At 61.1% G+C, this 114,109-nt stretch carries 106 protein-coding genes, 1 tRNA gene, 1 other RNA gene and 1 riboswitch (1 of these 109 cut by a window edge); of the genes, 51 read left to right on the forward strand and 57 right to left on the reverse strand.

The genetic code is table 11. The annotated features are described in order from the left end of the window. Positions 1–46: 46 nt before the first annotated feature. Together AAIE04_RS05450 and AAIE04_RS05455 are read right to left on the reverse strand one after the other, a co-directional pair. Positions 47–2,215 (reverse strand): YgiQ family radical SAM protein, encoded by a 2,169-nt coding sequence (locus AAIE04_RS05450; protein WP_498576642.1) that lies wholly within the window; start codon positions 2,213–2,215, stop codon positions 47–49. 80 nt (positions 2,216–2,295) lie between these two features. After that, on the reverse strand, positions 2,296–3,030 hold the full coding sequence (locus AAIE04_RS05455) for a GntR family transcriptional regulator (RefSeq protein ID WP_004937283.1): 735 nt from the start codon (positions 3,028–3,030) through the stop codon (positions 2,296–2,298). Between the two features lie 657 nt (positions 3,031–3,687). On the opposite strand from AAIE04_RS05455, the gene AAIE04_RS05460 reads away from it, so the two are divergent. Then, a complete protein-coding gene (locus AAIE04_RS05460; RefSeq protein WP_019453052.1) occupies positions 3,688–5,085 on the forward strand; it encodes a purine-cytosine permease family protein in 1,398 nt (465 codons plus the stop codon). Further along, a complete protein-coding gene (locus AAIE04_RS05465) occupies positions 5,082–6,014 on the forward strand; it encodes a PfkB family carbohydrate kinase (RefSeq protein WP_025160101.1) in 933 nt (310 codons plus the stop codon). The genes AAIE04_RS05460 and AAIE04_RS05465 overlap by 4 nt, the downstream gene beginning before the upstream one ends. 34 nt (positions 6,015–6,048) lie before the next feature. Here the strand turns inward: AAIE04_RS05465 and AAIE04_RS05470 are convergent, their stop codons facing one another. Together AAIE04_RS05470 and xapA are read right to left on the reverse strand one after the other, a co-directional pair. Further along, a complete protein-coding gene (locus tag AAIE04_RS05470; RefSeq protein WP_309530658.1) occupies positions 6,049–7,299 on the reverse strand; it encodes a nucleoside permease in 1,251 nt (416 codons plus the stop codon). An 81-nt stretch (positions 7,300–7,380) separates the two neighbouring features. Continuing rightward, positions 7,381–8,202: a xanthosine phosphorylase gene (xapA, locus tag AAIE04_RS05475; RefSeq protein WP_063918732.1), complete on the reverse strand. Its 822-nt coding sequence runs from the start codon at positions 8,200–8,202 to the stop codon at positions 7,381–7,383. Positions 8,203–8,338: 136 nt separating this feature from the next. Here xapA and AAIE04_RS05480 point away from each other — a divergent pair, with 136 nt between their 5' ends. Next, the gene (locus AAIE04_RS05480) at positions 8,339–9,250 is read left to right on the forward strand and encodes a LysR family transcriptional regulator (RefSeq protein ID WP_063918731.1); all 912 of its coding nucleotides are present in this window, start codon (positions 8,339–8,341) and stop codon (positions 9,248–9,250) included. Positions 9,251–9,267: 17 nt separating this feature from the next. Here AAIE04_RS05480 and ftsP read toward each other — a convergent pair whose 3' ends face one another. The 4 genes from ftsP to parC all read right to left on the reverse strand — a co-directional run bounded on the left by ftsP (position 9,268) and on the right by parC (position 14,075). Next, positions 9,268–10,683 (reverse strand): cell division protein FtsP, encoded by a 1,416-nt coding sequence (ftsP, locus tag AAIE04_RS05485; protein ID WP_019453057.1) that lies wholly within the window; start codon positions 10,681–10,683, stop codon positions 9,268–9,270. A 132-nt stretch (positions 10,684–10,815) separates the two neighbouring features. Further along, positions 10,816–11,550, reverse strand: coding sequence for a 1-acylglycerol-3-phosphate O-acyltransferase (locus tag AAIE04_RS05490; protein WP_004937266.1), 735 nt, complete (start codon positions 11,548–11,550; stop codon positions 10,816–10,818). 53 nt (positions 11,551–11,603) lie between these two features. Further along, positions 11,604–11,798 (reverse strand): hypothetical protein, encoded by a 195-nt coding sequence (locus AAIE04_RS05495; protein WP_197667904.1) that lies wholly within the window; start codon positions 11,796–11,798, stop codon positions 11,604–11,606. A gap of 3 nt (positions 11,799–11,801) precedes the next feature. Next, positions 11,802–14,075, reverse strand: coding sequence for a DNA topoisomerase IV subunit A (parC, locus tag AAIE04_RS05500; protein ID WP_498576643.1), 2,274 nt, complete (start codon positions 14,073–14,075; stop codon positions 11,802–11,804). A gap of 325 nt (positions 14,076–14,400) precedes the next feature. Between parC and AAIE04_RS05505 the strand changes: the two genes are divergently transcribed. Both AAIE04_RS05505 and AAIE04_RS05510 read left to right on the forward strand, forming a co-directional pair. Further along, positions 14,401–14,982: an NAD(P)H-dependent oxidoreductase gene (locus AAIE04_RS05505; protein WP_019453060.1), complete on the forward strand. Its 582-nt coding sequence runs from the start codon at positions 14,401–14,403 to the stop codon at positions 14,980–14,982. Between the two features lie 33 nt (positions 14,983–15,015). After that, positions 15,016–15,324, forward strand: a complete 309-nt coding sequence (locus AAIE04_RS05510; RefSeq protein WP_498576644.1) for a putative quinol monooxygenase — start codon at positions 15,016–15,018, stop codon at positions 15,322–15,324. A gap of 8 nt (positions 15,325–15,332) precedes the next feature. Here AAIE04_RS05510 and AAIE04_RS05515 read toward each other — a convergent pair whose 3' ends face one another. The 6 genes from AAIE04_RS05515 to nudF form a co-directional block, all read right to left on the reverse strand. Beyond that, a complete protein-coding gene (locus tag AAIE04_RS05515; protein ID WP_019453062.1) occupies positions 15,333–16,229 on the reverse strand; it encodes a LysR substrate-binding domain-containing protein in 897 nt (298 codons plus the stop codon). A gap of 82 nt (positions 16,230–16,311) precedes the next feature. Then, positions 16,312–18,207 (reverse strand): DNA topoisomerase IV subunit B, encoded by a 1,896-nt coding sequence (gene parE, locus AAIE04_RS05520; protein ID WP_004937254.1) that lies wholly within the window; start codon positions 18,205–18,207, stop codon positions 16,312–16,314. 46 nt (positions 18,208–18,253) lie between these two features. Further along, a complete protein-coding gene (gene yqiA / locus AAIE04_RS05525; RefSeq protein WP_063918730.1) occupies positions 18,254–18,838 on the reverse strand; it encodes an esterase YqiA in 585 nt (194 codons plus the stop codon). Further along, entirely contained in the window at positions 18,838–19,665 is an 828-nt protein-coding gene (gene cpdA, locus AAIE04_RS05530) for a 3',5'-cyclic-AMP phosphodiesterase (protein WP_019453065.1), read from the reverse strand. The genes yqiA and cpdA overlap by 1 nt, the downstream gene beginning before the upstream one ends. A gap of 27 nt (positions 19,666–19,692) precedes the next feature. Next, on the reverse strand, positions 19,693–20,118 hold the full coding sequence (locus tag AAIE04_RS05535; protein ID WP_004937244.1) for a DUF1249 family protein: 426 nt from the start codon (positions 20,116–20,118) through the stop codon (positions 19,693–19,695). Continuing rightward, positions 20,118–20,750, reverse strand: coding sequence for an ADP-ribose diphosphatase (gene nudF / locus AAIE04_RS05540; RefSeq protein ID WP_004937242.1), 633 nt, complete (start codon positions 20,748–20,750; stop codon positions 20,118–20,120). Before nudF ends, AAIE04_RS05535 begins: the two co-directional genes overlap by 1 nt. Positions 20,751–21,097: 347 nt before the next feature. On the opposite strand from nudF, the gene tolC reads away from it, so the two are divergent. Beyond that, positions 21,098–22,612 (forward strand): outer membrane channel protein TolC, encoded by a 1,515-nt coding sequence (gene tolC / locus AAIE04_RS05545; RefSeq protein WP_019453066.1) that lies wholly within the window; start codon positions 21,098–21,100, stop codon positions 22,610–22,612. Positions 22,613–22,762: 150 nt separating this feature from the next. After that, the gene (gene dhaR, locus AAIE04_RS05550; RefSeq protein ID WP_498576645.1) at positions 22,763–24,712 is read left to right on the forward strand and encodes a dihydroxyacetone kinase operon transcriptional regulator DhaR; all 1,950 of its coding nucleotides are present in this window, start codon (positions 22,763–22,765) and stop codon (positions 24,710–24,712) included. 4 nt (positions 24,713–24,716) lie between these two features. Here the strand turns inward: dhaR and dhaM are convergent, their stop codons facing one another. The 5 genes from dhaM to AAIE04_RS05575 all read right to left on the reverse strand — a co-directional run bounded on the left by dhaM (position 24,717) and on the right by AAIE04_RS05575 (position 29,308). After that, a complete protein-coding gene (gene dhaM / locus AAIE04_RS05555; protein WP_063918728.1) occupies positions 24,717–26,147 on the reverse strand; it encodes a dihydroxyacetone kinase phosphoryl donor subunit DhaM in 1,431 nt (476 codons plus the stop codon). 11 nt (positions 26,148–26,158) lie between these two features. After that, a complete protein-coding gene (gene dhaL / locus AAIE04_RS05560; protein WP_498576646.1) occupies positions 26,159–26,791 on the reverse strand; it encodes a dihydroxyacetone kinase subunit DhaL in 633 nt (210 codons plus the stop codon). Between the two features lie 9 nt (positions 26,792–26,800). Then, positions 26,801–27,871, reverse strand: a complete 1,071-nt coding sequence (dhaK, locus tag AAIE04_RS05565; RefSeq protein ID WP_309530661.1) for a dihydroxyacetone kinase subunit DhaK — start codon at positions 27,869–27,871, stop codon at positions 26,801–26,803. A gap of 51 nt (positions 27,872–27,922) precedes the next feature. Beyond that, positions 27,923–29,023, reverse strand: a complete 1,101-nt coding sequence (locus tag AAIE04_RS05570; protein WP_498576647.1) for a glycerol dehydrogenase — start codon at positions 29,021–29,023, stop codon at positions 27,923–27,925. 153 nt (positions 29,024–29,176) lie between these two features. After that, positions 29,177–29,308: a hypothetical protein gene (locus AAIE04_RS05575; RefSeq protein WP_261799241.1), complete on the reverse strand. Its 132-nt coding sequence runs from the start codon at positions 29,306–29,308 to the stop codon at positions 29,177–29,179. Positions 29,309–29,376: 68 nt separating this feature from the next. On the opposite strand from AAIE04_RS05575, the gene AAIE04_RS05580 reads away from it, so the two are divergent. Together AAIE04_RS05580 and AAIE04_RS05585 are read left to right on the forward strand one after the other, a co-directional pair. Then, positions 29,377–30,045 carry a DUF1190 family protein gene (locus tag AAIE04_RS05580; RefSeq protein WP_019453072.1) on the forward strand — a complete coding sequence of 223 codons (669 nt, stop codon included), beginning with the start codon at positions 29,377–29,379 and terminating at the stop codon, positions 30,043–30,045. Between the two features lie 3 nt (positions 30,046–30,048). Beyond that, positions 30,049–31,209, forward strand: a complete 1,161-nt coding sequence (locus AAIE04_RS05585; RefSeq protein WP_019453073.1) for a glutathionylspermidine synthase family protein — start codon at positions 30,049–30,051, stop codon at positions 31,207–31,209. Positions 31,210–31,257: 48 nt separating this feature from the next. Here the strand turns inward: AAIE04_RS05585 and ygiD are convergent, their stop codons facing one another. After that, a complete protein-coding gene (ygiD, locus tag AAIE04_RS05590) occupies positions 31,258–32,040 on the reverse strand; it encodes a 4,5-DOPA-extradiol-dioxygenase (protein WP_063918725.1) in 783 nt (260 codons plus the stop codon). Positions 32,041–32,364: 324 nt separating this feature from the next. Between ygiD and AAIE04_RS05595 the strand changes: the two genes are divergently transcribed. Further along, positions 32,365–33,897 carry an alkaline phosphatase family protein gene (locus AAIE04_RS05595; RefSeq protein ID WP_498576648.1) on the forward strand — a complete coding sequence of 511 codons (1,533 nt, stop codon included), beginning with the start codon at positions 32,365–32,367 and terminating at the stop codon, positions 33,895–33,897. A gap of 55 nt (positions 33,898–33,952) precedes the next feature. On the opposite strand, the gene ribB is transcribed toward AAIE04_RS05595, so the two are convergent. After that, positions 33,953–34,606, reverse strand: coding sequence for a 3,4-dihydroxy-2-butanone-4-phosphate synthase (gene ribB / locus AAIE04_RS05600; protein ID WP_004937218.1), 654 nt, complete (start codon positions 34,604–34,606; stop codon positions 33,953–33,955). A gap of 109 nt (positions 34,607–34,715) precedes the next feature. After that, positions 34,716–34,876, reverse strand: a riboswitch (FMN riboswitch). 145 nt (positions 34,877–35,021) lie between these two features. Between ribB and ubiK the strand changes: the two genes are divergently transcribed. Beyond that, positions 35,022–35,297 carry a ubiquinone biosynthesis accessory factor UbiK gene (gene ubiK / locus AAIE04_RS05605; protein WP_004937216.1) on the forward strand — a complete coding sequence of 92 codons (276 nt, stop codon included), beginning with the start codon at positions 35,022–35,024 and terminating at the stop codon, positions 35,295–35,297. Positions 35,298–35,348: 51 nt separating this feature from the next. Here the strand turns inward: ubiK and hldE are convergent, their stop codons facing one another. From hldE to AAIE04_RS05620, 3 genes are all read right to left on the reverse strand, one after another. After that, the gene (hldE, locus tag AAIE04_RS05610) at positions 35,349–36,779 is read right to left on the reverse strand and encodes a bifunctional D-glycero-beta-D-manno-heptose-7-phosphate kinase/D-glycero-beta-D-manno-heptose 1-phosphate adenylyltransferase HldE (protein WP_019453075.1); all 1,431 of its coding nucleotides are present in this window, start codon (positions 36,777–36,779) and stop codon (positions 35,349–35,351) included. Positions 36,780–36,856: 77 nt separating this feature from the next. Beyond that, positions 36,857–39,694, reverse strand: a complete 2,838-nt coding sequence (gene glnE / locus AAIE04_RS05615) for a bifunctional [glutamate--ammonia ligase]-adenylyl-L-tyrosine phosphorylase/[glutamate--ammonia-ligase] adenylyltransferase (protein ID WP_498576649.1) — start codon at positions 39,692–39,694, stop codon at positions 36,857–36,859. Between the two features lie 45 nt (positions 39,695–39,739). Further along, positions 39,740–41,047, reverse strand: a complete 1,308-nt coding sequence (locus AAIE04_RS05620; protein ID WP_498576650.1) for a CYTH domain-containing protein — start codon at positions 41,045–41,047, stop codon at positions 39,740–39,742. 278 nt (positions 41,048–41,325) lie between these two features. Between AAIE04_RS05620 and AAIE04_RS05625 the strand changes: the two genes are divergently transcribed. Both AAIE04_RS05625 and AAIE04_RS05630 read left to right on the forward strand, forming a co-directional pair. Continuing rightward, positions 41,326–41,946 carry a TIGR04211 family SH3 domain-containing protein gene (locus AAIE04_RS05625; protein WP_019453078.1) on the forward strand — a complete coding sequence of 207 codons (621 nt, stop codon included), beginning with the start codon at positions 41,326–41,328 and terminating at the stop codon, positions 41,944–41,946. A 122-nt stretch (positions 41,947–42,068) separates the two neighbouring features. Next, complete coding sequence (locus AAIE04_RS05630; protein WP_498576651.1) at positions 42,069–43,313, forward strand: multifunctional CCA addition/repair protein; 1,245 nt, start codon at positions 42,069–42,071, stop codon at positions 43,311–43,313. Positions 43,314–43,352: 39 nt separating this feature from the next. Here the strand turns inward: AAIE04_RS05630 and bacA are convergent, their stop codons facing one another. After that, the gene (gene bacA / locus AAIE04_RS05635) at positions 43,353–44,177 is read right to left on the reverse strand and encodes an undecaprenyl-diphosphate phosphatase (RefSeq protein ID WP_025160107.1); all 825 of its coding nucleotides are present in this window, start codon (positions 44,175–44,177) and stop codon (positions 43,353–43,355) included. A gap of 132 nt (positions 44,178–44,309) precedes the next feature. Further along, positions 44,310–44,669, reverse strand: a complete 360-nt coding sequence (folB, locus tag AAIE04_RS05640; protein WP_019453081.1) for a bifunctional dihydroneopterin aldolase/7,8-dihydroneopterin epimerase — start codon at positions 44,667–44,669, stop codon at positions 44,310–44,312. Between the two features lie 107 nt (positions 44,670–44,776). Here folB and plsY point away from each other — a divergent pair, with 107 nt between their 5' ends. After that, positions 44,777–45,415 carry a glycerol-3-phosphate 1-O-acyltransferase PlsY gene (gene plsY / locus AAIE04_RS05645; RefSeq protein ID WP_025160108.1) on the forward strand — a complete coding sequence of 213 codons (639 nt, stop codon included), beginning with the start codon at positions 44,777–44,779 and terminating at the stop codon, positions 45,413–45,415. Positions 45,416–45,444: 29 nt separating this feature from the next. Here the strand turns inward: plsY and tsaD are convergent, their stop codons facing one another. Next, the gene (gene tsaD / locus AAIE04_RS05650) at positions 45,445–46,458 is read right to left on the reverse strand and encodes a tRNA (adenosine(37)-N6)-threonylcarbamoyltransferase complex transferase subunit TsaD (RefSeq protein WP_025160109.1); all 1,014 of its coding nucleotides are present in this window, start codon (positions 46,456–46,458) and stop codon (positions 45,445–45,447) included. A gap of 325 nt (positions 46,459–46,783) precedes the next feature. Here tsaD and rpsU point away from each other — a divergent pair, with 325 nt between their 5' ends. The 3 genes from rpsU to rpoD all read left to right on the forward strand — a co-directional run bounded on the left by rpsU (position 46,784) and on the right by rpoD (position 50,883). Continuing rightward, the gene (gene rpsU, locus AAIE04_RS05655) at positions 46,784–46,999 is read left to right on the forward strand and encodes a 30S ribosomal protein S21 (RefSeq protein WP_001144069.1); all 216 of its coding nucleotides are present in this window, start codon (positions 46,784–46,786) and stop codon (positions 46,997–46,999) included. A gap of 136 nt (positions 47,000–47,135) precedes the next feature. After that, on the forward strand, positions 47,136–48,884 hold the full coding sequence (gene dnaG / locus AAIE04_RS05660) for a DNA primase (RefSeq protein WP_019453084.1): 1,749 nt from the start codon (positions 47,136–47,138) through the stop codon (positions 48,882–48,884). 157 nt (positions 48,885–49,041) lie between these two features. Continuing rightward, positions 49,042–50,883, forward strand: a complete 1,842-nt coding sequence (gene rpoD / locus AAIE04_RS05665; protein ID WP_019453085.1) for an RNA polymerase sigma factor RpoD — start codon at positions 49,042–49,044, stop codon at positions 50,881–50,883. A 55-nt stretch (positions 50,884–50,938) separates the two neighbouring features. Here rpoD and AAIE04_RS05670 read toward each other — a convergent pair whose 3' ends face one another. Both AAIE04_RS05670 and mug read right to left on the reverse strand, forming a co-directional pair. Further along, positions 50,939–51,391: a nuclear transport factor 2 family protein gene (locus AAIE04_RS05670; protein WP_498057857.1), complete on the reverse strand. Its 453-nt coding sequence runs from the start codon at positions 51,389–51,391 to the stop codon at positions 50,939–50,941. A 16-nt stretch (positions 51,392–51,407) separates the two neighbouring features. Beyond that, positions 51,408–51,896: a G/U mismatch-specific DNA glycosylase gene (mug, locus tag AAIE04_RS05675; protein ID WP_442537708.1), complete on the reverse strand. Its 489-nt coding sequence runs from the start codon at positions 51,894–51,896 to the stop codon at positions 51,408–51,410. Positions 51,897–52,042: 146 nt separating this feature from the next. Between mug and AAIE04_RS05680 the strand changes: the two genes are divergently transcribed. Both AAIE04_RS05680 and aac(6') read left to right on the forward strand, forming a co-directional pair. Then, positions 52,043–52,118, forward strand: a tRNA-Ile gene (locus tag AAIE04_RS05680). Positions 52,119–52,239: 121 nt separating this feature from the next. Next, positions 52,240–52,680: an aminoglycoside 6'-N-acetyltransferase gene (gene aac(6') / locus AAIE04_RS05685; protein ID WP_063918717.1), complete on the forward strand. Its 441-nt coding sequence runs from the start codon at positions 52,240–52,242 to the stop codon at positions 52,678–52,680. Here aac(6') and AAIE04_RS05690 read toward each other — a convergent pair whose 3' ends face one another. Then, positions 52,681–53,397 (reverse strand): HPP family protein, encoded by a 717-nt coding sequence (locus AAIE04_RS05690; RefSeq protein WP_025160111.1) that lies wholly within the window; start codon positions 53,395–53,397, stop codon positions 52,681–52,683. Positions 53,398–53,560: 163 nt separating this feature from the next. Here AAIE04_RS05690 and yfcF point away from each other — a divergent pair, with 163 nt between their 5' ends. Further along, on the forward strand, positions 53,561–54,196 hold the full coding sequence (gene yfcF, locus AAIE04_RS05695; RefSeq protein ID WP_498576652.1) for a glutathione transferase: 636 nt from the start codon (positions 53,561–53,563) through the stop codon (positions 54,194–54,196). Between the two features lie 73 nt (positions 54,197–54,269). Here yfcF and AAIE04_RS05700 read toward each other — a convergent pair whose 3' ends face one another. The 3 genes from AAIE04_RS05700 to AAIE04_RS05710 are packed head-to-tail and all read right to left on the reverse strand — an operon-like array spanning position 54,270 to position 58,302. After that, positions 54,270–55,511 (reverse strand): aromatic amino acid transport family protein, encoded by a 1,242-nt coding sequence (locus AAIE04_RS05700; RefSeq protein WP_025160112.1) that lies wholly within the window; start codon positions 55,509–55,511, stop codon positions 54,270–54,272. A 58-nt stretch (positions 55,512–55,569) separates the two neighbouring features. Then, positions 55,570–57,024, reverse strand: a complete 1,455-nt coding sequence (locus tag AAIE04_RS05705; RefSeq protein ID WP_498576653.1) for an NAD-dependent succinate-semialdehyde dehydrogenase — start codon at positions 57,022–57,024, stop codon at positions 55,570–55,572. Positions 57,025–57,036: 12 nt separating this feature from the next. Next, positions 57,037–58,302, reverse strand: a complete 1,266-nt coding sequence (locus AAIE04_RS05710) for a 4-aminobutyrate--2-oxoglutarate transaminase (RefSeq protein WP_019453096.1) — start codon at positions 58,300–58,302, stop codon at positions 57,037–57,039. Positions 58,303–58,423: 121 nt separating this feature from the next. On the opposite strand from AAIE04_RS05710, the gene pdxR reads away from it, so the two are divergent. Then, positions 58,424–59,896, forward strand: coding sequence for a MocR-like pyridoxine biosynthesis transcription factor PdxR (gene pdxR, locus AAIE04_RS05715; RefSeq protein WP_498057256.1), 1,473 nt, complete (start codon positions 58,424–58,426; stop codon positions 59,894–59,896). A 22-nt stretch (positions 59,897–59,918) separates the two neighbouring features. Here the strand turns inward: pdxR and AAIE04_RS05720 are convergent, their stop codons facing one another. Beyond that, positions 59,919–61,538 carry an ABC-F family ATP-binding cassette domain-containing protein gene (locus tag AAIE04_RS05720; RefSeq protein ID WP_498576654.1) on the reverse strand — a complete coding sequence of 540 codons (1,620 nt, stop codon included), beginning with the start codon at positions 61,536–61,538 and terminating at the stop codon, positions 59,919–59,921. 307 nt (positions 61,539–61,845) lie between these two features. On the opposite strand from AAIE04_RS05720, the gene AAIE04_RS05725 reads away from it, so the two are divergent. Then, complete coding sequence (locus tag AAIE04_RS05725; RefSeq protein WP_498576655.1) at positions 61,846–63,867, forward strand: oxidoreductase; 2,022 nt, start codon at positions 61,846–61,848, stop codon at positions 63,865–63,867. 194 nt (positions 63,868–64,061) lie between these two features. On the opposite strand, the gene rlmG is transcribed toward AAIE04_RS05725, so the two are convergent. Continuing rightward, entirely contained in the window at positions 64,062–65,201 is a 1,140-nt protein-coding gene (rlmG, locus tag AAIE04_RS05730; RefSeq protein ID WP_498576656.1) for a 23S rRNA (guanine(1835)-N(2))-methyltransferase RlmG, read from the reverse strand. 149 nt (positions 65,202–65,350) lie between these two features. Here rlmG and AAIE04_RS05735 point away from each other — a divergent pair, with 149 nt between their 5' ends. From AAIE04_RS05735 to sstT, 5 genes are all read left to right on the forward strand, one after another. Next, on the forward strand, positions 65,351–65,857 hold the full coding sequence (locus AAIE04_RS05735; RefSeq protein ID WP_004937154.1) for a M48 metallopeptidase family protein: 507 nt from the start codon (positions 65,351–65,353) through the stop codon (positions 65,855–65,857). A 50-nt stretch (positions 65,858–65,907) separates the two neighbouring features. Continuing rightward, positions 65,908–66,888: a Gfo/Idh/MocA family protein gene (locus AAIE04_RS05740; RefSeq protein WP_019453101.1), complete on the forward strand. Its 981-nt coding sequence runs from the start codon at positions 65,908–65,910 to the stop codon at positions 66,886–66,888. A gap of 1 nt (position 66,889) precedes the next feature. Beyond that, positions 66,890–67,621 carry a glutamine amidotransferase gene (locus AAIE04_RS05745; RefSeq protein ID WP_498576657.1) on the forward strand — a complete coding sequence of 244 codons (732 nt, stop codon included), beginning with the start codon at positions 66,890–66,892 and terminating at the stop codon, positions 67,619–67,621. 252 nt (positions 67,622–67,873) lie between these two features. Continuing rightward, positions 67,874–68,842 carry a TerC family protein gene (locus AAIE04_RS05750; protein WP_019453103.1) on the forward strand — a complete coding sequence of 323 codons (969 nt, stop codon included), beginning with the start codon at positions 67,874–67,876 and terminating at the stop codon, positions 68,840–68,842. Positions 68,843–69,105: 263 nt separating this feature from the next. Further along, positions 69,106–70,341, forward strand: coding sequence for a serine/threonine transporter SstT (gene sstT, locus AAIE04_RS05755; protein WP_063918713.1), 1,236 nt, complete (start codon positions 69,106–69,108; stop codon positions 70,339–70,341). Between the two features lie 53 nt (positions 70,342–70,394). Here the strand turns inward: sstT and AAIE04_RS05760 are convergent, their stop codons facing one another. Genes AAIE04_RS05760 through AAIE04_RS05770 form a run of 3 tightly spaced genes read right to left on the reverse strand, consistent with a single transcriptional unit; the run spans position 70,395 to position 73,533 of the window. Then, a complete protein-coding gene (locus tag AAIE04_RS05760; protein ID WP_019453105.1) occupies positions 70,395–71,882 on the reverse strand; it encodes a UxaA family hydrolase in 1,488 nt (495 codons plus the stop codon). Positions 71,883–71,902: 20 nt separating this feature from the next. Continuing rightward, positions 71,903–73,315: a glucuronate isomerase gene (gene uxaC / locus AAIE04_RS05765; protein ID WP_154747288.1), complete on the reverse strand. Its 1,413-nt coding sequence runs from the start codon at positions 73,313–73,315 to the stop codon at positions 71,903–71,905. Positions 73,316–73,365: 50 nt separating this feature from the next. After that, complete coding sequence (locus AAIE04_RS05770) at positions 73,366–73,533, reverse strand: hypothetical protein (RefSeq protein ID WP_498576658.1); 168 nt, start codon at positions 73,531–73,533, stop codon at positions 73,366–73,368. 77 nt (positions 73,534–73,610) lie between these two features. Here AAIE04_RS05770 and AAIE04_RS05775 point away from each other — a divergent pair, with 77 nt between their 5' ends. From AAIE04_RS05775 to AAIE04_RS05825, 11 genes are all read left to right on the forward strand, one after another. Beyond that, positions 73,611–74,909, forward strand: coding sequence for an MFS transporter (locus AAIE04_RS05775; protein ID WP_063918710.1), 1,299 nt, complete (start codon positions 73,611–73,613; stop codon positions 74,907–74,909). Between the two features lie 119 nt (positions 74,910–75,028). Then, a complete protein-coding gene (gene exuR, locus AAIE04_RS05780) occupies positions 75,029–75,805 on the forward strand; it encodes a transcriptional regulator ExuR (protein WP_019453108.1) in 777 nt (258 codons plus the stop codon). A 186-nt stretch (positions 75,806–75,991) separates the two neighbouring features. Further along, the gene (locus tag AAIE04_RS05785; protein WP_498576659.1) at positions 75,992–76,438 is read left to right on the forward strand and encodes a hypothetical protein; all 447 of its coding nucleotides are present in this window, start codon (positions 75,992–75,994) and stop codon (positions 76,436–76,438) included. Between the two features lie 136 nt (positions 76,439–76,574). Next, positions 76,575–77,255, forward strand: a complete 681-nt coding sequence (locus AAIE04_RS05790) for a DedA family protein (RefSeq protein WP_063918708.1) — start codon at positions 76,575–76,577, stop codon at positions 77,253–77,255. Then, positions 77,252–77,626, forward strand: coding sequence for an EnvZ/OmpR regulon moderator MzrA (gene mzrA / locus AAIE04_RS05795; protein ID WP_498576660.1), 375 nt, complete (start codon positions 77,252–77,254; stop codon positions 77,624–77,626). Before AAIE04_RS05790 ends, mzrA begins: the two co-directional genes overlap by 4 nt. 242 nt (positions 77,627–77,868) lie before the next feature. Next, complete coding sequence (locus tag AAIE04_RS05800) at positions 77,869–78,240, forward strand: DUF1090 domain-containing protein (RefSeq protein WP_498576661.1); 372 nt, start codon at positions 77,869–77,871, stop codon at positions 78,238–78,240. Between the two features lie 164 nt (positions 78,241–78,404). Then, on the forward strand, positions 78,405–78,710 hold the full coding sequence (locus AAIE04_RS05805) for an ElaB/YgaM/YqjD family protein (RefSeq protein ID WP_004937125.1): 306 nt from the start codon (positions 78,405–78,407) through the stop codon (positions 78,708–78,710). Positions 78,711–78,712: 2 nt separating this feature from the next. Next, positions 78,713–79,114: a phage holin family protein gene (locus AAIE04_RS05810; RefSeq protein WP_015379160.1), complete on the forward strand. Its 402-nt coding sequence runs from the start codon at positions 78,713–78,715 to the stop codon at positions 79,112–79,114. Beyond that, on the forward strand, positions 79,111–79,398 hold the full coding sequence (locus AAIE04_RS05815) for a YqjK-like family protein (RefSeq protein WP_019453112.1): 288 nt from the start codon (positions 79,111–79,113) through the stop codon (positions 79,396–79,398). The genes AAIE04_RS05810 and AAIE04_RS05815 overlap by 4 nt, the downstream gene beginning before the upstream one ends. Before the next feature lie 296 nt (positions 79,399–79,694). Continuing rightward, positions 79,695–80,090 carry a DoxX family protein gene (locus AAIE04_RS05820; RefSeq protein ID WP_025160115.1) on the forward strand — a complete coding sequence of 132 codons (396 nt, stop codon included), beginning with the start codon at positions 79,695–79,697 and terminating at the stop codon, positions 80,088–80,090. A gap of 70 nt (positions 80,091–80,160) precedes the next feature. After that, a complete protein-coding gene (locus AAIE04_RS05825; RefSeq protein ID WP_498576662.1) occupies positions 80,161–81,147 on the forward strand; it encodes a glutathione S-transferase family protein in 987 nt (328 codons plus the stop codon). A 51-nt stretch (positions 81,148–81,198) separates the two neighbouring features. Here AAIE04_RS05825 and AAIE04_RS05830 read toward each other — a convergent pair whose 3' ends face one another. After that, the gene (locus tag AAIE04_RS05830; protein ID WP_004937113.1) at positions 81,199–82,095 is read right to left on the reverse strand and encodes a LysR family transcriptional regulator; all 897 of its coding nucleotides are present in this window, start codon (positions 82,093–82,095) and stop codon (positions 81,199–81,201) included. A gap of 107 nt (positions 82,096–82,202) precedes the next feature. Between AAIE04_RS05830 and AAIE04_RS05835 the strand changes: the two genes are divergently transcribed. Further along, on the forward strand, positions 82,203–82,904 hold the full coding sequence (locus AAIE04_RS05835) for a pirin family protein (protein WP_309530671.1): 702 nt from the start codon (positions 82,203–82,205) through the stop codon (positions 82,902–82,904). 62 nt (positions 82,905–82,966) lie between these two features. On the opposite strand, the gene rnpB is transcribed toward AAIE04_RS05835, so the two are convergent. Both rnpB and rsmI read right to left on the reverse strand, forming a co-directional pair. Beyond that, positions 82,967–83,344: RNase P RNA component class A (gene rnpB / locus AAIE04_RS05840), an RNA gene on the reverse strand. Positions 83,345–83,385: 41 nt separating this feature from the next. After that, on the reverse strand, positions 83,386–84,249 hold the full coding sequence (gene rsmI / locus AAIE04_RS05845) for a 16S rRNA (cytidine(1402)-2'-O)-methyltransferase (RefSeq protein ID WP_004937108.1): 864 nt from the start codon (positions 84,247–84,249) through the stop codon (positions 83,386–83,388). 62 nt (positions 84,250–84,311) lie between these two features. Here rsmI and AAIE04_RS05850 point away from each other — a divergent pair, with 62 nt between their 5' ends. The 4 genes from AAIE04_RS05850 to dolP are packed head-to-tail and all read left to right on the forward strand — an operon-like array spanning position 84,312 to position 87,928. Beyond that, positions 84,312–86,351, forward strand: coding sequence for a penicillin-binding protein activator (locus AAIE04_RS05850; RefSeq protein ID WP_498576663.1), 2,040 nt, complete (start codon positions 84,312–84,314; stop codon positions 86,349–86,351). Continuing rightward, positions 86,348–86,701, forward strand: coding sequence for a YraN family protein (locus AAIE04_RS05855; RefSeq protein WP_019453117.1), 354 nt, complete (start codon positions 86,348–86,350; stop codon positions 86,699–86,701). Before AAIE04_RS05850 ends, AAIE04_RS05855 begins: the two co-directional genes overlap by 4 nt. 51 nt (positions 86,702–86,752) lie before the next feature. Continuing rightward, on the forward strand, positions 86,753–87,343 hold the full coding sequence (gene diaA / locus AAIE04_RS05860; protein ID WP_004937103.1) for a DnaA initiator-associating protein DiaA: 591 nt from the start codon (positions 86,753–86,755) through the stop codon (positions 87,341–87,343). A 9-nt stretch (positions 87,344–87,352) separates the two neighbouring features. Beyond that, positions 87,353–87,928 (forward strand): division/outer membrane stress-associated lipid-binding lipoprotein, encoded by a 576-nt coding sequence (dolP, locus tag AAIE04_RS05865; protein WP_021505102.1) that lies wholly within the window; start codon positions 87,353–87,355, stop codon positions 87,926–87,928. A gap of 39 nt (positions 87,929–87,967) precedes the next feature. Here dolP and mtgA read toward each other — a convergent pair whose 3' ends face one another. The 4 genes from mtgA to mnmL form a co-directional block, all read right to left on the reverse strand. Further along, positions 87,968–88,699 carry a monofunctional biosynthetic peptidoglycan transglycosylase gene (mtgA, locus tag AAIE04_RS05870; RefSeq protein ID WP_019453119.1) on the reverse strand — a complete coding sequence of 244 codons (732 nt, stop codon included), beginning with the start codon at positions 88,697–88,699 and terminating at the stop codon, positions 87,968–87,970. After that, positions 88,696–89,349, reverse strand: a complete 654-nt coding sequence (elbB, locus tag AAIE04_RS05875) for an isoprenoid biosynthesis glyoxalase ElbB (protein WP_498576664.1) — start codon at positions 89,347–89,349, stop codon at positions 88,696–88,698. Before elbB ends, mtgA begins: the two co-directional genes overlap by 4 nt. 237 nt (positions 89,350–89,586) lie before the next feature. Further along, positions 89,587–91,926, reverse strand: coding sequence for an aerobic respiration two-component sensor histidine kinase ArcB (gene arcB, locus AAIE04_RS05880; RefSeq protein ID WP_019453121.1), 2,340 nt, complete (start codon positions 91,924–91,926; stop codon positions 89,587–89,589). Positions 91,927–92,018: 92 nt separating this feature from the next. Further along, the gene (gene mnmL / locus AAIE04_RS05885) at positions 92,019–92,957 is read right to left on the reverse strand and encodes a tRNA modification radical SAM protein MnmL/YtqA (RefSeq protein WP_154747285.1); all 939 of its coding nucleotides are present in this window, start codon (positions 92,955–92,957) and stop codon (positions 92,019–92,021) included. Positions 92,958–93,649: 692 nt separating this feature from the next. Here mnmL and gltB point away from each other — a divergent pair. The 3 genes from gltB (at position 93,650) to AAIE04_RS05900 (ending at position 100,188) form a co-directional block, all read left to right on the forward strand. Beyond that, entirely contained in the window at positions 93,650–98,110 is a 4,461-nt protein-coding gene (gltB, locus tag AAIE04_RS05890) for a glutamate synthase large subunit (protein ID WP_498576665.1), read from the forward strand. Positions 98,111–98,124: 14 nt separating this feature from the next. Continuing rightward, on the forward strand, positions 98,125–99,543 hold the full coding sequence (locus AAIE04_RS05895; protein WP_019453124.1) for a glutamate synthase small subunit: 1,419 nt from the start codon (positions 98,125–98,127) through the stop codon (positions 99,541–99,543). A gap of 165 nt (positions 99,544–99,708) precedes the next feature. Then, the gene (locus AAIE04_RS05900) at positions 99,709–100,188 is read left to right on the forward strand and encodes a hypothetical protein (RefSeq protein WP_019453125.1); all 480 of its coding nucleotides are present in this window, start codon (positions 99,709–99,711) and stop codon (positions 100,186–100,188) included. A 63-nt stretch (positions 100,189–100,251) separates the two neighbouring features. On the opposite strand, the gene sspB is transcribed toward AAIE04_RS05900, so the two are convergent. The 5 genes from sspB to zapE form a co-directional block, all read right to left on the reverse strand. Then, on the reverse strand, positions 100,252–100,752 hold the full coding sequence (gene sspB, locus AAIE04_RS05905; protein WP_004937084.1) for a ClpXP protease specificity-enhancing factor: 501 nt from the start codon (positions 100,750–100,752) through the stop codon (positions 100,252–100,254). 5 nt (positions 100,753–100,757) lie between these two features. Continuing rightward, positions 100,758–101,399 carry a stringent starvation protein SspA gene (gene sspA / locus AAIE04_RS05910; RefSeq protein WP_004937082.1) on the reverse strand — a complete coding sequence of 214 codons (642 nt, stop codon included), beginning with the start codon at positions 101,397–101,399 and terminating at the stop codon, positions 100,758–100,760. A gap of 324 nt (positions 101,400–101,723) precedes the next feature. Beyond that, a complete protein-coding gene (gene rpsI / locus AAIE04_RS05915; protein ID WP_004937080.1) occupies positions 101,724–102,116 on the reverse strand; it encodes a 30S ribosomal protein S9 in 393 nt (130 codons plus the stop codon). A gap of 15 nt (positions 102,117–102,131) precedes the next feature. After that, a complete protein-coding gene (gene rplM / locus AAIE04_RS05920) occupies positions 102,132–102,560 on the reverse strand; it encodes a 50S ribosomal protein L13 (RefSeq protein WP_004937079.1) in 429 nt (142 codons plus the stop codon). A gap of 274 nt (positions 102,561–102,834) precedes the next feature. Then, entirely contained in the window at positions 102,835–103,962 is a 1,128-nt protein-coding gene (gene zapE / locus AAIE04_RS05925; RefSeq protein ID WP_498576666.1) for a cell division protein ZapE, read from the reverse strand. A gap of 231 nt (positions 103,963–104,193) precedes the next feature. Between zapE and zapG the strand changes: the two genes are divergently transcribed. The 3 genes from zapG to degS all read left to right on the forward strand — a co-directional run bounded on the left by zapG (position 104,194) and on the right by degS (position 107,294). After that, a complete protein-coding gene (gene zapG, locus AAIE04_RS05930; protein ID WP_498576667.1) occupies positions 104,194–104,595 on the forward strand; it encodes a Z-ring associated protein ZapG in 402 nt (133 codons plus the stop codon). Positions 104,596–104,776: 181 nt separating this feature from the next. Continuing rightward, positions 104,777–106,147 carry a serine endoprotease DegQ gene (degQ, locus tag AAIE04_RS05935; protein WP_025160118.1) on the forward strand — a complete coding sequence of 457 codons (1,371 nt, stop codon included), beginning with the start codon at positions 104,777–104,779 and terminating at the stop codon, positions 106,145–106,147. 88 nt (positions 106,148–106,235) lie between these two features. Further along, positions 106,236–107,294 carry an outer membrane-stress sensor serine endopeptidase DegS gene (degS, locus tag AAIE04_RS05940; RefSeq protein WP_019453130.1) on the forward strand — a complete coding sequence of 353 codons (1,059 nt, stop codon included), beginning with the start codon at positions 106,236–106,238 and terminating at the stop codon, positions 107,292–107,294. A 69-nt stretch (positions 107,295–107,363) separates the two neighbouring features. On the opposite strand, the gene murA is transcribed toward degS, so the two are convergent. From murA to mlaF, 7 genes are all read right to left on the reverse strand, one after another. Further along, positions 107,364–108,623 (reverse strand): UDP-N-acetylglucosamine 1-carboxyvinyltransferase, encoded by a 1,260-nt coding sequence (gene murA, locus AAIE04_RS05945; RefSeq protein ID WP_019453131.1) that lies wholly within the window; start codon positions 108,621–108,623, stop codon positions 107,364–107,366. A 55-nt stretch (positions 108,624–108,678) separates the two neighbouring features. Continuing rightward, positions 108,679–108,933: a BolA family iron metabolism protein IbaG gene (gene ibaG / locus AAIE04_RS05950; protein WP_004937066.1), complete on the reverse strand. Its 255-nt coding sequence runs from the start codon at positions 108,931–108,933 to the stop codon at positions 108,679–108,681. Between the two features lie 140 nt (positions 108,934–109,073). Further along, positions 109,074–109,376: a lipid asymmetry maintenance protein MlaB gene (gene mlaB, locus AAIE04_RS05955; protein WP_074055004.1), complete on the reverse strand. Its 303-nt coding sequence runs from the start codon at positions 109,374–109,376 to the stop codon at positions 109,074–109,076. Then, positions 109,376–110,005 carry a phospholipid-binding protein MlaC gene (mlaC, locus tag AAIE04_RS05960; protein ID WP_019453133.1) on the reverse strand — a complete coding sequence of 210 codons (630 nt, stop codon included), beginning with the start codon at positions 110,003–110,005 and terminating at the stop codon, positions 109,376–109,378. Before mlaC ends, mlaB begins: the two co-directional genes overlap by 1 nt. A 14-nt stretch (positions 110,006–110,019) precedes the next feature. Next, positions 110,020–110,568 carry an outer membrane lipid asymmetry maintenance protein MlaD gene (gene mlaD / locus AAIE04_RS05965; protein ID WP_025160119.1) on the reverse strand — a complete coding sequence of 183 codons (549 nt, stop codon included), beginning with the start codon at positions 110,566–110,568 and terminating at the stop codon, positions 110,020–110,022. Between the two features lie 4 nt (positions 110,569–110,572). Continuing rightward, positions 110,573–111,355, reverse strand: a complete 783-nt coding sequence (gene mlaE, locus AAIE04_RS05970) for a lipid asymmetry maintenance ABC transporter permease subunit MlaE (RefSeq protein WP_004937059.1) — start codon at positions 111,353–111,355, stop codon at positions 110,573–110,575. A 4-nt stretch (positions 111,356–111,359) separates the two neighbouring features. Next, the gene (gene mlaF, locus AAIE04_RS05975) at positions 111,360–112,175 is read right to left on the reverse strand and encodes a phospholipid ABC transporter ATP-binding protein MlaF (protein ID WP_043129180.1); all 816 of its coding nucleotides are present in this window, start codon (positions 112,173–112,175) and stop codon (positions 111,360–111,362) included. A gap of 303 nt (positions 112,176–112,478) precedes the next feature. On the opposite strand from mlaF, the gene AAIE04_RS05980 reads away from it, so the two are divergent. Together AAIE04_RS05980 and kdsD are read left to right on the forward strand one after the other, a co-directional pair. Beyond that, the gene (locus AAIE04_RS05980) at positions 112,479–113,456 is read left to right on the forward strand and encodes a calcium/sodium antiporter (RefSeq protein ID WP_025160120.1); all 978 of its coding nucleotides are present in this window, start codon (positions 112,479–112,481) and stop codon (positions 113,454–113,456) included. Between the two features lie 16 nt (positions 113,457–113,472). Continuing rightward, positions 113,473–114,109: the 5' portion of an arabinose-5-phosphate isomerase KdsD gene (gene kdsD / locus AAIE04_RS05985; protein ID WP_019453137.1), read on the forward strand. The gene runs 350 nt beyond the window's last position; the window shows 637 of its 987 coding nt (coding positions 1–637); it begins with the start codon at positions 113,473–113,475; its stop codon lies off the right edge, out of view.

Consider the following 114,109-nt stretch of genomic DNA (forward strand, 5'->3'; position numbering starts at 1 on the left):
GGAGAACCCGAGGGTTCTCCTTTTTGTTTGCCCGTGAGCCTGGCCGTTACGGCTTGGCCTTGCGAATCGGTTTGCGCGGCGGCCGGTTGGACGGCGTGCGCTGCCGATTGATGTCGGTGTGTTTGGTCAACGCCGGACGGGTATGGCGCTGCAGACGTTTCGCTTCGCGCTGCTCATCGATGCTCGGCGCCGGCACCAGGCAATCGCGACGGCTGCCGATCAGGTGCTTCAGCCCCATCTCTTCCAGCGCGGTGCGGATCAGCGCCCAGTTGGCCGGATCGTGGTAACGCAGCAGCGCCTTATGCAGACGACGCTGGCGATCGCCGCGCGGCACCACCACATCTTCGCTCTTGTACCCCACCTTGCTCAGCGGGTTTTTGCCGCTGTAATACATGGTGGTGGAGTTGGCCATCGGCGAAGGATAGAAGTTCTGCACCTGATCGAGGCGGAAACGGTTCTTCTTCAGCCACAGCGCCAGGTTCACCATGTCTTCATCACGGGTGCCCGGGTGCGACGAGATAAAGTATGGGATCAGATACTGCTCTTTGCCCGCCAGCTTCGAATAGTGATCAAACAGCTGCTTGAAGCGATCGTAGCTGCCCATGCCCGGTTTCATCATCTTCGACAGCGGGCCTTCTTCGGTGTGCTCCGGCGCGATCTTCAGGTAGCCGCCGACGTGGTGGGTCGCCAGTTCCTTGATATAGCGCGGATCTTCCACCGCCAGATCGTAACGTACCCCGGAGGCGATCAGGATCTTCTTGATGCCCTCCAGCGAACGCGCGCGGCGGTAAAGCTTGATGGTCGGCTCGTGGTTGGTATCCATATAAGTGCAGATCTCCGGATACACGCACGAGGCGCGGCGGCAGGTCTGCTCAGCGCGCGGGTTGGTGCAACGCAGCATATACATGTTGGCGGTCGGGCCGCCCAGATCGGAGATCACGCCGGTAAAGCCCGGCACCTTGTCACGGATCTCTTCGATTTCGCGAACGATCGAATCTTCCGAACGGCTCTGGATGATGCGCCCTTCGTGCTCGGTGATCGAACAGAACGAACAGCCGCCGTAGCAGCCGCGCATGATGTTCACCGAGAAACGGATCATGTCATAGGCCGGAATGCGATCCTGGCCGTAGGACGGGTGCGGTACGCGTTGATAAGGCAGGGCGAAGACGCTGTCCATCTCCGGCGTGGTCAGCGGGATCGCCGGCGGGTTGATCCACACGTAGCGATCGCCGTGTTTTTGCATCAGCGCGCGGGCGCAGCCTGGGTTGGTTTCATGGTGCAAAATACGCGAGGTGTGCGCATACAGCACCTTGTCGCCCTTCACTTTCTCGAAGGACGGCAGCAGCACGTAGGTCTTCTCCCACGGCTTCGGTTTGGCGGCGCGCACGGTGACAGGTTTGGCTTCCGGCTCTTTCGGCTTGGCGCCGTCGGCGCACGGCAGATCCTCGCCATACGGGTTCGGGATAGGTTCGATGCGGCCCGGCTTGTCGAGGCGGGTGGAATCCACGCCGCTCCAACCCGGCAGCGCTTCTTTGCGCATCACCGCAGTATTGCGGATATCGTGGATATCGCCGATCTTCTCACCGGCGGCCAGACGGTGCGCCACTTCCACCAGCGGACGCTCGCCGTTGCCGTAGATCAGCATGTCGGCCTTGGAATCCACCAGCACCGAGCGGCGCACGGTATCAGACCAGTAATCGTAGTGGGCGATGCGACGCAGACTGGCTTCAATGCCGCCCAGCACGATCGGCACGTCTTTATAGGCTTCTTTGCAGCGCTGGCTGTAGACCAGGGTGGCGCGATCCGGCCGCTTGCCGCCGACGTTGCCGGCGGTATAGGCATCGTCGTGGCGCAGTTTGCGATCGGCGGTGTAGCGGTTGATCATCGAGTCCATGTTACCGGCGGTGATGCCGAAGAACAGGTTCGGTTTCCCCAACCGCATGAAGTCTTCTTTATTGCTCCAGTCCGGCTGCGCGATGATGCCGACGCGAAAGCCTTGCGCTTCCAGCATGCGGCCGATGATCGCCATGCCGAAGCTTGGGTGATCGACGTAGGCGTCGCCGCTGATGATGATCACGTCGCAGCTGTCCCAGCCCAGTTGATCCATCTCTGCCCGCGACATCGGTAAAAACGGCGCGGTGCCAAAACATTCGGCCCAATAAGGCTTATAGGAAAACAGTTCACGATCGGGTTGGATCAGGCTGGTGGTGCTCATTCTGCTGCTCTTTTTACAGGTTAATTAATCGCCGGGCGGCGATTATACGCACTAGCAGCAAAAAGAGCATGGTTATTTCGCTAACCGTTCACTTCGAATTCATAAACGTCGCTGCGGCACAAAATATCGCTGAACTCCAGCGCCTCACCCTGAGCGTTGCGGCTGGTTTGGATGATGTGCAACAACGGCGCGCCGCACGGCACGTTCAGCAGTTCGGCGACCTCGTCGCTGCAGGACACCGCCTTCAGCAAAAAGTGTTTATCCTCCGGCACGATGCCGCGCGATTGCCATAACGCATACAGCGAGTGTTCCAGCTGCGCCGGTTCGGGCAAGAAGCGCGGTGGTATATAGGTGGTTTCCAGCGAGACCGGGCTGCCGTTCAGCAAGCGTAACCGCCGCAGTTTGATCACTTCATCCCCCTCCGCCAGTCCCAACGCCGCCGCGGCCTTGGCCGGCGCGCCGACTCGGGTGCGCAGCAGCCATCGATTGCTGACGCGGCTGCCATGACGCAGCGCCTGAGCGGTAAACCCGCTGTCCTTATCGAGGGAATAGCCGATGCGCATCGCCACGCGGGTGCCAACGCCCTGCTGCCGCGAAATCAGCCCCTTCTCCTCCAGCAGCTTCATCGCCTTGCTGACGGTGACACGCGACAGCGCCAAACCTTCCGCCATCTGCCGTTCCGGCGGCAGAAATGCCTCCGCCGCCAACACCTGCTGCCTGATCGCGGTTTCTATCGCCGTCGCCAGCTGAATATAACGCGGCGCTACCGCCCCCTGGGCCAGATGGCCACGCAGCCAGGCCATAAAATCCGTCATTCGCCAACCCTCTTGTCTCGCCATTTGTCCCTGGTTCGCCGTTATCCTATCGCCGGTTCGGCGACAAAGCCCCTCACCTTAACTAAAATATCGCTAATGTTTTCAGTGTGGCATCACAATTTTTGCCTAATGGACTTTCATTGGATCTAGATCGCGCGTAATCTGTGCTTATTGATGTTGATACATCAATCGCACCAACACCAGGGACCCACTTTAAAAACAATAAAAAACCCGCTGCCAGCCCTAAAGGATACCCTTGATGGCCGGTAGCGGGCCTATACTGTCAGCACAAACGGCCGAGAATAAGCAACGTAGCTAATGGATAGCCTGCTCACTGCTCATCGCCGCATCACAGGATCCCCTCGCGGTGGGCGAACCGGATCGATGTCGGCAAATAGAAAGGTTCCCGCTTCGCCAAACCCCGCTGCAGACCCACTCTTTGACTACACTCATTGGCGCCGTGCGGCCGACGTGCCTCACCCGAAAAGACGGGCATCGCCCTCACTTTGACAGACCTGGCGGCATCAGCCGCTATACACTGCGCGGTATCGACACCTGTCCCGACCGCGGGATAGCCAGCGTCAACCGCGCCAACGGAATCGATTTTCAGTCAACTGCGGCGGCCCTCGCGGCCCTGCGCAACAGGGATCATTTGCTATGACCGATATCAATCGCAATGAAGCATGGAAGGTAGAGAGCACCGGTATCGACCGGGTGCCTGACGCGGAGCAAACCGGTAAGCCCATCGAGCTGTTTTGGATCTGGTCGGCAGCCAATATCGGCATTCTCGGCGTGGTGTACGGCGCCATCATCGTCGGCTTCGGCTTGTCATTCCTGCAATCGGTACTCGCCGCACTGGTCGGCGTCGCCAGTTTCGTGCTGGTCGGCCTCACCAGCTTCGCCGGCAAGCGCGGGCGCACCTCTACGCTGACGCTCTCGCGGGTGATTTTCGGCCTGAAGGGCAACGTGGCGCCGACCCTGTTCAGTTGGATCAATCTGATGGGTTGGGAAGCGGTCAACGTGATCACCGGCACCCTGACGCTGGCGGCGCTGTTCGAGGCCTTCGGGCTCGGAACCAGCCACCTGCTGACCGCGCTCAGCCTGCTGCTGTTCGGCGGGCTCACTATCGTTGTCAGCCTGCTGGGGCAAAATACCGTGGTCTGGATGCAAAGCTGGTTCAGCCGCATCTTCGGCACCATGACGCTGATCGTGGTGCTGTATATCCTGTTCAATACCGAGTGGAGCCAGGTGCTGGCGCTGCCTTCCGGCAGTTGGTTAACCGGCTTCCTGCCTGCGGTCTCGGTGATCGCCGCCGGCACCGGCATCAGTTGGGCGATCGCCGGCGCCGATTACAGCCGCTATCAAAGCCCGAACTCCTCGAGCAAAAGCATTTTCGCCGCAGTGATGGGCGGTGCCTGCTTGCCGCTGATGCTGCTGATGCTGGCCGGCATCCTGCTTTCCGTGCAGTTGCCCGATCTGGCCAGCGCCGCCAACCCCATCGCGCTGATTGGCTCGGTGCTGCCCGCCTGGATGGCCATTCCTTATCTGCTGGCCGCCACCGCCGGCATCGTCACCATCGCGGTGCTCAGCCTGTATTCCGCCAGCCTTAACCTGCTGACCATCGGCGTGCAGGTCAAACAGTGGTTGGCGGTGTCGATCGACGCCGTAGTGGTGTTGGGCATCGCGCTGTATGTGCTGTTCATCTCCGGCGACTTTATGGGGCCGTTCATCTCCTTCCTGGTGTTCTGCGGCGTATTCCTGGCGGCCTGGGAGGCGATTTTCCTGCTCGATTACCTGTGCCTGCGCCGCCGCCACGGGTATGATGGCAACGCTTTGTACGGCCTGCATGGCCAGAACCGCGGCGTGCGCAAAGCCCCGCTGTTCTGCTGGTTCCTCGGCGCCCTGTGCGGCCTGCTGGTCACCAAAACCGGTTTTATCGACGGCCCGCTGGCCAAAGGCTTGTTCGCCGATTCCAGCCTGGGGCTGTTTGTGTCGTTTGCGGTGAGTCTGATCGCTTACGGTCTGTACCTGACCCAACGCAGAGAACATCAATGAGTGAGTGGGAAGCTGTAACACCTGTCCTGGTGATTGGGGGCGCGGTCGGCGATCTGGTGATGACGCTGCCGCGCCTGCCGACCAGCGGCGAAGATATCGAAGCCCAGCCGCAGGCGCGGCAAATCGGCGGCTGCGCGTTCAACGTGGCGCGCGCGCTGGTGCACCTCGAGGCGCCGGTGATCAACGGCATGCCGGTCGGCAACGGCGAATGGGGCGCGGCGATCGAAGCCGCTATGGGCGAGCTCGGGCTGGAGGTGCTGTTGCGTCACGGCCAGATGGATAACGGCTGGTGCCTGGCGCTGGTGGAACCGAACGGCGAACGCACCTTCATCACGGTTTCCGGTTGTGAAAGCCAGTGGAATAAAGCGCAGCTGGCCACGCTGCCGCTGGCGGAGCACACTCTGATCTACGCCAGCGGTTACGAACTGGCGGGCGAAAGCGGCGAGGCGCTGCGCGAGTGGCTGACGCGTATGCCGTTCGACCAACCGCGCCTGATCGATCCCGGCCCGCGCATCGCTCAGCTCAGCGAAGATTTCTTCGCCATGCTCAGCGACAGCCACACCCTGCTGACGCTCAACCGCGACGAGGTGGCCACGCTGTGCGGCGCCGGTGACGCCGTGGAAGCCGCGCAGCGCTATGCCGCCGCGCGTAATCTGACGCTGATTTGCCGCCTGGATCGCGACGGCGCATGGATCTGCGATGGCCGCACGCCGCCGCTGCACGTTCCCGCCTATCCGGTGGACGTGGTCGATACCATCGGCGCGGGCGATGCCCACTGCGCCGGTTTGCTGGCGGGCCTGTCCGCCGGCTGGCCGCTGCCGCAGGCGGTCGATTTGGCCAACCGGGTCGCCGCCTGCGTGGTGGCCAGCCTCGGCGCAGCCAATCCGCCGAGCCGGCAGCAACTGCAACAGCGCTTCCCTCAGGCCTGACGTTGCCGGGCGCAGCCTGGCTGCGCCCTCTGCCTCACTGCGCCGCCGCCGCGCTCTCCTGCGGCTGGTGGCGGTAGTTGAAGCTCAATGCGAAGACGATCCCCAGCACCAGCGTATACAGCGCAAACACCAACCAGATGCTCTGCCAGTCTTTCACGCCGTCATGGCTGAAGAAGTCCACCACCTCGCCACTGGCTAGCGCCCCCAGATAGGCGCCCAAACCGTTGACCATGGTCATGAACAGCCCCTGCGCGCTGGCGCGGATGCGGTGATCGGCCTCCTTCTCGACGAAAATGGCGCCGGAAATATTGAAGAAGTCGAACGCACAGCCGTAGACGATCATCGACAACAACAGCAGCACGAAACCAAAGCCGACCGGCGTGCCATAGGCCAGGAACAGGAAGCGCAGCGTCCAGGCCGCCATGCTGATCAACATGACCTGCTTGATGCCGTAACGGCGCAGGAAGAAGGGAATGGTGAGGATAAAGAACACTTCGGAGATCTGCGACAGCGACAGCAGCACCGCCGGATACCGGACGCTAAGGCTGTCCTGATACAGCGGATTGAGCGACAGATCGTGCAGGAACGGATTGCCGAAGGTATTGGTTATCTGCAGCGCCGCGCCAAGCAACATGGCGAACAGGAAAAACAGCGCCATGCGCCGCTGGCGGAACAGCACCAGCGCATCCAATCCCAGCACGCTGACCCAGCTCTTCGACTCGGCCGCGCGGTTGGTCGGGCAGCGCGGCAACGTCAGCGAGTAGGCGGACAGCAGCAGCGAGGCCGCAGATGCCAGATATAGCTGCAGGTTGCTGAGCTCGATTTGGCTGAAACCGACCAGCCACATCGCCAGAATGAATCCCACCGTGCCGTACACCCGCACCGGCGGAAAGTCCTTCACCGTGTCAAAGCCGTGTTTCTCCAGGCAGAAATAGGAAATGGCGTTGGAGAGCGCGATGGTCGGCATATAGACCATGGCGTTGAACAGCATCACCCAGAACATCAGCATCGGTTGTTCAACCTGCGCCGCACAGTACAGCGCCAGCGCCCCGAGCAGGTGGCAAAGCGCATACAGGTAGTTGGCCTTCATCCACCGGTCGGCGATGATGCCCGCCAGCCCCGGCATGACCAGCGCCGCGATGCCCTTGGCGCTGTAGACCATCCCCACCTGCATGCCGCTGAAATGCAGCGTGTTGATCATGTAGGAGCCCAGCGTCACCAGCCAGGCACCCCAGATAAAGAACTGCAGGAAAATCATTAACTTCAATCGTGTTTTTATCGCCATCGCCATCACCTTGTTATTATGCTTTCAACGATGATTGGTGCGGCGGGCCCCCTGCAGCCCGCCGCCGGTATGCTTGCGGTGTTACAGCGTTTTGAACAGCTCGCGGATCAGACGCATGAAATCGTCCGCCGCCAGCGCCGCGCAGCTGAGCGTTTGTTCATGGGAGAGCGGGGTATCCGACAGCCCTTCGGCGTAGTTGGTCATCGCGGACACCACCAGCACCTTGAGGCCACAGTGGCGCGCCGTCAGAACTTCCGGCACGATCGACATGCCCACCACGTCACAGCCGAGGGTCTGCATCATGCGGATCTCCGCCGGCGTTTCGAAGTTCGGCCCGGTGTACGCGGCGAACACCCCTTCCGCCAGCGGGATGCCGGCGCTTTCGGCCACCGCCGCCAACTGGGCGCGCAGATCGCGATCGTAAGCGTTCGCCAGGCTGAAGAAGCGCGGCCCGAAGCGATCGTCATTGGCGCCGACCAGTGGCGATTCCGGCATGAAGTTGATGTGATCGGTAATGGCCACCAGGCTGCCCGGTGCCACCGAGCGGCGCAGCGAACCGGCAGCGTTGGTCGCCAGCAGGAATTCACAGCCCAGCAACTTGAAGGTGCGCACCGCAGTCGTCATCACCTGCATGCCACGCCCTTCATAGAAATGACCGCGCCCTTTCATGCACAATACCGGCACGCCCTCCAGCTTGCCGGCAACCAGTTGCCCGGCGTGGCCGGCGACGCCGCTCACCGGGAAACCCGGCAGCTCCGCGTAATCGATGGTGACGGTTTCGGTCATCACCTCCGCCAGGGCGCCGAGCCCGGAGCCGAGAATCAAGGCCGCCTTCGGCTGGAAACCCGGCAGGCGGGCGCGGACGACATCGGCGCAGGTAAAAGCATCTTCTTGATTAAACATCGTATTCTCTCTTTCAGCGGGGGACAATAATGCCCATAGTAGAGAGCGAGGCATGGCCGAGACCAATACATTCTTGGCGGCTGATTTATTCCATTTACCTATAAGTTGAGCTGCGTCACAGGAGGCGTTACCCCGGATGAACCCGCCCCATGCCCTGCCCGATCCCGGTCGGATTAACTTCCGCCTGCTGCATTATTTCCGCGTGGTGGCGGAAGAGATGAATTTTACTCAGGCGGCGCGGCGGCTGAATATGTCACAGCCGCCGCTCAGCAAGCACATCAAAGAACTGGAAAGCCAGCTCGGGGTAGTGCTGTTCAAACGCACCACCCGCTCCATGACGCTGACGCCGGCCGGCCGCACGCTGCTGCGCAACGTCGAACGGCTGCTGGATCAGGCCGACAGCGCGCTGCATCAGGTACAACAAATGGGGCGCGGCGAAGGCGGCCACATGGTGGTCGGCATGGTCGGCACCTCAGCCTGGGGCGGTTTGATCGCGGCGCTGCGGCGCTTCAGCGAGCAGAGCGTCGGCGTCACCTGGTCGTTGAACGAGCTGACGCCCAGCCAGCAAATCGCCGCGCTGCAAAAGCGGCATATCGATATCGGGGTATGGCGAGAGGCGCAGCAGCAGACGCTGCCGGGATTGACCTGCCAACGGCTGGCGTGCGAAAGCATCGCCGTGGTGCTGCCGCTCGGTCACCCGCTGGCGCAGCAGGAAAATATTCCGCTGGCGGCGCTGCAGAACGACAGCTTCATTGTGCTGCCGCCGCATGAGGCCAGCCTGGGGCTGTATCTGCACAATCTGTGCCTGCAACAGGGATTCCTGCCGGACGTCGCGTATCAGGTTAACGAGCCGCAGACCCTGCTGGCGCTGGTGGCGGAAGGCTGCGGCATTACGCTGCTGCCGGACAGCTACGGCCGCATCCCATGGCCCGGCGTGCGGTTTTGCTCGCTGCAGCACGCGCCTTCGGCGGATCTGTACGCGGTATACCGCACCGACAGCGTGACACCGGTGGTGCAGGCCTTTTTGGAAATGCTGCGGGCGCCGTAAGCGGCCCGCAGAGCAGGTTACATCGCCGGCTGCACCATCAGCTGGCCGGCGGTGCCGCGGTCGGCCATCTCCAGCGTCTGGCTGTAATACAGGAACGGGAAGTGTTCGGAGGTGGGTTGGTTGAAATACACCAACAGCTCAACGTCGCCATCGACCCAGACGGTATCCTTCCAGCCGCGATCTTCCGCCATCGGCTGCGCGCCGTTAACGCGTTTGATCAGGAACTGCACGCCCTGAATATGGAACGCCTGCGGCGTATCCGCATGAATGTTCCAGCGTTCCCAGGTGCCTTGCTGCGCCTGCACGTCGATGCGATTCATGTCCCAAATCGCGCCGTTGATGCCGACGCCACCCTCACCCAGGCGGAAATCGCGGGTGCGGCTGGCGCTGCCGTCCAACAGCTGATCCGCCAGCAGGCGCATCGGCAGGTTGTCGGTCACCAGCGGCAGCAGGCCGGTTGGGCGTAGCGTCAGCACCTGAGTGGACACCAGAATGCTCGACGGTTCGAACAGGCCGCGCAGGCGATCCATGATGCCCGCCGCTTCACCGGCGGTGATGGTCACCTCGTCGCCCTTCGACATGTCGATCAGCACTTCCCGACGTTCCCCCGGCGCCAACGACAGCTGTTGCACCGCGACCGGCGCAGGCAGGAAGCCCTGATCGCTGGCGATCACGTTGAACGGCCGCCCGTCGCTGAGCTGCAGGGTATAACGCCGGGCATTGGAAGCGTTGAGCAAACGCAAACGCACCCAGCCGCGCGACACTTCGACATACGGGTTTTGCACGCCGTTGACCAGTAGCGTATCGCCGACGAAACCGCCCTGCGACGGTGCATCGTATTGCGGCGTGCCGAAGTTATCGAAGCGTTTGTCCTGAATGATCAGCGGGAAATCGTCGACACCGTAGTGGTTGGGCAGCGGCAGCGCTTTGCTGACGGCATCTTCCACCAGCCACAGCCCGGCCAGCCCGTTGTATACGTGCGGCGCCATACGGTTTGGCGTGTTGGCGTGGTACCAGCAGGTGGCCGCCGCCTGGCGAATAGGCAGCACCGGCGACCAGTCGACGTTAGGCGACATCATGCGCGGCGCGCCGCCCATCAGGGTGCCCGGCACCTGCAGACCGCTGATGGTCATCGCCACCGGCTCCTGCAGACGGTTGCTGTAGATCAGTTTGACGTCATCACCGCTGTAAACCCGCACCGTCGGCCCCAGGTACATGCCGTTGATGCCCCACACCGCCGCTTTGCGGTTATCCATAAACGCCCAGTGGGCGCGCTGCAAGGTCAGGAACAGCGGCTGACCGCGGCGAGATTCCAGCAGCGGGGGAATGGGTAACGGGGTCTGCGTTCCGCTCGCCTCAGCCCTCAGCGGCACGGCGCCCGCGCACAGCGCCAGGCCCGATGCCTGTAAAAACTGACGTCGACTGAGTGACATATTTTCTCCATGAAAAGCAATAACTAAACCGTGTGCAAAACCCAAACGCCCGCCAATCAAGATTAGCAGGCGTTCAGGCGTTAACGGCGCTGAACGCCAATTAAAACCTTATTCTTTGAAGCCGGTAGACTCTTATTTTTTTGCGGCGTTGCGCTGGGCGACTTCGGCGTCCAATTCGGCGATCTTCGCCTCCATCAGCTCGCGGCAATGGGCCGCCAGCTCGCGCACGTTTTCTTTGCCGTACTTGCTGGTATCCACCGGCGCCAACATCTCGACGATCACATGACCGTTATTCCAACGGTTAAGATTTATATTACCGCTGGTGGTGGATACGCAGATCGGCACAATCGGCACGCCGGCGGCGATGGCCGCGTGGAACGCGCCGGTTTTAAACGGCATCAGCCCGCGCCCGCGGCTGCGGGTCCCTTCCGGGAACATCCAGATCGAAATGTCTTTCTTCTTGAACTGCTCCGCCACCTGGGCGATGGTGCCGTGCGCCTTGGCGCGATTATCACGATCTATCAGCAGATTACCGGTCAGCCAATACAGCGGGCCGAAAAACGGGATCCACACCAGACTTTTTTTACCGACGGTCACGGTGCGCGGCTGCACGATATTGGAGGCCGTCACCATGTCGTAGTTATTTTGGTGGTTGGCGATATAGATGCAGTTGCCGTTGTTGGCCGCATCGGCCGGCACGCGGGTTTCAACCTTGATGCCGAACAGCGTCGACAGACGGCCGAAAAGATGGCCGAAGGTCGCCACATGGCGAGGGTTGCGCGGGCTGAACAAGCAATAAACAGAACCGAAAATACACACCAGAATACAGAAAAGAGTGGCGAGAACGGCACGCAAAATCAATAACATAACAACCTCATTAGCACACTGCCAACGCAGTTTACTTCGCTGCGCAGATTCCTTTACTCATTATTTGATTTGCCGGCAAGGCGGAAAGCACGCCCATGTCGCCTGCATTTCTCGCTATTTTCCCGCCCGGCGGCAGTACGCACAATAATTTTATGCGCAGAAATGTTAACTATTTGGAAAATAAACGCCAGCAAAAATAAATAAGGCGGCCACAGCACGCTGCGACCGCCCATTAACGCCAGCGCCAACGCTTACTCTTCGCTGTCGCCGCTCGCAGCCCGCACCGGCGCATCCACTTCGACGCGATCGATGCGCTGCAGGCCGCGCGGCAGCTGGGTGCCTTTGCGGCCGCGTTCCGCACGGAATTTCTGCAGATCTTCAGGACGCAACGTCAGCTTGCGTTTGCCGACGTGCAGCGTGACGGAGGCCTGCGGCGGCAGGACGAACAGCCAGGCCAGTTTGTCTTCGCCGGCCGCGGCCTGCGCCGCCGGAATGGAGACGATCTTGTTGCCCTTGCCCTTCGACAGCTGCGGCAGATCGGCGACCGGGAACATCAGCATGCGCCCGGCGGCGGTGATCGACAGCAGCATGTCGTCTGCGCCGTGGATCTCCATCGGCGGCAGCGCTCTGGCGTTGTCCGGCAGCGTGATCATCACCTTGCCGGCGCGGTTGCGCGCCACCAGATCGTTGAAGGTGCAAACGAAGCCGTAACCGGCGTCGGAGGCCATCAACAGTTTCTGATCGTCGGCCGCCATCAGCACCTGTTCAATGGTGGCGCCCGGCGGCGGCGTCAGCTTGCCGGTCAACGGCTCGCCCTGCCCGCGCGCCGAAGGCAGCGTCATCGGATCGAGCGCATAGCTGCGCCCGGTAGAGTCGATGAACACCACCGGCTGGTTGCTCTTGCCGCGCGCCGCGCCACGGAAGCTGTCGCCGGCCTTGTAGCTCAAACCGCTCGGATCGATATCGTGACCCTTGGCGCTGCGCACCCAGCCCATTTCCGACAGCACGATGGTTACCGGCTCGGACGGCACGAAGTCGTGCTCGCTCATTGCCTTGGCTTCCGCACGCTCGGTCAGCGGCGAACGGCGATCGTCGCCGTAGGTCTGCGCGTCGGCCTGGATCTCTTTCTTAATCAGCGTGTTCAGCTTGCGCTCGGACGCCAGCAGCGCCTGCAGCTGATCGCGCTCTTTCGCCAGCTCATCCTGTTCGCCGCGGATCTTGACCTCTTCCAGCTTGGCCAGATGGCGCAGTTTCAGCTCGAGAATCGCTTCCGCCTGGGTGTCGGAGATGCCGAAACGCTGCATCAGCACCGGCTTCGGTTCATCCTCGCTGCGGATGATGTGGATCACCTCGTCGATGTTGAGGAACGCCACCAGCAAACCTTCGAGGATATGCAGACGCTTCAGCACCTTCTCGAGGCGGTAGTTCAGGCGGCGGCGCACCGTATCGCGACGGTAGGCCAGCCATTCGGTGAGGATCTCCACCAGCCCTTTCACCTGCGGGCGGTTGTCCAGACCGATCATGTTCATGTTGATGCGGTAGCTGCGTTCCAGATCGGTGGTGGCGAACAGGTGATTCATCACCTGCTCCAGATCGATGCGGTTGGAGCGCGGCACGATCACCAGACGCGTCGGGTTTTCGTGGTCGGACTCATCGCGCAGATCTTCAACCATCGGCAACTTTTTAGCGCGCATCTGACTGGCGATCTGCTCCAGCACCTTGGCACCGGACACCTGATGCGGCAAGGCGGTGATCACCGCGCTGCCATCTTCTTTCTTCCACACGGCGCGCATGCGCACCGAACCGCGGCCGCTCTGGTAGATCTTACGAATTTCATCGCGCGGGGTGATGATCTCGGCTTCGGTCGGGAAGTCCGGCCCCTGCACGAATTCGAGCAGATCGTCGAGTGAAGCGCCCGGCTTGTCGAGCAGCGCCACCGCAGCGGCGGCGACTTCGCGCACGTTATGCGGCGGAATATCGGTCGCCATGCCGACCGCGATGCCGGTGGTGCCGTTCAGCAGGATGTTCGGCAGACGCGCCGGCAGCATCTTCGGCTCTTGCAGCGTACCGTCGAAGTTCGGGATCCAGTCGACCGTGCCCTGACCCAGTTCGGCCAGCAACACTTCGGCGTATTTGGACAGGCGCGATTCGGTATAACGCATCGCCGCGAACGACTTGGGATCGTCCGGCGCACCCCAGTTCCCCTGGCCGTCCACCAGCGGATAGCGGTACGAGAACGGCTGCGCCATCAGCACCATGGCTTCATAACACGCGCTGTCGCCGTGCGGGTGGTATTTACCCAACACGTCGCCCACGGTACGGGCGGATTTTTTGAATTTGGCGCTGTTGTTCAGCCCCAGCTCAGACATGGCGTAGATGATGCGGCGTTGTACCGGCTTCAAACCGTCGCCAATGTACGGCAACGCCCGATCCATGATGACGTACATGGAATAGTTCAGATAGGCGTTTTCAGTGAATGTGTGCAGCGGTAAACGCTCTACACCGTCATGAGTCAGATCACTCATTACTCAATTATCCTCAGACCGTGGCTTGGCAATCCCTTGGACGACAAAAGGCATCGCTTGTCGATTCTGCCCGCGATAGTAACCCATCTGCGGGGTAGCTGTCACAGTTGGCGCAAGGATCGCCGGCGACGGCCGGTTGCGCTATGCGGTTTATGCAAAATTTCGCTCTCTGGCGGCCTGTTTATTGACTGGCAGTCAACACTGTTGTGCGCCAGATCGCATTTTTACCTGCGCGGCTAACGATTACACTCACCGCCAGCTAGGTAGTTTCCCCCCTTTCGGCGGGAAGCATGCCATATCTTAACTCTGACGGGAGCCGCGAAAGATGAGCAATATCCTGATTATCAACGCTAAAAAGCAATTCGGCCATTCTAACGGCGAACTCAACCAAACCCTGAGTGACGTGGCGGAAAGCTTCCTGCGCGATCTGCAGCACGATGTGCAGGTCACCGTGGTCGACGACGGCTATGACATCGAGGCCGAAGTACAGAAATACCTGTGGGCCGACGCGGTCATCTATCAGATGCCGGGCTGGTGGATGGGCGAGCCCTGGATCCTGAAAAAGTACATCGATGAAGTGTTCACCGCCGGTCACGGCAGCCTGTACGCCAGCGACGGCCGCACCCGCACCGACGCCGGTAAAAAATACGGCTCCGGCGGCCTGATCCAGGGCAAGAAATACCTGCTGAGCCTGACCTGGAACGCCCCGCTGGAAGCTTTCACCGATCCCGATCAGTTCTTCCACGGCGTCGGCGTCGATGGCGTTTATCTGCACTTCCACAAAGCCAATCAGTTCCTGGGAATGGAAGCGCTGCCGACCTTTATCTGCAATGACGTGATAAAACAACCGGATATCGAGACGGATATCGCACGTTATCGCGAGCATCTGGCGAAAATTTTTGCTTAACTGAGCCAGAATATCTTCATTAACGAGGCAAGCATGATCACTGTAATTGCAGAAATCAAAGCCAAACCGGGCCACCGCGCCACCGTACTGCAAGCCATTGAAAAATTGGTGCCACTGGTGCTGGCGGAAGAAGGTTGCGGCGAATATACGCCGATGATCGACAGCAATACCCAAGCCCCCTGGCAGAAGCTGTCGCCGGATTCGGTATTCATGCTGGAGAAATGGGAAAGCATGGCGCATCTGGAAAAACACCTGGCGATTGAGCACATGCTCAAACACCGCGACACCCTCAAGGACAGCGTGCAGGGCACCGAGATCTACATTCTGGAAAACGCCCTGTAAACCCCGCCTTATAACGTCTGCGCGTCGATGTGCGCGCTGACGTAGTCAAGAAAACAGGTGATGCGCGCCGCCAATTGCGTATTGCGGTAATAAACGGCATTGATCGGCTGGCGCACGTCCAGCGTCTCCTGTTCCAGCAACGTCACCAGCCGGCCCTCTTCACGATCGCGGCGGGTCATGAAGTCTGCCAGCTGTACGATCCCCTCGCCTCGCAGCGCCAATTGCCGCAGCGTTTCACCGCTGGATGCAGCCAGGGTTGGCGTGATGGTGAAATGTGGCGCCTGGCGATAACGCAACGGCCACTGGTTCAGCGATTCCGGCTGGGTAAAACCCAGCAGGCAATGATGATGCAGCTCATCCACGCTCTGCGGCACACCGCACCGCTGCAGATAAGCCGGGCTGGCGAGAATGCGCAGCCGGCTGGCCCCCAGCGCGCGCGCGTGAATGGTCGAATCACGCAGCACACCGATGCGAATGGCGATATCCGTGCGTTTTTCCAGCAGATCGATAATCAGGTTGTCGGTGTTCAGTTCGAGCGAAATTTGCGGATAGCGTTCTCTGAACCCGGCCACCATCGGCACAATGACGTGCTCCATGAAAGGCGCGGCCGCGTTGATCCGCAACCGCCCGGCAGGCATTTGCCGGCGCACCGCCATTTGCTCCTCGGCATTTTCCACCGAGCTGATGATCGTACGCGCATGGCTCAGGAAACTCTGCCCCTCTTCGGTCAGCTCTAAGCGACGCGTGGTGCGGCGCATCAGGGTGGTATCGAGCTTGTTCTCCAGGCGGCTGAGCGCGCGGCTGATGCCGGAGGTGGTCTGGCCGAGCTGATCGGCGGCGGAGGTAATGGAGCCGCTGTCGACCACCGAGGTGAACGCCAGCAATTCTTCGAGCGTGATCTTCATGCACTCCGCCCCAGGTTATCGGGCGCCGCATGAACGCCCTGCGGGAAAGCAGGCCCGACGAACCGCCGGGCCAGGGTCAGGCTCAGACCGCCAATTCGGCCATGTCGCCCTTGTCTTGCAGCCAGTTGCGGCGATCTTCCGAGCGCTTCTTGGCCAACAGCATGTCCATCACCGCCAGCGTCTGATCGACGTCATCCTCCGCCACCGTCAGCTGCACCAGACGGCGGGTGTTCGGATCGAGGGTGGTTTCGCGCAGCTGCAGCGGGTTCATCTCGCCCAGGCCTTTAAAGCGCTGGACGTTCGGCTTGCCCTTCTTGCGCTTCAGCTGTTCCAGCACGCCGGCTTTTTCTTCTTCATCCAGCGCGTAGAACACCTCTTTACCGAGATCGATGCGGTACAGCGGCGGCATGGCGACATAGACGTGGCCGCCTTTCACCAGCGAACGGAAGTGGCGCACGAACAGCGCGCACAGCAGCGTGGCGATGTGCAAGCCGTCGGAGTCCGCATCCGCCAGAATGCAGATTTTGCCGTAGCGCAGCTGGCTGAGATCTTCGCTGTCCGGATCGATGCCGATCGCCACGGAAATGTCGTGCACTTCCTGCGAGGCCAGCACTTCGTCCGAGGAGACTTCCCAGGTATTCAGGATCTTGCCCTTCAGCGGCATGATCGCCTGATATTCGCGATCGCGCGCCTGCTTGGCCGATCCGCCCGCCGAGTCCCCTTCCACCAGGAACAGTTCGGTCATGGCCAGATCCTGCGAGGTGCAGTCCGCCAGCTTGCCCGGCAGCGCCGGCCCGCTGGTCAGCTTCTTGCGCACCACTTTCTTGGCGGCGCGCAGACGGCGCTGGGCGCTGGAAATCGCCAGCTCGGCCAGCTGTTCCGCCGCCTGAACGTTCTGGTTCAGCCACAGGCTGAAGGCGTCTTTCACCACGCCGGAAACGAAGGCCGCGCACTGACGCGAGGAGAGACGCTCTTTGGTCTGCCCGGCGAACTGTGGATCCTGCATCTTCACCGACAGCACGTAGGCGCAGCGATCCCAGATATCCTCCGCCGACAGCTTCACGCCGCGCGGCAGAATATTGCGGAATTCGCAGAACTCGCGCATCGCGTCCAGCAACCCCTGACGCAGGCCGTTGACGTGGGTGCCGCCCTGCATGGTCGGGATCAGGTTGACGTAGCTTTCGGTCAGCAGCTCACCGCCTTCCGGCAGCCACAGCAGCGCCCAGTCCACCGCTTCGGTGTCACCGGCGAAGTTGCCGACGAACGGCGCTTCCGGCAGTGTGATCAGGCCGTTGACCGCTTCCATCAGGTAGTCGGTCAGGCCGTCCTGGTAACACCAGCGCTGTTCGGTGTTGTTCACCTTGTCGATGAAATAGATCTCGACGCCGGGGCACAGCACCGCTTTGGCCTTCAGCAGGTGAGTCAGGCGCGATACCGAGAAACGCGGGCTGTCGAAGAACTGTTCGTCGGGCCAGAAGTGCACGCTGGTGCCGGTGTTGCGTTTGCCGCAGGTGCCGGTCACCGTCAGATCTTGCACCTTGTCGCCGTTTTCGAAGGCGATGCTGTAAACGTTGCCATCGCGGCGCACGTTGACTTCCACCCGCTTCGACAGGGCGTTGACCACCGAGATGCCAACGCCGTGCAGGCCGCCGGAGAACTGGTAGTTTTTATTCGAGAATTTACCGCCGGCGTGCAGCCGGCACAGGATCAACTCAACCGCCGGCACGCCCTCTTCCGGGTGGATGTCCACCGGCATGCCGCGGCCGTCGTCGATCACTTCCAGCGACTGATCGGCGTGCAGAATCACGTCGATGCGCTTGGCGTGGCCGGCCAACGCTTCGTCGACGCTGTTATCGATCACCTCTTGGCCGAGGTGGTTTGGGCGCGTCGTGTCGGTATACATGCCGGGACGACGGCGCACTGGTTCTAGACCGCTGAGTACTTCAATGGCATCAGCGTTATAGCTGGATTGAGTCATCGTTGATTATTTTTTCGTGGTTAAAGGGAGGTGCCGGAACGGTCCGTCAGACCGCGTTTAGCCCTAAAAAATCCACAATCTGGGGGAAGTAGTGCTCGAAACCGACGAAGGCGTGGTTTCCACCCGACTCCACCGTTTGCCGACACGCGGTGTAATACGCCACTGCCTGGCCGTAATCGAGAATTTCATCGCCCGTTTGCTGCAGCAGCCAGATTAAATCCGGCGACTCCAAAGGATCGATCTGCATCACTTTCAGATCGTAAACGTGCCGAGACTCTAACACATATTGCTGGCCGGTGTAGGGGTTCTCGTTGGCGCCGAGGTAGTCGACCAGCAGCTCAAACGGCTTGACCGCCGGGTTGACCACCACCGCCGGCAGCGAAAAACACTGCGACAGCCAGGTGGCGTAATAGCCGCCCAGCGATGAGCCCACCAGCCCGAGCGTTTGCCCGGCGCGTTCCAGCACCAGGTTCTCCAGCATCTCGGCGGCCTCCGCCGGAAACGCCGGCAGCTGCGGCACCAGCATCTCGATATCGGGATGACGCTCGGCCAGCCAGGCCTTGAAGGCCACCGCCTTGGCCGACTGCGGCGAGCTGTTGAAACCGTGCAGGTAGAGCAGTGTCGAAGGCATCAGTATCCATCCGAGTCCATATCGGGGCGGAAGTCGTCGTTTTCCAGGCGGAACACCTGCGTCTCGACGCGGCCGTCCGGCAGCAGATCGAGGTAGCGCCAACCGGGAGAGACGTCGTCGATGGTAAAGTTAGTGCAGTGCGGCTTGAATTGCACGCAGGTGGACGGCGTCGCCAGCAGACGCCGGCCTTGCCATTCCAGATCCAAATCCTGGTGAATGTGCCCGCACACCACGGTGTTCACTTTCGGGTAGCGCAGCAGGATCGCCCCCAGCATATGCGGGTTGCGCAGGCTGTGCTGATCGAGCCAGGTACAGCCGGAAGGCAGCGGATGATGGTGCAACAGCAGCAGCGTATAGCGCTCGGGGTGAGCCTGCAGGCAGCGCTCCATCCATTCGAGCTGGTATTCGCTCAATTCGCCGTGCGGTACGCCGAATACCTGGCTGTCCAACATCAGCACCTGCCAGCTGTCGCCCAGCAACACCTGCTTGGAAGGGGCGATGCCGGCGGCGGCCAACGCGTCGACCATCGCCGGTTGAAAATCGTGGTTGCCCGGCAGCCACACGCAGGGAGCCGGCAGTTGCGCAATGCCGGCGGCAAAGTGGCGGTACGCCGCCTGCGAATGATCCTGCGCCAAATCTCCCGTGGCGACGATCAGATCGACATCGCGGCGCTGCGCCTGAATGGCCTCCAGCACCGCGTGATAACTGCGATAGGTATTGATGCCGAGCAGCGTCTCGTGTTCGCCGGCAAAAAGGTGGGTATCTGTTATTTGTAGAATCCTGACCGCGGCCCCACTCGCCACAGGCAGTTTAAACAGGCTTTCCAAATGGTGTCCTTTGTTATTTCAGTCTGTCTAACAAACCGGAACCGCCATCGCTCCATGCGCCAAACAGTAGCGCAGCCAATCAGCAAGAAACTGGTTAATTTGATGCTTTTCGTCGCGTTGATGCAACTTTTTATTAGGATAATCATAACGCGCTTTAAAGCGGTAGATCTGCTGACTGGAACACACTTCCGCAACCATGGCGTCATGGTATAACCGCACCGTCATCGCGGGCAGGCTCCAGTAGCTGACCGCCGGAAAAATCTGCTCGATCTCCACCAGCGACGTGTAACGCGTGGACTCAACGATGGTCAAACGATAGCCGGCGCCGTTCACCTGATAAGTTACCGTTTCACCCGCTTCGTCGTTGCGCGGCAGCAAGCGGCGCAATTGCGCGAAGTTGGTTTCGCACAATCTCATCATTTCGGGGAAATCAGGGGTATAGCGCTGTTTCATTAGTTGGCCCACTCTTTTCTCAACGATTCATGGTGCAACGCCAGCCATTGCAATGCAATCACTGATGCGGCGTTATCGATCGCGCCCTCTTCGACCCAACGGTAAGCCTGCTCGCGGCTGACCACGTGGACGCGGATATCTTCATGCTCTTCCGCCAGGCCGTGGATGCCTTCGGCGGTGCCGGCGTCCACCTCGCCGACCATGATCGACAGACGTTCGCTGGTGCCGCCGGGGCTCGCCAGGTAGCTCAGCACCGGTTTGCAACGTCCGACCACCACGCCGGCCTCTTCCTGCGCTTCGCGGCGGCACACGTCTTCGACGCTTTCGCCGGTTTCGATCATACCCGCCACCATTTCCAGCAGCCAGGGCGAATTACTGGTATCGACCGCGGCGATGCGCAGTTGTTCAATCAGCACGACTTCGTCGCGCACCGGATCGTAAGGCAGCAGCACCGCCGCATGGCCGCGCTCGAAAATTTCACGCGTGATTTCAGGGCTCATTTCGCCATTGAACAAGCGATGACGGAACCGGTATAAATTGAGTGAAAAAAAACCACGGTACAGCGTCTCGCGTGCAATAATCTCTACATCTTTTTTGTCGAAAGTGACGGGCGACGGCTGCGAACGGTTCATTAGCGAATTCTCCTGCGTGAGTATGCCGATAAAATAAACGGTTTTGATGACAGAAACAGCGGGACTGTCCGCCGCGGCTTTATGTTAGGCTGTTTTTCGCCGCCGGATGCGGCACGTTTGTGCGCTCGCATGTAATAGTGGGAAACAATCCGGATTGTCAGCCATAATATCAGCTGCAGTCGACCCAGGCAGTACGTCAAGGTAAATAGGCGGTCTGAAAGGTAAAAGTTGCGCGAGATGGCACATTCAGCCACCTGATGCGCACCGCAGACTCTGCTAGAATCGGCAACTATTTCGTCTATCGTCAGCGCTAACATAGCAATATTGCTGCACAACAAGGAATGCAAATGAAGAAACTGCTCCCCCTTCTTATCGGACTGAGCCTGGGCGGCTTCAGTGCAATGAGCCAGGCAGAGAACCTGCTGCAGGTCTACAAACAGGCCAGGGAAAGTAACCCGGATCTGCGCAAAAGTGCTGCTGACCGCGACGCCGCATTCGAAAAGATCAATGAAGCGCGCAGCCCGCTGCTGCCGCAGCTCGGCCTGAGCGCCGGTTACAACTACAATAACGGCTATCGCGACAGCAACGGCGTCAACAGCAATGTCACCAGCGCTTCGCTCGGCCTGACCCAAACCATTTTCGACATGTCGAAATGGCGCGCGCTGACGCTGCAGGAAAAGACCGCCGGCATCTCCGACGTGACCTTCCAGACGGCGGAACAGCAGCTGATCCTCAATACCGCTACCGCCTATTTCAACGTGCTGAGCGCCATTGACACGCTCTCCTATACCCAGGCGAACAAACAAGCGGTTTACCGTACGTTGGATCAAACCACCCAGCGCTTCAACGTGGGCCTGGTGGCGATCACCGACGTGCAGAACGCCCGTTCCTCCTACGACACCGTGCTGGCGGCCGAAGTCACCGCCCGCAACAACCTGGACAACGCGCTGGAAGCGCTGCGCCAGATCACCGGCACCTTCTATCCGGAGCTGGCCTCGCTGAATACCGATCGCTTCAGCACCCAGCGCCCGGAAGCGGTGAACAACCTGCTGAAAGAAGCGGAAGCGCGCAACCTGAGCCTGCTGTCCGCCCGTCTGAGCCAGGACCTGGCGCGCGAGCAGATCCGCTCTGCGCAGACCGGTTATATGCCGACGGTCAACCTGAATGCGTCGACCGGGATCACCAATACCCGTTACAACGGTTCCGCCACTCACGACACGCTGAGCTCCAGCCGTTACAGCAATTCTGATGCCGGCCAAAACCAGGTGGGCGTTTCGATCAGCCTGCCGCTGTACAGCGGCGGCGCAACCAACTCGCAGGTGGAACAGGCGCAGTACGGCTTTGTCGGCGCCAGCGAGCAGCTGGAAAGCGCCCACCGCGGCGTGGTGCAGACCGTGCGTTCGTCGTTCAACAACGTCAACGCCTCGATCAGCAGCATCAACGCCTACAAACAGGCGGTGATCTCCGCGCAGAGCTCTCTGGATGCGATGGAAGCCGGTTACCAGGTGGGTACCCGCACCATCGTCGACGTGCTGAACGCCACCAGTACCCTGTATAACGCCAAGCAGCAGCTTTCCAGCGCGCGTTATACCTACCTGATCAACCAGTTGAACATCAAGTCGGCGCTCGGCACGCTGAACCAGAACGATCTGCTGACGCTGAACGGCGCACTGGGCAAACCGGTGTCGACCGCGCCTGACGCCGTCGCGCCGCAGAACCGTGCTCAGGACGCCTACGCGGACGGCTATCAGGACAACGCGCCGATGCAACAGGTCGCCGCGCCTGCGCCAACCGCTACCCGCGCTGCCGCACCGGCCGTCAGCCAGCCGGTTCGCAACAGCGGCAACCCATTCCGCAACTGATGCGCGCACGTTGATAAACACGGGGTTCGGCCTGCGCCGCACCCCGTTTTTTTTGCCCTATTTCCCCCGCTTCTGCCCACCGCCTCACAGCCGCCGCTGCGCCAGGTGGTATCATCGTCACTCTCGTTTTCGCAGTCTGGATGAGGTTCGATGGACAACGATTCACGCTGGCAGCGTTTGATTAACGACGGCGAACTGCCGCCGCCACTGCGCCCGACGCAGGCGGTTTACGCCTCCTGGCTGCGCTGCCGCAGCCTGATGCAGCCCGAGGTCTGGCAAGCGCCGCACCGCGCGCAGGGCGCCACCTTCGAATCGATTTGTCGCCGCAAGAACGACCTGCTGACGCTCGGCCAGGCGGCGCTGGAAGACGCCTGCGAATACATGGAGCCGCGCCGCTGCCTGCTGATGATCCTCGACGAGAGCGGATGCATGCTGTGGCGCTGCGGCGACGCCCAAACCTGGGAGCATTTGCAGCAATTGGGGTTCGCCCCCGGCGCTTATTGGGCAGAGGGGCAGATCGGCACCAACGCCCCGGCGCTGGCGGCGGCGGAAGGCCATCCGGTGCGAGTGAGCGGTGAAGAACATGTGCGCCGGGCGCTGCACGGCTGGTCGTTCTGCGCCACGCCGGTTTACGACAACAGCGGCCGTCAGCGCGGCTCGATCGCGTTGGGCTGCCTGCTGACCGATTGCGCCGCCGGCGATTTGTCGCTGACGCTGGCCATCGCCCGCGAAATCGGCAATTCACTGAACGCCGACGGCCTGCTGGCGGAGTCCAACCGTCATCTGAATCAGCTTTACGGCCTGCTGGACGGCGTGGACGACGGCGTAATGGCCTGGGATCACCGCGGCTACCTGCAATACATCAACCAACGCGCCGCCGGCCTGCTGAAGCTGGACGAACAGCAGAGCCAGGGCAAACCGCTGGCGCAACTGCTGACGCTGCCTGCCCTGCTCAAACGCGCCATCGCCGATCGACAACCGCTGCAACACGTCGAGGTCACCTTCGAAAGCCAGCGGCAGTTTATCGCCGCCTTGCTGACGCTAAAGCCGATTTTCGACGGCGATCGCTGCAGTTTCATCGCTCTGCTGCACCCGCTCGAGCGATTGCGCCAGTATGTCAGCAGCCAGTTGGGGCGCGTCAGCCACAGCTTCGAGCAGATGCCCTCCGCCTCGCTGGAGATGCGGCGGCTGATCCGTTATGGGCAGCAGGCGGCCAAAGGCCAGCATCCGATCCTGCTGCGCGGGGAGGAAGGCGTCGGCAAAGAGCTGCTCAGCCAGGCCATCCACAACGCCGGCGAACGCGCCGCCGGGCCGTATATCGCCCTCAACTGCCAGCTGCTGCCGCAGGCGCAGGGGCTACGTGAACTGCTGGGCAGCGACGCCAGCGAAGAAGAGGCCGGTCAGCTCAGCAAATTCGAATTGGCCAACGGCGGCACGCTGTACCTCGAACAGATCGAATACCTGCCGGCGGAGATGCAGTCGGCGCTGCTGCAGGTGCTGAAAACCGGCGTAGTGATCCGCCTCAATTCCAGCCGGGTGATCCCGGTCGATGTGCGGGTGATCGCCGGCAGCGCCGCCGATCTGCCGCTGCTGGTGCAGCAAAACCGCTTCCGCCGCCAGCTGTTTTACAGCCTGCAGGCGTTCGAGATCCAGATCCCACCGCTGCGTCAGCGGCTGAGCGATATTCCGCTGCTGGTCAAACACCATCTGCGCACGCTGGAGCAGCATTTTCAGTGCCGCTTTCGGGTGGATGACGAAGTGATGACCCAGTTGGCGCTCTACCTGTGGCCGGGCAACGATTTGGAACTGAAAGGGGTGGTGGAGCGCGCGGCGATGATCTGCCACGGCCACCACATCCAGCTGGCGGATCTGCCGGCGCACCTGCTCGGCCAGCCGTCACTGCTGGAGAGCGATCCGCAGCCCGGCGCGCCGCTGTTGACGCTGACGGACATGGAGCGCCAGGCGATCCTCCGCGCGGCGACCGTCAGCCGCGGCCAGCTGACGGAGATGGCGCAGCTGCTGGGCATCGGCCGCACCACCCTGTGGCGGAAGATCAAACAGCACGGGATCGACATCCGCCAGTTCAAGCTGCGCGCCTGAACGCCTAGTGGCTGAGCTGCAACACCCCGCGCGCGGCGTCCAGCATCGCTTTCTGCCCGCTGCGGGTTTTGCTCAGGCAATCCTGCATGCCGACCACCATCGGAATGCCCATCGCCTTCGCCAAAATGGCGCTGTGCGACAGGGCATTGCCGCCGCTCAGGCAGATGCCGAGCACCAGCCGGCGGTCGAGCATCACCACCTCTGAGGGCATCAGCTCGTCCATCACCAGTATCGACGGTTCTGCCAGCGCGATGGCCGGCAGCGCCTGCCCCTCTAGATGGCACAGCGTGCGGCGCAGCATGTCGCGCACGTCCAGTTCGCGCGCCCGCATGTAGTCGTCATCCAGCTCGCGGTACTCTTCGGCGATCGCCTCCAGCACCTGTCGCCAGGCCTGCTCGGCGCTGCACAGCTGCTGCGCAATGCGGGTGTAAGCCGCCTGCTGCAGATCCGGGTCGTCCAGCAGCATGCTGTGAGCGCCGAAGATCGCCGCCTGCGGCTTGCCGATCAGCGTGCCGGTGCGCTCCGCCAGCCGGTTCAGATCGCTCAACGTTTGCTGCAGCGCCTCCCGCAGGCGTTGCTGTTCGCCCAACACCTCGTCCGCGCCAATCCGTCGATCGGCGGCTGGCGGCCAGAAACTGCGGGCCTGGAACACCGGCCCGCTGGTGACGCTTTCCGCCACCGGGATACCATGCAGCGAAGGCTGCTGCCGCTCGGAGACCGTCTCGCCGAAGTGTTGCTCCGCCAGCGCCTTGAACGCCGCCAGCGCTTCGTCCGCCTGCGCGCCGTCGGCGATCAGGCGAATGGTGTCGCCGTGACGCACCTGCAGCAGCGCCAGCTGATTGAGGCTGCGCGGATCGACGCACTGCCCCTGTTTTTCCAGCACCAGCTCGGCCTTGAACGGCGCCAGCGCCTCGACCAGCCGCGCCGCCGGGCGCGCGTGCAGCCCGTGCGGGTTCTGCACCGTCCAGGTTATGCTTTTGCCCTGCGCCAGCGGCAAAGCCGCGTTCTTCGCGGCCGGTGAGCCTTCGCCCAGCTGCGCCTGCTTGGCCTGCAGCGCGCCCTGCGCCTCCGCCACCACCTGCTCCAGCGAAGCGCCGGAGTTGGCGGCCACCACCGCCGCCAGCGTGCCTTCGACCAGCGGCGCGGCGCAAAGCCGCACCTTGGCGGCCAACTCCGGATCCAGCAGATCGAGCGCGGTTTCCGCACTGAGCAGCGCGCTGCCCAAATCCATCAGCACCAGAATGCCATCGCCGTCGGCGACCGATTCAATAGCCTCCATGACCTTGACCGCGTCGGTGCCGATCGGGTGCTCCTCGTCATCCACGCCCGCCGCCAGCGCCAGCTTGCAGCCGTCGCCACGCATCATCTGCCGCGCCAACTGCTCAACGCCGCGCGCCAGCAACGCGCTGTGCGAAACCACCACGATATTAATCATCTCGCCTCCTGCTAACTGCCGGCGACCTCGGCCAGCGTTTTCATCATCAGCATCACCGAAGTGGCGCCGGGATCCTGGTGGCCGATGCTGCGCTCGCCCAGGTAACTGGCCCGCCCCTTGCGCGCCTGCATGGTGATGGTGCTCTCCACCGCCCACTCGGCGCTGTCGGCGGCGCGCTGCAACGCCTCCGCCACGCTCAGGTTCTGCTGCGCGGACTGACCGAGGCTCGCCACCACCGGCCACCAAACGTCGCACATGGTCTTGTCGCCCGGCTCCGCTTTGCCGCGCATCACCACGCCTTCAACCCCTTCCTGCATCACCTGATGCAGCTCCGTCAGATCCAGGCTTTGCTTGGCGTTCGCCGCCTGCGCCGCGCGGATGAAGAAGGTGCCGAACAGCGGGCCGCTCGCACCGCCTACGCTCGACAGCAGCGTCATGCCGGTGTTTTTCAGGATAAAACCGATGTCTTTGTCCGCCACCGACGGCAGCTTTTCCACCACCTTATTGAAACCGCGGTTCATGTTCAGACCGTGGTCGGCATCGCCGATCTCGGTGTCCAGCTGGGTCAGAAAATCGCGCTCCCGGCTGAATACTTCGCCGCAACGCATCAGCCAATCGACGACCTGTTGTTTGGTCAACGCCATGATTCCTCCTCAGCAACCCCAACGCAGCGCAGGCGTTTTCACCGGCGCATCCCACAAGGACAACATCTCGTCGTCCACGTTCAACAGCGTGATGGACACGCCTTGCATATCCAGCGAGGTGCAGTAAGCGCCCACCAGGTTGCGTTCGATGATGATGCCCGCCTCGGCGCAACGTTCCGCCAACCGATGGTACACACCGTACAGTTCGGACAGCGGCGTGGCACCCAGGTTGTTGACCAACGCGATCACCCGATCGCCGCGCGTCAGCGGCTGCTTGGTCTGCATCTCGTCGCGCCACTCGCCCTGCTGACGATCCCAGACGCGGATCGTGCGCTGATAGTGACCGTGGTCGATCAGCGTATGGAACATGTCATCCACCGCCGCGTTGAGCGTGGTGAACGGGCGGCGCGCAATGCCCGGCTCGCCGTGAATGCCGACGCCGAACTCCATCTCGTTCTCCGCCAGGGTGAACGACGGCTTGCCGGCGGCGGGGACGGTACAGGCGCCCAGCGCAATGCCGATCGAATGCCCGTGGTTGTTGATGCGATGCCCCAGCGTCACCACGCTGTCCAGGTCGTCGCCGCGCGCCGCTGCGGCGCCCAACAGTTTCTCCATCAGCACGGTGTTGGCCACCCCGCGCCGCCCGGCGGTGAACAGGCTGTCTTTGACCGCCACGTCGTCATCCACCAGCACCGTCGCCACCGCGACGCCGCTGTCGTGCAGCAGCTCGGTGGCGGTTTCGAAGTTGAGCACGTCGCCGGTGTAGTTTTTGATCAGCAGCAATACGCCGGCGCCGCCGTCGATCGCCTGACCGCATTCGTACATTTTATCCGGCGTCGGCGAGGTGAAAATCTCGCCCGGACAGGCGCCGTCGAGCATCCCTTCACCGACGAAACCGCAGTGCATCGGCTCGTGGCCGCTGCCGCCGCCGGACAGGATCGCCACCTTACCCGCCACCGGCGCGTCGGCGCGGGTCACGAACACCGGATCCGCGTGCACCAGCAGCTCGGGATGGGCCTCCGCCAGCCCCTGCAACTGCTCTTCCAACACCGACTCGACCTGATTGATCAGTTTTTTCACGATGGTTTCCTCTGTAAGAACAGGGGCGCGGCGCACCGCGCCCCAAGGGTATCAATGACGCTGCAGCCAGGCGGCGCCCAGCCGATCCGCCGTCAGGATCGCCGCCTGCACGCTGGCGGGAGTGACCTCGAACGGCATGTTGTGAATGGTTTCGCCGGCGGCACAGCTGGCCTCGGCCACCGCCATCATCTTCGCCGTCGCATCGCCGGCGACGCCCATCTGCGCCAGCATGATCGGCAAGCCGATGCTGTGGCAAAACGCCAGCACGGTCTCAATCTGCACCATCGGACTGTTCTGCAGCACCAGCTGCGTCAGGGTGCCGAACGCCACTTTCTCGCCGTGATACAGGTGGTGGCACTCCTCCAGCACCGTAAAGCCGTTGTGAATGGCGTGCGCCGCCGCCAATCCGCTGCTCTCGAAGCCGATGCCGCTCAGGTAAGTATTGGCTTCGATGATGCGTTCCACCGCTTCCGTCACCACGCCGGCCTCGACCGCCATTTTGGCCTTCACCCCTTCGGCCAGCAGCGTGTCATAACACAGCCGCGCCAGGCTGAGCGCCGCCAGCGTCGATTTGCCGCCGGCCATGCTGGTAGCCTGCGCGTCGAAGCAGGCCTGCGCCTCGAAATAGGTGGAGAGCGCGTCGCCCATGCCCGCCACCAGCAGGCGCACCGGCGCTTTGGCGATGATGGCGCTGTCCATCACTACCATGTCCGGGTTGCGCGGGTAGATCAGGTATTCGGCGAATTCGCCCTGTTCGGTGTAGAGAACCGACAGCGCGCTGGTCGGCGCATCGGTGGAGGCGATGGTGGGGATGAGCACCACCGGCAGCAGTTGGTAGTGTGCGACGGCCTTGGCGGTGTCGAGCGTCTTGCCGCCGCCGACGCCAATCACGCCGCGGCAACCGTGGGCCTGCAGCTCGCGGCCGAGCCAGTCTATCTCTTTACGGCAGCACTCGCCGTTGAAGCGGGCCGCATGATGCTTCACGCCGTGCTGCTGCAGGCTGCCCATCAGGGTGTCGCCCGCCAGCTGCATCACGAAGTCGTCAGCGATCACGAAATAGTGATCGGCGAGGGATTTGGCGTATTCGCCGACGGCGGCCAACGCATTGGCGCCCTGAATGTATTTGCCTGGTGACTGGATGATTCTCAACATAACCGGATCCTTGTAGGGAATTGGCGATGGTAACGTTCAGATATCAGGTGATGACACGCCGACTTCACCGCCGGCTTGTTGTTGTGCTTCGACTATGAGCGCCTGCCGTCCACCTGGCGAGCCTCGCGATTTTTGTTCCATTATGGAACATCATCATAGCGCTAACGTTTCATGATGAAACGCCAACGCGCGTTTTTTCGCCGTGAAAGCGAACTGGCGCACACCCCAACGTATAACTGCGTAAAGAGTGGCTTCTGCGGGCGTTTCAGCTTTAATTTTGACCATGTTTCCCCTATCCTTAGCGCCACTACTGGGAAAGGGCGAAAACAGCCCGCATGATGGGATTGATAACGATGAAACGGACAAAAAACATCAACCAAGAGACGTTCCGCAAATCCTGGCGCAGCTACCGTGTCGCGCCCGTGGCCTTGGCGATCAGCGCCGTCTTTATGCTGGCCGGCTGCGAGAAGAGCGATGAAACGGTCTCCCTGTATCAGAATGCCGATGACTGTTCGCGCGCCAACCCTTCGATGAGCGAGCAGTGCACCACCGCCTACAACAACGCCCTGAAAGAAGCGGCGAAAACCGCGCCTAAATACGCGACCCGCGAAGACTGCGTCGCCGAATTCGGCGAAGCGCAGTGCACTCAGGCGCCGGCCCCGGCGCAGGCCGGCATGGCGGCGGAATCGCAAAGCAGCGGCAGCTTCTGGATGCCGCTGATGGCGGGCTACATGATGGGCCGCCTGATGGGCGGTTCCGGCTTCGCGCAGCAGCCGCTGTTCACCTCCAAGAACGCCGCCAGCCCGGCGAACGGCAAATTTGTCGACGCCAGCGGCAAGAGCTACGGCCCGGCCACCGCCGGCGGCCGCACCATGACGGTGCCGAAAACCGCGATGGCGCCAAAGCCTGCGGTCACCAACACCGTGACCCGCGGCGGCTTCGGCGAGACCGTGGCCAAACAGACCAGCATGCAGCGCAGCAGCGCTACCTCCAACTCCAGCTCTCGCAGCATGGGCGGTTGATGCATGAAACGTATTGCCATTACCGAGCGCCCGGACTGGCGCGAAAAAGCGACCGAGTTCGGTTTCCGTTTCCACACCATGTACGGCGAGCCGTACTGGTGTGAAGACGCCTATTACCAGTTCACGCTGGCGCAGATTGAAGAGATCGAAAGCGCCACCGCCGAGCTGCACCAGATGTGCCTGCAGGTGGTGGAGAAAGTGGTCGCCAGCGACGAGCTGATGGCCAAGTTCTGCATCCCGAAACACACCTGGGAGTTCGTGCGCAGCTCCTGGCGCACCAACCAGCCGTCGCTGTATTCGCGTCTCGATCTGGCCTACGACGGCGTCAACCCGCCGAAGCTGCTGGAGAACAACGCCGATACGCCGACCTCGCTCTATGAGGCGGCCTTCTTCCAGTGGCTGTGGCTGGAAGACCAGATCAACGCCGGCAAGCTGGATCCGCAATCGGATCAGTACAACAGCCTGCAGGAGAAGCTGATCGAGCGTTTCGCCGAGCTGAAAGCGCACCACGGCTTCGGCCTGCTGCACCTGGCGTGCTGCCAGGACAGCGAAGAAGATCGCGGCACGGTGCAATATCTGCAGGACTGCGCGCAGGAAGCCGGTCTGCCGACCGAATTCCTGTTCATGGAAGACATTGGCCTTGGCGAGAAAGGCCAGTTCACCGATCTGCAGGACCAGGTGATCGGCAACCTGTTCAAGCTCTACCCGTGGGAGTTCATGCTGCGCGAGATGTTCTCCACCAAGCTGGAAGACGCCGGCGTGCGTTGGCTGGAGCCGGCCTGGAAGAGCATCATCTCCAACAAGGCGCTGCTGCCGCTGCTGTGGGAAATGTTCCCGAACCACCCTAACCTGCTGCCGGCTTATTTCGCGCAAGACGATCATCCGCCGATGGATCATTACGTCACCAAGCCGCTGTTCTCACGCGAAGGCGCCAATATCCAGATCGTCGAAAACGGTCAGGAAGTGGCGCGCGTCGATGGGCCGTACGGCGAAGAAGGCATGATCGTGCAGCAGTTCCATCCGCTGCCGAAGTTCGAAGACAGCTACACGCTGATCGGCAGCTGGCTGGTGAACGATCAACCCTGCGGTATCGGCCTGCGCGAAGATCGCGAACTGATCACGCAGGATCTGTCGCGCTTCTATCCGCACACCATCCTCGGCTGATCGCACCGCTGAAGGCAAAAACGCCAGTCTCTGACTGGCGTTTTTTCTTTATCCCACCTGTACCGACAGCATGCTCAGCGCCCCCATTTCGATACCATCGATCGGCACGCTGATGGCCTCTTTTCCATCCCAACCGCCAAGCACATACAGCAACGGCAGATAGTGTTCCGGCGTCGGATTCGACAGCGCCGCCCCCTCATGGCGCATGAAATCCACCAGCGGATGGTTATCGCCCCGATAACGCAGGTTATCCCGGACAAAGTTATTGAATGATTCCGCCCACGGGTAGGCGCTGGTATCGCCCTGCCATTTCACCATGCGCAGGTTGTGCACCACGTTACCGCTGGCGACGATCATCACGCCCTCGTCCCGCAGCGCGGCGAGTTTGCGGCCCAGCTCATAGTGATAGGCCGCCGGCTGTGTGCCGTCGACGCTGAGCTGCACCACCGGAATATCAGCATCGGGATACATTTTGATCAATACGCCCCAGGTACCGTGATCCAATCCCCACTCGCCGAGATCCGCCGTTACCGGCACCGGCGCCAGGATTTGCTGCAGCTGCGCGGCCAGCGTGGGAGAGCCCGGCGCCGGATAGCGGGTATCAAACAGCGCCTGCGGGAACCCCCCGAAGTCGTGAATGGTTTTGGGTTTTTCCATCGCGGTGACCGCAGTGCCGCGGGTGTACCAATGCGCGGAAACCGCCACGATCGCCTTCGGGCGCGGCAATGACTCACCCAACGCACGCCATGCCCGGGTGTAGCGGTTGTCTTCCAGCACGTTCATCGGGCTACCATGGCCCAGGAACAGTGCCGGCATACGAGAGGTGTTCATAGGGGGATCCTTAGTTCAAATTGTGCTATGGCGTTACATTACGCGCTTTGCCGCAGCAACACAGCCGGATAACCGTGATGATGATCTTCAATAAATTTGAATTAAAAAGCGCAAAAATGCACCGACCAACAGAAAGTTAAAAAACACATACTTTTCAATTAATTAATAAATTCTGTGAATACCTGGCATTACTGCCACACAGATCTAATTTGTGAACAATTTATGTATTTTTTGTTAACGCAGTCGATACACTCCTCTTTCAGTCGACAGGGTGTTGGCAGCCCGTCGGCGCTACGGGAATCACGTCTCACCAAGGAGGAATTCATGTTCAGACCCACACTGGCAACCCGCCTGGCGCTTTCCATGACCTTGCTGGCCACCGCAACGGCAGCCGCCGGCGCGGCGGACAAAGCGCTGCTGACGCAGCGCGAAGACCCTTATTTCCTTCAGGCGCAAACTCAGCTGCAACAGCGGCTGAAGCAAACACCAAACACCAACCGCGCCAAAAACGTCATTCTGGTGGTCGGCGACGGCATGGGGTTTTCCACCGTGACCGCCGCTCGCATTTTTGAAGGGCAGCAGCGCGGCGTGGACGGCGAATCCAACGTGCTGGCCTGGGAAGCGTTCCCCTATCTGGCGGCGGCCAAAACCTATTCCGCCGACGCCCAAATCACCGACTCCGCGCCCAGCGCGGTGGCGATGACCACCGGTGTCAAAACCATCAACGATCTGATGGGCCTCAACCATACGGCCGCCCTCAACAATTGCGAAGACCAGCAAACCAAGGCCGTCACCACGCTGTGGGAGATGGCCGCAACGCTCGGCATGTCCACCGGCGCCGTGACGACCGCGACCATTACCCACGCCACGCCGGGCGCCACCTATGCCCATATCGCCAACCGCGACTGGGAATCCGACGCCAAAATGCCGGCGGATGCTCTGGCCGCAGGCTGCCGCGACATCGCACGCCAGCTGGTGGAAATGAAATACGGCAACGGCCTGAACGTGGCGATGGGCGGTGGGCGCGCCAACTTCCTGCCCGACGGCGTGAGCGATCCGGAATACCCCGACAAGAAAGGCGCCAGAAAGGATGGCCGCGACCTGACGCAGGCCTGGCTGCAACGCTACGGCGAGCGTGGGCAATACGTATGGAATCAAGCGCAGTTCGACAAAATCGATCCGGCCAAAGTCGACCACCTGCTGGCCCTGTTCGAACCGTCGCACATGAACTTCGAGCACGATCGGCGGCAAGACGCGGCGGGAGAGCCTTCGCTGGCGGAAATGACCGGCAAGGCCATCGATATTTTGGCCAGGAATCCCGAAGGCTACCTGCTGTTGGTGGAGGGCGGACGCATCGATCACGGCAGCCATAACGGTAACGCCTACCGCACGCTGAGCGACGCGGTCGCGCTGAACGAAGCGGTGAAAACCATCGTCGACAAGGTCAATCTGGACGAGACCCTGGTGATCGTAACCGGCGATCACAGCCACACGCTGACCATTGCCGGCTATGCCAAGCGAGGCAATCCCATCCTCGGCATTTCCGTCGGCGTCGACGGCAAACCGCGGCTGGGCAGCGACGGCAAGCCTTACACCACCGTCGGCTTCGCCAACGGCCCCGGCGGCACAATCCCATTGACCGAGCGCCCGGCATTGACCATGGAGCAGGCCACCGCGCCCGACTTTATTCAGCCAGCGCTGGTGCCGCTGAAAAGTGAGACGCACGGCGGGGAAGATCTCGGCATCTACGCCATCGGCCCCTGGGCGCATCTGTTCCAGGGTACGGTAGAGGAGAACTACACCTTCCACGTGATGAATTACGCCAGCCGCATCGGCGAACGCCTGTCAAAACAGTAGCCACAAAAAAAAGCCGCGTTGAGCGGCTTTTTTTATCGTTGAAAGCGGCCGGCTATCAGCTGGCTTTTTTCTCGTGCGCCTGGCGGTAGGCCACCAGATCTTCGATGGTCAGCACCACCATGTCGTGCTGTTTGGCGAAGGTGATCACTTCCGGCGCATGTGCCATGCTGCCATCGTCGTTGGTCAGTTCACACAGCACGCCGGCAGGTTTGAAGCCGGCCATGGAGACCAGATCGATGGTCGCTTCGGTGTGGCCGCGGCGGCTCAGCACGCCGCCCGGCTGCGCGCGCAGCGGGAATACGTGGCCCGGACGGTTCAGGTCGCTCGGCTTGGCGCTGTCTGCCACCGCCGCACGGATGGTGGTCAGGCGATCGGAAGCGGAAACCCCGGTAGTCACGCCCTGCGCCGCTTCGATGGTCACGGTGAAGGCGGTCTGGAACTGGCTGGAGTTGTTGGTCACCATCATCGGCAGCTCAAGCTGCTGACGGCGTTCTTCGGTGATGCACAGGCACACGATACCGCTGCCGTGGCGAATGGTCAGCGCCATCTGCTCAACGGTCATGGTTTCCGCGGCGAAGATCATATCACCTTCGTTTTCACGATTTTCATCATCGAGCACCATCACGCCGCGCCCGTTGCGCAGTGCGTCGATCGCGCGTTCAACGCGTTCTGTCGGCGTGCCGAAGTCTGAAAGTAGCGTCTGATTCATGGTAAAAAACCTCATTAAAAATTATGGATTACCAGAACCAGGGCGATCTTGAGGAGTAGCTAACAATAGCTAAAAAAATAACGCAAGCGGGCGCAAGCCCGGCAGATACCGTTACTCTCTCCCATCCGGACTATAACCGTCGGCCCCGGAATTACACCGGATCTGCTGACCTCTAACCGGCCTTTACAGGCTGGCTGAGCGCTCGCGGGCTTTCACCGTAGAAGGTGATTTACCGCCGGTGGGGACTTTCACCCCGCCCTGAGAATAAGCAGGATGACTATAACGCTAATGGGTAGGCAGGGCAATTGGCAAAAGCACAATTCGGCCACGCACGGCGAATGCGCTTAATGGTTTATCCGGCGGGCAACTCGCATTACACTAAGCGGCAGCTATTAAACTCTGAAAGGGATACGCCATGATTGACCCGAAAAAAATCGAACAAATCGCACGCCAGGTTCATGAGTCCATGCCTAAAGGCGTTCGTGAATTCGGGGAAGACGTTGAGAAAAAAATCCGTCAGGTACTGCAGTCGCAGCTTACCCGCCTGGATTTGGTTAACCGCGAAGAGTTCGACGTACAGACTCAGGTGCTGCTGCGCACCCGCGAGAAGCTGGCGCTGTTGGAACAGCGCATGGCCGAGCTGGAAAGTAAACTAAGCGCGGCGCCGGCGGCCAAACAGGAAGACGAGTAATTCCCGCCAAGGGCGCGCACCGCGCGCCCTTGTTCTTTACGTCGCCCAACGTTAGCCGCGCCCGTCTTTGATCGCTTTGATGATGTTGGTGGTCGACAGGCCGTCTTCAAAGTTCAGCACTTTGACATCGCCGCCGTTGGCCCACACTTCCGCACTGCCGGCAATCTCTTCCGGTTTGTAATCACCGCCTTTCACCAGCAAATCCGGCAAAATGTCGGCAATCAGACGCTGCGGCGTGTCTTCTTCGAACGGCACCACCCAATCCACCGCTTCCAGCGCGCCCAGCACGATCATGCGATTCTCCAGCGCGTTGACCGGGCGTGTTTCCCCTTTCAAACGCTTGGTCGACGCATCGCTGTTCACCGCCACGATCAGGCGATCGCCCAGTTTGCGAGCGTTGGCCAGATAGGAAACGTGGCCGGCATGCAGAATGTCGAAGATGCCGTTGGTCATCACGACTTTCTCGCCGCGCTGGCGCGCCTGCGCCACGGCGTGTTTCAACTGCGCTTCGGTCATCACGCCAAAACCGGTTTCGGCACGGCCGCGCACCGCGTTTTCCAGCTCGATAGGCGACACGGTGGACGTACCGAGTTTGCCCACCACTACGCCGGCGGCGGCGTTGGCCAGGAAACAGGACTCTTCCAGCGAGTTGCCGGCGGCCAGCGAGGCGGCCAGCACGCCGATCACGGTGTCGCCGGCGCCGGTCACATCGAACACTTCCTGCGCCTGGGTCGGCAAGTGCAGCGGCTCAACGCCAGGCTGCAGCAGCGTCATGCCGTGCTCGGAACGGGTGACCAGCAGCGCAGACAGCTCGAAATCCGCCACCAGCTTCATGCCGCGTTCCACCAGTTCCGCCTCATCCTTGCAATGGCCCACCACCGCTTCAAATTCGGACAGGTTCGGCGTCAGCAGCGTCGCGCCGCGATAGCGTTCAAAATCAGAACCTTTCGGATCGATCAGCACCGGCACTTTGGCGGCGCGCGCCAATTGGATCATGCCCTGCACCTGGCTGAGCGCGCCCTTGGCGTAATCGGACAGCACCAGCGCGCCGATCTGCGGCAGCGCCTGCTGAATGCGCTCCAGCATCGGCTGCGGATCGACGTTGGAGAAGCCTTCTTCGAAGTCGAGACGGATCAGCTGCTGGTTACGCGACAGCACGCGCAGCTTGGTGATGGTCGGATGGGTCGGCACCGAGACGAAGTCGCAGCGCACGTTGACTTCATTCAGCTTGGCGCTCAGCGCCCGCGCCGCATCGTCGATGCCTGTCAGGCCCACCAGGCGGGACGTTGCCCCCAGCGAAGCGATGTTCATCGCCACGTTAGCCGCGCCGCCGGGACGCTCTTCGATGGTATCGACCTTGACCACCGGCACCGGGGCTTCCGGTGAAATGCGGCTGGTCGGCCCATACCAATAGCGATCCAACATGACGTCACCGACCACCAGCACACCGGCGCGGCGAAAATCAGGCAGCGTAACTTTCATCCGATAACTCCAAAAAAGAACAAAATTTTAGTGGCGCAGATATTACCACAGACCGCCGGAATACCCGCAAAAAGGTATTAATCCAGCCATTTGGCCCAGCTGACGCGCACCTGCTCACGCTCGGCGGCGAACTGCTCGCTGCCGACCTTGCCGGAATGCTCCTGCAGCGCCAGATGGTGGATCTCGTCGCGCATGGTGACATAGGCCTGGGTCAGCGCGCGCGCCTCCTCTTCCGGCATGATGTCGTAATTGGCCATCAGCTCGAAGATGCGCACGTTGTCCGACCAACGCGTCAGGCGCGGTTCGCCCGGCGCATAGCGTAAGACCAGATATTGGGCGATAAATTCGATGTCGGTAATGCCGCCCTCATCGATTTTGATATCAAACAGATCGCGCTGTTTGTTGCCGAGATGGTTGCGCATCTTTTCGCGCATCTCGCGCACTTCACGCTTCAGCACCTCCGCATCGCGCGTTTTGCACAGGATCTCGCGCCGGATCGCGTCGAACTGCTGATGCAGCGCCGGATCGCCATGCACGATGCGCGCACGCACCAGGGCCTGATGCTCCCAGGTCCAGGCTTCGTTTTGCTGGTAGTCGGCGAACGCCTCGACGGTGCTGACCAGCATCCCCGCAGCACCGGAAGGCCGCAGGCGCGCGTCCACTTCATACAGAATGCCGGAGGAGGTGCGGGTGCTGAACAGATGCATCACACGCTGCGCCAACCGCAGATAGAACTGACGGCCGTCGATGCAGCGATCGCCGTCGGTCATCACCTCCGGCGGGCAATCCAACAGGAACACCAGATCGAGATCGGAACTGTAGCCCAGCTCCCAGCCGCCCAGCTTGCCGTAGCCGATCACCGCAAAGCCGCGCCCTTCGCGCTCCTGCAGATGGGTCGGTTGGCCGTAGCGCGCCACCATGTCGCTCCAGGCCTGTTGCACCACCGCGTCGATGATCGCCTCAGCCAGGTAAGTCAGGTGATCGCTCACTTTCATCACCGGCAGCGCCCCGGCGATATCCGCCGCGGCGATGCGCAGCTGCTGCGCCTGTTTGAATTGGCGCAGCGCCTCCAGCTTTTGCTCTTCGTCGTCTTCCGGCACCCGCAGCAGGTACTGACGCAGCTCGCTGCGATAGGCGTCCAGCGCCACCGGCTGATACAGCGTGGCCGGATCCAGCAGTTCGTCCAGCAACAGCGGGTAACGCGACAGTTGGTTGGCGACCATCGGCGACGCGGCGCACAGGCGGATCAGATGGCTGAGCGCCGCATGATACTCCACCAGCAGCTCGAGGTAGGTGGTGCGGGTGACGATGCTCAGCAGCAGCTGCGCCAGCCGCACCAGCGCGGTCGGCGCTTCCTGCCGCGGGCACACCTCCGCCAGCAGGCGCGGCATCAGCTGATCGAGCACGTCGCGGCCGCGCGGGCCGATGGTGCGCTTGTCGACGTCATGGCGGAAATCGGCGATGGTGCGCAGCATCTGTCGGCGCCCCTCTTCATCGAGGTGCGGCGTCAGCGGCGCCAGCTCGTTCTCCTCCAGCGCGTCCTGCCACAGGCTGTGGTAGTGCTGATAGTCGGGATCTTCGCCGACATCCGGACTATCGTCGCCGATCAGGTCGTCGAACACCGCACGCACCGCCTGCATATGTGCGTCCAACGCCGCCATCAGTGCCTCCCAATCCGCCAGCCCCATGCCGTAAGCCAGCCGAGCCTGATCGAGCGCATCCTGCGGCAACGTCTGGGTTTGCTGATCGCCGATCGCCTGCAACAGGTTCTCCAACCGCCGCAGGAACAGGTAAGCGGCGCTCAGCGCCCGCACCTGCTCGTTCTCCAGCAGCCCCAGTTCTCCCACCGCCTGCAGCGTCGGCAGCAGCGAACGCCCCTGCAGCGCCGGCTCGCGGCCGCCGCGGATCAGTTGAAACACCTGGGTGATAAACTCGATTTCGCGAATGCCGCCGGCGCCCAGCTTGATGTTATCCTTCAGGCCCCGCCGCCGCACTTCACGGGCGATCATGCCCTTCATGTTGCGCAATGATTGAATGACGCTGAAATCGATATAGCGACGGAACACGAACGGCCGCAGGGTTTTGCGCAGCTCCTGGCTGTAAGCGTCTTCCGCCCCGCCCATCAGGCGCGCCTTCACCATCGCATAACGTTCCCAGTCGCGCCCCTGCTCCTGGTAGTAATCCTCCAGCGCCGCAAAGCTCATCACCAGCGGGCCGCTGTCGCCGAACGGCCGCAGCCGCATATCCACGCGATAGACGAAGCCGTCGATGGTCTGCTGATCCAGCGCTTTGATCAGCCGCTGGCCGAGGCGGGTGAAGAACTGGGCATTGTCCAGCTCGCGCCGCCCGCCCTGGGTTTGGCCGTTTTCCGGGTAGGCGAAGATCAGATCGATATCCGACGAGAAGTTCAGCTCGCCGCCGCCCAGCTTGCCCATGCCGAGGATCAGCAGCGGCTGTGGTTCGCCGGCGGCGTTACACGGCGTGCCCCACTCGCGGCAACAGGTTTGGTACAGCCAGTCGCGCGCGCTGACGATCAGCGTTTCTGCCAATCCGCTCAGCTGCAGCAGCGTTTCTTCGGTCGAACACAGCCCCTGCGCCTGCGCCCAGGCGATGCGCACCAGCGTTTCGCGGCGAAACAGACGCAGCGTGCGCATCAGTTGCGCTTCATCGCGTACCTCTTCCAGTTCGTCCTGCAGCCAGGCGGCGTAGTGTTGCCACTCGCCGGGCGCCGGCGGCTGTTCGCGCAGCGTCGCCAACCAGACCGGCTGGGCGAGCAGCGCGTCGCTGACGAAATCGCTCGACGCCAGCACCCACTGCTCTTGCTCGCTAAAGGCGCAGTCTGCGCCGTGAACTTCCTGAAAACGCTGCACAACCTGCTGTGCCTGAGCCTGCAACGCGGCTGAAAGTGGCGACATAGTGTATGACCCGTTCTGCGGCCCACGGCTGGCGGGCCGGCTGGATTAACGAAGCGCGCCGTTTAACCAGAATGGCGCATGCGATAAGGCCTGTTTGCGGCTGGCTTCATACCAGCCCTGGCGGCGCTCGCTCAGCGCCGCCTGCAGCTCGCGCCAGGCGTCGATATAAGGCCCGGTCTGCTCGTCGGGGTAGGCGCCCGACAACAGGATCAGCGCCGCAATCTGACGCGTCAGGCGCGGCAATTGTTCCTGATATTCATCTTCGTTCAGCGTACGGCTGAAGGCTTCTTTCAGCTCGGCGCCGCTGCGCCCCAGCATGATATCGCTGAAGCGTTTGAAAGAACCGTCCAGCTTGGCCTGCGCTTTGGCGTCGATAAACGGCCGCCAGGCGCCGCTCACCAGCCATGATGTGAGTGCCAACTTACATTGTAGATAAGCGGCGCTGTAGCACAGGCTCTCGGGTTGCGCGGCTTTGTCCGCCAACAGCGGTTCGAGCTCGGTCAGGCGGGCGCGCAGATCGGCGCTGGCCTTGCGCGGCACCAGGCCGCCGAAGATCACCAACGCCTGGCGGATCGTGCCGACCGCCTCGATGACCGCAGCGCGCGCCTGCGCATCGCCGCGCAGCCACAGCTCTTCATGATACTGCCAGTGGCTGAGCGCCAGCTCGAAGGCGGCGATCATTCCCTGCTCCACGGTCGCCTTCGCCGCCGGCTTCAGCACCCGCAGCGGGCGCACCTCTCGCGGTGGATTACCCTGCGCCAGATGGTAGCCGCGCGCCGCCTTGCTCAGGCTGCCCTGCCGCAGCCCGCCATGCGCCGCCAGCTCGCCGGCCAACGCCAGCAGATCGGCGGTGTTGCCGTTCAGCAGCTCCAGTTCGATCTCGCTCAGGGCTTCGCTGAGATCGCCGGCGCGCACCTCACCCTGATCCAGGCCAATCTCGATCTCGCTTTGGCCGTAAGTAACCACCCAATTTTCACGCGCGAAGTCGGTACGGAACAGCGGCTGCAACGCCTGTTGCAGCGCCGTGATATCGCAATCCTGCGGCCAGATGTCGGCAGGGAACTGCGCCAACGCCAGCTGCGGCTCGGCGATAGCGACGTTGTATTCCGGGCGCTGATGCAGGCCGGCCACCACTTTACCGGCGGTTTTGATGGTCATTTCATAGCGATCGTCAAAACCGCGAATGCGCAGCCCCATATCGTGACTGCGCAAGAAGTTGTCGGCCGTTTCGAAGTAAATGTTGGTCAGCTTTTGCGGCGCGGAATGCTGATGCGGCCAGGCGGCGAGCCATTGCGGCAACGCGGCCACCGCTTCTGGCGCGGCGATGAATTTCAGTTCAATTTCAACGGTCATAATTCTTTAACACCAATAAGTTACGCATTCACGTCTGTTTCAGCGCGGCGCGCTCGGTCCGCCGCATGCTGCCCAATGACGCACAGTTGCCATTATCTTACCGCGATTTCCGGCGCCTTAACCCTGCTGACTGTAGAAAAAACCTGTTACGTTATAAAACGCTGCGCAACTCACAGAATCAGCCACAGTAAGATAGTTCTCATTCCGGTTTTGGCGTTGCGTCGTCAGACTGAACGCTCTACTATCGTTCCATAAATTCACCCAGAAACGATGAACTAATGCAGAAATTACGCCTGATTTGCCTTGCCGCGCTGAGCTTCAGCATCACTTGGGCCGCACATGCCGAAGATAAACGCTATATCTCCGATGAGTTAAGCACTTACGTCCATAGCGGCCCAGGTAATCAGTACCGTATTGTCGGCACTCTGAACGCCGGTGAAGAAGTCACCCTGCTGAGCGTCAACGACAGCACCAACTACGGCCAAATCCGCGATCCGAAAGGCCGCACCACCTGGATCCCGCTCGATCAGCTCAGCCAGACGCCAAGCCTGCGCACCCGCGTGCCGGAGCTGGAACAACAGGTGAAAACCCTGACCGACAAGCTGGCCAACATCGATAACACCTGGAACCAGCGCACCTCGGAAATGCAGGAAAAAGTCGCGGGCAGCGACAGCACCATCAGCAGCCTGCAGAAGGAAAACCAGGATCTGAAAAACCAGCTGGTGGTCGCGCAGAAGAAGGTGAACGCCGTTAACCTGCAGCTCGACGACAAACAGCGCACCATTATCCTGCAGTGGTTCATGTACGGCGGCGGCGTCGCCGGCGTCGGTTTGCTGCTGGGCCTACTGTTGCCGCACCTGATCCCTCGCCGCAAAAACAACAATCGCTGGATGAACTGATCTCAGTATCGTTCAGTTTGAGTATGGGCGCCTGCGGGCGCCCTTTTCATTGGTGCCGACATCCCACGGCCAATTCATGTAATCTGATAGACAGAGCCTTACACGATATTCAGGAGTCAACAGTGCAGATTTATCTGGTCGGCGGCGCCGTTCGCGACAGCCTGCTCAACATTCCGGTGGTCGATCATGATTGGGTGGTGGTGGGCGCCACGCCGGCAGAGCTGCTGGCGTTGGGTTACCAGCAGGTCGGCAAAGATTTTCCGGTGTTCCTCAATCCCGATACTCACGAGGAGTATGCGCTGGCGCGCACCGAGCGCAAATCCGGCCAGGGATACACCGGCTTTACCTGCTATGCCGCGCCGGACGTGACGCTGGAAGAAGATCTGCTGCGGCGCGATCTGACCCTCAACGCCATCGCCCGTTCCGCCGAGGGGGAGCTGATTGACCCTTATGGCGGCGTGGCCGATCTGCAGGCGCGCGTGCTGCGCCACGTTTCCGACGCTTTCGGCGAGGATCCGCTGCGCGTACTGCGCGTGGCGCGCTTCAATGCCCGCTTCGCCCATCTGGGTTTTCGCATCGCCGACGAAACGCTGGCTTTGATGCGCCAGATGGCGCACAGCGGTGAACTGGCCGCGCTGACCGCCGAACGCGTCTGGAAGGAAACCGAAAAGGCGCTGCAGAGCCAGAGCCCGCAGGTCTATTTTCAGGTCCTGCGCGACTGCGGGGCGCTGGTGGTGCTGTTCCCGGAAATCGACGCGCTGTTCGGCGTGCCGGCCCCCGCCAAGTGGCACCCGGAGATCGATACCGGCGTACATACGCTGATGGCGCTGGCGATCGCCGCCCGCCTCACGCCCGAGGTGGACGTACGCTTCGCCACCCTGTGTCATGACCTCGGCAAGGGCTTGACGCCAAAAGAGTTTTGGCCGCATCACCACGGCCACGGCCCGGCGGGCGTGCGGCTGGTCGAAGCGCTGTGCCAACGGCTGCGGGTGCCCAACCCGGTGCGCGATCTGAGCAAGCTGGTGGCGGAGTACCATGATTTGATCCACACCGTGAACAAGCTGCGGCCGGAGACCCTGTTGAAGTTGTTCGACGCCATCGACGTCTGGCGCAAGCCGCAGCGGCTGGAGCAGATGATCCTGACCAGCGAAGCGGACGCGCGCGGCCGCACCGGCTTTGAGGAGAACCCTTATCCGCAGGGCGACTATCTGCGCCAGGCGTATCAGGTAGCGAACGCGGTATCGATCAAAGAGGTGGTGGCCAGCGGGCTGCAGGGTACCGCGATCCGCGACGAGCTCAAACGCCGCCGCCAACAGGCGCTGGCCGAGTGGAAGCGCAGCCAAACCATCATCAACGATCAGGCATAAAAAAACCCCGCTGAGCGGGGTTTTTCCTGGCATAGAGGCTTACAGGAACACCATGTAAACCACGGCCGCCACGATAAAACGGTAGATGGCGAACGGCACAAACGAGATGCGTTTGATCAGCGACAGGAAGGTCTTGATCGCAATCAGCGCCACCACGAAGGCGGTGATGAAACCGACGGCGAACATCGGCAGATCGCCCCAGGTCAGGAAGTGCAGGCTCTTGTACAGATCCAGGCCGCTGGCGCCGATCATCATCGGCACCGCCAGGATGAAGGAGAACTCGGAGGCCGCATAGCGGTTCACACCCACCAGCATGCCGCCGGCGATGGTGGAACCCGAACGGGAGAAGCCCGGCCACAGCGCCAGACACTGGAAGCAGCCGATCATGAACGCCTGGCGGTAGGTGATGTCATCCAGCCCTTCCGCGCTCGGTTTCTTCGGCTTCAACCATTCCGCCGCCAGCAGCAGCAGGCCGCCGACCACCAACGCGTACATCACGTTTTTCGGCGCAAACAGCGACTTGATGAAATCATGGAAGGCCAGGCCCAGCACCACCGCCGGGATCATCGCCAGCAGGATGTGCCCCAGCTTCAACTGACCGCTGGTTTTGCCTTCATGCTCCACCGGCTTGCCGCCGAAATGAATGCCGATCAAGCCGAACAACCGGCGCCAGAACATCACCACCACGGCCAGGATTGACCCCAGCTGGATAATGACTTCAAAGGTTTTGGCTTTGTCGCCGGTAAAGCCCAGCCACTCGCCGACGATGATCATATGCCCGGTGGAAGACACCGGCAGAAACTCGGTTAACCCCTCGACGACCCCAAGAACAAACGCAATAAACAATGAATGCATGTCTGCCATGTGCTTCGCTCACCCCATAAAATAACGGCTATCACATAAAAAAGCGGCAATGTTTAAAGACAATGCCGCTAAAACAATTCTCAGGATTAAGACCAGGTTAACGGCCTTTCGTTGCAAGCAAATGACATAAAATCATGCGGGACGAGTGCCGCGCTCAATGATCACGCCGACCCGGCTGGCATGTGCTACAGCGCCCGGTTTGCTGACCTTAATACGGACCCAGGGGGAATTGAAGCGCTGAAGCAAAATTTCAGATATTTCCTCCGCCACTCGTTCCACCAGCGCAAAACGGTTCGACTCCACGTGCTGGATCACGGCGTCGCTGACGTCGGCATAGCTCAGACAGTCAGTTACGTCGTCGCTGGCGGCGGCCGGTCGGTTATCCCAGCCCATTTCGATATCGAACACCAGCTTCTGACGAATGCCCTGTTCCCACTCATAAACGCCAATGGTGGTAATTACGGTAAGCTCTTCAATAAATACGATATCCATCACGTCATTCTCTGTTTTTGGCCTTGCCGGATACCACTTCCAGCGGAATGTGCGTATTATCCATAGATGTTGCGAGTAAAACGACCATTATTAAACGGAACCGCGTTATGAGTGCTACCGCGCTTGGCATGATTATCTTCGCGTATCTGTGCGGCTCGATTTCCAGTGCGATCCTGGTTTGCCGGATCGCCAGGCTGCCGGATCCGCGTGAGCATGGCTCAGGAAATCCCGGGGCGACCAACGTCCTGCGCATCGGCGGCCGGCTGGCGGCGGCGGCGGTGCTGGTGTTCGATATTCTGAAAGGGATGTTGCCGGTCTGGCTGGCCTACAAACTCGATGTGCCGCCGCTGTACCTCGGCCTGACGGCGATCGCCGCCTGTCTGGGGCACATCTATCCGGTGTTCTTCCACTTCCGCGGCGGCAAAGGCGTGGCGACGGCGTTTGGCGCCATCGCGCCTATCGGCTGGGATCTGACCGGCCTGATGACCGGCACCTGGCTGCTGACGGTGCTGCTCAGCGGCTACTCTTCGCTCGGCGCCATCGTCAGCGCGCTGATCGCCCCGTTCTACGTCTGGTGGTTCAAACCGCAGTTCACCTTCCCGGTGGCGATGCTCTCCTGTCTGATCCTGATGCGGCATCACGACAATATTCAGCGCCTGTGGCGCGGGCAGGAAGGCAAGATTTGGGGCAAGTTCCGCAAGAAGAAAAACGCGGCGGATAACGGCGACCAGCCGAAAGACGAATAGCAGAAGGGCCGGATGATCCGGCCCTTTTTTTATACCGCAGGCAGTTCCGCCAGCGGCCAGCGCGGTCGCACCGAAACGCTCAGCTCCGGGTTGGCGCCGCTCTTCAGGCGCACCATGCCGGCATAGGCGATCATCGCGCCGTTGTCGGTGCAAAATTCCGGACGGGCATAGAACACTTCCCCGCCGCGCTTGTGCATCATCTCCGCCAGTTTGGCGCGCAGCGTGCGGTTTGCGCTCACGCCGCCGGCCATCACCAGCCGTTTGAAACCGGTCTGCTCCAGCGCGCGTTTGCATTTGATCGCCAACGTATCCACCACCGCATCCTCGAAGGCGCGGGCGATGTCGGCGCGCGTCTGATCGTCGTCGCCGTTGGAGCGAATGGTGTTGGCGGCGAAGGTTTTCAGGCCGGAGAAGCTGAAGTCCAGCCCAGGGCGATCGGTCATCGGCCGCGGGAATGTGAAACGCCCCGCCGTGCCCTGCTGCGCCATCTTCGACAGCATCGGCCCGCCGGGGTAATCCAGGCCGAGCAGCTTGGCGGTTTTGTCGAACGCTTCGCCGGCGGCGTCATCGATCGATTCGCCCAGCAGTTCATACTCACCGATGCCGGTGACGCTGATCAGCTGAGTGTGGCCGCCGGAGACCAGCAGCGCGACGAACGGAAACGCCGGCGGGTTATCTTCCAGCATCGGCGCCAGCAGGTGGCCTTCCATATGGTGCACCGGCACCGCCGGCACGTTCCAGGCGAACGCCAGCGCGCGCCCGACGGTAGCGCCGACCAGCAGCGCCCCCACCAGGCCCGGCCCGGCGGTATAAGCCACGCCGTCGATGTCGGCCGGGGTCAGGTTGGCCTCTTTCAGCGCCGCCTGAATCAGCGGCACGGTTTTGCGCACGTGATCGCGGGAAGCCAGTTCCGGCACCACGCCGCCGTAGTCGGCGTGCAGCTTCACCTGGCTGTATAATTGGTTGGCCAACAAACCGGTTTGATCGTCATACACTGCAATTCCGGTTTCATCGCAGGACGTTTCTATACCCAGTACTCGCATTACATTTCCCATCATTCACGTGCGGCCGCCAGTCTACCACATTCCGCCGCATTTACCGCCGGCGCAGCGCATCTTGTCACCGGCTCGCGCCTATGTCGATGATTCATCCAGAAAATGCCCGCGCGATTAAACACGAGCATTTTTTTCTGATTAGTCTATAATCAGCGCCCGGTGCAAAATTGCGCACGTTGCGGCAGAGCGACGCGGGTTTCAATTTGCTGTGATGCTTTACAAAGCAGCATCCATTGGAGTAAAATTCCGCACCATTTTGAAAAGGCTGGCGCTTGGCCAGCAGCAAACCGAATTTTATTGAGGTGAGAGGCACATGCCGGTAATTAAAGTACGTGAAAACGAGCCATTTGACGTTGCTCTGCGTCGTTTCAAACGCTCTTGCGAAAAAGCGGGTGTTTTAGCTGAAGTTCGTCGTCGTGAGTTTTATGAAAAACCAACTACCGAACGTAAACGCGCTAAAGCTTCTGCTGTGAAACGTCACGCGAAGAAACTGGCTCGCGAAAACGCACGCCGCACTCGTCTGTATTAATTCTTCGGGGGCAACCCCACCGCGTGAATTTCTGATTTTCAAAATCGCGCAGACCGAGTAGTTGCATACGAAGGCCGTGCTTTCCGAAAGGAATGCGCGGCTTGTTCTCGTTTATAGGCTAATGAAGTAAGGGCTTATGGCTGGACGAATTCCGCGCGTATTTATCAATGACTTGCTGGCTCGCACCGACATCGTCGATTTGATCGACGCCCGCGTGAAGCTCAAGAAGCAAGGCAAGAACTACCACGCGTGCTGTCCGTTCCACCACGAAAAGACGCCTTCATTTACCGTTAATGGCGAAAAGCAGTTTTATCACTGTTTTGGATGTGGTGCGCACGGCAACGCCGTCGACTTTTTGATGAATTACGACCGACTCGAGTTTGTCGAAACCATCGAAGAGCTGGCGACCATGCACGGGCTGGAAGTGCCTTACGAAGCAGGCACCGGGCCAACCCAGATCGAACGCCATCAGCGCCAGAGCCTGTACCAACTGATGGAACAGCTCAGCGCGTTCTATCAACAGTCACTGCAGCAGTCCTCCGGGGCGCCGGCGCGCAACTATTTGCAGCAGCGCGGATTAAGTGACGACGTTATTCGCCATTTCGCCATCGGCTTCGCGCCGGCGGGATGGGACAACGCCCTGAAGCGTTTCGGCCGCGACGCCGACTCGCGCCGCGCATTGAACGATGCCGGCATGCTGGTGACTAACGATCAGGGGCGTTCGTACGACCGTTTCCGCGAACGGGTGATGTTCCCCATCCGCGACAAGCGCGGGCGCGTGATCGCCTTCGGCGGCCGCGTATTGGGCGACGGCATGCCGAAGTACCTGAACTCGCCGGAAACCGAAGTTTTCCATAAGGGCCGCCAGCTGTACGGCCTGTATGAAGCACAGCAGAACCACCCTACCCTGCAGCGGCTGCTGGTGGTGGAAGGGTATATGGACGTGGTGGCGTTGGCGCAATTCGGCATCGATTATGCCGTCGCCTCGCTCGGAACCTCGACGACGGCTGAACACATTCAGCTGCTGTTCCGCGCCACCGACAACGTCGTCTGCTGTTACGACGGCGACCGTGCCGGCCGTGAAGCGGCCTGGCGAGCGCTGGAAACCGCGCTGCCGTACCTGAACGACGGGCGCCAGCTGCGGTTCATGTTTTTGCCCGACGGCGAAGACCCGGACACGCTGGTGCGCAAAGAAGGCAAAGAAGCCTTCGAGCAGCGAATGGAGCAGGCGCAGCCGCTGTCCACGTTCCTGTTCGAAAGCCTGCTGCCGCAGGTGGATCTGAGCAGCCCGGACGGGCGCGCCAAGCTGAGCACGCTGGCGCTGCCGCTGATTACTCAGGTGCCGGGCGAAACGTTGCGCTTGTACCTGCGCCAGGAGCTCGGCAACAAGCTGGGGCTGCTGGACGACAGCCAGCTCGACAAGCTGATGCCCAAGCAGGCTGAAAATGCGAATCCTTATCAGGCGCCCCAGCTAAAACGCACAACCATGCGTATACTGATAGGGTTACTGGTGCAAAATCCGCAGTTGGCTACACTTATCCCTTCGCTGGAAGGGTTGGAGCAGACCAAACAGGCGGGATTGCCGCTGTTCGTCGAACTGGTGCAGACCTGTTTGGCGCAGCCGGGCCTGACTACCGGGCAATTGCTGGAGCTGTATCGCGACAACAAATTCAGCCAGCAGCTTGAAACCTTGGCGACATGGAACCATATGATCGTTGAGGACATGGTCGAACAGACCTTTTTGGATACGTTGGCCAGCCTGTACGACTCGGTGCTCGAGCAACGGCTGGAAACGCTGATCGCCCAGGCCAGAACGCGCGGCCTGAGCCCGGAGGAACGTGAAGAAGTCCGTTCTCTCAACCAGGTTTTAGCGAAGAAAAACTGAATACCAAACGGCTTAAGTGCCGATAATTGCGAGGGCAGAGCCCTGCACAGTGCCGCCATAGTGGGCCGCGGCGATAACGAAAACGCCCCAAATGCTATTGTTGGCGGTTTCGCCGACCGACACCAACCTAAATACTCTGAAGTGTGGATACCGTCTTATGGAGCAAAACCCGCAGTCACAGCTGAAGCTACTTGTCACCCGTGGTAAGGAGCAAGGCTATCTGACCTATGCTGAGGTCAATGACCATCTGCCGGAAGATATCGTCGACTCCGATCAGATCGAAGACATCATCCAGATGATTAACGACATGGGCATCCAGGTGATGGAAGAAGCACCGGACGCCGATGACCTGCTGCTCGCCGAAAACTCGAACAGCACGGACGAAGATGCGGAAGAAGCCGCCGCACAGGTTCTGTCCAGCGTGGAATCCGAAATCGGCCGCACCACCGACCCGGTGCGCATGTACATGCGCGAAATGGGTACCGTCGAACTGCTGACGCGCGAAGGCGAAATCGACATCGCCAAGCGCATCGAAGACGGCATCAACCAGGTTCAGTGCTCGGTTGCCGAATACCCGGAAGCCATCACCTATCTGCTTGAGCAGTACGATCGTGTCGAAGCGGGCGAAGCGCGCCTGTCCGACCTGATCACCGGCTTCGTCGATCCTAACGCGGAAGAGGACATCGCCCCAACCGCCACCCACATCGGTTCTGAACTGTCGAGCGAAGAGCAAGACGACGACGACGAAGATGAGGACGCCGAAGACGACGATACCGAAGACGACAACAGCATCGATCCTGAGCTGGCGCGTCAGAAGTTCGCCGAGCTGCGCGATCAGTACGAAGCAACCCGTCAGATGATCAAGAAAAACGGCCGCAGCCATGCCAGCGCCGCGGACGAGATCCTGAAGCTGTCTGAAGTGTTCAAGCAGTTCCGCCTGGTGCCGAAACAGTTCGACTTCCTGGTCAACAGCATGCGCACCATGATGGACCGCGTTCGCACCCAGGAACGCATCATCATGAAGCTGTGCGTTGAACAGTGCAAAATGCCGAAGAAAAACTTCGTCACCCTGTTCGCCGGCAACGAAACCAGCGATTCCTGGTTTGAAGCCGCGCTGGCGATGGCCAAGCCATGGTCGGAAAAGCTGAAAGACGTTGCTGAAGACGTGCAGCGCAGCCTGCAGAAACTGCGTCAGATCGAAGAAGAAACCGGCCTGACCATCGAGCAGGTCAAAGACATCAACCGTCGCATGTCGATCGGTGAAGCGAAAGCTCGCCGCGCGAAGAAAGAGATGGTTGAGGCCAACCTGCGTCTGGTTATTTCTATCGCCAAGAAATACACCAACCGCGGCCTGCAGTTCCTGGATCTGATCCAGGAAGGCAACATCGGCCTGATGAAAGCGGTAGACAAGTTCGAATACCGCCGCGGCTACAAGTTCTCGACGTACGCCACCTGGTGGATCCGTCAGGCTATCACCCGCTCCATCGCCGACCAGGCGCGCACCATCCGTATTCCGGTGCATATGATTGAGACCATCAACAAGCTCAACCGTATTTCGCGCCAGATGCTGCAAGAGATGGGCCGCGAGCCGACGCCGGAAGAGCTGGCCGAGCGCATGCTGATGCCGGAAGACAAGATCCGCAAGGTGCTGAAGATCGCCAAAGAGCCAATCTCGATGGAAACACCGATCGGCGACGACGAAGATTCGCATCTGGGCGACTTCATCGAGGATACCACCCTCGAGCTGCCGCTGGACTCCGCGACCTCGGAAAGCCTGCGTTCCGCCACCCACGACGTGCTGGCCGGCCTGACCGCGCGCGAAGCGAAAGTGCTGCGCATGCGTTTCGGTATCGACATGAACACCGACCACACGCTGGAAGAGGTAGGCAAGCAGTTTGACGTTACCCGTGAGCGTATTCGTCAGATCGAAGCCAAGGCGCTGCGCAAGCTGCGTCACCCAAGCCGCTCCGAAGTGTTGCGCAGCTTCCTGGACGACTAAGTCCGGCTGTCGCATCAAAAACAAAAACCCCGGCCTGCCGGGGTTTTTTTATGCCTCAGAACATGCTGTTGCCACTGGCGGTCTTCTCCGGCACCGGCTGCGTCACGTCCCAGTGCTCGACGATTTTTCCGGCGCTGTCGAGACGGAAGATATCGACGATCGCCGCGGTCTTGCCGGCCTCGCGTCCGCTGACCTCCACATGCAGGATCACGTAGTCGCCGTCGACGAACGCCTGTTTAATCTCGCTGTGCGAGTTGGGGTAACGCGTTTTCAGCAGCTCGACAAATTGACGAAATCCCTCCACGCCGTCTTGGGCATTGGGGTTATGCTGCTTGTACTGCTCGCCCAAAAACGGCCGCGCCGCCGCAAAATCCTTGTTGTTGAGCCCCTGCCGATAAAACTCCAGCACGTTCTGCTGGTTGCGCGCTTCCTGCGGCGAATGCCCCGCCTGCGCGGCGCCGGTCACCAACAGCAGCGCCATCAAACAGCCTTTCATCATCGATGTCATCGCACACTCCCTTATGTCATTGCAGCGCCAGGAACAGCTCGCGATAGCTGGCGGTAAGCTGCTCCAGCGTGGCGCGGTTCAATCCGCTGGGGTTGGGCAATACCCACACCTCGGTTTCCCCCAGCATCAGCGTCTGCTTGCCCCAGGGCGCGTTTTTCACCCCAAAGGCGGTGGTGAACGCCTGCTTGCCCAGAATCGCCAGCGCACGCGGCTGATAGCGCAGGATCTTCTCTTGCAGCGCCTCGCCGCCGCTGCGCAGCTCATCGCGCGACAGCTCGCTGGCCGCCACCGTCGGGCGCGCCACCAGTGCGGTAATGCCGCAGCCGTTGTCCTTCAGCTGCTGCCACTGCTCCGGCGCCAGCTGGCTCGCGGTAAAGCCGGCCTGATGGATCACCTTCCAGAAGCGGTTGCTGCCGTTGGCGAAAGGATAGCCCTGATGGGCGGAAGAAAGGCCGGGATTGATGCCGCAAAACACCACCCGCAGGTTGGGCGCCAGAAGTTCCATGAGTATCGTGAGTCCATTGCAGGGATTTACTGCGGTTATCGCAAAATCCGCCAGCAATTACAACAGGCTAGAACTGCGCAGAAAAGCAACATACGGGCGGGTAACAGTAGACCGATGCTTAAGGATTCCCTATAATCTCGCGGCTTGGCCCCTTAGCTCAGTGGTTAGAGCAGGCGACTCATAATCGCTTGGTCGTTGGTTCAAACCCAACAGGGGCCACCAAATTTTAGCTGTTTTCACAGCCTTCCAAGCCATCCTGTCCGGGATGGCTTTTTTGTTTCCCGCCGCCGTGCCACACTTCCCTCTCGGCATACCTGATTATTCCGACTCATAAGGATCCCGCATGATCGTCATCTGCGACCACGACAACCTCGACGCCTGGCTGGCGCTGCGCGCGGCGCTGTGGCCATCCAGCTCGCCTGAAGAGCACCGCGCGGAGATGCGCGAAATATTGGCTTCGCCGCACCACACCGCGTTTATGGCGCGGGGGCTCGACGGCGCTTTCATCGGCTTTGCCGAAGTGGCGCTGCGCTATGATTACGTCAACGGCTGCGAGTCGTCGCCGGTGGCGTTTCTGGAAGGGATCTATACCGTCGAACGCGCCCGCCGCCAGGGCTGGGCCACGCGATTGATCGCACAGGTGCAGGAATGGGCGAAGCAGCAAGGCTGCAGCGAGCTGGCATCGGATACCGATATCGCCAATCTGGACTCCCAGCGCCTGCATGCCGCGCTGGGCTTTGCCGAAACGGAACGAGTGGTGTTTTACCGCAAAACGCTGGGCTGATCAGGCGGTCCTGCTTTGCCGCTGATGCGCCAGCTGCTCGGCGCGCAGCAGGATCTCCTGCAGATCGTCCTCATCGATATCGAACAGATCCCCCTCCATCAACGCCTCGTGCAGATCGGCGCGGGTGATGGAAACCGCATCGATCGGCAGATTGGCCGGTTTGGCCTCCGCCGGCGCCAGCGCGTGCGGATAGCGGCGCCCGGCCAGGTTGTTGAACAGAATGGCCAGCGCCGCCAGCAGCACCGAATTCAGCAACACCGGGTACAACACGAAGTGGTAGCCCATCTGATGAATGCCGGGGCCGCCGAGGATAGCGGTCAGCGCCACCGCGCCGCCCGGCGGATGCAGGCAGCGCAGCTTGAACATCAGGCCGATGGCCACCGCCGCCGCCACGCCGCAGGCCAGGCCCGGATCGGGGATCAGCAGGCCGGCGCTGACGCCCACCGTCGCCGCCAGCGCATTGCCGCCGACGATCGACCAGGGCTGCGCCAGCGGGCTGTTGGGCACGCCGAACAGCAACACCGCCGAAGCGCCCATCGGCGCGATAAACCACAGGTTCACCTCACCCAAAATAAAGTGGCTGATCCAGCCGGCGAGCATCAACCCCAAACCGGCGCCAACGCTGGAAATCAGCATTTCTCGCTTGCCCACCGCCAGCGGATGCGGCCACAGGCGCGCGCATCCCACTTTCACTCGTTCTATCCACTGCGTCTTCATGTTACCCGGTACGACTCAATTCACTTGTTGGCAACAAATATATCACATCGCGCCAGCGCCGCCGCGCACCGTGCCCTAAAAGAACTTTTGGCCTAACAGATTGATTTTTAGCCTCCCCTCGACAATGATCAATGTTCCCCCCCTTAACCCCGAGGAACCGCCGATGTCTCAATCGATCACCGAACTTTATACCGACAGTGAATTTTTCAGCCCGTACGCCATGTCCGCCTTTGTCGTGCTGACGGAAAAAGGCATTCCGTTCACCGTGAAGCCGGTAGACCTGGCGAAAGAGGAGAACAAAGAGGCGGCCTATGCGGCGTTGTCGCTCACCCGCCGGGTGCCGACGCTGGCGATCGGCGAATTTCAGCTCTCGGAGTCTTCGGCGATCGCCGAATACCTGGAAGACATCCACCCGGCTCACGCCGTGTACCCGCGCGACGTAAAGCTGCGCGCCAAGGCGCGCGAAATCCAGGCCTGGCTGCGCAGCGATCTGCTGCCGATCCGCGCAGAGCGCCCAACCGAAGTGGTGTTCAGCAACGGCAAGTTCCCGCCGCTGTCCGAAGCGGCTCAACAGGCCGCGCACAAACTGATCGCCGCAGTGGAAAAGCTGTTGAGCCACGGGCAGGATAATCTGTTCAGGGAATGGTGCATCGCCGACACCGATCTGGCGCTGATGCTCAACCGGCTGGTGATGCACGGCGATACGGTGCCGGAGCGCGTTCGCCATTATGCGCACAAGCAGTGGCAGCGCCCTTCGGTGCAGACCTGGCTGGCGCTGTCGGAAAAGCGGCGCGCCTGAGAAAAAAATCGGCGGCCACGACGCCGCCGTTCTCAATGCCGAGAAACAACATCACTGCTTGAGGGAAGGCAAATCACCATCCAGAGGGCAGATAGCCTAACAATGAAGCGATGGCGTACACCGCGCTGGCCAGGTACAGCAACACAATGCTGATCTGCAGCAGCGGGTGCGTGATCCAGTTGCACTGCCAGCGTGGCGTCTGGTCGCCGTGTTTGCGCGCGCCGCGCAGGATCAACATCGGCATGATCGACAGGATCACCCCGCTGAACACCCCGGCAAAGTAGAGCGCGTTGACGAACGACACCAGCCCGCTGTAGGCCAGCGCGAACGGCGGCACCACCACCAGCAACAGCACGCCGAAGCGGCGCAGCGGCAGCTCGTCGTTGCCCAGCCGGAACTTGTCGAAGATATTGGTCAGGAAGCTGCCGCCCAATCCCCAGTACGAGGTCAACATCGCGCACAGCGCGAAGATGTTGGCGGAGAAGAACGCCCACTGCCCCAGCGCCTGGCCCCAGGAAATGGTGGCCACGTCGGAGATGTCATCCAGCCCGCTGAGCGCAATCACCGACATCGGCACCGCCGCCAGCAGAATGAAGGTCACCGCCATGCCGACGATGATCGCCTTCGGCAGCTGTTCCGGCTTGTCGGCAAAGCCGCGCGCCATCTCCGGCACGATGTACTGTGCCGAGAAGCAGAACACCACCACGTTGAACACCGGCACCATATAGCGCCAGTCGCCGTCCAGCAGGTTGCGCATCTGGGTGGTGTCTTTCAGCAGCGTAGCCGCCACCAGCGCGGTCAACATTACCACCATGCCGATGCTGATGAACTTCTCGCCGCGGCCGATCGCTTTCAAACCGAGGTACAGCACACCGGCGGCGGGTACGAAGAACAGCAGGCTGCCCAGCGCCGGCGAGATGCCGAACAGCGATTGCAGCAGCTTGCCGCTGCCGGTCATATAGGCGGTGAGCGCCCCGACGCTGTTGACGCACACCGAAGCGAACATCAACCAGGCGCCCAGCCCGCCGACGTAGCGCTTCGCCAGCCCGCTCAGCTGCAGGTGCGCGCGGGTGCGCAGCGTGGATTCAGCGACGTACAGCATGGTGATGGTGGTCAGGCTCCCCACCAGCACCAACCAGAACAGCAGCGGCAGGAAACCGGCCTTGCTGGAGGCATAGGCGATGGAGAGCACCCCGGCACCGATGTTGGTGCCGACGATCATCGCCACCCCTTCAAGGAAACTTAACGATTTGGCGGGTGCAGGTGCTCGCACCCCGGCGGCAAGCGCCGGAGAAACAGAGATATTATCAGACATGCATCATCCTTTATCGCCCGGCGACGCTGGCCGCCGGGATGGGTTAACGTCCTGACGCTCAACAGCTCACATCGATACACAGGTATTTCAGCTCCAGATATTCTTCTATCCCGTAGCGCGATCCTTCACGCCCGAGTCCTGACTGTTTCACGCCGCCGAACGGCGCCACTTCATTGGAAATCAGCCCGGTGTTGATGCCGACCATGCCGTACTCCAGCGCTTCCGGCACGCGCCACTGGCGCGCCGCGTTCTGCGTGAACAGGTAGGCGGCCAGGCCGAATTCGGTGTCGTTGGCCATGGCGATGGCTTCCGCCTCGTCATGGAAGCGGAACAGCGGCGCCACCGGCCCGAAGGTCTCCTCTTTGGCGAAACGCATCTTCTGCGTCACGCCGGTCACCACCGTCGGCTGGAAGAAGGTGCCACCCAGCGCGTGCGGCTGACCGCCGGTGGCGATCTGCGCCCCTTTGATCAGCGCGTCATCGATGTGGCTCTGCACCTTCGCCACCGCATCGCTGTCGATCAGCGGCCCCTGGGTGATGCCTTCGTGGCTGCCGTCGCCGACTTTCAACTGCTCGACCGCCGCCACCAGCTTCTCCGCCAGCCGCTCGTAGATGCCATCCTGCACGTAGATGCGGTTGGCGCACACGCAGGTCTGGCCGCTGTTGCGGAACTTGGAGGCCATGATGCCCGCTACCGCCGCGTCCAGATTGGCGTCGTCGAACACGATGACCGGCGCGTTGCCGCCCAGCTCCAGCGACAGTTTCTTGATGCTCGGCGCGCACTGCGCCATCAGGATGCGGCCGACCTCGGTCGAACCGGTAAAGCTCAGCTTGCGCACCACCGGGCTGTCGCACAGCACCTTGCCCACCTGCGCCGCTTCGCCTGTCACCACCTGCAACACACCGGCGGGAATGCCGGCATCCTGCGCCAGCTTGGCCAGCGCCAGCGCGGTCAGCGGCGTTTGCTCGGCCGGTTTGACGATGATGGCGCAGCCCGCCGCCAGCGCCGGCGCCACCTTGCGGGTGATCATCGCCGCCGGGAAGTTCCACGGAGTGATGGCCGCGCACACGCCGATCGGCTGCTTCACCACCACCAGGCGCTGCGAAGCCTGCGGCGCCTGCAATACCGCGCCGTCTACCCGCTTGGCCTCTTCGGCGAACCAGGTGATGAACGATGCGGCGTAGGCCACTTCGCCGCGCGCTTCCGCCAGCGATTTGCCCTGCTCGGCGGTCATCAGCTGCGCCAGATCTTCCTGCGCGGCCAGCACCTTATCGGCCCAGGCCAGCAGCAGCGCGGAACGCTGCTTGGCGGTCAGCTGTTTCCAATCGTTTTGCGCCCGCTGCGCCGCCGCGATCGCCTGCTGGGTTTCCTCTTCGCTGACCAGCGGAATGCTGGCCAGTTCGGCGCCGGTGGCCGGATTGATCACCGCTTCGCGCTTGCCGCTCAGGGCGTCGCACCATTCGCCGTTGATCAGACACTGGCTGCGCAACAGCTCGGGGTTATTCAATTTCATGCCGTTCGCTCCTTAGTGGGCCAGCGCGCGGGACAGGATGCCCATCGCCTTGGTGAACTGATCGTCCGGGATGGTCAGCGGATACAGGAAGCGGATCACGTTGCCGTTCACGCCGCAGCTCAGCAGCAGCAACCCTTCCTCCATCGCCTTCTGCTGCACCTGACGGGTGATATCGGCTGAAGGTTTACCCGTAGCCGGATCGTTGAACTCCACCGCCACCATCGACCCCTGCGCGCGCACATCGGCGATCGCCGGGCTGGTTTTACGCGCCTGCTGGAGCACTTCCACCAGGTGTTGGCCGAGGCGTTGGGCGCGCTGGCACAGCTGTTCTTCGTCGATCACGTCCAGCACCGCGTGCGCCGCGGCCACCGCCAGCGGGTTACCGGCGTAGGTGCCGCCCAGCCCGCCCGGCGCCGGCGCGTCCATCACCTCAGCGCGGCCCGCCACCGCTGACAGCGGCATGCCGCCCGCCAGGCTTTTCGCCATGGTGATCAAATCGGGCTTAACGCTGTAGTGTTCCATGGCGAACAGCTTGCCGGTACGGGCGAAGCCGGTCTGCACTTCGTCGGCGATCAGCAGGATGCCGTGCTGATCGCACAGCGTGCGCAGCGCCTGCATGAACTCGGCCGGCGCCACGTTGAAGCCGCCCTCGCCCTGCACCGGCTCCAGCACGATCGCCGCCACCTGCTTGGGATCGATATCCGCTTTAAACAGGCGGTCCAGGCTGTTCATCGCGTCTTCAGTGGTCACGCCGTACAGCGCGTTCGGGTACTGGCCGTGGAACACCGAACCGGGGAATGGGCCAAAGCCCAATTTGTAAGGCGCCACTTTGCCGGTCAGCGCCATGGTCATGTAGGTGCGGCCGTGGAAGCCGCCACCGAAGGTGATCAACCCCGGGCGGCCGGTATAAGCGCGGGCAATCTTCACCGCGTTTTCCACCGCTTCCGCGCCGGTGGTGAAGAAGGCGGTTTTACACGGGCCGGCGATCGGCGCGCGCTGGTTGATGCGCTCCGCCAGCGAAACATAGCTTTCGTAAGGAACGATCTGATAAGCGGTGTGAGTAAAGGCCTGCAGCTGCTTTTCAATCGCGGCGATCACCTTCGGGTGACGGTGGCCGGTGTTCAGCACGGCAATCCCCGAGGCGAAGTCGATCACTTCTTTGCCTTCCACATCCCACAGCGTGGCGTTCTCTGCGCGCTCGGCGTAAAAACCACACATCACGCCCACTCCGCGCGGGGTGGCGTCCTGACGGCGTTGGTTCAATTCTGCGTTTTTCATGCTGTTCTCTCCGGTCGGTGCCAGTTACACGTTTCGTTCACATTCGTGAAACAATGCCGTTTATTTACACAGGATGTGGCCCTATAATCGAGTGCCAGTTACGAATAATTGAGGGATCCAATTGCGCTCATTGAGTGGTGATCTGTTGCTGCAGCGCCTCGGCGAACAGCCTGATGACAAGCTGCACAAGCGGCTTTACAACGCGATCCGCACCAGTATTCTCGACGGCAGCCTGCCGCCCTCCAGCCGCCTGCCCGCCTCGCGCGACCTGGCGCAGGAGCTCAGCCTGTCACGCAACACTGTGTTAACCGTTTATGAACAACTGTTGGCGGAAGGCTACGTGTCGGCGCGCGCCGGCAGTGGTACCTTCGTCGCTGACACGGTGCCGGACAGCTGCTTGTCCACCGGCGGCGCTCCGGCGGACGACAGCGGACAACCGCGGCGCATCGAGCTGTCGGAACGCGGTGCCACGCTGCTGCACCACGCCAGCGCCAGCCCCAAACAGTGGGGGGCGTTCATTCCCGGCGTGCCCGACGTCAACGCCTTTCCCCACCAGCTGTTCAGCAAGATCCAGGCGCGCCTCAGCCGCCGCCCGGCGCCGCAGCGGCTGACCTACAGCAATCAGGGCGGCAGCCCGGAGCTGCAGCATGCGTTGGTGGAGTATTTGCGGGTGGCGCGCTCGGTACGCTGCTCGCCGGAACAGATCCTGATCACTGAGGGCATCCATCAGGCGATCGATCTGGTGACGCGCATGTTGTGCAATCCGGGGGATGACGCCTGGATCGAAGAGCCGGGCTATTGGGGGATCCGCAATATCCTGCGCATCAATGCGCTGAACATCTGCCCGCTGGCGGTGGACGAGGCCGGGCTGGTGCCGCCGGAGCAGCCGGTCAACCCGCCACGCCTGATCTTTGTCACCCCGTCGCACCAGTACCCGCTCGGTTCGGTGATGAGCCTGGCGCGCCGCCAACGGCTGCTGGCGCTGGCGCGCAACGCCGGCGGCTGGATCGTCGAGGACGACTACGACAGCGAATTCCGCTTTTCCGGCCAACCGATCCCGGCATTGCAGGGGCTGGAAGCCGACGCGCCGGTGATCTACATCGGCACCTTCAGCAAAACGCTCTACCCGGCGCTGCGCCTCGGCTATGTGGTGTTGCCGCCGCCGCTGGTGCAGGCGCTGAAAACCGCCCACGCCGAGCTGTACCGCGGCGGGCACCTGTTGATCCAGAGCGCGCTGGCGGAGTTTATTCAGGAGGGGCACTACACTGCGCACATCCGCCGCATGCGATTGCTGTACGCCCGGCGGCGCGCCTTCCTGACCGGGTTGATCGAACAGCACCTCGGCAAGCAGGCGCTCAGCGAGTTCAACAGCAACGCCGGCTTGCATCTGATCCTCAACCTGCCGGACGAGGCCGACGACGTGGCGATCGCCGCCGCCGCCGGCGCGCGCGGGGTGTTGGTGCGGCCGCTGTCGCGCTATTACATGCTGCCCAACCGCCGACGCGGCCTGCTGATGGGCTTCGCCTGCGTGCCGGAAGAGCAAATGGCCGCCGCCTTCACCCAGCTGCTGGCGTGTATCAACGCCCCGCACTAGGTCAGAGCGCCGCCCGCCTGCCTCACCAGGCCTGCAGTCGCCAACCCTCCGCCCGTAGGTGCAGGCGATGCGTCGGCCGCAGCGCCTGCAGGAAGTCCTCGTCATGCGACACCACCAGCATCGCGCCGGGGAAATCCGCCAGGGCGGTTTCGATCGCCAGCGACGACGCCAGATCCAGATGGTTGGTTGGTTCGTCCAGCAACAGCAGCTGCGCCGGTTGTCGCCGCCACAGCGCGCAGGCCAGCGCCGCCTTCAAACGCTCACCGCCGCTGAGCGAGCCCAGCGGCAACGCGATGCGGTCCGCACCGAGCTGCAGCTGCGCCAGACGGGTGCGCAACGCGCCTTCCGCCAGCGGTGAATCCTGCAGCCCCAGATGTTCCATCACCGACAGGCTCGGGTCGAGCTGCGACAGGGTTTGATCGAGGTAGGCCGTCGACAGCGGGCAATGACAATGGCCGGAAAGCGCCGTCAACTGACCGAGAAGAGTCTTCAGCAGGGTGGATTTGCCGCAGCCGTTGGGGCCGGTCAACGCCACGCGCATCGGGCCGTCGAGCCGCAAATCCAGCGGCGGCGCGCTGACAAACGGCAGCTGCAGCCGTTCGAGCACCAGCACCTGCTTATTTGCGCTCACTTCGCTGCCCGGCAACGCCAGCAACACCGGCTGTTCCTCTTCTACCCGCTGATAGGCTTCGCGCACCGCCGCATCGAGACTGTCGCGCTGATCCTGATGCTGTTTGCGCAGCGTGCCGAGGCTCTCCTTCGCCGCTGATTTGTAGGCCACCCGCTCGAAAGAGGCGATATTCAACGTATCGACGACGCGCAGCGTTTGTGCCGAGCGCCGCTGGCTCATATCGTGCTCCTTCTGCTGACGGGCGCGAGTGCGGCGGCGCTCTTCGCGCGCATGCTCCAGATCGGCGCGCGCCGCCTGCTGCTGCGCATCGCGCTGGCGCCGGTAGTCGTCGTAATTACCGCCGTAACTGCGCAGCGCGCCGGGCGTCAGTTCGACGATGCGCTCCATGCGCGCCAGCAGCTGCCGGTCGTGGCTGGCGATCAGCACCCCGCCGCGCCACTGATCCAGCTGGTAATACAGCCAGGCGCGGCCGGCGCTGTCGAGGTGGTTGGTCGGTTCGTCCAGCAGCAGAAAGTCCGCCTCGCCCAGCAAGGCGCCGCACAGCGCCGCGCGCATCCGCTCGCCGCCGCTCAGAGAGTGAGCGGATCGCAAAGGATCGAAGGCCGGCAGCCCAGCGGCGGCGAAGGCGCTTTGCAGGCGATCGTGGAGATCCCATCGCCCTTCCAGACGATCGATATCGTCCGCCAGCGGCCGCCCCTGCTCGAGACGCGCCAGCGCGGCGAACACCTCGCCGTAGCCCAGCAGCTGCGCCAGCGTGGTGTCCGCGCCGATCTCCGGCTGCTGCGCAACGTAAGCCAATGCGGCATGGGATTCGACGTGCCCGTTGCCCGGCTGATCCAGCCCGGCGATCAGGCGCAGCAGCTGGGTTTTGCCGACGCCGTTGCGCCCTACCAGGCCGCAGCGCTGCCGATCGAAAGCGAGATCCAACGGGCCGAACAGCGTTTCGCCGTCAGCAAATTGGCAGGTCAGTTGATGTAAAACGAAATAAGGGGACTGCGCAAAATGAGCCATAAGCACTCCTGAATGAGATCAAAACATCCCCACAGGGCGCGAGAGCGCACGGCGTGGGACCAGATATCAACAGGCGTGGTTGTTCATTTTCGGTTATGGCTCCGCAGAGAGAAGGAATTTGCAACGCACAAAGGCTAACCGATCTTTTGTTCGTTATGCAAACAGAGTCTGAGATTCATGATGTCTATCACATTCGGCACAACGCAGATTCCCAAGCGGCGCGACAACGGCTAGATTTATCTCATCCGACCACTTTTGTTCACATAATAATAACAACGAGCCCTGATTTCACCCGATGGAGAGTGCAATGAGCAATTACCCTCACCTGCTGGCACCGCTGGATCTCGGTTTCACCACCCTGAAAAACCGGGTGCTGATGGGATCGATGCATACCGGCCTGGAAGAGCTGCCAGATGGCCCGCAGCGCCTGGCTGCGTTCTATGCCGAGCGCGCCGCCGCCGGCGTAGCGCTGATCGTCACCGGCGGCATTGCCCCGAACGAACAGGGCGTGGTGTTTCGCGGCGGTTCGCTCCTCAACAACGAGGCGCAATTGCCTCACCACCGCCCGGTGACCGAGGCCGTCCACCGGGCGGGCGGCAAAATTGCGCTGCAAATCCTGCACACCGGCCGCTACAGCTATCAACCCAAACTGGTGGCCCCTTCCGCGCTGCAGGCGCCGATCAACCCGTTTACGCCGAGCGCGCTCAGCGAAGCGGAGATTGAGCAAACCATCGCCGATTTCGCCCGCTGTGCGGCGCTGGCGCAGCAGGCCGGCTACGACGGCGTTGAAGTGATGGGATCCGAAGGCTACCTGATCAACCAATTCTTGACGACGCGCACCAATCAACGTGACGACCAATGGGGCGGCAGCTTCACCAATCGCATGCGCTTCGCCGTCGAGACCGTCAGGGCGGTGCGCCAGGCGGTGGGCCCGGAATTCATTCTGATCTACCGGCTGTCGATGCTCGACCTGGTGGAAGACGGCTCCAGCTGGCAGGAGATCGAACAGCTGGCGCTGGCGGTCGAACAGGCGGGGGCGACGATCATCAACACCGGCATCGGCTGGCACGAAGCGCGCATCCCGACCATCGCCACCATGGTGCCGCGCGCCGGGTTCAGTTGGGTGACCCGCAAGCTGATGGGCAAGGTCGGCATCCCGCTGATCACCACCAACCGCATCAACGATCCGGCGGTGGCCGAGCAGGTGCTGGCGGACGGCTGCGCCGATATGGTGTCGATGGCGCGTCCGTTCCTCGCCGACGCTGCCTTTGTGCAAAAAGCCGCCGAAGGGCGCGCCGACGAGATCAATACCTGCATCGGTTGCAATCAGGCCTGTCTCGACCAGATCTTCGAAGGCAAGTTGACTTCCTGCCTGGTCAACCCGCGCGCCTGCCGCGAAACAGAAATGCCGCTGACGATGGCGGAGAAACCGAAAAAACTGGCGGTGATCGGCGCCGGCCCCGCCGGACTGGCCTTCGCCACCACCGCCGCCAGCCGCGGCCATCAGGTGACGCTGTTCGACGCCGCCGATCAGATCGGCGGCCAGTTCAACATCGCCAAGCAGATCCCCGGCAAGGAAGAATTCCATGAGACCATGCGCTACTTCCGCCGCCAGCTGGCGCTGCGTGAAGTGACGGTCAGGCTGGGCGTTAAGGTCGAGGCGGCGGATTTAAGCGAATTCGATGAGGTGATCCTCGCCTGCGGCATCGTGCCGCGCACCCCGGACATCCCCGGCATCGGGCACGCCAAGGTGCTGAGCTATCTGGACGTACTGCGCGATAAAAAACCGGTCGGCCAGCGCGTGGCGATCATCGGCGCCGGCGGCATCGGCTTCGATACCGCCGAGTACCTCAGCCAGCACGGCGTGTCCAGCAGCCTGGATCAGGCGGAATTCAACCGCGAATGGGGCATCGACGGCCGCCTTGAGCAGCGCGGTGGGCTGGCGGAGCAAGGGCCGCAGGCGCCGCGCGCCGCGCGGCAAATCTACCTGTTGCAACGCAAAACCAGCAAAGTGGGCGAAGGCCTGGGCAAAACCACCGGTTGGATCCACCGCGCCAGCCTGGCGATGCGCGGCGTGAAGATGCTCAACAGCGTCAGCTATCGGCTGATCGACGATGAAGGGTTGCACATCACCCGCGCCGAGCAAGATAGCTGCCTGCCGGTGGACACAGTGATCGTCTGCGCCGGGCAGGAACCGCGCCGCGAGCTGCAGCAGCCGCTGCTGGCGATGGGCAAAACCGTGCACCTGATCGGCGGCGCCGACGTGGCCGCCGAGTTGGACGCCCGTCGCGCGATCGATCAGGGTACACGGCTGGCGATGGCGCTATAAAAAAGGGGCGCCCAGCGCCCCTGATATTGATGACAAACCTCATCCCCATGCCGGATTGGCAGAGAGCAACGAATAGAAAACAAGGAAAATCAATTTATTGATTTTCGGCTGATAACCACAAAGGGGGAAAAACCACGCTTTTTCCCTCTTTGTCTACAGCCAGAGGGGCGCCCGGCGCCCCTGGTTATTCACTCTCAGCGACGCGCGCCAGATTTTACCGCTCGAAGGATCACGAACTTCTTGTTCGAGGCCACCAGCGTACAGTTGCCGAACAGGCGCTTGAGCTTCTGGTGATAGTCGAGGTGACGGTTGCCGACGATGCGCAGTTCGCCGCCCACCTGCAGGCAGCGCTTGGCGTCGCAGAACATCTGCCAGGCAGTGTGATCGGTGATGGCGTGTTGCTGGTGGAATGGCGGGTTGCACAGTACCGCCTGCACGCTTTCACGCTCGATGCCCGCCAACGCGTTGTTCACCTCAAACTGACAGCGATCCAACTCTTGCGGCAGATTGTGCTCCACGTTCAGTTCGCTGGAGGCCACCGCCATGTAAGATTCATCGACGAAGGTCACCTGCGCTTCCGGGTTCTGCGCCAGCGCCGTCAGACCAATCACGCCGTTGCCGCAGCCCAGATCGACAATGTGGCCGTTCAGGCCGCGCGGCAGATGTTGCATGAACAGGCGCGCGCCGATATCCAGGCTGCCGCGCGAGAAGACGTTGGCGTGGTTGTGGATCAGCCAATCGGTGCCGTCCAGCGTCCAGTCGGTGGTTTCTGCCGCCGCCGGTGGGACGATGTCCGCCGCCAGGCAGAAGATCAGGCGCGCCTTCTTCCACGCCAGGCTGGTGCGCGTTGGGCCCAGCACCTTTTCAAACAGCTGCATCGTCGAGGTGTGCACGTCGCGGGCTTTGGCGCCGGCGACGATCAGCGTGTCTTCGGTAACAACGTGGCGCAGCGCGCGCAGCTGCTGTTCCAGCAGCGCCAACGCTTTCGGCACGCGAATCAGCACCACCGCCGGCGCCGCCGGCAGTTCGGCCAGGCTGTCCAACAGCGTGACCTGCTCAGGATCCAATCCGTTGAGCTTCAGGTTGTGGCGCGTCGCCAGCTGGCTCATGTACGAGTCGCTGACGCTGTAAGGGCGATGCGCGTGCAGAGCACAGGCCAGGGTGCCGAAGTTATCGTTGAAAATCAGCACCGGGCGGCCGCCGATATCTACATTTTCAAGCTGTTGCAGCAGATATTCGTCCGCCGCTTCCCACGCCTGCAGTTGGGTGGATTCTTCCTGTTGGGGATAACGCTCCAGCTCAAGTTGCTGTGTTCCCAGATCGAGTTGGCTCATTGCCCCTCCTGACTGATAAAATTTGGGCTGTTTATCCCCTAAAAACGCCCGTCAGTAAAATGTTTTTTCGGATAAATTGCGTATGTCAGGATTTGAGCGAAAAAACAGCTTAGAATGACCGGCTGAATGGCCGTTGATACGGAACAAGAATGTCTGAATTGACCTACCTGCAAGGCTACCCAACGCATCTGCAAAGCCAGGTGCAACAACTGATCCATCAAAACCGGCTGGGTGACGTGCTGCTGCAGCGCTATCCGCAGGTGCACGACTGTACCACCGACAAATCGCTGTATCAGTTTACCGTCGATCTGAAAAATCAGTATCTGCGCAACGCCCAGCCGCTGAGCAAGGTGGCTTACGACAGCAAGATCCACGTCATGAAGCATGCGCTTGGCCTGCATACCGCCATCTCGCGCGTGCAAGGCGGCAAGCTGAAGGCCAAGGCAGAAATCCGCGTGGCGACGGTGTTCAAAGTCGCGCCCGAGCCGTTCCTGCGCATGATCGTGGTGCATGAGCTGGCGCACCTGAAAGAGAAAGATCACAACAAGGCGTTCTACAGCCTGTGCTGCCACATGGAACCGGATTACCACCAGCTGGAGTTCGATACCCGGCTGTATCTGACGCACCTTTCGCTGTTCGGCGAGCTGTATGCATAGCGAGTGGGGGCGTGATAATCTGCGGTTTTAGGCCTGGACCGGAGCTCGCCATGATTCGCTTTGCCGTCGTCGGCACCAACTGGATTACGGAACGTTTTATCGATGCCGCCCATGAAAGCGGCAAACTCAAGCTGAGCGCCGTGTATTCACGCTCGCTGGAACAGGCGCAGGCGTTTGGCGCCAACTATCAGGTCACGCAGTTTTTCGACTCGCTGGAGGCAATGGCCCAGTCCGACGTCATAGACGCGGTGTATATCGCCAGCCCCAATTCCCTGCACTGCCCGCAATCGCTGCTGTTCCTGCGCCATAAGAAGCACGTGATCTGCGAGAAGCCGCTGGCTTCCAACCAACGCGAAGCGGAACAGCTGGTGGCCTGCGCGCGGGAAAATCAGGTGGTGCTGTTCGAGGCGTTCAAAAGCGCCTATCTGCCTAATTTCCTGGCGCTACAGCAGGCGTTGCCGAAAGTCGGCCGGCTGCGCAAAGTCTTCATCAACTACTGCCAATACTCGTCACGCTACCCGCGCTATCTGGCCGGCGAGAACCCCAACACCTTTAACCCGCAGTTCTCCAATGGCTCCATCATGGACATCGGCTACTACTGCCTGGCCAGCGCGGTGGCGCTGTTCGGCGCGCCGCAGTCGGTGCTCGCCAGCGCCACGCTGCTGGATACCGGCGTGGACGCCCACGGCACCGTCTGCCTGAACTACGGCGATTTCGACGTTACGCTTTCCCATTCCAAGGTCAGCGACTCGGCGCTCCCCAGCGAGATCCAGGGAGAAGAAGGCACGCTGATTATCGACAAGATTTCCGAGTGCCAGGGCGTGGCGCTGACGCCGCGCGGCGGCAACCGCCAGGATCTGAGCCAGACGCAGCACATCAACACCATGCTGTATGAAGCGCTGGCCTTTGCCGAGCGGGTTGAGAAGCACCAGGTCGAGCATCCAGGGCTGGAGCATTCGCTGATCGTCGCCCGCCTGCTGACCGACATCCGCCGCCAGACCGGCGTCGTCTTCCCCGCCGACGGAGAATAAGATGAAACCGCTGCTCGTCATGCAAACCGGCGATGCGCCGCAGGCCATTCGTCAGGAACTGGCCAACTTCGAAGGCATGTTCCTGCAACAGGGCAATATCGATGCCGAACGCGCGCACATCGTGCATCTGCCCGCCGGCGAGCGGCCACTGCCGCCGGCCACCTATTGCGGCGTGGTGATCACCGGTTCGCCGGCGATGGTGACCGAACAGCTGCCGTGGAGCGAAGAGGCCGCCGAGTGGCTGCGTCAGGCGATGGCGATCAAACTGCCACTGTTCGGTGTTTGTTATGGTCACCAACTGCTGGCCTATGCGCTTGGCGGCGAAGTGGGCTACCACCCGCAGGGCATGGAGGTCGGCACGCTGGAGATCGAGCTGCTGCCCGCCGCGGCCGACGATCGGCGGCTCACCCTGCTGCCGACACGCTTCAAGGCCAATCTTATCCACTCGCAGAGCGTGCTGGCGCCGCCCGCCGGCGCGCAGACGCTGGCGCGTTCGCAACAGGATGCGCACCAGATCCTGCGCTATGGCGATCATGCCCTGACCACTCAGTTCCACCCGGAATTCAACGGCGCGGTGATGAGCCAGTATCTGCAGTGGCTCGGTGAGCTGCATCCCGAGCAGCAATCCCTCTATCAGCAGAAACAACAACAGGTTAGCGATACGCCGTTCAGCCGCCTGCTGCTGCAGGGATTCGTCGTCAGCCTCGGCGCGCAAAAAGCGTTGGCCGGCTAACGCGATTCACGTTGACCGCCGACATATTTTGCATTACTTTCTGCTCTGCAAAGGGGAGTAACTTCATTGCCGGTCAATCGTCATTACGATGCGCAAGCATCCGGTTACCGGGCAACCTGATGTCAAAGGTGTAACCACCTTCATCAACGTTGTAAGTGAGACCTTGCCGGAAGGCGAGGTTTGCTTGCAGCGTTCACAGAGCGGCTGGCGTCTTCCGACGTTGGCCGTTTTTGTTTTTGAAGGATACCTCTGATGATGAATACCGTTGGCACACCGTGGTTATGGGGCAGCTTCGCCGCCGTCATAGTCGTGATGCTCGCAATCGACCTCCTGTTGCAGGGCCGTAAAGGCGCGCACACCATGACCCTGAAGCAGGCCGCCAGCTGGTCGCTGGTGTGGGTCAGCCTCTCCCTGCTGTTCAACTTCGGTTTCTGGTACTACCTGAACGAAACCGCCGGGCGCGCCGTCGCCGACACCCAGGCGCTGGCCTTCCTGACCGGTTACCTGATCGAAAAAGCACTGGCGGTGGATAACGTGTTCGTCTGGCTGATGCTGTTCAGCTACTTCTCCGTGCCGGCCAACCTGCAGCGGCGAGTGCTGATCTACGGCGTGTTGGGCGCGATCGTGCTGCGTACCATCATGATCTTCGCCGGCAGCTGGCTGGTCAGCCAGTTCCAGTGGCTGCTGTATCTGTTCGGCGCTTTCCTGCTGTTCACCGGCATCAAGATGGCGCTGGCGAAGGAAGATGACTCGGCGATCGGCGACAAGCCGCTGGTAAAATGGCTGCGCAGCCGCCTGCGCATGACCGACAGCCTCGAAGGCGAGCGCTTCTTCGTGCGCCGCAACGGCATCCTGTTCGCCACCCCGCTGGTGCTGGTGCTGATCCTGGTAGAGCTGAGCGACGTGATCTTCGCGGTGGACAGCATTCCGGCGATCTTCGCCGTGACTACCGATCCGTTCATCGTGCTGACCTCTAACCTGTTCGCCATCATGGGTCTGCGCGCCATGTACTTCCTGCTGGCCAACGTGGCGGAGCGGTTCTCGATGCTGAAATACGGCCTGTCGGTGATCCTGGTGTTTATCGGCATCAAGATGCTGATTATCGACTTCTTCCACATCCCGATCGGCGTGTCGCTCGGCGTGGTGGCGGGCATCCTGGCGCTCACCTTGCTGATCAACGCCTGGGTCAATCGCCGCAACGATCGTCTGGCGAAGAAATAACCATAATCTGTTATCCGGGGCGCTAGTCGCCCCGTGATTGTTTGGCAATTCCCGCAAAACGCCAAACGTTATTACGATCACACAAATGTAACCAGTATGTTATCAAGTGTTGATCCGCGCTCAGAATTTCACCCTCGCCTCTTTCCAACATCATTCGATTGCTGAATACTGATTCGGCAAACACACTTAGTTACAGAATCACATAAAGCTACCCGGCGTCGTTCCCGCCGCGGCGGCCAGATAACATCAGGAAGAGAAGCACTATGCAAAAACTACTACAAAGGATCACACAGGGCAGCCTGGTCAAACAAATCATGGTCGGCCTGGTGGCCGGCATTCTGCTGGCGCTGGTATCGCCGGCGGCGGCAACGGCGGTCGGCCTGCTCGGTTCCCTGTTCGTCGGCGCGCTGAAAGCGGTGGCGCCGGTGCTGGTACTGATTCTGGTCATGGCCTCCATCGCCAATCATAAACAGGGGCAGAAGACCAATATTCGTCCGATCCTGTTTCTCTACCTGCTGGGCACCTTCGCCGCCGCGCTGGTGGCGGTGGTCGTCAGCTTTATCTTCCCTTCCACGCTGGCGCTGACCACCGGGGCGACGGACATCACCCCGCCAGGCGGCATCGTGGACGTCATGAAGGGCCTGTTGATGAGCGTGGTGGCCAACCCGTTCCATGCGCTGATTAACGCCAACTACATCGGCATTCTGGCCTGGGCCGTCGGGCTGGGGCTGGCGCTGCGCCACGCCTCCGAAACCACCAAAAACCTGATCAACGACATGTCCCATGCGGTTACGCTGGTGGTGCGTGCGGTCATTCGCTGTGCGCCGCTCGGCATCTTCGGCCTGGTGGCTTCCACGCTGGCGGAAACCGGCTTCGGCGTGCTGTGGGGCTATGCCCAGCTGCTGATGGTGCTGCTCGGCTGCATGCTGCTGGTGGCGCTGGTGCTCAACCCGCTGATCGTTTACTGGAAGATCCGCCGCAACCCATACCCGCTGGTGTTCGCCTGCCTGCGCGAGAGTGGCGTGACCGCCTTCTTCACCCGCAGCTCGGCCGCCAATATCCCGGTGAACATGGAGCTGTGCAAGAAGCTGAACCTGAATGAAGACACCTACTCGGTTTCCATTCCGCTGGGCGCAACCATCAACATGGCCGGCGCGGCGATCACCATCACCGTGCTGACACTGGCGGCGGTGAACACGCTGGGCATCGCGGTGGACGTACCGACCGCCCTGCTGCTGAGCGTGGTGGCGGCGCTGTGCGCCTGCGGCGCCTCCGGCGTAGCGGGCGGCTCGCTGCTGCTGATCCCGCTGGCGTGCAATATGTTCGGCATTCCGAACGACGTGGCGATGCAGGTGGTAGCGGTCGGCTTTATCATCGGCGTGCTGCAAGATTCGGCGGAAACCGCCCTCAACTCCTCCACCGACGTGCTGTTCACCGCCGCCGCCTGCCAGGCGGAAGACCAACGGCTGGCGAATGAAGATCCGCTGAAGGTGCGTTAATCCCACCTGGCTTCATAGAAAAGGCGCTCTTTCGAGCGCCTTTTTTGTCAGTCTTACAGCGTCACCCCGCTTTTAAATATCGCCAGCTCGCGGAAATCGTTGGCTTCATTGCGCGCCGGGCGGCCGTTGGCGATCTCGACAATCAGATCGACGAAGCGGCTGAGCAGCTCGTCCATGGTTACCCCGTGAATCAAGCCGCCGGCGTCGAAATCGATCCAGTGCGGTTTCTTCGCCGCCAGCTCGCTGTTGGTGGCCAGCTTCACCGTCGGTACAAAGCCGCCGTACGGCGTGCCGCGTCCGGTGCTGAACAGCACCATATGGCAGCCGGCGCCGGCCAGCGCGCTGGTCGCCACCGCATCGTTGCCCGGCGCGCTGAGCAGGTTCAGCCCCGGCACGCGCAGCCGCTCGCCGTATTTCAGCACGTCCACCACCTGGCTCAGGCCCGCCTTTTGGGTGCAGCCGAGCGATTTTTCCTCCAGCGTGGTGATGCCGCCGGCCTTGTTGCCCGGCGACGGATTCTCATAAATAGGCTGCTGGTGGGCGATGAAATAGCGTTTAAAGTCGTTGATCATGTCGACGGTCTTGCCGAAGGTTTCCCAATCGCGACAGCGGCTCATCAGAATGCGCTCGGCGCCAAACATCTCCGGCACTTCGGTCAGCACCGTGGTGCCGCCGTTGGCGATCGCATAGTCGGAAAAGCGCCCCAGCAGCGGGTTGGCGGTAATGCCCGACAGCCCGTCCGAACCGCCGCACTCCAGGCCAAACCTCAGCTCGCTCAAGTGGCCTGGTTCGCGTCTATCGTGGCGCATCTCCCGATACAGCTCGTGCAGCAGCGCCAGTCCGGCCTCCACCTCGTCGTCCTGCTGCTGGCACACCATAAAGCGCAGCCGCCGATCGTCCTCTATCCCCAAGGTGGCGCGAAAGGCCTCCACCTGATTGTTCTCACAGCCCAGCCCGATCACCAGCACCGCGCCGGCATTGGGATGGCGGACCATGTTTTGCAGCATGATGCGGGTATTGGCATGATCTTGCCCCAACTGCGAGCAGCCGAACGGATGGCTGAACAGATGCACGCCGTCGATCCCGTCCGCCTGAGTTTGCTGTAAAAAGCGCTGCTGGATCTGGCGGGCGATGCCGTTGACGCAGCCGACGGTGGGCACGATCCACAGCTCGTTGCGGATCCCCACTTCGCCGCCGGCCCGGCGATACAGCTGCACCTCGCGATCCGCCGCCTGCGGCGGCAGCGCCGGGAACTGCGGCTGGTAACGGTAGCTGTCCAGATCGCTCAGGTTGGTTTTGGCGTTTTGCGAATGAATATGCTCCCCTGGCGCGATGGCCGCGAGCGCATGGCCGATCGGCTGACCATATTTGATGATGTCCTCACCCTCGGCGATCGGGCCGAGCGCAAACTTGTGCCCGCGCGCCACCGGCTGCGCCAATCGAACGCTCTCCGCTTCCAGCTCAACCGTTTCTCCAGCGGCCAGGTCGCGCAGCGCCACCGCTACGTTATCCTGCTCATGAATCTTTATCGTACTTTGCATAAACCGGTCCCGGATAACGGCTACGCCAGTTCAATGGCGAAATAGTTTTTGGCGTTGTCGAAGCAGATGTTTTGCACCATCTCGCCCAGCAGCGCGATGTCCGCCGGCGCTTCGCCATCCGTCACCCAGCGGCCGATCATCTGGCAAAGGATGCGACGGAAGTATTCATGGCGCGTGTACGACAGGAAGCTGCGGCTGTCGGTCAACATGCCGACGAAACGGCTCAGCAGCCCGAGCTGCGCCAGCTGCGTCATCTGCCGTTGCATGCCGTCCTTTTGATCGTTGAACCACCAGCCGGAGCCGAATTGCATCTTGCCGGGCGTGCCTTCCCCCTGGAAGTTGCCGACCATGGTGCCGATCACTTCGTTATCGCGCGGGTTGAGGCAGTAGAGAATGGTTTTCGGCAGGCCGCCCTGCCGCGCCTGGGCATCCAGCAGCCGCGACAGCGGTTCCGCCAACGGCCGGTCGTTGATCGAATCGAAACCGATATCCGGGCCAACGGCGGCCAGCATACGGCTGTTGTTATTGCGCAGCGCGCCGATGTGATACTGCTGCACCCAACCACGGCGCCGGTACTCGCCGGCCAGAAACAGCAGCACCGCGCTTTTGAACTGGGCGCTCTGTTCCGGCGTCGGCAGCTCGCCGTTCAGGCGGCGCAGCAGGATCGCATCCAGCGTCGCTTCATCGGCCTCGCCGAACACCACCACGTCCAGCGCATGGTCGGCCACCTTGCAACCGTGGGCGGCAAAGTGATCCATGCGCTGGTACAGGGCGTCGCACAGCGTGCTGAAGCGGCCGATGGCAGTGTCAGCCGCCGCCTCCAGCTGCCGCAGATAGTCGTTGAAGCCCGGTGCATCGATAGTGAAAGCCTTGTCCGGCCGCCAGCTAGGCAGCACTTTGATCTCGAAGCTGCGATCGTCGGCGATCGCCCGATGATGGCGCAGATCGTCGATAGGATCGTCGGTGGTGCCGACCATTCTCACGTTCATCTGGCGCATGATGCCGCGCGCGCGAAACTCATCCTGCGCCAGCAGCGCATTGCCGCGCTGCCAGATCTCGTCCGCCGTGGCCGGCGACAGCAGCGTGCCGGTGATGCCGAACGGCCGGCGCAGCTCCAGATGCGTCCAGTGATAGAGCGGATTGCCGATGGTATGCGGCACCGTGGCGGCCCAGGCGTCGAACTTCTCGCGATCGCCCGCATCGCCGGTGCACAGCCGCTCCGCTACGCCGTTGGTGCGCATCGCCCGCCATTTGTAGTGATCGCCCCGCAGCCAAATATCGTACAGGTTGCTGAAGCGGGTGTTCTCCGCGATCTGCTGCGGCGGCAAATGGCAGTGATAATCGAAAATCGGCTGCGGCGCCGCATAGTCGTGATACAAGCGCCGGGCAAACTCGCTGTCCAGCAGGAAATCTTCGCTCAAAAACGTCGCCATTTCGGGCTCCTTACTTGCCGTGCGGCACGGGAATCGAATCGCAAAAGTTATCACACCAATTTTAATGAGCGTCCAGCAAATTTTTCCCGCCATTTGCCGTTTTGCTGTCCTTCAATCCCTTTTTCGCTCAGTTTTACGGCAAATGTGCGGCATAAATGCACTATTTCACCGGCAACAGTATCGCTCAGGCGAATAATTCCTTTTGTGATATCACTCAACTTTTAAACCTGTATGACAGGTTATTGTCTCGCCAGCCGCATCGCCGGCCACACCTTCAAACGGGGAGACTTTTCGGATGCGTAAAATTAAAGGGTTACGCTGGTACATGATCGGACTGGTGACCATCGGCACCGTGCTGGGCTACCTGACCCGCAACGCCATCGCCGTCGCGGCGCCAACGCTGGAAGATACGCTGCACATCACCACCCAACAGTATTCCTATATCGTCGCCGCCTATTCCGCCTGCTACACCGTGATGCAGCCGGTGGCGGGCTATGTGCTGGACGTACTGGGCACCAAAATCGGCTACGCCATGTTCGCCATTCTGTGGGCGCTGTTCTGCATGGGCACCGCGTTGGCCAACAGCTGGGGCGGCCTGGCGCTGGCGCGCGGCGCGGTCGGCATGGCCGAAGCGGCGATGATCCCCGCCGGGCTGAAGGCCAGCAGCGAGTGGTTTCCGGCCAAAGAACGTTCGATCGCCGTCGGCTATTTCAACGTGGGGTCGTCGATCGGCGGCATGATCGCCCCGCCGCTGGTGGTCTGGGCCATCGTGGCGCACAGCTGGGAAATGGCGTTCATCATCACCGGCGTGCTGAGCCTGATCTGGGCCATCTGTTGGCTGCTGTTCTACAAACATCCGAAAGATCAGAAGAAACTGAGTCAGGAAGAGCGCAGTTACATCCTCGAAGGCCAGGAAGCGCAACACCAGACCACCCACGCCAAAAAGATGTCGGCCTGGCAGATCGTGCGCAACCGCCAGTTCTGGGGCATCGCGCTGCCGCGCTTTCTGGCGGAGCCGGCCTGGGGCACCTTCAACGCCTGGATCCCGCTGTTCATGTTCAAGGCCTACGGCTTTAATTTGAAAGAGATCGCCATGTTCGCCTGGATGCCGATGCTGTTCGCCGATCTCGGCTGCATCGTCGGCGGCTACCTGCCGCCGCTGTTCCAGAAGTATTTCAAGGTCAATCTGATCGTCTCGCGCAAGCTGGTGGTGACGATGGGAGCGGTGTTGATGATCGGCCCCGGCATGATCGGCCTGTTCACCAGCCCTTACGCCGCCATCGCGCTGCTGTGCGTCGGCGGCTTCGCCCATCAGGCGTTGTCCGGGGCGCTGATCACCCTCTCTTCCGACGTATTCGGCCGCAATGAGGTAGCGACCGCCAACGGCCTGACCGGCATGGCGGCCTGGACCGCCAGCACACTGTTCGCCCTGGTGGTCGGCGCGCTGGCGGATACGCTCGGCTTCAGCCCGCTGTTCGCGGCGCTGTCGGTATTCGACATTCTCGGCGCGATCGTCATCTGGACGGTGCTGCAAAACCGTCCGGCCGCCGAACCGCAGTCAACCGCGCTGCAGCCGACCCCGGCGCGCAGCTGATCCCACCGCCCGGCCGCCGCGCCGGGCCCCTTACCCCTCTGGCAGCAGTGCCGAATAAGTGGTATAACAAATCCAATGGCTACGCGCCCCTTCCCACCGCACCGTATAGAGCATTCACTATGGAATTCACTGAAACCAGACGCCTGTATCAGCAACTGGCCGCCGAGCTTAAGCACCGTATCGAAAGCGGCCGCTACCCGGTGGGCGACAAACTGCCGGCCGAGCGATACATCGCCGAAGAGATGAATGTCAGCCGCACCGTGGTGCGCGAAGCGATCATCATGCTGGAAGTGGAAGGCTATGTGGACGTGCGCAAAGGATCCGGGATCCACGTGGTCTCCAACCAGCAAAAGCACCTGGTGGTGCCGGGCGACAGCATCGAGTTCGCCACCGCCGGCCCGTTTGAGCTGCTGCAGGCGCGCCAGCTGATCGAAAGCAACATCGCCGAATTCGCCGCCACCCAGGTGACCAAGCAGGATATCGTGCAACTGATGGAGATCCAGGAGCACGCCCGCAAAGAGGATCGCTTCCGCGACTCGCAGTGGGATCTGAAGTTCCACGTGCAGGTGGCGCTGGCCACTCAGAACACCGCCATGGCCACCATCGTGGAAAAAATGTGGGTGCAGCGGGTCAACAACCCTTACTGGAAAAAGCTGCACGAACACATCGACGAACGCTCGATCGCCAGCTGGTGCGACGATCACGATCAAATCCTCAAGGCGCTGATGCGCAAAGACCCTTACGCCGCCAAACTGGCAATGTGGCAACATCTGGAAAACACCAAGCAGATGCTGTTCAACGCCACCAGCGACGATTTCGAATACAACGCCGACCGCTACCTGTTCGCCGAGAATCCGGTAGTGCATCTGGATGGCGTGAGCCACGAGCCGAAATAGCCACTGCGGTCAAAAACCGTCGGCTTATGTCAGGTAATGTAAAATCCGCTGAATCGATGCCGTAACCGCCGTTTGCCGTGTACTATTTCACCGCTGGCAACGTAGATTTCCCTGTTGCCAATCGTGCTATTTTGGTAGAGTTAGCCCACTTTTTTACCCATTGCTGCGGGGGCGGAACGCGAATAAATGCGCTGGTTGTTTGCCATGCTGATTGCTCTTTTCTGCTGGACCGGTTCGGTCTCCGGCCAACAGCTTTGCGTGGCGTCATCCAAGCCCCCCCCCAGCGCGCTGAGCAGCCTGCCGCTGCTGGCGGAGCCGGCGCTTTCCCCCTATGATCATGTATATCGGGCGCCGGCCGAAGCGCGCCGCAAAGCCCCCGGCAAGTTGCCGCTGCTGCTGCCCAGAGCGCACTCTTTCCCCGGCTCGCTGCTCGCATTTTCCCTGCTGGCGCCGGTCTATACCTTGGCCGCAGAGCCGGGCTACCGAATTCGTTTCCCCCGCCAGGACACCCCGGCCCCCAACCGGCTTGCCCAGGTCGACTGGATGCTGGACGCCTCCAGGCAACAGAGTCGGCAAGCCGGCTGGAAAGAAAGTAACATGCAGTACCGTGGCACGCTGACTTACCACCTATGACCGGTGTCGCACCGCTTAGAAACTTTAAAGCAACGCCGTTTCATCGTTATCAGCAATCAGGATCGCCGCGCGCTTTCAGCCCACGTCCGCTCCGCCGCTGAGATAAAAATAAACAATGACGTTTTAGGAACACCGGATGGATATCATTAAAGAACTGATACATGCCTTGTGGCAGCAGGATTTTGAGACGCTGGCGAACCCTTCGTTGGTGTGGACCCTCTACATCCTGCTGTTCATGATCCTGTTTTTGGAAAACGGCCTGCTGCCGGCCGCTTTCCTGCCGGGCGACAGCCTGCTGATCCTGGTCGGCGTGCTGATCGCCAAAGGCACCATGGGCTTCCCGCTGACCGTCGTGATCCTGACCGTCGCCGCCAGCCTGGGGTGCTGGGTCAGTTACATACAGGGCCGATGGCTCGGCAATACGCGAACGGTGCAAGGCTGGCTTTCGCACCTGCCGGCCCACTACCATCAGCGGGCGCACAACCTGTTCCACCGCCACGGGCTTTCCGCCCTGCTGGTGGGCCGCTTCCTGGCCTTCGTGCGCACCCTGCTGCCGACCATCGCCGGGCTGTCCGGCCTGAGCAACGCGCGCTTCCAGTTCTTCAACTGGATGAGCGGCCTGCTGTGGGTCTTGATCCTGACGACGCTGGGCTTCGCGCTGGGTAAAACCCCGGTGTTCCGCAAGTATGAAGATCAGCTGATGTTCTGCCTGATGATGTTGCCGCTGGTGTTGCTGGTGGTCGGTCTGGTCGGCTCGCTGATCGTGCTGTGGCGCAAGAAACGCGCCAGCGGCCAGAACCCGGGGAAAGGGGCGTGACAGCAAAGCGCCCGCGCTGGCAATACGTCCTGATGATCGCGCTCGCCCTGCTGGCGTTGGCGACGCTGTTGGTGCCCTGCATGGTGCGCACCGAGAGCGAGCTGCGCATTCGCGCCAGCCAGCAGGGGCTGTCGCTGCCCGACGGATTTTATGTCTACCAGCGCCTCGATGAGCGCGGCATCCGCATCAAGAGCATCACGCCGGAAGGCGATGGCCTGGTCATTCGCCTGGATTCGCCGGAGCAGCAATTGCTGGCGCGCGAAGCGTTGCAAACCATCCTGCCGCCCGGTTACCACATCGCATTGAGCGAGTCCCCGGTGCCGTCGCATTGGGTGCACGAATTTGCGCGTTCCCCACTCAATCTGGGATAATCCCCCTTCAGATGAAGGGGTTTCCTTTCGCTGCCGCTATCTTCATTTTCATTCGCACCGTTTAGCTCAAAAATCAGTCAGTCGACACCAGGCCGCGGCTGATTCTTTGGGGGCACGCCGGTTTCATGACTATGCTGAAGGGTAACTTCAGCCGGCGATGAACGCCCTCCTCTCGCGCTGCCGTCTTAGGCAGTCAGGAAAGCGGATGCCTGTGCAGGCATCCCATGAAAAGGAACTGAAAGATGAAATTACGCCATTCACTGTTACTGCTGCTGCCACTCTGCGCGCTGCCAGCACTCGCTTCGGCCGCAGAGGGCGGCTGCGCCGCCAAAGCGCAAAGCATCCAACAACAAATCGACTACGCCACCCAGCACGGCAACACCCACCGCGTGGACGGGCTGAAAAAGGCGCTGAGCGAAGTGCAGACCCACTGCACCGAAGCCGGCCTGCAGGCCGAACGCCAGAAAGATATCGCGGAGAAACAGCGCAAGGTTGACGAACGCCGGGAAGAGCTGAAAGAAGCGCAGCAAACCGGCAAGCTGGACAAGGTCGCCAAGAAGCAGCAAAAGCTGGCGGAAGCGCAGGCTGAGTTGAAACGCGCCCAGGCGGAATAATTTTTTTACACCAGCGGATTTATCGATGAGAGCCCCATCACGCGGGATTTCTTAAGCATATGAAAGTGATGTCTGGTGTTATCTGCTAGTCATCACCCCTTTGCTCCGGCGAAAAAATCCGCTATGTTAAAAGTCTGTCGAAATAAACGTTAAGGAATAATCACATGGCACATGATTCAAATGCAGAAAACTTACGCGCTGAACTGAAGTCCTTAGCCGATACGCTGGAGGAAGTGCTGAACTCCTCCACCGACAAGCCGAAAGCCGAGCTGGAGAAGCTGCGTTCGAAAGCGGAAGGCGCGCTGAAAGAGACCCGCGCTCGCCTGAGCGACGCCGGTGACAAGCTGGCTTCGCAAACCAAACAGATCGCCGGCCAGGCCGACGACTACGTGCGCGACAACCCGTGGACCGGCATCGGTATCGGCGCGGCGGTCGGCGTGGTGCTGGGCGTGCTGCTCGCGCGTCGCTAATCATGGCTGAACAACCGCAAGTGCGCGCGCAGGGCCCCGCCAAAGGGGTCCTGGATATCGGTCAGCGCATCATCACGATCCTGGTCGGCATGGTGGAAACCCGTGTCCGGTTGGCGGTCGTCGAGCTGGAAGAGGAGAAAGCCAACCTCATTCAGCTGCTGATCATGGCCGGTATGACGCTGCTGTTCACCGCCTTCGGTTTGATGAGCCTGCTGATCCTGATCTTCTGGGCCATCGATCCGGTCTACCGGCTGGTGGCGCTGGGTGCCACGACCGGCGTGCTGCTGTTCCTGGCCGTGGTCGGCACCATCTGGACGCTGGTCAAGGCCCGTCGCACCACGCTGCTGGGCGCCACGCGCAAGCAGCTGGAGCTGGACCGCGCCGAGCTGGAGCGCGAACCATGAGCCGCCGCCGCTACCTGGAATGGAAGAAAGAGAGGCTGATTCGGCAGATCCAGCAACAGCGTCTGGATCTGGCCGAACACAAGTCTCTGTGGCTGGAAAAGACCGAACGCATCGACCGCGGCTGGCAAACGGTGTTTGGCCTGCGCCGCTATCTGGTGCTCGGTTCCAGCATCATGGCGCTGTACGGCATCCGCCATCCCAGCAAGATGATCCGCTGGTCGCGCCGCGCTTTCGGCGCCTGGAGCGCTATCCGTCTGTTTAAGAAGACGTTCTCTACCAAGTAAGCCGCCGCGTTTTTCCTTCAAACCTCCTGTTGCTCTGCCCCCATTTTTCCCCCTGAAACAGCATGCCTAATCCCGGGGCCGGGCAACCTGCTGACCAACGGCAATTTATTAGCACGCTAAAGATTCAGATTTTTTGAAAAATTACGACAGTTTTACTTGCTAACAACCTGAGCACTTCCCGCTTAACATTCACTCCATCAATACGATACGGACCGGACAGGGTCAAAGACCCGCTACGCCGCCCGCTGATATGACTACCGCCGAACAGGCGCACAAAAACACTTTTGGAGTTGATGATGAAAAAATTAGAAGATACAGGTTTGCTGGTTGCTCGTATTCTGATGCCAATCCTGTTCATCGTGGCAGGCTACGGCAAAATGGGTGACGCCTACGCCGGTACCCAACAATACATGCAATCGATGGGCGTGCCTGGCTTCTTGCTGCCGCTGACCATCCTGCTGGAATTTGGCGGCGGCCTGGCGATCCTGTTCGGTTTCCTGACCCGCACCGTGGCGCTGTTCACCGCCGGTTTCACCATCCTGACCGCGCTGCTGTTCCACACTGACTTTGCAGAAGGCGTAAACCAGCTGATGTTCATGAAAAACCTGACCATCGCCGGCGGCTTCATCGTGTTGGCAGTCGCAGGCCCAGGCGGCTTCAGCATCGACCGTATTCTGAACAAGAAATGGTAATCTAAACTGTCATTCAGGGCCCGGCATGCCGGGCCCTGTCGTTTTTCACTCGGACACCAAGGAGATTCCCATGGGACAACTCGTCGATGGCGTTTGGCAAGACATCTGGTATGACACGAAATCTACCGGCGGCCGTTTCAAACGTTCAACCGCTCAGTTTCGCAATTGGGTGACCGCCGACGGTCAGCCGGGCGAACACGGCGCGGGCGGCTTCCAGGCCGAAGCGGGCCGTTATCACCTGTACGTTTCTCTCGCCTGCCCCTGGGCGCACCGCACGCTGCTGATGCGCAAATTGAAAGGGCTGGAGCAGATCATTCCAGTTTCCGTGGTGCACCCGCTGATGCTGGAAAACGGCTGGACCTTTGGCCAGGATTTTCCTGAGACCACCGGCGATCCGCTGTATCACGCCGACTTCCTGTACCAGATCTACCTGCGTGCCGACCCGCACTACAGCGGGCGCGTGACCGTGCCGGTGCTGTGGGATAAACAGCGGCAAACCATCGTCAGCAACGAATCCGCCGACATCATTCGCATGTTCAACAGCGCATTTGACGGCGTGGGCGCCCGCGCGGGCGATTACTACCCGGCCGAGCTGCGCGGCAAGATCGATGAGCTGAACGGTTGGATTTACGATCGGGTGAACAACGGCGTGTACAAGGCCGGTTTCGCCACCAGCCAGGAAGCGTATGACGAAGCGGTTCACGGGGTATTCAGCTCGCTGGAGCGCCTGGAGCAGATCCTGGGGCAGCACCGCTATCTGACCGGCGATCGGCTGACCGAGGCCGACCTGCGGCTGTGGACCACGCTGGTGCGTTTCGATCCGGTGTACGTCACCCACTTCAAGTGCGACAAACACCGCATCAGCGACTACCTGAACCTGTACGGTTTCCTGCGCGACATCTACCAGATGCCGGGCATCGCCGAGACGGTCAGCCTGCCACACATTCGCAATCACTACTACCGCAGCCACGCCACCATCAACCCGTACGGCATCATTTCCATCGGGCCGGCGCAGGATCTGGACGAGCCGCACGGCCGCGACCAGCGCTTCGGTTAAGACGAAAAAAATCCCCTTGCCGCCCGGCAAGGGGATGTCATTCAACGAACGTTAACGCTGTGCGAACAGGCGCGGAATTTCGCGCAGGAACCAGGCTTTCGCCTCTCCCATGCTGTCGCGCCGCCAGGCCATGATGATGTCGGCTTCGCGGCTGTATTCCGGCCCCACCACCCGCAGCCGCCCGGCTTCGATATCTTTCTCCACCATCGGATACGGCATGGTCGCCACCCCCAACCCGGCCAGCAGCGCCAGACGCTTGTCTTCAATGGTGCTCACCGTCAGACGTTGTTGTTTATCCAGCAGCTGAACGGTCAACACCGGGCGCTCGCGGGCGGTATCCGCCACGGCGATGCCGCGGTACTTCACGCGGGTCACCTCGGACAACGGCTCCGGCTCCTGATGGATCGGGTGATCCGGCGCGGCGACATAGACGCTCATCACCTTGTACAGTTTGCGGGTGTTGATCTCCGAGGATGCGCGGAAATGCATATCCGGTGCGATCACGATGTCGGCGCGCCCCTGCTCCAGCCGCTCCCAGGCGCCCGCCAACACTTCGGTGAAAATCGACACCTGGGTATTGGCCTTCAGCGCCAACTTGTCGACCAGCGGGAACAGCAGGCTCGGCGGTGATAACGCTTCGCTGACGATGGTCAGGTGGGTTTCCCAACCGCGCGCCAGCGCTTCGGCGTCAGTGGTCAGCTTGTCTGCCGCCTCCAGCAGCACCCGCCCGCGCTCCAGCAGCATGCGCCCCACGTTGGTGAACTTGGTGCGGTGGCCCGAACGGTCGAACAGCACCACGTCCAATTCTTCTTCCAATTTTTGCATGGTGTAGCTGAGCGCCGACGGCACCCGGCCCAATTCGTCGGCGGCCGCGGCGAAACTGCCACGCCGGTCGATCGCGTCCATCACTCTCAGCGCCTCAAGCGTGAGCGCCCGATCTCTGGCCATCACATCCCTCTGTCAGGAAATTTGAATATGCCGACCAGATTAACTGGCTAACAATCCGACGTCCAGATGCTTACCATTTGGATAATGAATTTAGAGAGCCGATTGCCATGATTACATGCAGAACAGCACAACAATGCGGGCAAGCTGACTTTGGTTGGCTGCAGGCTCGCTACACCTTTTCCTTTGGTCACTACTTCGATCCCAAACTGATGGGCTACGCCTCGCTGCGGGTACTGAATCAGGAGGTGCTGGCACCGGGCGCGTCGTTCCAGCCGCGCACCTATCCCAGCGTGGACATCCTGAACCTGATCCTGCAGGGCGAGGCGGAGTACCGCGACAGCGACGGTAACACGGTGCGCGCCAAAGCCGGCGAAGCGCTGCTGTTGGCCACCCAGCCGGGCCTGAGTTACAGCGAGCAGAACGTCAGCGGCGACACGCCGCTCACCCGTCTGCAGCTGTGGCTGGACGCCTGTCCGGAACGCAGCAACGAGCGAGTGCAACGCCTGACGCTGCCGGCGGCAGGCAACCTGCTGCTGGCCTCGCCGGACGGCGCGCAGGGCAGCCTGCAGCTGCGTCAGCAGGTCTGGATCCACCATCTCGATCTGCAAGCGGGTGAACAGCTGACGCTGGCGATTAACGGGCCGCGCGCTTATTTGCAGTCGATCCACGGCACCATCACCGCCAACGGCGAGCGCCACGAAGAGCAGCGCCTGACCTGCGGCGACGGTGCCTTCGTCCGCGAGGAGAATCGCCTGACGATCCGCGCCGAGACGCCGCTGCGCGCGCTGCTGATCGACCTGCCGGTGTAAACCAAACCGGCCGGAAAACGAAAAACCCCGCGCAATTGACGTTGCGCGGGGTTTTCTTTTGTCGAGGGAGTTGACCGGTAAGCCGGGTTCTGTCGTGGACAGTCATTCCTCTAGGCCAGCAATCGCTCACTGGCTCAAGCAGCCTACCCGGGTTCAGTACGGGCCGTACCATGTGAACCCCTATTTGGCCTTGCTCCGGGTGGAGTTTACCGTGCCACGAACTGTTGCCAGCCGCGCGGTGCGCTCTTACCGCACCCTTTCACCCTTACCTGATCCCGCTTGCGCGGGCCATCGGCGGTTTGCTCTCTGTTGCACTAGTCGTAGGCTTGCGCCTCCCAGGCGTTACCTGGCACCCTGCCCTATGGAGCCCGGACTTTCCTCCCCTCCATCTGTCTCCCCGAAGAGGACGGCAATGAAGCGGCGACTGTCTGGTCAACTCCGGCGCGGATAGTAGCGTCGCGACGGCGGCAGGTCAACCGCTTTACGGCTGTTGTTGCTCCAGCGCATGCTTATACAGCGCATTTTTCTTCACGCCGTGGATTTCCGCCGCCAGCGCCGCCGCCTTTTTCAGCGGCAGCTCTTTTTGCAGCAGCGCCAGCGTGCGCAGCGCCTCGAGCGGCAACGCATCCTCCTGCGCCTTGTGGCCTTCGACGATCAGCACCATTTCGCCACGGCGGCGCACTTCATCTTCCTGCACCCACGCCAGCAGTTCGCCCACCGGCGCGCCGTGGATGGATTCCCAGGTCTTGGTGAGCTCGCGCGCCAGCACCACATAACGCTGCGGGCCCCAGACGGTGACCATGTCCTGCAGGCTTTCCAGCAGACGATGGGTGGACTCATAGAAAATCAGCGTGCGCGGCTCCTCCGCCAGCGCCATCAGCGTATCCTTGCGCCCCTTGGTTTTCGCCGGCAGGAAGCCTTCGTAGCAGAAACGGTCGGAAGCGACGCCCGCAGCGCACAGCGCAGTCGTGGCGGCGCAGGCGCCCGGCAGCGGCACCACGCGAATGCCAGCCTCGCGGCAACGGCGCACCAGGTGATAACCGGGATCGTTGATCAATGGCGTGCCGGCGTCGGACACCAGCGCGATGCTCTGACCTTCCTGCAGTTTCGCCAGCAGTTGATCGGCCTTTTGCTGTTCGTTGTGATCGTGCAGCGCGAACAGGCGCGCGTTGATCGCGAAGTGTTGCAACAGCAATCCGGTATGGCGCGTATCTTCCGCCGCGATCAGATCAACGCTTTTCAGTACCTCTAACGCACGGTGGGTAATATCGCCCAGATTGCCGATTGGAGTGGGCACCACATACAGCGTTGATGCAGAAATGACTGATTGTTGGTGTTGATTCATTGTTTCATCCGGGTTGCCGATTTAATATTGAGCATCTTGAAAAAAACATCACTGGATACAGTATGCTTTCCTCAACATTCGTTCGTACCAAAGCAGGGCGTTCCAAGCCTGTCCGACTGACCGCAGTCATCGCCGCCGCCCTTTTCCTGGCGGGCTGTCCAAGTCGGGCCCCGCAAACGCCGCCCGCCAATATACAGGACGAAGCGAGCGCCAGCTCCGATTACTACCTGCAACAGTTGCAGCAAAGCAGCGATGATAACAAGGCTGACTGGCAATTACTTGCTATTCGCGCCTTGCTGCGTGAAGGAAAACTGCCGCAGGCCGGCGACCAGTTGAATCAACTGCCGAAAAACCTCAGCGGCGCGCAGCAGACCGAACGCCAATTGCTGACCGCCGAACTGCAGATCGCCAACAAGAGCTACGTCAGCGCCCGCAGCACGCTGGGCCACCTGGACAGCGGTTCGCTGTCGCCGAATCAGAAGGTGCGTTACTACCAGGCGCAGATCGCCGCCAATCAGGGCAAAGCGTCGCTGCCGCTGATCCGCGCCTATATCGCGCAGGAGCCGCTGCTGACCGGTAAACCGCACCAGGAAAACCTGGATCAAACCTGGCAGGCGCTGCTGCAGCTGACGCCGCAGGAGATGAACAGCCTGGTGATCAACGCCGATGAAAACGTGCTGCAAGGCTGGTTGGATCTGCTGCGCGTCTATCAGGACAACAAGCAGGATCCCGATCTGCTGAAGGCCGGCATCAAAGATTGGCAGAACCGTTATCCGAAAAACCCGGCGGCCAAAACGCTGCCGGCTCGCCTGAACCAGGTGCTGAACTTCACCCAGGCCTCTACCTCGAAAATCGCCCTGCTGCTGCCGTTGAACGGCCAGGCGAAGGTGTTCGCCGACGCTATCCAGCAAGGCTTCGAAGCGGCGAAAAACGGCGGTTCCATGCCGGCGCCGCAGCCTCAAGCCGCGCAACCGGCTGTCACAGCGGCACAAACGGCGCCGGCCGACCAGGCCGCTGCGGGTGACATCAACGCCAACGGCGCGGTCAGCCCTTCAGCGCAAGAGAGCCAGCCTGCCGTAACCGCCGCGCAACCCGCCGCACCGTCCAGCGCGCCGGTAACGCCGCTGCAGGCCGCCAATGCGCAGGTCAAAGTGTACGACACCACCAGCCAGCCGCTGGCCGCCTTGCTGAGCCAGGCGCAGCAGGATGGCGCCACTCTGGTGGTCGGGCCGCTGCTGAAAGAGAACGTCGATCAGCTGTCCGCCAGCACCACCACGCTGAACGTGCTGGCGCTCAACCAGCCGGAAACGCCGAAGGATAACCTGAACATCTGTTACTTCGCCCTGTCGCCGGAAGATGAAGCGCGCGACGCCGCCCGCCATATCTGGGAACAACAGAAGCGCCAGCCGTTGCTGCTGGTGCCGCGCGGCGCCTTCGGCGATCGCGTCGCCAAGGCCTTTAACCAGGAATGGCAGAAACAGGGTGGTCAAACCGTGCTGCGTCAGGACATCGGTTCCGCCGGTGAACTGCGCCAGATGGTGAACAGCGGCGGCATTCGCATGACCGGCACGCCGATGTCGAGCGCCCCGGCGCCGCAGAGCGTCACCATCGCCGGGCTGACCATTCCGGCGCCGCCGAGCGACGTGCCCGCCGCCGCCGGCGGCAGCGTCGACGCGGTATATATCGTCGCCACCCAGTCCCAGCTGACGCTGATCAAACCGATGATCGACATGGCCACCAGCTCGCGCGGCAAACCGGCGATGTACGCCAGCTCGCGCAGCTACCAGGCCGGCGCCGGCCCGGACTTCCGTCTGGAAATGGAAGGCCTGCAGTTCAGCGATATTCCGCTGTTGGCCGGCTCAAACCCTCAGCTGCTGCAGCAGGCCAGCGCGCGTTTCCGCAACGATTACTCGCTGGTGCGCCTGTATGCGATGGGGATGGATGCCTGGACATTGGCCAACCATTTTGCTGAAATGCGCCAGCTGCCGGGCTTCCAGGTTTCCGGCACCACCGGTACGCTGAGCGCGTCGCCGAACTGCGTGATCAACCGCAAACTGCCTTGGCTGCAATACCGTCAGGGTACGGTCGTCCCGGTCTCTTGAACCCACGCGCCTCAGGGGCGGGCTATGAGTTACTGGCCCGCCGTCATCTGGAACACGCCGGGCTCACCTTCTGCGCCGCCAACGTCGCGGTGCGCGGCGGTGAGCTCGACCTCATCATGCGCGACGGCGCCACCTGGGTGTTCGTCGAAGTGCGCTACCGCCGCAACGACGCTTTCGGCGGCGCGGCCGCCAGCGTCACCTCTCGCAAACAGCAGCGGTTGCTGCACGCCGCCGCCGTCTGGCTGGCGGGACGCGGAGCCAGTTTTGACACATCATCTTGCCGTTTTGATGTTTTGGCCATTACCGGTAGCCAGTTAGAATGGATACCCAACGCCTTCAATGCGGATTAATCGGGGTTTTGCGGCGCAGACCGGCCCTTTGACTTAGTGGATTAATACAACGTGCTGGATAGAATTAAAGTCTGTTTTACCGAAAGCATCCAAACCCAGATCGCGGCGGCGGAAGCGTTGCCTGACGCCATTTCCCGCGCGGCGATGACGCTGGTTCAATCCTTACTCAACGGCAACAAAATCCTGTGCTGCGGCAACGGCACCTCGGCGGCCAACGCGCAGCACTTCGCCGCCAGCATGATCAACCGTTTTGAAACCGAGCGCCCCAGCCTGCCGGCCATCGCCCTCAATGCCGACAACGTGGTGCTGACGGCGATCAGCAACGATCGGCTGCACGACGAAGTGTACGCCAAACAGGTGCGCGCGCTCGGGCACACCGGCGACGTGCTGCTGGCGATTTCCACCCGCGGCAACAGCCGTGATATTGTGAAAGCGGTCGAAGCGGCCGTCACGCGCGACATGACCATCGTCGCGCTCACCGGCTACGACGGCGGCGAACTGGCCGGATTGCTCGGCCAACAGGATGTCGAGATCCGCATCCCGTCGCACCGCAGTTCGCGCATTCAGGAAATGCATATGCTTACCGTAAACTGCCTGTGCGACCTGATAGACAATACGTTATTCCCCCACCAGGACGATTAAGGAACTGAGATGAAGCTAAAAGCCACATTTGCAGTGCTGTCCAGCGCCCTGCTGTTGCAAGGCTGTATCGCCGGCGTCGTCGTCGGCAGTGCGGCCGTCGCCACCAAAACCGCCACCGACCCGCGTAGCGTAGGGACTCAGGTAGATGACGGCACGCTGGAAGCCAGGGTCGAGAGCGCCCTGAGCAAAGACCAGCAGTTGAAGAAAGAAGCCCGGGTGGTCGCCACCGCCTATCAGGGCAAGGTGCTGTTGACCGGTCAGTCGCCTAACGCCGACCTCACCGCGCGCGCCAAGCAGATCGCCATGGGCGTGGAAGGCACCACCGAAGTGTATAACGAAATCCGCCAGGGCACGCCGGTCAGCCTGAGCACCGCCTCCTCCGACACCTGGATCACCACCAAGGTGCGTTCGCAGCTGTTGACCAGCGATACGGTGAAATCGTCCAACGTGAAGGTCACCACCGAAAACGGCGAAGTGTTCTTGCTGGGCCTGGTCACGCAGCAGGAAGGGCAATCGGCGGCGCAGATCGCCAGCCAGGTCAGCGGCGTGAAGCACGTCACTACCGCCTTTACCTATGTGAAGTAATCTTCTCTGCGGGAGCGGCGCTACGCCGTTCCCGCTCGCTTAATCCAGCTTGTTCTCGCGTAAAAACGTTTCCCCGCCCAACTGCCGCATCTGGCGCATGATCCACTGTTGACGCTGCACCACATAGCCGGACGGCGCATCGGCCCTGAAACGGTGCGGATTCGGCAATACCGCCGCCAGCAGCGCCGCTTCGGCCGCGGTCAGGCGCTTGGCCGGCTTATGGAAAAAGCGTTGTGAAGCCTCCTCCACGCCGAACACCCCATCGCCGAACTCTACGATGTTCAGATACACCGTCAGAATGCGCCGCTTGGTCCACACCAGCTCGATGCCCGACGTCAGCCCGGCCTCCAGCCCTTTGCGCAGCCAGCTGCGGCCATCCCACAGAAACAGATTCTTGGCGGTTTGCTGCGACAGCGTGGACGCGCCGCGGATGCGCGTCGGGCGTTTCTCGTTGTGGCTGAGCGCCTTTTCAATGGCCGCCACGTCGAAGCCCCAATGATCGGGAAACTTCTGATCCTCCGCCGCCATCACCGCCAGCGCCATCTGCGGCGAGATATCGTCCATCGACACCCAGTCAGAATGAGCGACGTAGCCGAAGTCGCCGCTCAACCAGGCGCTGACTTGCCGCTCCACCATCACGGCGGAAAACGGCACCGGCAGGAAAGCAAAGGCCACAATGCCCAGCACCCACAGGCCGATAATCGCGATGACGCCGCGCTTCAGCCAATACCAAGGGCGCAGCCGCCGCCATCCGCCGAGCGATTTTCTCATTCAGCCAGTTCCAGCACCCGCGCCACCAGTTTGTCGATGCCGAGGGCCGCCTGCGCGATCGACGGCGCCAGCATATAGGCCGGCGTGGTCACGATCTTATGTTCGCGGTCCACCACGATGTCGTCCACCGGGCAAATCACCGGCTCTCCGCCCATGGCGTCAATCACTTCCCCCAGGTCGGGATCGTTGCCAATGGTCAGCCGCGCTTGTTGATCCAGCAGCTTCGGCAACAGCGCCGGCGCGATGCACATCAGGCCAATTGGTTTGTTGGCCTTATGCATCTCGCGCGTCAGGCGCGCCAAATCTTCATCGACCCAACATTCCGCGCCGGCTTCGGCGAAATTGCTGAGATTCTTGGCGGCGCCGAAGCCGCCGGGCACGATCAGCGCATCCAGCTGCGCGGCTTCCGCCAGCGCCAGCGGCTGCGCAGCGCCGCGGGCGATGCGCGCCGATTCAATCAGGACATTGCGCGACTCCGCCATCTCATCACCGGATAAGTGATTGATAACATGGCGTTGAGGTTTATCCGGCGCAAAGCACACCGCCTGGGCGCCGGCGCGGTCCAATGCCAGCAGCGTCAACACCGCTTCATGGATCTCCGTACCGTCATAAACGCCGCTGCCGCTGAGGACGACACCCACCTTTTTCATCACTCTTACTCCTGTCGCTGCTGTCAACTGGTTCGTGCTCGGAGTTGACAAACACTAATCTACATCACACATTTTAATGAATCTTCTAACAAGAGCGCTTACATTTGCTATGTTGTTGGCTGTATGATGTTTAGGAATTCGCTACAACCTGCTCGACCAGAACACTGAAACCAATACGCAGGTTCACAATTTCCCTGGTGTTGGCGCAATATTCGCGCACCCCGGCTTAGGTCGGGGTCATTTTTTTTCAGCGTTCTCAACCCAAGCCCGCAGCACCTGCACATCGTTGCGCCACTCTTGTTTCAACTCATCCACCCAATCCTGCACGTTATCCCACCAGGCCGGCAGCGTAGGCGTTTGAATTTGTTGTGCCAGCTGCTGCAGGTGGCGCAGACCGACCGAACCGGCGGCGCCCTTGATCTTGTGCCCTTCCTCGGTGATGCCTTTCTGATCGCGCGCCGTCATGTTGGAATCCAGCACCGCCAGATAGCCCGGCATCATCTGTTCGAACATCTCCAGGCTTTGGTGGATCAACTGCGGGCCAACCAGGTCCATGTACTGCTCCAGCATCGCGGTATCGAGTAACGACTCATTAATCTGCATCGCCTTATGCTCCGTTTTCTTAGAAGTGTGAGAAGGTTGATGATCCCAATAGTGTTTGATGACCTGGGTCAGCGCCGGCACCGACAACGGCTTGCTCAGCACATCGTCCATGCCCGCCTCGAGATACTCTTTTTTGTCTTTCAGCACGTTGGCGGTCAGGGCCACCAGCGGCGGCAGCGCCTGCCCGGCATAGCGCTCACGCAGCGCCCGGGCGATATCCAGCCCGGTCATGTCCGGCAGTTGGATGTCCAGCAGCACCAGATCGAACTCGTCCGGATCGAACATCGCCAGCGCGTCGTGGCCGTTCATCGCCACCTCGACGCTGTTGCCCAGCTTCTCCAGCACCGAGCGCGCCACGATCACGTTCAGTTCGATATCCTCCACCAGCAGGATGTGCAGCGCCGGCAACGGCAGCTCCTCTTCCTCCGGCGCCGCGCTGACGGCTTCCTGCACCGCCGGCGCCTTGATGGTCAGGGTGAAGCAAGAACCGTGCCCCTGTTCGCTGCGCACGGTGATGTCGCCGCCCATGCTCTGCGCCAGCCGCTTGGAGACCGCCAGCCCGATGCCGGTGCCGGTGGCCGGGCGGCCACCGCGCTGATCTTTCACCTGATAATACATGGCGAAGATCTTGTCCTGCTCGTCCTGCGGGATGCCCATGCCCGAGTCTTCCACCTCGAACACCAGCTTCTCCGGCGCCTCGCGCCGCACGCGCACCACGATTTGGCCCTGCTGGGTAAATTTCACCGCGTTGCCGATCAGGTTCCACAGGATCTGCCGCAGGCGGGTGCCGTCGGTCACGATCTGCTGCGGCAGCGGCGTCTGCGGCTCCATGACGAACTGCAGCCCTTTCGGCTGCGCCAGCAGGCCCGAGAGGTTCTCCAAATCCGCCAGGAAGCCGGTGAAGTCCACCGGCTGGTTGTCGAGCTGCACCTTGCGCCGCTCGAGCTTATCCATTTCGATAATGTCGTTGAAGATGTTGCCGAGGGTGATGGCGCTGACGTGAATGGTCTTCAGGTATTTCAGCTGCTCATCGTTCAGCTCGGTATCGAGCAGGATGCGGCTCAGGCCGACGATGCCGTTAAGCGGCGTACGCAGCTCGTGGCTGATCGTTGAGATAAAGGTGGTCTTCTCCCTGCTGGCATTCTCCAGCGCGTCCTGGTAGCGCTTACGCTCGGTAATATCGCGGCCGAAGCCCATCAGGCCGTGGCGTTTGCCCACCCGGTCGTAAAACGGCACCTTGCGCAGCTCGAAACAGGCCTTGCGGCCATCGGGATACACCAACCACTGTTCGTAGGTCAGCGAGACGTTGTGGCGGAACACCTTCTCGTCGGTTTCGATCACCTTTTCGGCGATCTCCTGGCCGTAGACGTCGAACGGCGTCAGGCCGATCAACTGCTTCTCGCTCTTGCCGGTCAGCAGCTCCATCGCGCGGTTGCAACCGGAAAATTCTTTGTCTTCGTTGCGGTAATAAACCAGATCCGGCGAGGCATCGAGGAAGGAACGCAACAGCGCCGATTGCTGGCCCAGCTCAATCTGCGCCAGTTCGCGCTGTTCCATCTCTTCCGTCAGCTTTTCCATCACCTGCAGACGCTCTTCCTCCGCCTTGATACGGTCGGCGATCTCCTGGTTCAGCTGGCTGATATTGTCTTTAAGCTGCTGGTTGAGCTCCAGATCGCGGTGGCGCATCTCCTCCAGCTTGTCCACCAACCGCGCCAGCCGTTGGCGCGACTCCTCCAACTGCTCCACCACCACAGAGAGGAAATAGACCGCCCACGGGGTGATCAGCAGGCCGAAGAAGATCGAACGCACCACGTCGATGCTTTCCACTTCGCCGCGCAGCAGCATGGTCACCGCCATCTGCACCACCATCGCCAGCACCACCAGCGCCGAGGCCAGCAGCAGCGAGAAGCGCACCAACCCCAGTTTTACCATTAAATCGACGTAGTACTGGGCCAACACCCGGATTTGCTTCATAGCGGCTCCCATCAGACACAATCTTTTGAATCATACCGTAAAACAGCGGTGAGATAAGGCGGCAAACGCCGAAGTGTGGCAAAGATTGCACTTCAGAGCGGCATGCCAGGGCGGTAGCGCCGCTTTTCATCCAGCGCGCTGCCCTGCCCGCCGTGCCGTTGCAGATAAGCGCCGACCGCCTGCATGCCGCTCCAGCGGTTTTCGCACCACAGCGGCGCCAGCAGCGTAGGCCGGCGGGCGCTGGCGGAAAGGCGGTGGTACACCACGTCCCCCGGCGTATGGCGGATCATCTCCCCGGCGCTGGCGGCATAATCCTCCAGCGCCAGTTCGGACAAACGCCCGGCCTGCCAAGCCCGCGCCAGGGTGCTGCCGGTGACGACGTGCAGCGGGTGGAGCTTGATGCCGTCGACGCCGGTCTGCGTCACCTGCTGCAGCGTGAGCAGATGATCGCGCTGGGTTTCTCCCGGCAGCCCGACGATCAGATGGCAGCACACCTTCAGACCGCGCTGTCGAGCCAGCCGTGCGGTCTGCTGATAGCAGCGGAAATCATGGCCGCGGTTGATGCGCTTTAGCGTTTTATCGTGCGCCGTCTGCAGCCCCAGTTCCAGCCACACTTCATAGCCTTGTTCGCGGTAGCCCGCCAGCAGGTCCAACGCGGCGGGCGGCACGCAGTCCGGCCGGGTGCCGACGCACAGGCCGACCATATCGCTCTGCGCCAGCGCCTGCCGATACATCGACGCCAGCAGTTCGACCTCCGCATAGGTGCTGGTATAGGCCTGGAAATAGGCCAGATAGCGCCGCGCCCGGTCGACCCGCGCGGCCTGCCGCGCCAGCTGTTCGGCGATGCTCTGCTGCTGCATCGTTTCATCGGCGAACGACGCGACGTTGCAAAATGTACAGCCACCGCGTCCCAGCGTGCCGTCGCGGTTTGGGCAGCTGAATCCGCCGTGTAGCGTGAGTTTATGGATCTTTTCGCCATAGCGGCGCTGGAGATCCGCGCCAAACATATTGACTAATTGCGGCAACTGCATAATCTTGGTGATTCTCTGTGTTCAAAGCCGCGATGCTAATAAGAAACGGTTTTTCCCGCGATGACAGAGATCAACGCTTTCCCCGCAAGGCGCCATCACGCATAACCATTCATCATAAACGCAAATAAATTCACTATAATTCTGATGAATTATTCTAATCGTCACGCAACCGTTAACGGCAATATGACAATGCGGTGAAAAATAGTCATAAACATCAACAAAGCAATATCTTATAGAATAAAACTCTGTCATTAACCCCCGCACTAGCATGGTGCAGAGATTAAGGGGTTGCACTATAGTGAGACAGCTCACACTTCTGCGGGGATCCGTGTTGCCCCACGATAGTGCAAAAATGCATTAAAATACTTATTTTTCAAATAAATAAACATCATCAATTCGATAAGAATCTATCTTAAGCCCACATTTGACCTGCGAATTCTTTCTCGCTAAGTTGGAAGTCCGCTGGAAGCTTTCTGGACGGGCAAACGTCTCGTCATATTTATGCAGTAATTGAAGACTCCCTCTTAAAACAAGTCCTATACCACTTGTGAGACCGTCACGAGAGGCCATTGATGGAGGGCGGAAAAGCAGATTGGCGGGGTTAACTTGCTGATTGGACTTCTGCCTGAAATTGGGAAGCCCCCTCGCAGTAGGTTGTGAGAGTCACGCAGAGCCTGGGGAGGTTCACTGATATGTTGTACGATAAATCCCAAGAGAGGGACAACTGTGGTTTCGGCCTGATCGCCCACATAGAAGGCGAACCTAGCCACAAGGTGGTGCGCACCGCCATTCACGCGCTGGCCCGCATGCAGCACCGCGGCGCGATCCTGGCCGACGGCAAGACCGGCGACGGCTGCGGCCTGTTGCTGCAAAAACCCGATCGCTTCTTCCGCATGGTGGCGGAAGAGCGCGGCTGGCGCTTGGCCAAGAACTACGCCGTCGGCATGATGTTCCTCAGCCAGAATGAAGAGGAAGCGCGCCTCAGCCGCCGCATCGTGGAAGAAGAGCTGCAAAACGAAACGCTGTCGATCGTCGGCTGGCGTGAAGTGCCGACCAACCCGGACGTGCTGGGTGAAATCGCCCTCTCCTCCCTGCCGCGCATCGAGCAAATCTTCGTTAACGCCCCGGCCGGCTGGCGCCCGCGCGATATGGAACGCCGCCTGTTCGTGGCGCGCCGTCGCATCGAGAAACGCGTGCAGGACAACAGTTTCTACGTCTGCAGCTTCTCCAACCTGGTGACGATCTATAAAGGCCTCTGCATGCCTGCGGATCTGCCGCGCTTCTATCTCGATCTGGCGGACCTGCGCCTGGAATCGGCCATTTGCCTGTTCCACCAGCGTTTCTCCACCAACACCGTGCCGCGCTGGCCGCTGGCGCAGCCGTTCCGCTACCTGGCGCACAACGGCGAAATCAACACCATCACCGGCAACCGCCAATGGGCGCGCGCCCGTACCTATAAATTCCAAACGCCGCTGATCCCGGATCTGCAGGCCGCCGCGCCGTTCGTCAACGAAACCGGCTCCGACTCCAGCTCGCTGGACAACATGCTGGAGCTGCTGCTGGCGGGCGGGATGGATCTCATCCGCGCCATGCGCCTGCTGGTGCCGCCGGCCTGGCAGAACAACCCGGACATGGACGGCGATCTGCGCGCCTTCTTCGACTTCAACTCGATGCACATGGAGCCGTGGGACGGCCCGGCCGGCATCGTGATGTCCGACGGCCGCTACGCCGCCTGTAACCTCGATCGCAACGGCCTGCGCCCGGCGCGCTACGTGATCACCAAAGACAAGCTGATCACCTGCGCCTCCGAAGTCGGCATCTGGGATTACCAGCCGGACGAAGTGGTGGAAAAAGGCCGCGTCGGCCCCGGCGAGCTGATGGTGATCGACACCCGCAGCGGCCGTATCCTGCACTCGGCGGAAACCGACAACGATCTGAAAAGCCGCCATCCGTATAAAGAGTGGATGGAGAAAAACGTCAAACGTCTGGTGCCGTTCGAAGATCTGCCGGACGATCAGGTTGGCAGCCGCGAGCTCGACGACGCACAGCTCGAGACCTACCAGAAACAGTTCGGCTACAGCAGCGAAGAGCTGGATCAGGTGATCCGCGTGCTGGGCGAGATCGGCCAGGAAGCCACCGGCTCGATGGGCGACGATACCCCGTTCGCCGTGCTCTCCAGCCGGCCGCGCATCGTTTACGACTATTTCCGCCAGCAGTTCGCGCAGGTCACCAACCCGCCTATCGATCCGCTGCGCGAAGCACACGTCATGTCGCTGGCCACCAGCATCGGCCGTGAAATGAACGTGTTCTGCGAAGCCGAAGGCCAGGCGCACCGCCTGAGCTTCAAATCGCCGATCCTGCTGTACTCCGATTTCAAACAGCTCACCACGCTGGAAGGCGAATACTATCGCGCCGAGACCCTCGATCTGACCTTCGATCTGCAACAGCAGGATCTGGAGCAGACCATTCGCGCCCTGTGCGACGAAGCGGAACGCAAGGTGCGCGAAGGCGCGGTGCTGCTGGTGCTGTCCGACCGCGCCATCGCGCCCGGCCGCCTGCCGGTACCGGCCCCGATGGCCGTTGGCGCCGTACAAACCCGCCTGGTGGAGAAAAGCCTGCGCTGCGACGCCAACCTGATCGTTGAAACCGCCAGCGCCCGCGATCCGCACCACTTCGCCGTGCTGCTCGGCTTCGGCGCGACCGCCATCTACCCGTATCTGGCCTATGAAACCCTGGCCAAGCTGGTGGACAGCCAGGCGATCGACAAGAAATACCGCGACGTGATGCTGAACTACCGCAACGGCATCAACAAGGGCCTGTACAAGATCATGTCCAAAATGGGCATCTCGACCATCGCCTCTTACCGCTGTTCCAAGCTGTTCGAAGCGGTCGGCCTGCACCGCGATCTGGCAGATCTGTGCTTCCAGGGCGTGGTCAGCCGCATCGGCGGCGCCAGCTTCAGCGACTTCCAGCAGGATCTGCAGAACCTTTCCAAGCGCGCCTGGCTGAAACGCAAACCGCTGGAGCAAGGCGGCCTGCTGAAGTTCGTGCACGGCGGCGAATACCACGCCTACAACCCGGACGTGGTGAACTCACTGCAAAAAGCGGTGCACAGCGGCGAGTACAGCGACTATCAAGCCTACGCCAAGCTGGTGAACGAGCGGCCGGTCGCCATGCTGCGCGATCTGCTGGCCATCACGCCGAAAGGCGAACCGATCCCGGTCGATCAGGTTGAACCGGCGGAGTCGCTGTTCAAACGCTTCGACACCGCGGCGATGTCGATCGGCGCACTGAGCCCGGAAGCGCACGAGTCGCTGGCGATCGCCATGAACGGCCTCGGCGGTTTCTCCAACTCCGGCGAAGGCGGCGAAGATCCGGCGCGCTACCGCACCAACAAGGTGTCGCGCATCAAACAGGTGGCCTCCGGCCGCTTCGGCGTGACGCCGGCCTATCTGGTGAACGCCGATGTGATCCAGATTAAGGTGGCGCAGGGCGCCAAGCCGGGCGAAGGCGGCCAGCTGCCGGGCGACAAAGTCACCCCGTATATCGCCAGACTGCGTTACTCGGTGCCGGGCGTGACCCTGATCTCCCCGCCGCCGCACCACGATATCTACTCGATCGAAGATCTGGCGCAGCTGATCTTCGACCTGAAGCAGGTCAATCCGAAGGCGGTGATCTCGGTGAAACTGGTGTCCGAACCGGGCGTCGGCACCATCGCCACCGGCGTGGCGAAAGCCTATGCCGATCTCATCACCATCGCCGGTTACGACGGCGGCACCGGCGCCAGCCCGCTGTCCTCGGTGAAATACGCCGGCTGTCCGTGGGAATTGGGCCTGGTGGAAACCCAGCAGGCGCTGGTGGCCAACGGCCTGCGCCACAAGATCCGCCTGCAGGTGGACGGCGGCCTGAAAACCGGCGTGGACATCGTCAAAGCGGCGATCCTGGGCGCGGAAAGCTTCGGCTTCGGCACCGGGCCAATGGTGGCGCTGGGCTGCAAATACCTGCGCATCTGCCATCTCAACAACTGCGCGACCGGCGTCGCGACTCAGGACGACAAACTGCGCCGCGATCACTACCACGGCCTGCCGGAACGCGTGACGAATTACTTCCAGTTTATCGCGCGTGAAACCCGCGAGATCATGGCGCAGCTGGGCGTGAGCCAGCTGGTGGATCTGATCGGCCGCACCGAGTTCCTGACCGAACTGGACGGCATTTCCGCCAAGCAGAACAAGCTGGATCTGTCGCCGCTGCTGAAAACCGCCACGCCGCATCCGGGCAAAGCGGTGTACTGCACCGAAAGCAGCAACCCGGCGTTCGACAAGGGCCTGCTGAACAAAGAGCTGCTGGCGCAGGCGCAGCCGCACATCGAAGCGAAACAGGGCAAAACCTTCTACTTCGACATTCGCAACACTGACCGCTCCGTGGGCGCCATGCTGTCCGGCGCTATCGCCAACGCGCACGGCGATCAGGGCATGGCGGCCGATCCGATCAAGGCGCACTTCTCCGGCACCGCCGGGCAGAGCTTCGGCGTCTGGAACGCCGGCGGCGTCGAGCTGACCCTGACCGGCGACGCCAACGACTATGTCGGTAAAGGCATGGCCGGCGGCAGCATCGCGGTGCGTCCGCCGATCGGCTCCGCCTTCCGCAGCCATGAAGCCAGCATCGTCGGCAACACCTGCCTGTACGGCGCCACCGGCGGCAAACTGTTCGCCGCCGGCCGCGCGGGCGAACGTTTCGCGGTGCGCAACTCCGGCGCCATCACCGTGGTGGAAGGCATCGGCGACAACGGCTGTGAATACATGACCGGCGGCATCGTCTGCGTGCTGGGTAAAACCGGCATCAACTTCGGTGCCGGCATGACCGGCGGCTTCGCCTACGTGCTGGACGAAGACGGCGAGTTCCGCAAGCGCGTGAACCCGGAGCTGGTGGAAGTGCTGGATGTCGATCAGCTGGCGATCCACGAGGAGCACCTGCGCGGCCTGATCACCGAACACGTGCAGGCGACCGGCTCTTCCCGCGCGGAAGAGATCCTGGCCAACTGGCCGGAGTGGGCGCCGAAGTTCGCCCTGGTCAAACCGAAGTCCAGCGATGTCAAAGCGCTGTTGGGTCACCGTAGCCGTTCCGCAGCCGAGCTGCGGGTGCAGGCGCAGTAAGAGGTAGGTCATTAATGAGCCAGAACGTTTATCAATTTATCGACCTGCAGCGTGTTGATCCGCCAAAGAAACCGCTGAAAATCCGCAAAATCGAGTTCGTCGAGATCTACGAACCGTTTTCGGAAACCCAGGCCAAGGCCCAGGCGGATCGCTGTCTGTCCTGCGGCAACCCGTATTGCGAGTGGAAGTGCCCGGTGCACAACTACATCCCGAACTGGCTGAAGCTGGCCAACGAAGGCCGCATCATGGAAGCGGCGGACCTGGCGCATCAGACCAACAGCCTGCCGGAAGTGTGCGGCCGCGTATGCCCGCAGGATCGCCTGTGCGAAGGCTCCTGCACCCTGAACGACGAGTTCGGCGCGGTCACCATCGGCAATATCGAGCGCTACATCAGCGATAAGGCCATCGAAATGGGCTGGAAGCCGGACATGTCGCACGTGCAGCCAACCGGCAAGCGCGTGGCGATCGTCGGCGCCGGCCCCGCCGGGCTGGCCTGCGCCGACGTGCTGACCCGCAACGGTGTCAAAGCGGTGGTGTATGATCGTCATCCGGAGATCGGCGGCCTGCTGACCTTCGGTATCCCGGCCTTCAAGCTGGAAAAGGACGTGATGATCAAACGCCGCGGCATCTTCAGCGAGATGGGCATCGAGTTCCAGTTGAATACCGAAGTGGGCAAAGACGTCAGCATGGAGACTTTGCTGAGCGAGTACGATGCGGTGTTCCTCGGCGTCGGTACCTATCAGTCAATGCGCGGCGGCCTGGAGAACGAGGAGGCGCAGGGCGTGTACGACGCACTGCCGTTCCTCATCGCCAACACCAAGCAGCTGATGGGGTATGAAACCGAGCAGCACGAGCCTTATGTCAGCATGGAAGGCAAACGCGTGGTGGTGCTGGGCGGCGGCGATACCGCCATGGACTGCGTGCGCACCTCGGTACGTCAGGGCGCGACGCAGGTCACCTGCGCCTACCGCCGCGACGAAGCCAACATGCCGGGCTCCAAGCGCGAAGTGAAGAACGCCCGGGAAGAAGGGGTGGACTTCCAGTTCAACCTGCAGCCGCTGAGCATCGAACTGAACAGCGCCGGCCGCGTAGCCGGAGTGAAAATGGTGCGCACTCAGTTAGGCGCGCCGGATGCCAACGGCCGTCAGGCGGCGGAGCAGGTGCCGGGTTCCGAGCACGTGATCGACGCCGATGCGGTGGTGATGGCGTTCGGCTTCCGCCCGCACCGCATGGACTGGCTGGCGGCGCATGACGTGCAGCTCGACAAACAGGGCCGCATCCTGGCACCGGAAGGCAACGACAACGCGTTCCAGACCAGCAACCCGAAAATCTTCGCCGGTGGCGACGCGGTGCGCGGCTCCGACCTGGTGGTGACGGCGATCGCCGAAGGCCGCAAAGCGGCAGACGGCATCATGAACTACCTGGAAGTGTAAACCTCCCGTACCATCCGAGGCCCGGCACATTGACGGGCCTCTGTTTTTAGCCTGCCACGCTTTGTAACAACCTCCCCTCTCCTTACCGCCTCAACGCGCTATAGTATTGAGTTAGCACCATTGCGGGGCGCAGCTGCGCCTGACACCGAGATAAGGATAGCGAACATGAAATGCTCCATTTCCCTGTTGGCCGGCGCGCTGCTGGCCGCCAGTTTCAGCGCTTCAGCCATGGCGCCGGATTCGCAGGAGGTCGGTTACAATATCGAAGCGCGCGGCGCGCGGCCGGTCGTGGCGCAGTTGGGTAAGGCCGGGCAGTTCAGCGCCGTAGAAAACAGCATCCGGCTGGGGGACGACAACTGGATTGCCCTGGCGCCCAAGCTGGCCGGCGGCGGCAACGCCGGCTTTACCGCCGGTATCAAATCGGCCCTTTCCGCGGCCCTGATCTACAATCCGGCGGCGGTGTTGCAGGCGCTCAACCAAGGCAACGATCTGCCGCTCAATGACATCTGCACCGCGCCGCCGGAGGTGCAAGGCGACACCGCCATCACCAGTTTCCGCCAGCGCGCAACCCGCGCCCTCTCTACCGTGCGCGTCGGCGATCTCAGCGCGCCCCGCGATGCCTGCATTGCCGCCCTGAAAGGCTGACCCGCTTCTGCCGGGCAAAAAAAAAGCACCCCTTAGGGTGCTTTTTCGTTCGCTCTGGCGGGATTATTTCACCACGCGCAGCGCCGGGCGGCCACCGCGCGGCGGCTGCGGCGGCTCGTCATCCGGGCCGTTGTCTTCCGCAGTATCCGGGCGATCGCCGTCGATCACTGACATCAGCGTTTCCGAAGGGATCGTCTCATTGTCCAGACCTTCGAACACGCCTTCGCTCTCGTCGTAGGCGGCTTCCGGTTCGAACATCGTGCCGGCACCGTTTTCACGCGCATAGATCGCCAGCACGGCGGCCATCGGCACCGAAACCTGACGCGGCACGCCGCCGAAGCGCGCGTTGAACTGCACGTCTTCGTTGCCCAACGCCAGGTTGCCTACCGCGCGCGGCGCGATATTCAGCACGATCTGGCCGTCACGCGCGAATTCCATCGGCACCTGAACATCAGGGCGAGTTACGTCGACCACCAGGTGCGGCGTCAGCTGGTTATCCAGCAGCCAGTCGTAGAACGCCCGCAGCAGATACGGGCGACGCGGCGTCATCTGAGACATGTCCATCGCGCTTAGCCCCGGGTTTGCAGGCGCATTTCACGCTCGGCTTCGGTCAGGGAAGCCAGGAAAGCGTCGCGTTCAAAGACGCGGGTCATATAGCCTTTCAGCTCTTTGGAGCCGGCGCCGCTCAATTCGATGCCCAGCTGCGGCAGACGCCACAACAGCGGCGCCAGGTAGCAATCCACCAGGCTGAACTCTTCGCTCATGAAATACGGCGCCTGACCGAAGATCGGCGCGATCGCCAGCAGCTCTTCGCGCAGTTGGCGGCGGGCGGACTCCGCTTCCTGACCGCTGCTTTTCTCGATCTTGTCCATCAGCGAGTACCAGTTCTTCTCGATGCGCAGCATCATCAGACGGCTCTCGCCACGGGCAACCGGGTAAACCGGCATCAGCGGCGGGTGCGGGAAACGCTCATCCAGGTATTCCATGATGATGCGGGATTCATACAGGGTCAGTTCGCGATCGACCAGCGTAGGCACCGTCTGGTAAGGGTTGAGGTCAATCAGATCTTGCGGCAGGTTATCCATTTCGACCTGCTCGATCTCGACGCTGACACCTTTCTCCGCCAGTACGATGCGTACTTGATGGCTAAAAATGTCGGTCGGGCCAGAGAACAGCGTCATTACCGAACGTTTGTTGGCAGCGACAGCCATGAAAACCTCCAAGTTATCTAGAAAATACTGCGAATAGCCAACTGACAGGCTGCTATCCTGAATAATCTTGCCGCAGGCCGGCAGCACGCAGCGCGACCGAGCCCATGAAAAACCGGCCCAGGCGGTCAACTGCACGGCGAACAGGCGCAAAAGTGGGTGATAGTTTACCAGATTTTGCTTGTTTTGTGGGGACGGTGCGGCGAATTCATGTTGAATTGTCTGATATGCCACAGATTTTAGTCGGAGACGGCGGATTTCAGGCATAAAAAAACCCGGTGCAGCACCGGGTTTTTTGCGTAAATCGCACTGCCGAAGCAGCGAAAATTAACGCTTGGAGAACTGCGGACGACGACGTGCTTTACGCAGGCCGACTTTCTTACGTTCAACCTGACGAGCGTCACGGGTGACGAAGCCAGCTTTACGCAGTTCAGAACGCAGAGTCTCATCGTACTCCATCAGTGCACGGGTGATACCGTGACGGATAGCGCCAGCTTGACCGGAGATACCACCACCTTTAACGGTGATGTACAGGTCCAGTTTGCCAACCATGTCGACCAGCTCCAGCGGCTGACGAACTACCATGCGGGCAGTTTCGCGACCGAAGTACTGTTCCAGGCTGCGCTGGTTGATAACGATGTTACCGTTGCCCGGCTTGATGAAGACGCGAGCGGCGGAGCTTTTGCGGCGACCAGTGCCGTAGTATTGATTTTCAGCCATTGCCATTAATCCCGATTAAATGTCCAGAACTTGCGGTTGCTGTGCCGCGTGATTGTGCTCGGTGCCCGCGTAAACTTTCAGTTTACGGAACATAGCACGACCCAGCGGGCCCTTTGGCAGCATGCCTTTAACCGCGATTTCAATCACGCGCTCAGGACGGCGGGCAATCATCTCTTCAAAGGTCGCTTGCTTGATACCACCGATGTGGCCGGTGTGGTGGTAGTACACTTTGTCTGTACGCTTGTTGCCGGTTACAGCAACTTTGTCAGCGTTCAGAACGATGATGTAATCACCGGTATCCACGTGCGGGGTGTATTCCGCTTTATGCTTGCCGCGCAGGCGACGAGCCAGTTCAGTAGCGAGACGGCCTAAAGTTTTACCATCTGCATCAACAACGTACCAGTCGCGTTTTACGGTTTCTGGTTTAGCTGTAAAAGTTTTCATTAGAAAGCTTACCCAATAATTAGTTACACGTTGGTGAACACCCAAACGCTCGAAAACAGTTGAGGCTCACACGACCATACAAGTCCAGCAAACCTACCCCTTCGAATAGCCATTGCCGGCACTATAAAGTTTTTGGGAAAAAAAACTTTGTTGTAACGTGGGGTCGCAAGATTATAGAGAAGTCGCTCACAAAGATCGAACGGTTTTTGAATGGAAAATAAATTTATCGCCGGTGGCGGACAACCGGCGATACGGCGGCGACAAGCCTGCGGACTCAGGGCAGATGCGGCAGCTTGAGATACTCTTCGCTCTGCATTTCCTGCAGGCGCGACAGGCAGCGCTGGAATTCAAATTTCAGTTGCACCCCCTGATAGATCTCGAACATCGACGCTTCGGCACCGATCACCAGCTTGATGTGCCGCTCGTAGAATTCGTCCACCAACGCCAGGAAACGGCGCGCGGTATTCTCTTTCAGCGGCCCCATCACCTGCACATTATACAGGATCACGCTGTGATACAGCCGCGACAGCGCAATATAGTCCAGCTGGCTGCGCGCCTCTTCGCACAGCGTGTGGAAATCTACCGCCAGCACGCCGTCCACCGAACGGATCGCCTGCAGCGGCCGATGGTTAATCTGCAGCACCGGCGCCTCCTCCCCCGCCTTGCCCGCCAGCTTGACGAACATCCGATCCAGGGTCTCGCGCGTTTGCTCGCCCAGCGGCGTCAGATAGAGGTGCGCCTGGGTCAGGGTACGTAGGCGATAGTCGATGCCGGCGTCGACGTTCATCACGTCGCAGTATTCGTTGATGAGATCGATGGCCGGCAGAAAACGCGCCCGCTGCAGGCCGTTGCGGTACAGATCGTCCGGCGGGATGTTCGAGGTGGCCACCAGGGTGATGCCGCGCGCGAACAGCGCCTGCAGCAGCGTGGCCAGCAGCATGGCGTCGGTGATGTCGGACACGAAGAACTCGTCGAAGCACAGCACGTCGGTTTCGGCCTTGAAGCCGTCGGCGACGATTTCCAGCGGGTTTTCCTGCCCTTGCAGCTCGGTCAGCTCTTCATGCACCCGCAGCATGAAGCGGTGGAAGTGCAGACGCATTTTGCGATCGCCCGGCAGGCTGTGGAAAAACATGTCCATCAGCCAGGTTTTGCCGCGCCCGACGCCGCCCCACATATACAGCCCCTGCACCGGACGCTGCGGCGCCGTTTCGCCGCCCTTGCCCAGCAAACGGCTGAGCTTGCCGCGCAGCCCGCCGGCAGGCGCGCCCACCGCCGGTATTTGCAGCAGGGCCTGATAAATGCGATCCAGTTGAGTGACGGCCCGGCGTTGAACCTCATCGGCCTGATATTCCCCCGCATCCAGCGCCTGCTGGTAGCGAGATAACGGTGATAGTGCCTGCATCTGTTCGATGTTCCCTAAGAACGCTTAGAAATTATTTAGCCAACGTTGGCGGCAAGTTGATGCCGATTCGCACCGTTATCGCCACAAATGCCCGCTGCGGGCGCCGTTGAAAACCCTGTAAACACTGGGTGGAAGCGCATCAGGATTCCACTCGGACAAGGTTAACGGTTATAGTGGATATTATTAAGTGAAAAATCCCTGCGGAACAACGAAGTCAAAATAGGAGTCATCATGACCTGGGAGTATGCGCTGATTGGTTTGGTCGTCGGTATCGTGATTGGTGCGGTGGCGATGCGTTTTGGCAACCGTAAATTGCGTCAACAACAAGTCTTGCAGAATGAGCTGGACAAGAGCCAAACCGAGCTGGAAGAGTACCGTCAGGAGCTGGTCGGCCACTTCGCCCGCAGCGCCGAGCTGCTGGACAACATGGCGCGCGATTATCGCCAGCTGTATCAGCATATGGCGAAAAGCTCCAACAACCTGCTGCCGGATCTGCCGATGCAGGAGAACCCGTTCCGCTATCGCCTGACCGAAGCGGAAGCGGACAACGATCAGGCGCCGGTGGAAATGCCGCGCGACTATTCGGAAGGCGCCTCCGGCCTGCTGCGTGGCCAAGGCGCGCGCCGCGACTAACATCTCGCCCTTCGCCCGCGGGGCCACCCGCGGGTTTATTTCTCCGTTTGCCTGATTGACCTTCCTTCGCATTACCTTTACTGAACTTTGCACGCAAATTCACGGTCTTACCCTTCACTATGACAAGGTGATTGCCTTATCATCAAATTTTCATCGGCAGGTATTGAGAGAGTTATCATCAATGAAGAAAAAATCGTTAATTCTTAGCGCATTGGCAATGAGCCTCGGCCTGGCGCTCAGCTCCGTACCGGCGGCTAACGCGGCCCTGCCCGTCGCCGTTCAGGGTCAGCCGCTGCCGAGCCTGGCGCCGATGCTGGAAAAAGTCTTGCCCGCCGTCGTGAGCGTGCATGTCGCAGGCACTCAGGTGCAGCGCCAACAGCTGCCGGAAGAGTTCAGACGCTTCTTCGGCCCGAATTTCCCCGGCCAACAGCAGAGCTCCCGCCCGTTTGAAGGGCTGGGTTCCGGCGTGATCATCGACGCCGCCAAAGGCTACGTGCTGACCAACAACCACGTCATCAACAACGCCGATAAAATCCGCGTGCAGTTGAACGACGGCCGTGAGCTGGACGCCAAGCTGGTCGGCCGCGATGAGCAATCCGACATCGCCCTGCTGCAGCTCAGCGACACCAAAAATCTGACCGCCATCAAGATGGCCGACTCCGATCAGCTGCGCGTCGGCGACTTCGCCGTAGCGGTCGGCAACCCGTTTGGCCTGGGCCAAACCGCCACCTCCGGCATTATCTCGGCGTTGGGCCGCACCGGCCTGAATCTGGAAGGGCTGGAAAACTTCATTCAGACCGACGCCTCGATCAACCGCGGCAACTCCGGCGGTGCGCTGGTTAACCTGAACGGCGAGCTGATCGGCATCAATACCGCCATCCTGGCACCGAGCGGCGGCAACGTCGGCATCGGCTTCGCCATTCCGAGCAATATGGCGCAGAACCTGAGCCAGCAGCTGATCGAATTCGGCGAAGTGAAGCGCGGCCTCTTGGGCATCAAGGGCAGCGAAATGACCCCGGACATGGCCAAAGCCTTCAACACCGACGCGCAGCGCGGCGCCTTCGTCAGCGAAGTGCTGCCGAAATCCGCCGCCGCCAAGGCCGGCATCAAAGCCGGGGATATTCTGGTTTCCGTCGACGGCAAGCCGGTGAACAGCTTCGCCGAGCTGCGCGCCAAGGTCGGCACCACCGCGCCGGGCAAAACCCTCAAGGTCGGCCTACTGCGCGACGGCAAACCGCAGGAAGTCTCGGTCACGCTGGACAACAGCGAGAGCGCCTCGACCAACGCCGAAACGCTGTCGCCGGCGCTGCAGGGGGTTTCCCTCAGCAACGGCGCGCTGCCGAGCGGCGACAAGGGCGTGAAGGTGGAGAACGTGGATAAAGGCTCGACGGCGGCGCAGATCGGTCTGCAAAAAGGCGACGTGATCATCGGCGTCAACCGCCAGCGCGTGGACAGCATCACAGCGCTGCGTAAGGTGCTGGAAGCCAAGCCGCCGGTGATGGCGCTCAATATCGTGCGCGGTAACGAAACCATTTATCTGCTGCTGCGTTAATTTGTGCAAAAACCGGGCTCGGTGACATACTGCGCCCGGTTAACTCATGCTATCCTCCGAACATCGTTCACCACACCACGAAAACTCCATGTTTGCTAAGCTCTTGCGTTCTGTCGTTATCGGTCTCATCGTTGCCGGCCTGCTGTTGGCCGCCCTGCCCATGCTGCGCTCTTCCAACGGCCTGTTTGCAGAAAAAACCGAGAATACCAGCGACGAAACGCCGGTGAGCTACAACAAAGCGGTGCGCCGCGCTGCGCCCGCCGTGGTGAACATCTACAACCGCAACCTGAACGGCGCCGCCAACGTGCTGTCGCTCGGTTCCGGCGTGATCATGAACGAACGCGGCTATATCATCACCAACCGCCACGTGATCAAAGACGCACAGCAGATCACCGTGGTGTTGCAGGATGGCCGCCGCTACGAAGCGCTGCTGGTCGGCTCCGATGGCCTGACCGACCTGGCGGTGCTGAAGATCGATCCCGGCAATTTACCGGTGATCCCGACCAATAAAAATCGCGTTGCCCACGTCGGCGACGTGGTGCTGGCGATCGGCAATCCCTATAACCTGGGGCAGACCGTCACTCAGGGCATCCTCAGCGCCACCGGGCGCATCAGTATGAGCACCACCGGCCGGCAGACGTTCCTGCAGACCGACGCCTCGATCAACCGCGGCAACTCCGGCGGCGCGCTGGTCAACTCGCTGGGCGAGCTGATCGGCATCAACACCCTGACCTATGACAAAATCACCGACGGCGAAACGCCGGAGGGCCTCGGCTTCGCCATTCCGATCGAACTGGCCACCAAAATCATGGACAAGCTGATCCGCGACGGCCGCGTGATCCGTGGCTATTTCGGCATTCAGGGCAAAGAGATCATCCCGCTGCGCTCGTCCAATTCCGGCATCGATCGCCTGCAGGGCATCATCGTGACCGAGATTACGCCAAACGGCCCGGCGAGCAGCGCCGGCTTCCAGATCAACGACATCATCATCAACGTGGATAACAAACCGGCGGTGTCCGTGCTGGAAACCATGGATCAGGTGGCGGAGATCAGGCCGGGCACCGAGATACCGGTTATCGTGCTGCGCGACGGCAAGCGCATTACGTTGAAAATGACGGTGGGTGAATTCCCGGAAGACAGCAATTAAAAAGGGCCGGCTTGATAGCCGGCCCTTTGATTTTCATCCTGCCGACGCAGCCGCGCCGGCGCTAATGCGTTATTCGCCTTTCACACGCTCGATGTTCGCACCCAGCGCTCGCAGCTTGTCTTCAATACGCTCATAGCCGCGATCGATGTGATAGATGCGATCGACAACGGTCACGCCGTCGGCGATGCAGCCCGCGATCACCAGGCTGGCGGAAGCGCGCAGGTCGGTCGCCATCACCTGAGCGCCGGACAGCTGTTCAACGCCATGACAGATCACGGTGTTGCTCTCGATTTCCGCGTGCGCGCCCATGCGGATCAATTCCGGCACGTGCATGAAGCGGTTTTCGAAGATGGTCTCGGTGATGACGCCGGTGCCTTCCGCCACCAGGTTCAGCAGGCTGAACTGGGCCTGCATGTCGGTCGGGAAGCCCGGGTGCGGCGCGGTGCGCACGGTGACCGCCTTCGGACGTTTGCCGTGCATGTCCAGGCTGATCCAGTCTTCGCCCACTTCGATATCGGCACCGGCTTCGCGCAGCTTGGCCAACACCGCATCCAGCGTGTCCGGACGGGTGTTGCGGCACATCACTTTACCGCCGGAAACTGCGGCGGCGATCAGGAAGGTACCGGTCTCGATGCGGTCAGGCAGCACGCGATACACGCCGCCGCCCAGACGCTCGACGCCCTCGATGGTGATCTTGTCGCTGCCGGCGCCGCTGATCTTCGCGCCCAGCGTGTTGAGGAAGTTGGCGGTATCGACAATTTCCGGCTCACGCGCGGCGTTCTCGATAACGGTGGTGCCGGTCGCCAGGGTCGCGGCGCTCATGATGGTCACGGTCGCGCCCACGCTCACCTTGTCCATAACGATGTGCGCGCCCTTCAGGCGGCCATCGACGGACGCCTTGACGTAACCTTCTTCCAGCTTGATCTCGGCGCCCAACTGCTCCAGGCCGGTGATGTGCAGATCGACCGGACGCGCGCCGATGGCGCAGCCGCCCGGCAGAGAAACCTGACCGCGGCCGAAGCGCGCCACCAGCGGCCCCAACGCCCAGATGGAAGCGCGCATGGTTTTCACCAGATCGTAAGGGGCGCAGAACTCGTTCACGCCGCTGGCGTCCACAAAGACTGAACCGTTGCGCTCAATCTTGGTACCCAATTGGCTGAGTAGTTTAATGGTGGTGTCGATGTCCTTCAGTTTAGGGACATTCTGCAGCTCGACCGGCTCTTCCGCCAACAGGGCGGCGAACAGGATCGGCAGGGCGGCGTTTTTGGCCCCGGAAATAGACACTTCACCGCTCAGGCGAGTCCGACCCTGCACACGAAATTTATCCATCTGACTACTCTCTGTTATCTAATCTGAAGCTGCCCGCCCGGCAGGGCAAACAGCCTTAAAATCCGTTGAGTTTGCGGTCTCGCTGCCACTCTTCAGGGGTGTACGCCTTGATAGACAAGGCATGAATGCGGTTGTCCGCAATGTATTCCATCAGCGGCGCGTAAACCGTCTGCTGTTTTTTGACGCGGCTCATGCCGGCGAACAGTTCGCCGACCACGATCGCCTGAAAGTGGCTGCCGTCGCCTGTCACATGTACTTCATCCAGTGCCAATGCCTGCATCAGCACGTCTTTAATCTCGTTGGTTTCCATAGTATCCAGTTCTGCCGCTAAAGGATCATAAACAGCCTAGTATCTTAGTGGAATACGATGTTTTCTTAAACTAAAGAAAAAGCCCCTGCGTAACAGGGGCTTTGTATCGCTTTACCACGTAAAAGCGGCGTAAAACGCCGCTAACCGGCGGTATCGACAGGCATTATCGCCTGCAGGTTGTAGAGCGCGATCAGCGTTTTCAGGCGCTCGGTAGCGCCGAAAATTTTTAGCGCGACGCCGCGTTGGCGCTGCTCTTCCTGCAGATGCAGCAACAGCGCCAGCCCGGAGGAGTCCACACGCTGCAGTTGCGCCACGTCTATCGCGGTTTTATCCGCCATCAACGCGTCGCGCTGCCGCCACAACGGCTGCAGCGTTTCCCGGTCCAGTTCACCGCGCAGGATCAGCGTCTGCTGCTGTGATTCGAAGCTGAGCGCTGCCGACATCAGTTTTTCTTGTCCAGCGTGATAGGCTGCGCGGCGGCGGCCTGCAGCTGTTTGGTCAGGCCGTCGATGCCCTGGGTACGCAGCGTAGACGCCCACTCGTTCTGCTTGGTGGTGATCATGCTGACGCCTTCGGCGATCATGTCATATGCCTGCCAGTAGCCGGTTTTGCTGTTCTTGCGCCATTGGAAGTCCAGACGCACCGGCGGGCGGCCGCCGTTGTCGATGATGGTGACGCGAATGGCTACGATATCGGCATTGCCCAGCGGCTGTTCAGGCGCGATCTGGTAAGTCTGGCCGTGGTACATCGCCAGCGCCTGGCCGTAAGCCTGCTCCAGGTAAGACTGGAAGGCGGTGAAATAAGCTTCGCGCTGCGCAGGCGTCGCGTCTTTGTAGTAACGGCCCAGCACCAGCGCACCGGCGTATTTCACCTGCACGAACGGCATCAGTTCCTGATGCACGATGGCGCGCAGATAATTCGGGTCCTGCTTGATCTTCGGCTGTTCGTTCTTCAAACGGCTGAAGGTCTTCTGCGCCGCTTCTTGCATCATGCTGTAAGGATTGGTTTGGTCGGCTGCGCTCGCCAGCGGCGCAACCACCAGCAGGGCCACCATCAGTAAACGTTTAAACATGCAGGTATCCTCTCTTAATGATTTGGAACAGCGGGTTGCGGTGCAGCGCCGGCAGCCGGCTCAGCGGCCGCGTCTCCCGATTTGGCGCTGTCCTGACCGCCGCTTTTATACAGGAACTGGCCGATCAGATCTTCCAGAACCATGGCTGACTTGGTGTCCTGAATGGTGCCGCCGTCTTTCAGAATGGCCGTGCCCATTTCAGGATCTTCGAAGCCCACGTTAAGCGCCAGATATTGCTCGCCCAGCAGGCCGGAGGTGCGGATCGCCAGCGAACTGGTATCCGGGATTTGGTCGTACTTTTTCTGGATATCCATCGCCACGCGCGGCGTGTAGGTTTTCGGATCGAGTTCGATGTCCGCCACGCGGCCGATCACTACGCCGCCGATCTTCACCGGCGAACGTGGCTTCAGGCCGCCGATGTTGTCGAACGTCGCGTAAACGCGGTAGGTCGGCTCGCTGCCGATCGATTTAAGGTTCGCCACCTGCAGGCAGATAAACACGATGGCGCACAGCGCGATCAGCATAAATGCCCCAACCCAGATTTCACTCTTCTTCGTTTGCATCGAATCAATTCCCAAACATCAGTGCTGTCAGCACGAAATCCAATCCCAACACCGCCAGTGACGAATGCACCACGGTCCGCGTCGTCGCCCGGCTAATCCCTTCAGAGGTAGGCACGGCGTCGTACCCGTTGAAAATGGCAATCCAGGTTACGGTAATGGCGAACACCACGCTTTTGATCAGGCAGTTGAGCAGATCTTTTTTCCACTCTACGGCGCCCTGCATCGCCGACCAGAAGAAGCCGCTGTCGATGCCCTTCCAATCCACGCCGACCACCGAGCCGCCCCAAATGCCGATCGCCACGAAGATGATGGTCAACAGCGGCATGCTGATAAGCCCGGCCCAGAAGCGCGGCGCCACGATGCGCCGCAGCGGATCGACCGCCATCATTTCCAGGCTGGAGATCTGTTCCGTCGCCTTCATCAGGCCGATTTCCGCCGTGAGCGCGGAACCGGCGCGGCCGGCGAACAGCAGCGCCGTCACCACCGGCCCCAGCTCGCGCAGCAGCGACAGCGCCACCATCATGCCGAGGCTGGCTTCAGCGCTGTAGGTGGTGAGCACGATGTACCCCTGCAGACCCAGCACCATGCCGATGAACAGCCCGGAAACCATGATGATCAACAGCGACTGCACGCCGACGCTATAGAGCTGCTTCAGCAACAGCGGCCACTGCTTGCCGGGTTCCGGCCGGCCAATCAATGCGTTGAACAGCATCAGCCCGGCGCGGCCGAAGCTGGCGCTGGTGTTGATGCCACTGCGCCCCAACGACGCTAACGCTCTTAATAACATGAGCTTATTTACTCCCTAAGCCTAGCAGTTCAGTCTGATAGTCCCCGGCCGGATAGCGGAACGGCACCGGCCCATCCGCTATACCATCCAGGAACTGGCGCACGCGCGCATCAGGATTGTTCTGCAATTGCTGCGTGGTGCCTTCGGCGATCACCCGGTGATCGGCCACGATGTAGGCGTAGTCGGCGATGCTCAGCACCTCCGGTACGTCGTGCGACACCACGATGCAGGTAATGCCCAACGCATGGTTCAGCTCGTCAATCAGCTTGACCAGCACCCCCATGGTGATCGGATCCTGGCCGACGAAGGGCTCGTCGAACATGATCATTTCAGGGTCCAGCGCGATCGCCCGCGCCAACGCCGCCCGGCGCGCCATGCCGCCGGAGAGTTCATTGGGCATCAGTTGGGCCGCGCCGCGCAGCCCCACCGCTTCCAGCTTCATCAGCACCGTGCTGCGCAGCAGGGGTTCAGGCAGGTTGCTGTGTTCACGCAGCGGGTAGGCCACGTTTTCGAATACGGTCAAATCGGTGAACAGCGCGCCCGACTGGAACAGCATGCTCATCTTTTTGCGCGCGTCGTATAACTGACGGCGGGACAACGCGGGAATGTTGTCGCCGTCAAACCAAATCTCCCCGCTGTCCGGCGTCAGTTGACCGCCGATCAGACGCAGCAGCGTGGTTTTGCCGATGCCCGATGGCCCCATGATCGCCGTGACCTTACCGCGAGGCACCGTCAGGTTGATGTCTTCAAATATCCGTCGGTCGCCGCGCGAGAAGCTCATGTCGCGCACTTCGACCAAATTATCTGCCTTTTGGAGCATGTTAATGGACCCTTTACGACTCATCTTTTGCTGAATCTACCCGTGATGTTAAAGCAATGGGCGCAATCCGTCTCATCTTTACAAAAACTTACTGCCATTTCGCAACCAATGGTGCCATTGGTTTTACTTTTCCGCGCCACCCGGTCAAAATTGGCGCCATAACGAAAAAAAACGAAAGTGTTCAACTATTAGCCGGGAAAAACCGTTGCTGCGGCTCAAACGCGCGCAACGGAGGGCAAGCAATACCGCCGCATTGACGGCTTTAACCAACGAACCGGGATAATACCCGACAAAGGACCCTGCATGTTTCTCGCGATAGCATTATTAATCGTTGGTTTATTTCTACTGGTGTACGGTGCAGACCGCTTAGTTTATGGTGCTGCCGTGATTTCCCGCTCGCTCGGTGTGCCGCCGTTGATCATCGGCATGACCATCGTCGGCATCGGCACGTCGCTGCCGGAGTTGATCGTGTCGACCACCGCCGCGCTCAACGGGCAGATAGATATGGCCGTTGGCAACGTATTAGGTTCCAACATCACCAACATTTTATTGATCCTGGGCGTCGCGGCGCTGATCCACCCGCTGGCGGCGCGCTCCGAAATACTGCGGCGCGAACTGCCGTTGATGTTAGCGGTCACAGTATTGTGCGGTTTCGTGTTGATGGACGGCACCCTCAGCAGGCTGGACGGCGTGCTGTTGTTGGCCGCCGCCGCCGGCTTCATCCTGCTGATGCTGAAAATCGCCCGTCTGGCGCAGCGCGAGGGCAGCGACAGCCTGACCATGGAGCAGATCGCCGAGTTGCCGCAGGACAGCAGCAACACCGTGGCGGTGCTGTGGCTGGTGCTGGCGTTTATCATTCTGCCGCTCTCTTCCAGAATGGTGGTCGATAACGCGACGGTGATCGCGCACTATTTCGGCCTGAGCGAACTGGTGGTCGGGCTGACCATTATCGCCATCGGCACCAGTCTGCCCGAGTTGGCCACCTCCATCGCCGGGGCGCTGAAGGGCGAAGATGATATGGCGATTGGCAACATCATCGGCTCCAATATTTTCAACACGGTGATCGTGCTGGGCGTGCCCGCCCTGCTGTCGCCGGGCAGCGTGGACGCCGCCGCCTTCCAGCGCGATTACTGGGTGATGCTGGCGGCCAGCGTGCTGCTGAGCGTGCTGTGCATCGGCCGCAAACACCGCATCGGCCACCTGGCGGGCGCGCTGTTATTATGTGGCTTTATTGCGTATCTTGCGGTGCTGTTCTTTAACCCTTTCAGTACTTTCGGCTAAACCGACGGGAATGAGTATGTCGAACATTGAGTTGCAACCGGGCTTCGATTTTCAACAGGCCGGTAAAGAAGTGCTTCAGATAGAGCGTGAAGGGCTGGCCCAGCTCGACAGCTACATCAACGCAGACTTCACCCACGCCTGCGAAACCATCGCCGCCTGCAGCGGCAAAGTGGTGGTGATGGGCATGGGCAAGTCCGGTCATATCGGCTGCAAGATCGCCGCGACATTCGCCAGCACCGGCACCCCCTCATTCTTCGTTCATCCGGCGGAAGCCAGCCATGGCGATTTGGGTATGGTCACCTCGCAGGACATCGTGCTCGCGATTTCCAACTCCGGTGAGTCCAGCGAGATCCTGGCGCTGATCCCGGTATTGAAACGCCAGCAGATCACCCTCATCTGTATGACCAACAACCCGGAAAGTTCGATGGGCAAGGCGGCGGATATCCATCTGTGCATCAAGGTGCCGCAGGAGGCCTGCCCGCTGGGGCTGGCACCGACCACCAGCACCACCGCCACGCTGGTGATGGGTGATGCGCTGGCCGTCGCGCTGCTGAAAGCGCGCGGGTTCACGCCTGAAGATTTCGCGCTGTCCCATCCGGGCGGCGCACTCGGCCGCAAACTGCTGCTGCGGGTTAGCGATATCATGCACAGCG

The sequence above is a fragment of the Serratia sp. Ae19-1 genome (assembly GCF_059801225.1).

Coding starts and splice junctions, on each gene's coding strand:
- AAIE04_RS05625 (WP_019453078.1), top strand. CDS start 41,326: ATGCAGAAATTACGCCTGATTTGCCTTGCCGCGCTGAGCTTCAGCATC.
- dhaR (WP_498576645.1), top strand. CDS start 22,763: ATGGACAACGATTCACGCTGGCAGCGTTTGATTAACGACGGCGAACTG.
- AAIE04_RS05760 (WP_019453105.1), bottom strand. CDS start 71,882: ATGCAAAGTACGATAAAGATTCATGAGCAGGATAACGTAGCGGTGGCG.
- AAIE04_RS05835 (WP_309530671.1), top strand. CDS start 82,203: ATGATTACATGCAGAACAGCACAACAATGCGGGCAAGCTGACTTTGGT.
- ubiK (WP_004937216.1), top strand. CDS start 35,022: ATGATTGACCCGAAAAAAATCGAACAAATCGCACGCCAGGTTCATGAG.
- rpsI (WP_004937080.1), bottom strand. CDS start 102,116: ATGGCTGAAAATCAATACTACGGCACTGGTCGCCGCAAAAGCTCCGCC.
- AAIE04_RS05450 (WP_498576642.1), bottom strand. CDS start 2,215: ATGAGCACCACCAGCCTGATCCAACCCGATCGTGAACTGTTTTCCTAT.
- AAIE04_RS05900 (WP_019453125.1), top strand. CDS start 99,709: ATGAAATGCTCCATTTCCCTGTTGGCCGGCGCGCTGCTGGCCGCCAGT.
- plsY (WP_025160108.1), top strand. CDS start 44,777: ATGAGTGCTACCGCGCTTGGCATGATTATCTTCGCGTATCTGTGCGGC.
- nudF (WP_004937242.1), bottom strand. CDS start 20,750: ATGAACCGTTCGCAGCCGTCGCCCGTCACTTTCGACAAAAAAGATGTA.
- degS (WP_019453130.1), top strand. CDS start 106,236: ATGTTTGCTAAGCTCTTGCGTTCTGTCGTTATCGGTCTCATCGTTGCC.
- AAIE04_RS05690 (WP_025160111.1), bottom strand. CDS start 53,397: ATGAAGACGCAGTGGATAGAACGAGTGAAAGTGGGATGCGCGCGCCTG.
- hldE (WP_019453075.1), bottom strand. CDS start 36,779: ATGAAAGTTACGCTGCCTGATTTTCGCCGCGCCGGTGTGCTGGTGGTC.
- AAIE04_RS05825 (WP_498576662.1), top strand. CDS start 80,161: ATGGGACAACTCGTCGATGGCGTTTGGCAAGACATCTGGTATGACACG.
- rplM (WP_004937079.1), bottom strand. CDS start 102,560: ATGAAAACTTTTACAGCTAAACCAGAAACCGTAAAACGCGACTGGTAC.
- AAIE04_RS05790 (WP_063918708.1), top strand. CDS start 76,575: ATGGATATCATTAAAGAACTGATACATGCCTTGTGGCAGCAGGATTTT.
- mug (WP_442537708.1), bottom strand. CDS start 51,896: ATGGAACTTCTGGCGCCCAACCTGCGGGTGGTGTTTTGCGGCATCAAT.
- AAIE04_RS05805 (WP_004937125.1), top strand. CDS start 78,405: ATGGCACATGATTCAAATGCAGAAAACTTACGCGCTGAACTGAAGTCC.
- mlaE (WP_004937059.1), bottom strand. CDS start 111,355: ATGTTATTAAGAGCGTTAGCGTCGTTGGGGCGCAGTGGCATCAACACC.
- degQ (WP_025160118.1), top strand. CDS start 104,777: ATGAAGAAAAAATCGTTAATTCTTAGCGCATTGGCAATGAGCCTCGGC.
- mlaB (WP_074055004.1), bottom strand. CDS start 109,376: ATGTCGGCAGCGCTCAGCTTCGAATCACAGCAGCAGACGCTGATCCTG.
- ibaG (WP_004937066.1), bottom strand. CDS start 108,933: ATGGAAACCAACGAGATTAAAGACGTGCTGATGCAGGCATTGGCACTG.
- AAIE04_RS05575 (WP_261799241.1), bottom strand. CDS start 29,308: ATGGTCAAAATTAAAGCTGAAACGCCCGCAGAAGCCACTCTTTACGCA.
- AAIE04_RS05535 (WP_004937244.1), bottom strand. CDS start 20,118: ATGAAACAGCGCTATACCCCTGATTTCCCCGAAATGATGAGATTGTGC.
- dhaM (WP_063918728.1), bottom strand. CDS start 26,147: ATGATTAATATCGTGGTGGTTTCGCACAGCGCGTTGCTGGCGCGCGGC.
- AAIE04_RS05740 (WP_019453101.1), top strand. CDS start 65,908: ATGATTCGCTTTGCCGTCGTCGGCACCAACTGGATTACGGAACGTTTT.
- AAIE04_RS05750 (WP_019453103.1), top strand. CDS start 67,874: ATGATGAATACCGTTGGCACACCGTGGTTATGGGGCAGCTTCGCCGCC.
- tsaD (WP_025160109.1), bottom strand. CDS start 46,458: ATGCGAGTACTGGGTATAGAAACGTCCTGCGATGAAACCGGAATTGCA.
- AAIE04_RS05505 (WP_019453060.1), top strand. CDS start 14,401: ATGAGCAATATCCTGATTATCAACGCTAAAAAGCAATTCGGCCATTCT.
- murA (WP_019453131.1), bottom strand. CDS start 108,623: ATGGATAAATTTCGTGTGCAGGGTCGGACTCGCCTGAGCGGTGAAGTG.
- mtgA (WP_019453119.1), bottom strand. CDS start 88,699: ATGAGAAAATCGCTCGGCGGATGGCGGCGGCTGCGCCCTTGGTATTGG.
- parC (WP_498576643.1), bottom strand. CDS start 14,075: ATGAGTGATCTGACTCATGACGGTGTAGAGCGTTTACCGCTGCACACA.
- exuR (WP_019453108.1), top strand. CDS start 75,029: ATGGAATTCACTGAAACCAGACGCCTGTATCAGCAACTGGCCGCCGAG.
- AAIE04_RS05580 (WP_019453072.1), top strand. CDS start 29,377: ATGAAACGGACAAAAAACATCAACCAAGAGACGTTCCGCAAATCCTGG.
- dolP (WP_021505102.1), top strand. CDS start 87,353: ATGAAGCTAAAAGCCACATTTGCAGTGCTGTCCAGCGCCCTGCTGTTG.
- AAIE04_RS05455 (WP_004937283.1), bottom strand. CDS start 3,030: ATGACGGATTTTATGGCCTGGCTGCGTGGCCATCTGGCCCAGGGGGCG.
- ygiD (WP_063918725.1), bottom strand. CDS start 32,040: ATGAACACCTCTCGTATGCCGGCACTGTTCCTGGGCCATGGTAGCCCG.
- AAIE04_RS05820 (WP_025160115.1), top strand. CDS start 79,695: ATGAAAAAATTAGAAGATACAGGTTTGCTGGTTGCTCGTATTCTGATG.
- zapE (WP_498576666.1), bottom strand. CDS start 103,962: ATGCAGGCACTATCACCGTTATCTCGCTACCAGCAGGCGCTGGATGCG.
- AAIE04_RS05720 (WP_498576654.1), bottom strand. CDS start 61,538: ATGGCTCATTTTGCGCAGTCCCCTTATTTCGTTTTACATCAACTGACC.
- AAIE04_RS05570 (WP_498576647.1), bottom strand. CDS start 29,023: ATGTTGAGAATCATCCAGTCACCAGGCAAATACATTCAGGGCGCCAAT.
- AAIE04_RS05895 (WP_019453124.1), top strand. CDS start 98,125: ATGAGCCAGAACGTTTATCAATTTATCGACCTGCAGCGTGTTGATCCG.
- yfcF (WP_498576652.1), top strand. CDS start 53,561: ATGTCTCAATCGATCACCGAACTTTATACCGACAGTGAATTTTTCAGC.
- rpsU (WP_001144069.1), top strand. CDS start 46,784: ATGCCGGTAATTAAAGTACGTGAAAACGAGCCATTTGACGTTGCTCTG.
- AAIE04_RS05490 (WP_004937266.1), bottom strand. CDS start 11,550: ATGTTATTGATTTTGCGTGCCGTTCTCGCCACTCTTTTCTGTATTCTG.
- uxaC (WP_154747288.1), bottom strand. CDS start 73,315: ATGGCGACGTTTTTGAGCGAAGATTTCCTGCTGGACAGCGAGTTTGCC.
- AAIE04_RS05815 (WP_019453112.1), top strand. CDS start 79,111: ATGAGCCGCCGCCGCTACCTGGAATGGAAGAAAGAGAGGCTGATTCGG.
- AAIE04_RS05710 (WP_019453096.1), bottom strand. CDS start 58,302: ATGAAAAACGCAGAATTGAACCAACGCCGTCAGGACGCCACCCCGCGC.
- AAIE04_RS05480 (WP_063918731.1), top strand. CDS start 8,339: ATGAACCCGCCCCATGCCCTGCCCGATCCCGGTCGGATTAACTTCCGC.
- AAIE04_RS05735 (WP_004937154.1), top strand. CDS start 65,351: ATGTCTGAATTGACCTACCTGCAAGGCTACCCAACGCATCTGCAAAGC.
- AAIE04_RS05745 (WP_498576657.1), top strand. CDS start 66,890: ATGAAACCGCTGCTCGTCATGCAAACCGGCGATGCGCCGCAGGCCATT.
- AAIE04_RS05585 (WP_019453073.1), top strand. CDS start 30,049: ATGAAACGTATTGCCATTACCGAGCGCCCGGACTGGCGCGAAAAAGCG.
- AAIE04_RS05460 (WP_019453052.1), top strand. CDS start 3,688: ATGACCGATATCAATCGCAATGAAGCATGGAAGGTAGAGAGCACCGGT.
- sspA (WP_004937082.1), bottom strand. CDS start 101,399: ATGGCTGTCGCTGCCAACAAACGTTCGGTAATGACGCTGTTCTCTGGC.
- AAIE04_RS05800 (WP_498576661.1), top strand. CDS start 77,869: ATGAAATTACGCCATTCACTGTTACTGCTGCTGCCACTCTGCGCGCTG.
- AAIE04_RS05620 (WP_498576650.1), bottom strand. CDS start 41,047: ATGACCGTTGAAATTGAACTGAAATTCATCGCCGCGCCAGAAGCGGTG.
- AAIE04_RS05515 (WP_019453062.1), bottom strand. CDS start 16,229: ATGAAGATCACGCTCGAAGAATTGCTGGCGTTCACCTCGGTGGTCGAC.
- AAIE04_RS05595 (WP_498576648.1), top strand. CDS start 32,365: ATGTTCAGACCCACACTGGCAACCCGCCTGGCGCTTTCCATGACCTTG.
- AAIE04_RS05510 (WP_498576644.1), top strand. CDS start 15,016: ATGATCACTGTAATTGCAGAAATCAAAGCCAAACCGGGCCACCGCGCC.
- dnaG (WP_019453084.1), top strand. CDS start 47,136: ATGGCTGGACGAATTCCGCGCGTATTTATCAATGACTTGCTGGCTCGC.
- rpoD (WP_019453085.1), top strand. CDS start 49,042: ATGGAGCAAAACCCGCAGTCACAGCTGAAGCTACTTGTCACCCGTGGT.
- AAIE04_RS05785 (WP_498576659.1), top strand. CDS start 75,992: ATGCGCTGGTTGTTTGCCATGCTGATTGCTCTTTTCTGCTGGACCGGT.
- ribB (WP_004937218.1), bottom strand. CDS start 34,606: ATGAATCAGACGCTACTTTCAGACTTCGGCACGCCGACAGAACGCGTT.
- rlmG (WP_498576656.1), bottom strand. CDS start 65,201: ATGAGCCAACTCGATCTGGGAACACAGCAACTTGAGCTGGAGCGTTAT.
- parE (WP_004937254.1), bottom strand. CDS start 18,207: ATGACTCAATCCAGCTATAACGCTGATGCCATTGAAGTACTCAGCGGT.
- gltB (WP_498576665.1), top strand. CDS start 93,650: ATGTTGTACGATAAATCCCAAGAGAGGGACAACTGTGGTTTCGGCCTG.
- AAIE04_RS05830 (WP_004937113.1), bottom strand. CDS start 82,095: ATGGCCAGAGATCGGGCGCTCACGCTTGAGGCGCTGAGAGTGATGGAC.
- AAIE04_RS05465 (WP_025160101.1), top strand. CDS start 5,082: ATGAGTGAGTGGGAAGCTGTAACACCTGTCCTGGTGATTGGGGGCGCG.
- AAIE04_RS05850 (WP_498576663.1), top strand. CDS start 84,312: ATGCTTTCCTCAACATTCGTTCGTACCAAAGCAGGGCGTTCCAAGCCT.
- tolC (WP_019453066.1), top strand. CDS start 21,098: ATGAAGAAACTGCTCCCCCTTCTTATCGGACTGAGCCTGGGCGGCTTC.
- zapG (WP_498576667.1), top strand. CDS start 104,194: ATGACCTGGGAGTATGCGCTGATTGGTTTGGTCGTCGGTATCGTGATT.
- yqiA (WP_063918730.1), bottom strand. CDS start 18,838: ATGCCTTCGACACTGCTCTACCTGCACGGTTTCAACAGCTCGCCGCAG.
- AAIE04_RS05725 (WP_498576655.1), top strand. CDS start 61,846: ATGAGCAATTACCCTCACCTGCTGGCACCGCTGGATCTCGGTTTCACC.
- elbB (WP_498576664.1), bottom strand. CDS start 89,349: ATGAAAAAGGTGGGTGTCGTCCTCAGCGGCAGCGGCGTTTATGACGGT.
- bacA (WP_025160107.1), bottom strand. CDS start 44,177: ATGGCAGACATGCATTCATTGTTTATTGCGTTTGTTCTTGGGGTCGTC.
- mlaF (WP_043129180.1), bottom strand. CDS start 112,175: ATGCTCCAAAAGGCAGATAATTTGGTCGAAGTGCGCGACATGAGCTTC.
- dhaL (WP_498576646.1), bottom strand. CDS start 26,791: ATGGCGTTGACCAAACAACAGGTCGTCGATTGGCTGATGCGTTGCGGC.
- AAIE04_RS05810 (WP_015379160.1), top strand. CDS start 78,713: ATGGCTGAACAACCGCAAGTGCGCGCGCAGGGCCCCGCCAAAGGGGTC.
- AAIE04_RS05470 (WP_309530658.1), bottom strand. CDS start 7,299: ATGGCGATAAAAACACGATTGAAGTTAATGATTTTCCTGCAGTTCTTT.
- xapA (WP_063918732.1), bottom strand. CDS start 8,202: ATGTTTAATCAAGAAGATGCTTTTACCTGCGCCGATGTCGTCCGCGCC.
- AAIE04_RS05775 (WP_063918710.1), top strand. CDS start 73,611: ATGCGTAAAATTAAAGGGTTACGCTGGTACATGATCGGACTGGTGACC.
- ftsP (WP_019453057.1), bottom strand. CDS start 10,683: ATGTCACTCAGTCGACGTCAGTTTTTACAGGCATCGGGCCTGGCGCTG.
- mlaD (WP_025160119.1), bottom strand. CDS start 110,568: ATGCAAACGAAGAAGAGTGAAATCTGGGTTGGGGCATTTATGCTGATC.
- AAIE04_RS05670 (WP_498057857.1), bottom strand. CDS start 51,391: ATGACATCGATGATGAAAGGCTGTTTGATGGCGCTGCTGTTGGTGACC.
- folB (WP_019453081.1), bottom strand. CDS start 44,669: ATGGATATCGTATTTATTGAAGAGCTTACCGTAATTACCACCATTGGC.
- AAIE04_RS05980 (WP_025160120.1), top strand. CDS start 112,479: ATGTTTCTCGCGATAGCATTATTAATCGTTGGTTTATTTCTACTGGTG.
- arcB (WP_019453121.1), bottom strand. CDS start 91,926: ATGAAGCAAATCCGGGTGTTGGCCCAGTACTACGTCGATTTAATGGTA.
- glnE (WP_498576649.1), bottom strand. CDS start 39,694: ATGTCGCCACTTTCAGCCGCGTTGCAGGCTCAGGCACAGCAGGTTGTG.
- sstT (WP_063918713.1), top strand. CDS start 69,106: ATGCAAAAACTACTACAAAGGATCACACAGGGCAGCCTGGTCAAACAA.
- AAIE04_RS05705 (WP_498576653.1), bottom strand. CDS start 57,024: ATGAAATTGAATAACCCCGAGCTGTTGCGCAGCCAGTGTCTGATCAAC.
- AAIE04_RS05700 (WP_025160112.1), bottom strand. CDS start 55,511: ATGTCTGATAATATCTCTGTTTCTCCGGCGCTTGCCGCCGGGGTGCGA.
- mnmL (WP_154747285.1), bottom strand. CDS start 92,957: ATGCAGTTGCCGCAATTAGTCAATATGTTTGGCGCGGATCTCCAGCGC.
- sspB (WP_004937084.1), bottom strand. CDS start 100,752: ATGGACATGTCTCAGATGACGCCGCGTCGCCCGTATCTGCTGCGGGCG.
- rsmI (WP_004937108.1), bottom strand. CDS start 84,249: ATGAATCAACACCAACAATCAGTCATTTCTGCATCAACGCTGTATGTG.
- mlaC (WP_019453133.1), bottom strand. CDS start 110,005: ATGTTTAAACGTTTACTGATGGTGGCCCTGCTGGTGGTTGCGCCGCTG.